Annotated in this window: 103 protein-coding genes, 1 pseudogene and 1 riboswitch (1 of these 105 only partly in view); of the genes and pseudogenes, 52 read left to right on the forward strand and 52 right to left on the reverse strand. The window is 60.7% G+C overall.

The genetic code is table 11. From position 1 onward, the window contains the following. Nucleotides 1-251: 251 nt before the first annotated feature. The 4 genes from betI (at nt 252) to mdtD (ending at nt 5,979) form a co-directional block, all read left to right on the forward strand. The gene (betI, locus tag ACVW0Y_RS15680) at nt 252-842 is read left to right on the forward strand and encodes a transcriptional regulator BetI (RefSeq protein WP_457439305.1); all 591 of its coding nucleotides are present in this window, start codon (nt 252-254) and stop codon (nt 840-842) included. Between the two features lie 39 nt (nt 843-881). After that, on the forward strand, nt 882-2,354 hold the full coding sequence (betB, locus tag ACVW0Y_RS15685) for a betaine-aldehyde dehydrogenase (RefSeq protein ID WP_457439307.1): 1,473 nt from the start codon (nt 882-884) through the stop codon (nt 2,352-2,354). Between the two features lie 170 nt (nt 2,355-2,524). Beyond that, entirely contained in the window at nt 2,525-4,207 is a 1,683-nt protein-coding gene (gene betA, locus ACVW0Y_RS15690) for a choline dehydrogenase (RefSeq protein ID WP_457439309.1), read from the forward strand. A 344-nt stretch (nt 4,208-4,551) separates the two neighbouring features. Beyond that, the gene (mdtD, locus tag ACVW0Y_RS15695) at nt 4,552-5,979 is read left to right on the forward strand and encodes a multidrug transporter subunit MdtD (RefSeq protein ID WP_457439311.1); all 1,428 of its coding nucleotides are present in this window, start codon (nt 4,552-4,554) and stop codon (nt 5,977-5,979) included. Nucleotides 5,980-6,105: 126 nt separating this feature from the next. On the opposite strand, the gene ACVW0Y_RS15700 is transcribed toward mdtD, so the two are convergent. Then, complete coding sequence (locus tag ACVW0Y_RS15700; RefSeq protein WP_457439313.1) at nt 6,106-7,362, reverse strand: HD-GYP domain-containing protein; 1,257 nt, start codon at nt 7,360-7,362, stop codon at nt 6,106-6,108. Nucleotides 7,363-7,585: 223 nt separating this feature from the next. Here ACVW0Y_RS15700 and dbpA point away from each other — a divergent pair, with 223 nt between their 5' ends. Further along, nucleotides 7,586-8,965: an ATP-dependent RNA helicase DbpA gene (gene dbpA / locus ACVW0Y_RS15705; protein WP_457439314.1), complete on the forward strand. Its 1,380-nt coding sequence runs from the start codon at nt 7,586-7,588 to the stop codon at nt 8,963-8,965. A 175-nt stretch (nt 8,966-9,140) separates the two neighbouring features. Next, nucleotides 9,141-10,376 (forward strand): diguanylate cyclase, encoded by a 1,236-nt coding sequence (locus ACVW0Y_RS15710; RefSeq protein ID WP_457439316.1) that lies wholly within the window; start codon nt 9,141-9,143, stop codon nt 10,374-10,376. A 10-nt stretch (nt 10,377-10,386) separates the two neighbouring features. On the opposite strand, the gene ACVW0Y_RS15715 is transcribed toward ACVW0Y_RS15710, so the two are convergent. Then, nucleotides 10,387-11,178: a substrate-binding periplasmic protein gene (locus ACVW0Y_RS15715; protein ID WP_457439317.1), complete on the reverse strand. Its 792-nt coding sequence runs from the start codon at nt 11,176-11,178 to the stop codon at nt 10,387-10,389. A 154-nt stretch (nt 11,179-11,332) separates the two neighbouring features. Between ACVW0Y_RS15715 and ACVW0Y_RS15720 the strand changes: the two genes are divergently transcribed. The 3 genes from ACVW0Y_RS15720 (at nt 11,333) to ACVW0Y_RS15730 (ending at nt 15,338) form a co-directional block, all read left to right on the forward strand. Then, the gene (locus ACVW0Y_RS15720; RefSeq protein WP_457439319.1) at nt 11,333-12,511 is read left to right on the forward strand and encodes an NAD(P)/FAD-dependent oxidoreductase; all 1,179 of its coding nucleotides are present in this window, start codon (nt 11,333-11,335) and stop codon (nt 12,509-12,511) included. Nucleotides 12,512-12,689: 178 nt separating this feature from the next. Beyond that, complete coding sequence (gene yccS, locus ACVW0Y_RS15725; RefSeq protein ID WP_457439321.1) at nt 12,690-14,885, forward strand: YccS family putative transporter; 2,196 nt, start codon at nt 12,690-12,692, stop codon at nt 14,883-14,885. Between the two features lie 210 nt (nt 14,886-15,095). Then, nucleotides 15,096-15,338 (forward strand): DUF2789 domain-containing protein, encoded by a 243-nt coding sequence (locus ACVW0Y_RS15730; protein ID WP_457439323.1) that lies wholly within the window; start codon nt 15,096-15,098, stop codon nt 15,336-15,338. Here ACVW0Y_RS15730 and ACVW0Y_RS15735 read toward each other — a convergent pair. Then, nucleotides 15,335-15,862: a M48 metallopeptidase family protein gene (locus ACVW0Y_RS15735; protein ID WP_457439325.1), complete on the reverse strand. Its 528-nt coding sequence runs from the start codon at nt 15,860-15,862 to the stop codon at nt 15,335-15,337. The two genes, ACVW0Y_RS15730 and ACVW0Y_RS15735, sit on opposite strands and share 4 nt — an antisense overlap. 266 nt (nt 15,863-16,128) lie before the next feature. Here ACVW0Y_RS15735 and ACVW0Y_RS15740 point away from each other — a divergent pair, with 266 nt between their 5' ends. Continuing rightward, a complete protein-coding gene (locus tag ACVW0Y_RS15740; RefSeq protein ID WP_457439327.1) occupies nt 16,129-16,830 on the forward strand; it encodes a polysaccharide lyase family 7 protein in 702 nt (233 codons plus the stop codon). A 196-nt stretch (nt 16,831-17,026) separates the two neighbouring features. On the opposite strand, the gene fba is transcribed toward ACVW0Y_RS15740, so the two are convergent. The 7 genes from fba to tkt all read right to left on the reverse strand — a co-directional run bounded on the left by fba (nt 17,027) and on the right by tkt (nt 23,547). Beyond that, a complete protein-coding gene (fba, locus tag ACVW0Y_RS15745; RefSeq protein WP_416427291.1) occupies nt 17,027-18,091 on the reverse strand; it encodes a class II fructose-bisphosphate aldolase in 1,065 nt (354 codons plus the stop codon). Nucleotides 18,092-18,196: 105 nt separating this feature from the next. Then, nucleotides 18,197-18,529 (reverse strand): MliC family protein, encoded by a 333-nt coding sequence (locus ACVW0Y_RS15750; protein WP_457439329.1) that lies wholly within the window; start codon nt 18,527-18,529, stop codon nt 18,197-18,199. 61 nt (nt 18,530-18,590) lie between these two features. Next, entirely contained in the window at nt 18,591-18,794 is a 204-nt protein-coding gene (locus ACVW0Y_RS15755; protein WP_457439331.1) for a hypothetical protein, read from the reverse strand. A 93-nt stretch (nt 18,795-18,887) separates the two neighbouring features. Continuing rightward, nucleotides 18,888-19,154 (reverse strand): hypothetical protein, encoded by a 267-nt coding sequence (locus ACVW0Y_RS15760; protein WP_457439333.1) that lies wholly within the window; start codon nt 19,152-19,154, stop codon nt 18,888-18,890. Continuing rightward, nucleotides 19,151-20,323: a phosphoglycerate kinase gene (locus ACVW0Y_RS15765; RefSeq protein ID WP_457439335.1), complete on the reverse strand. Its 1,173-nt coding sequence runs from the start codon at nt 20,321-20,323 to the stop codon at nt 19,151-19,153. The genes ACVW0Y_RS15760 and ACVW0Y_RS15765 overlap by 4 nt, the downstream gene beginning before the upstream one ends. Nucleotides 20,324-20,349: 26 nt before the next feature. After that, on the reverse strand, nt 20,350-21,408 hold the full coding sequence (gene epd / locus ACVW0Y_RS15770) for an erythrose-4-phosphate dehydrogenase (protein WP_457439337.1): 1,059 nt from the start codon (nt 21,406-21,408) through the stop codon (nt 20,350-20,352). 141 nt (nt 21,409-21,549) lie between these two features. After that, the gene (gene tkt / locus ACVW0Y_RS15775; RefSeq protein ID WP_457439339.1) at nt 21,550-23,547 is read right to left on the reverse strand and encodes a transketolase; all 1,998 of its coding nucleotides are present in this window, start codon (nt 23,545-23,547) and stop codon (nt 21,550-21,552) included. 188 nt (nt 23,548-23,735) lie between these two features. On the opposite strand from tkt, the gene ACVW0Y_RS15780 reads away from it, so the two are divergent. The 3 genes from ACVW0Y_RS15780 to ACVW0Y_RS15790 all read left to right on the forward strand — a co-directional run bounded on the left by ACVW0Y_RS15780 (nt 23,736) and on the right by ACVW0Y_RS15790 (nt 26,532). Continuing rightward, complete coding sequence (locus tag ACVW0Y_RS15780) at nt 23,736-24,761, forward strand: ArsR/SmtB family transcription factor (protein ID WP_457439341.1); 1,026 nt, start codon at nt 23,736-23,738, stop codon at nt 24,759-24,761. A gap of 19 nt (nt 24,762-24,780) precedes the next feature. Next, complete coding sequence (gene metK, locus ACVW0Y_RS15785; protein WP_457439343.1) at nt 24,781-25,971, forward strand: methionine adenosyltransferase; 1,191 nt, start codon at nt 24,781-24,783, stop codon at nt 25,969-25,971. Nucleotides 25,972-26,127: 156 nt separating this feature from the next. Next, nucleotides 26,128-26,532, forward strand: a complete 405-nt coding sequence (locus ACVW0Y_RS15790; protein ID WP_457439344.1) for a DUF1090 domain-containing protein — start codon at nt 26,128-26,130, stop codon at nt 26,530-26,532. On the opposite strand, the gene ACVW0Y_RS15795 is transcribed toward ACVW0Y_RS15790, so the two are convergent. The 3 genes from ACVW0Y_RS15795 to ACVW0Y_RS15805 form a co-directional block, all read right to left on the reverse strand. Further along, nucleotides 26,533-26,982 carry a c-type cytochrome gene (locus ACVW0Y_RS15795; RefSeq protein ID WP_457439346.1) on the reverse strand — a complete coding sequence of 150 codons (450 nt, stop codon included), beginning with the start codon at nt 26,980-26,982 and terminating at the stop codon, nt 26,533-26,535. Between the two features lie 130 nt (nt 26,983-27,112). Then, nucleotides 27,113-27,499, reverse strand: coding sequence for an MAPEG family protein (locus ACVW0Y_RS15800; RefSeq protein ID WP_457439348.1), 387 nt, complete (start codon nt 27,497-27,499; stop codon nt 27,113-27,115). Nucleotides 27,500-27,624: 125 nt separating this feature from the next. Beyond that, the gene (locus ACVW0Y_RS15805) at nt 27,625-28,029 is read right to left on the reverse strand and encodes an acyl-CoA thioesterase (RefSeq protein WP_457439349.1); all 405 of its coding nucleotides are present in this window, start codon (nt 28,027-28,029) and stop codon (nt 27,625-27,627) included. Nucleotides 28,030-28,215: 186 nt separating this feature from the next. Next, nucleotides 28,216-28,348, forward strand: a riboswitch (S-adenosyl-L-homocysteine riboswitch). 21 nt (nt 28,349-28,369) lie between these two features. Between ACVW0Y_RS15805 and ahcY the strand changes: the two genes are divergently transcribed. From ahcY to ACVW0Y_RS15820, 3 genes are all read left to right on the forward strand, one after another. After that, nucleotides 28,370-29,764 carry an adenosylhomocysteinase gene (ahcY, locus tag ACVW0Y_RS15810; protein WP_457439351.1) on the forward strand — a complete coding sequence of 465 codons (1,395 nt, stop codon included), beginning with the start codon at nt 28,370-28,372 and terminating at the stop codon, nt 29,762-29,764. Between the two features lie 113 nt (nt 29,765-29,877). Next, nucleotides 29,878-30,723, forward strand: coding sequence for a methylenetetrahydrofolate reductase [NAD(P)H] (gene metF / locus ACVW0Y_RS15815; RefSeq protein WP_457439353.1), 846 nt, complete (start codon nt 29,878-29,880; stop codon nt 30,721-30,723). A 339-nt stretch (nt 30,724-31,062) separates the two neighbouring features. Further along, nucleotides 31,063-33,006, forward strand: coding sequence for a DEAD/DEAH box helicase (locus ACVW0Y_RS15820; protein WP_457439355.1), 1,944 nt, complete (start codon nt 31,063-31,065; stop codon nt 33,004-33,006). A 377-nt stretch (nt 33,007-33,383) separates the two neighbouring features. Here the strand turns inward: ACVW0Y_RS15820 and ACVW0Y_RS15825 are convergent, their stop codons facing one another. The 3 genes and pseudogenes from ACVW0Y_RS15825 to ACVW0Y_RS15835 form a co-directional block, all read right to left on the reverse strand. Then, nucleotides 33,384-33,968 carry a YceI family protein gene (locus ACVW0Y_RS15825; protein WP_457439357.1) on the reverse strand — a complete coding sequence of 195 codons (585 nt, stop codon included), beginning with the start codon at nt 33,966-33,968 and terminating at the stop codon, nt 33,384-33,386. A 30-nt stretch (nt 33,969-33,998) separates the two neighbouring features. Continuing rightward, nucleotides 33,999-34,553: a cytochrome b gene (locus ACVW0Y_RS15830; protein ID WP_457439359.1), complete on the reverse strand. Its 555-nt coding sequence runs from the start codon at nt 34,551-34,553 to the stop codon at nt 33,999-34,001. Between the two features lie 273 nt (nt 34,554-34,826). Beyond that, nucleotides 34,827-36,314: pseudogene (locus tag ACVW0Y_RS15835) on the reverse strand (flavin monoamine oxidase family protein); the annotation flags it as partial. Nucleotides 36,315-36,530: 216 nt separating this feature from the next. Between ACVW0Y_RS15835 and ACVW0Y_RS15840 the strand changes: the two are divergent. Further along, nucleotides 36,531-37,934 (forward strand): adenosylmethionine--8-amino-7-oxononanoate transaminase, encoded by a 1,404-nt coding sequence (locus ACVW0Y_RS15840; RefSeq protein WP_457439361.1) that lies wholly within the window; start codon nt 36,531-36,533, stop codon nt 37,932-37,934. A gap of 105 nt (nt 37,935-38,039) precedes the next feature. After that, nucleotides 38,040-38,759, forward strand: a complete 720-nt coding sequence (locus tag ACVW0Y_RS15845; protein WP_457439363.1) for a 16S rRNA (uracil(1498)-N(3))-methyltransferase — start codon at nt 38,040-38,042, stop codon at nt 38,757-38,759. A gap of 106 nt (nt 38,760-38,865) precedes the next feature. Here ACVW0Y_RS15845 and ACVW0Y_RS15850 read toward each other — a convergent pair whose 3' ends face one another. The 9 genes from ACVW0Y_RS15850 to pilG form a co-directional block, all read right to left on the reverse strand. Beyond that, complete coding sequence (locus tag ACVW0Y_RS15850; protein WP_457439365.1) at nt 38,866-39,396, reverse strand: ferritin-like domain-containing protein; 531 nt, start codon at nt 39,394-39,396, stop codon at nt 38,866-38,868. 275 nt (nt 39,397-39,671) lie between these two features. After that, nucleotides 39,672-40,148 carry a chemotaxis protein CheW gene (locus tag ACVW0Y_RS15855; protein ID WP_457439367.1) on the reverse strand — a complete coding sequence of 159 codons (477 nt, stop codon included), beginning with the start codon at nt 40,146-40,148 and terminating at the stop codon, nt 39,672-39,674. 22 nt (nt 40,149-40,170) lie between these two features. Beyond that, nucleotides 40,171-41,190, reverse strand: coding sequence for a chemotaxis protein CheB (locus ACVW0Y_RS15860; RefSeq protein WP_457439369.1), 1,020 nt, complete (start codon nt 41,188-41,190; stop codon nt 40,171-40,173). Then, entirely contained in the window at nt 41,187-49,079 is a 7,893-nt protein-coding gene (locus ACVW0Y_RS15865) for an Hpt domain-containing protein (RefSeq protein WP_457439535.1), read from the reverse strand. The genes ACVW0Y_RS15860 and ACVW0Y_RS15865 overlap by 4 nt, the downstream gene beginning before the upstream one ends. A 25-nt stretch (nt 49,080-49,104) precedes the next feature. Next, entirely contained in the window at nt 49,105-50,001 is an 897-nt protein-coding gene (locus ACVW0Y_RS15870; protein WP_457439371.1) for a CheR family methyltransferase, read from the reverse strand. Between the two features lie 44 nt (nt 50,002-50,045). Continuing rightward, the gene (locus ACVW0Y_RS15875; RefSeq protein ID WP_457439373.1) at nt 50,046-52,094 is read right to left on the reverse strand and encodes a methyl-accepting chemotaxis protein; all 2,049 of its coding nucleotides are present in this window, start codon (nt 52,092-52,094) and stop codon (nt 50,046-50,048) included. An 85-nt stretch (nt 52,095-52,179) separates the two neighbouring features. Next, nucleotides 52,180-52,716, reverse strand: a complete 537-nt coding sequence (locus ACVW0Y_RS15880; protein ID WP_457439375.1) for a chemotaxis protein CheW — start codon at nt 52,714-52,716, stop codon at nt 52,180-52,182. A 41-nt stretch (nt 52,717-52,757) separates the two neighbouring features. After that, nucleotides 52,758-53,123 (reverse strand): twitching motility response regulator PilH, encoded by a 366-nt coding sequence (gene pilH / locus ACVW0Y_RS15885; protein ID WP_108094980.1) that lies wholly within the window; start codon nt 53,121-53,123, stop codon nt 52,758-52,760. 46 nt (nt 53,124-53,169) lie between these two features. After that, nucleotides 53,170-53,577: a twitching motility response regulator PilG gene (gene pilG / locus ACVW0Y_RS15890; protein ID WP_108094981.1), complete on the reverse strand. Its 408-nt coding sequence runs from the start codon at nt 53,575-53,577 to the stop codon at nt 53,170-53,172. A gap of 245 nt (nt 53,578-53,822) precedes the next feature. Between pilG and gshB the strand changes: the two genes are divergently transcribed. The 7 genes from gshB to ACVW0Y_RS15925 all read left to right on the forward strand — a co-directional run bounded on the left by gshB (nt 53,823) and on the right by ACVW0Y_RS15925 (nt 59,781). Continuing rightward, entirely contained in the window at nt 53,823-54,776 is a 954-nt protein-coding gene (gshB, locus tag ACVW0Y_RS15895) for a glutathione synthase (protein ID WP_457439377.1), read from the forward strand. A gap of 169 nt (nt 54,777-54,945) precedes the next feature. Further along, nucleotides 54,946-55,839 carry an energy transducer TonB gene (locus ACVW0Y_RS15900; protein WP_457439379.1) on the forward strand — a complete coding sequence of 298 codons (894 nt, stop codon included), beginning with the start codon at nt 54,946-54,948 and terminating at the stop codon, nt 55,837-55,839. A gap of 80 nt (nt 55,840-55,919) precedes the next feature. Further along, on the forward strand, nt 55,920-56,489 hold the full coding sequence (locus tag ACVW0Y_RS15905) for a YqgE/AlgH family protein (protein WP_457439381.1): 570 nt from the start codon (nt 55,920-55,922) through the stop codon (nt 56,487-56,489). Beyond that, nucleotides 56,486-56,923, forward strand: a complete 438-nt coding sequence (gene ruvX / locus ACVW0Y_RS15910) for a Holliday junction resolvase RuvX (protein WP_457439537.1) — start codon at nt 56,486-56,488, stop codon at nt 56,921-56,923. The genes ACVW0Y_RS15905 and ruvX overlap by 4 nt, the downstream gene beginning before the upstream one ends. A 32-nt stretch (nt 56,924-56,955) precedes the next feature. Beyond that, on the forward strand, nt 56,956-57,471 hold the full coding sequence (gene pyrR / locus ACVW0Y_RS15915; protein WP_457439382.1) for a bifunctional pyr operon transcriptional regulator/uracil phosphoribosyltransferase PyrR: 516 nt from the start codon (nt 56,956-56,958) through the stop codon (nt 57,469-57,471). 10 nt (nt 57,472-57,481) lie between these two features. Then, entirely contained in the window at nt 57,482-58,510 is a 1,029-nt protein-coding gene (locus ACVW0Y_RS15920) for an aspartate carbamoyltransferase catalytic subunit (RefSeq protein WP_457439384.1), read from the forward strand. Next, entirely contained in the window at nt 58,510-59,781 is a 1,272-nt protein-coding gene (locus ACVW0Y_RS15925; RefSeq protein ID WP_457439386.1) for a dihydroorotase, read from the forward strand. Before ACVW0Y_RS15920 ends, ACVW0Y_RS15925 begins: the two co-directional genes overlap by 1 nt. A 131-nt stretch (nt 59,782-59,912) precedes the next feature. On the opposite strand, the gene ACVW0Y_RS15930 is transcribed toward ACVW0Y_RS15925, so the two are convergent. After that, nucleotides 59,913-60,314: an NINE protein gene (locus tag ACVW0Y_RS15930; RefSeq protein WP_457439388.1), complete on the reverse strand. Its 402-nt coding sequence runs from the start codon at nt 60,312-60,314 to the stop codon at nt 59,913-59,915. Between the two features lie 456 nt (nt 60,315-60,770). Here ACVW0Y_RS15930 and ACVW0Y_RS15935 point away from each other — a divergent pair, with 456 nt between their 5' ends. Continuing rightward, complete coding sequence (locus ACVW0Y_RS15935) at nt 60,771-61,373, forward strand: C40 family peptidase (RefSeq protein ID WP_457439390.1); 603 nt, start codon at nt 60,771-60,773, stop codon at nt 61,371-61,373. A gap of 44 nt (nt 61,374-61,417) precedes the next feature. Here ACVW0Y_RS15935 and ACVW0Y_RS15940 read toward each other — a convergent pair whose 3' ends face one another. Both ACVW0Y_RS15940 and ACVW0Y_RS15945 read right to left on the reverse strand, forming a co-directional pair. Further along, complete coding sequence (locus tag ACVW0Y_RS15940; RefSeq protein WP_108094991.1) at nt 61,418-62,563, reverse strand: PilT/PilU family type 4a pilus ATPase; 1,146 nt, start codon at nt 62,561-62,563, stop codon at nt 61,418-61,420. A gap of 184 nt (nt 62,564-62,747) precedes the next feature. Continuing rightward, nucleotides 62,748-63,782: a type IV pilus twitching motility protein PilT gene (locus ACVW0Y_RS15945; protein ID WP_108094992.1), complete on the reverse strand. Its 1,035-nt coding sequence runs from the start codon at nt 63,780-63,782 to the stop codon at nt 62,748-62,750. A 77-nt stretch (nt 63,783-63,859) separates the two neighbouring features. Between ACVW0Y_RS15945 and ACVW0Y_RS15950 the strand changes: the two genes are divergently transcribed. From ACVW0Y_RS15950 to ACVW0Y_RS16000, 11 genes are all read left to right on the forward strand, one after another. Further along, the gene (locus ACVW0Y_RS15950; protein ID WP_457439392.1) at nt 63,860-64,570 is read left to right on the forward strand and encodes a YggS family pyridoxal phosphate-dependent enzyme; all 711 of its coding nucleotides are present in this window, start codon (nt 63,860-63,862) and stop codon (nt 64,568-64,570) included. Between the two features lie 37 nt (nt 64,571-64,607). Next, nucleotides 64,608-65,441, forward strand: coding sequence for a pyrroline-5-carboxylate reductase (proC, locus tag ACVW0Y_RS15955; protein WP_457439394.1), 834 nt, complete (start codon nt 64,608-64,610; stop codon nt 65,439-65,441). A gap of 10 nt (nt 65,442-65,451) precedes the next feature. Then, nucleotides 65,452-66,042, forward strand: coding sequence for a YggT family protein (locus ACVW0Y_RS15960; RefSeq protein WP_457439396.1), 591 nt, complete (start codon nt 65,452-65,454; stop codon nt 66,040-66,042). Nucleotides 66,043-66,380: 338 nt separating this feature from the next. After that, complete coding sequence (locus ACVW0Y_RS15965; protein WP_457439398.1) at nt 66,381-68,363, forward strand: dynamin family protein; 1,983 nt, start codon at nt 66,381-66,383, stop codon at nt 68,361-68,363. Between the two features lie 202 nt (nt 68,364-68,565). Beyond that, nucleotides 68,566-69,705, forward strand: a complete 1,140-nt coding sequence (gene metX, locus ACVW0Y_RS15970; protein WP_457439400.1) for a homoserine O-succinyltransferase MetX — start codon at nt 68,566-68,568, stop codon at nt 69,703-69,705. 8 nt (nt 69,706-69,713) lie between these two features. Further along, nucleotides 69,714-70,334, forward strand: a complete 621-nt coding sequence (gene metW, locus ACVW0Y_RS15975) for a methionine biosynthesis protein MetW (RefSeq protein WP_457439402.1) — start codon at nt 69,714-69,716, stop codon at nt 70,332-70,334. A gap of 26 nt (nt 70,335-70,360) precedes the next feature. Then, the gene (locus tag ACVW0Y_RS15980; RefSeq protein ID WP_457439404.1) at nt 70,361-70,783 is read left to right on the forward strand and encodes a DUF4426 domain-containing protein; all 423 of its coding nucleotides are present in this window, start codon (nt 70,361-70,363) and stop codon (nt 70,781-70,783) included. Further along, entirely contained in the window at nt 70,780-71,388 is a 609-nt protein-coding gene (gene rdgB, locus ACVW0Y_RS15985; RefSeq protein WP_457439406.1) for an RdgB/HAM1 family non-canonical purine NTP pyrophosphatase, read from the forward strand. The genes ACVW0Y_RS15980 and rdgB overlap by 4 nt, the downstream gene beginning before the upstream one ends. Further along, entirely contained in the window at nt 71,385-72,575 is a 1,191-nt protein-coding gene (gene hemW, locus ACVW0Y_RS15990; protein ID WP_457439408.1) for a radical SAM family heme chaperone HemW, read from the forward strand. The genes rdgB and hemW overlap by 4 nt, the downstream gene beginning before the upstream one ends. Before the next feature lie 31 nt (nt 72,576-72,606). Then, entirely contained in the window at nt 72,607-72,930 is a 324-nt protein-coding gene (locus ACVW0Y_RS15995; protein WP_457439410.1) for a DUF3392 domain-containing protein, read from the forward strand. Nucleotides 72,931-72,983: 53 nt separating this feature from the next. After that, nucleotides 72,984-73,238, forward strand: a complete 255-nt coding sequence (locus ACVW0Y_RS16000; protein ID WP_457439412.1) for a hypothetical protein — start codon at nt 72,984-72,986, stop codon at nt 73,236-73,238. 234 nt (nt 73,239-73,472) lie between these two features. Here the strand turns inward: ACVW0Y_RS16000 and ACVW0Y_RS16005 are convergent, their stop codons facing one another. The 11 genes from ACVW0Y_RS16005 to ACVW0Y_RS16055 form a co-directional block, all read right to left on the reverse strand. Next, entirely contained in the window at nt 73,473-74,816 is a 1,344-nt protein-coding gene (locus ACVW0Y_RS16005) for a DUF1329 domain-containing protein (RefSeq protein ID WP_457439414.1), read from the reverse strand. 179 nt (nt 74,817-74,995) lie between these two features. Then, nucleotides 74,996-75,643 carry a tRNA (guanosine(46)-N7)-methyltransferase TrmB gene (trmB, locus tag ACVW0Y_RS16010; protein ID WP_457439539.1) on the reverse strand — a complete coding sequence of 216 codons (648 nt, stop codon included), beginning with the start codon at nt 75,641-75,643 and terminating at the stop codon, nt 74,996-74,998. Between the two features lie 92 nt (nt 75,644-75,735). After that, the gene (locus ACVW0Y_RS16015) at nt 75,736-76,530 is read right to left on the reverse strand and encodes a thiazole synthase (RefSeq protein ID WP_457439416.1); all 795 of its coding nucleotides are present in this window, start codon (nt 76,528-76,530) and stop codon (nt 75,736-75,738) included. A gap of 55 nt (nt 76,531-76,585) precedes the next feature. Beyond that, on the reverse strand, nt 76,586-76,786 hold the full coding sequence (gene thiS, locus ACVW0Y_RS16020; RefSeq protein WP_457439418.1) for a sulfur carrier protein ThiS: 201 nt from the start codon (nt 76,784-76,786) through the stop codon (nt 76,586-76,588). 118 nt (nt 76,787-76,904) lie between these two features. Further along, a complete protein-coding gene (locus tag ACVW0Y_RS16025; RefSeq protein ID WP_457439420.1) occupies nt 76,905-77,273 on the reverse strand; it encodes a DUF423 domain-containing protein in 369 nt (122 codons plus the stop codon). Between the two features lie 98 nt (nt 77,274-77,371). Next, entirely contained in the window at nt 77,372-78,655 is a 1,284-nt protein-coding gene (locus ACVW0Y_RS16030; protein WP_457439422.1) for a fimbrial protein, read from the reverse strand. A 102-nt stretch (nt 78,656-78,757) separates the two neighbouring features. Further along, a complete protein-coding gene (locus tag ACVW0Y_RS16035; protein WP_457439424.1) occupies nt 78,758-80,011 on the reverse strand; it encodes a fimbrial protein in 1,254 nt (417 codons plus the stop codon). 5 nt (nt 80,012-80,016) lie between these two features. Continuing rightward, nucleotides 80,017-82,593, reverse strand: a complete 2,577-nt coding sequence (locus tag ACVW0Y_RS16040; RefSeq protein ID WP_457439425.1) for a fimbria/pilus outer membrane usher protein — start codon at nt 82,591-82,593, stop codon at nt 80,017-80,019. Nucleotides 82,594-82,619: 26 nt separating this feature from the next. Next, nucleotides 82,620-83,216 (reverse strand): fimbrial biogenesis chaperone, encoded by a 597-nt coding sequence (locus ACVW0Y_RS16045; RefSeq protein WP_457439427.1) that lies wholly within the window; start codon nt 83,214-83,216, stop codon nt 82,620-82,622. Then, nucleotides 83,213-83,836 (reverse strand): two-partner secretion domain-containing protein, encoded by a 624-nt coding sequence (locus ACVW0Y_RS16050; RefSeq protein WP_457439429.1) that lies wholly within the window; start codon nt 83,834-83,836, stop codon nt 83,213-83,215. The genes ACVW0Y_RS16045 and ACVW0Y_RS16050 overlap by 4 nt, the downstream gene beginning before the upstream one ends. Before the next feature lie 49 nt (nt 83,837-83,885). After that, nucleotides 83,886-85,754, reverse strand: coding sequence for a ShlB/FhaC/HecB family hemolysin secretion/activation protein (locus tag ACVW0Y_RS16055; RefSeq protein ID WP_457439431.1), 1,869 nt, complete (start codon nt 85,752-85,754; stop codon nt 83,886-83,888). A 324-nt stretch (nt 85,755-86,078) separates the two neighbouring features. On the opposite strand from ACVW0Y_RS16055, the gene mtgA reads away from it, so the two are divergent. Beyond that, complete coding sequence (gene mtgA / locus ACVW0Y_RS16060) at nt 86,079-86,792, forward strand: monofunctional biosynthetic peptidoglycan transglycosylase (protein ID WP_457439541.1); 714 nt, start codon at nt 86,079-86,081, stop codon at nt 86,790-86,792. A gap of 9 nt (nt 86,793-86,801) precedes the next feature. Here mtgA and ACVW0Y_RS16065 read toward each other — a convergent pair whose 3' ends face one another. The 5 genes from ACVW0Y_RS16065 to ftsY form a co-directional block, all read right to left on the reverse strand. Further along, the gene (locus ACVW0Y_RS16065) at nt 86,802-87,410 is read right to left on the reverse strand and encodes a hypothetical protein (RefSeq protein WP_457439433.1); all 609 of its coding nucleotides are present in this window, start codon (nt 87,408-87,410) and stop codon (nt 86,802-86,804) included. Nucleotides 87,411-87,489: 79 nt separating this feature from the next. Beyond that, entirely contained in the window at nt 87,490-88,344 is an 855-nt protein-coding gene (rpoH, locus tag ACVW0Y_RS16070) for an RNA polymerase sigma factor RpoH (RefSeq protein ID WP_110615341.1), read from the reverse strand. 109 nt (nt 88,345-88,453) lie between these two features. After that, entirely contained in the window at nt 88,454-89,476 is a 1,023-nt protein-coding gene (ftsX, locus tag ACVW0Y_RS16075; RefSeq protein ID WP_457439434.1) for a permease-like cell division protein FtsX, read from the reverse strand. Further along, a complete protein-coding gene (gene ftsE / locus ACVW0Y_RS16080) occupies nt 89,476-90,144 on the reverse strand; it encodes a cell division ATP-binding protein FtsE (protein ID WP_108095018.1) in 669 nt (222 codons plus the stop codon). Before ftsE ends, ftsX begins: the two co-directional genes overlap by 1 nt. Further along, the gene (gene ftsY / locus ACVW0Y_RS16085; protein ID WP_457439436.1) at nt 90,141-91,463 is read right to left on the reverse strand and encodes a signal recognition particle-docking protein FtsY; all 1,323 of its coding nucleotides are present in this window, start codon (nt 91,461-91,463) and stop codon (nt 90,141-90,143) included. Before ftsY ends, ftsE begins: the two co-directional genes overlap by 4 nt. 146 nt (nt 91,464-91,609) lie before the next feature. On the opposite strand from ftsY, the gene ACVW0Y_RS16090 reads away from it, so the two are divergent. The 3 genes from ACVW0Y_RS16090 to rsmD are packed head-to-tail and all read left to right on the forward strand — an operon-like array spanning nt 91,610 to nt 95,059. Beyond that, nucleotides 91,610-92,965: a M16 family metallopeptidase gene (locus ACVW0Y_RS16090; RefSeq protein ID WP_457439438.1), complete on the forward strand. Its 1,356-nt coding sequence runs from the start codon at nt 91,610-91,612 to the stop codon at nt 92,963-92,965. Then, entirely contained in the window at nt 92,958-94,460 is a 1,503-nt protein-coding gene (locus tag ACVW0Y_RS16095) for a M16 family metallopeptidase (RefSeq protein WP_457439440.1), read from the forward strand. The genes ACVW0Y_RS16090 and ACVW0Y_RS16095 overlap by 8 nt, the downstream gene beginning before the upstream one ends. Beyond that, a complete protein-coding gene (gene rsmD / locus ACVW0Y_RS16100) occupies nt 94,460-95,059 on the forward strand; it encodes a 16S rRNA (guanine(966)-N(2))-methyltransferase RsmD (RefSeq protein ID WP_457439442.1) in 600 nt (199 codons plus the stop codon). Before ACVW0Y_RS16095 ends, rsmD begins: the two co-directional genes overlap by 1 nt. A 16-nt stretch (nt 95,060-95,075) precedes the next feature. Here the strand turns inward: rsmD and ACVW0Y_RS16105 are convergent, their stop codons facing one another. After that, nucleotides 95,076-95,363 carry a hypothetical protein gene (locus ACVW0Y_RS16105; protein ID WP_457439444.1) on the reverse strand — a complete coding sequence of 96 codons (288 nt, stop codon included), beginning with the start codon at nt 95,361-95,363 and terminating at the stop codon, nt 95,076-95,078. Nucleotides 95,364-95,365: 2 nt separating this feature from the next. Between ACVW0Y_RS16105 and ACVW0Y_RS16110 the strand changes: the two genes are divergently transcribed. Continuing rightward, nucleotides 95,366-96,346 (forward strand): hydrolase, encoded by a 981-nt coding sequence (locus ACVW0Y_RS16110; protein WP_457439446.1) that lies wholly within the window; start codon nt 95,366-95,368, stop codon nt 96,344-96,346. Between the two features lie 3 nt (nt 96,347-96,349). On the opposite strand, the gene ACVW0Y_RS16115 is transcribed toward ACVW0Y_RS16110, so the two are convergent. After that, nucleotides 96,350-97,009, reverse strand: coding sequence for a TetR/AcrR family transcriptional regulator (locus ACVW0Y_RS16115; RefSeq protein WP_457439449.1), 660 nt, complete (start codon nt 97,007-97,009; stop codon nt 96,350-96,352). Between the two features lie 302 nt (nt 97,010-97,311). Between ACVW0Y_RS16115 and ACVW0Y_RS16120 the strand changes: the two genes are divergently transcribed. The 6 genes from ACVW0Y_RS16120 (at nt 97,312) to ggt (ending at nt 103,761) form a co-directional block, all read left to right on the forward strand. Further along, nucleotides 97,312-98,742 carry a coniferyl aldehyde dehydrogenase gene (locus ACVW0Y_RS16120; RefSeq protein WP_457439451.1) on the forward strand — a complete coding sequence of 477 codons (1,431 nt, stop codon included), beginning with the start codon at nt 97,312-97,314 and terminating at the stop codon, nt 98,740-98,742. A gap of 86 nt (nt 98,743-98,828) precedes the next feature. After that, nucleotides 98,829-99,374 carry a twin-arginine translocation pathway signal protein gene (locus ACVW0Y_RS16125; protein WP_457439453.1) on the forward strand — a complete coding sequence of 182 codons (546 nt, stop codon included), beginning with the start codon at nt 98,829-98,831 and terminating at the stop codon, nt 99,372-99,374. 55 nt (nt 99,375-99,429) lie between these two features. Continuing rightward, on the forward strand, nt 99,430-101,025 hold the full coding sequence (locus ACVW0Y_RS16130) for a GMC family oxidoreductase N-terminal domain-containing protein (protein WP_457439455.1): 1,596 nt from the start codon (nt 99,430-99,432) through the stop codon (nt 101,023-101,025). A 109-nt stretch (nt 101,026-101,134) separates the two neighbouring features. After that, nucleotides 101,135-101,614 carry a pantetheine-phosphate adenylyltransferase gene (coaD, locus tag ACVW0Y_RS16135; protein WP_457439457.1) on the forward strand — a complete coding sequence of 160 codons (480 nt, stop codon included), beginning with the start codon at nt 101,135-101,137 and terminating at the stop codon, nt 101,612-101,614. Nucleotides 101,615-101,798: 184 nt separating this feature from the next. After that, nucleotides 101,799-102,050, forward strand: coding sequence for a YfhL family 4Fe-4S dicluster ferredoxin (locus tag ACVW0Y_RS16140; protein WP_457439459.1), 252 nt, complete (start codon nt 101,799-101,801; stop codon nt 102,048-102,050). A gap of 16 nt (nt 102,051-102,066) precedes the next feature. Further along, a complete protein-coding gene (gene ggt, locus ACVW0Y_RS16145) occupies nt 102,067-103,761 on the forward strand; it encodes a gamma-glutamyltransferase (protein ID WP_457439461.1) in 1,695 nt (564 codons plus the stop codon). A gap of 160 nt (nt 103,762-103,921) precedes the next feature. Here the strand turns inward: ggt and ACVW0Y_RS16150 are convergent, their stop codons facing one another. From ACVW0Y_RS16150 to ACVW0Y_RS16160, 3 genes are all read right to left on the reverse strand, one after another. Further along, on the reverse strand, nt 103,922-104,278 hold the full coding sequence (locus tag ACVW0Y_RS16150) for a multidrug transporter (protein WP_457439463.1): 357 nt from the start codon (nt 104,276-104,278) through the stop codon (nt 103,922-103,924). A 205-nt stretch (nt 104,279-104,483) separates the two neighbouring features. Further along, nucleotides 104,484-105,296: a bifunctional DNA-formamidopyrimidine glycosylase/DNA-(apurinic or apyrimidinic site) lyase gene (gene mutM, locus ACVW0Y_RS16155; RefSeq protein ID WP_457439465.1), complete on the reverse strand. Its 813-nt coding sequence runs from the start codon at nt 105,294-105,296 to the stop codon at nt 104,484-104,486. Nucleotides 105,297-105,380: 84 nt separating this feature from the next. Continuing rightward, entirely contained in the window at nt 105,381-106,193 is an 813-nt protein-coding gene (locus ACVW0Y_RS16160) for an HDOD domain-containing protein (protein ID WP_457439543.1), read from the reverse strand. 313 nt (nt 106,194-106,506) lie between these two features. Here ACVW0Y_RS16160 and ACVW0Y_RS16165 point away from each other — a divergent pair, with 313 nt between their 5' ends. The 3 genes from ACVW0Y_RS16165 to ilvD all read left to right on the forward strand — a co-directional run bounded on the left by ACVW0Y_RS16165 (nt 106,507) and on the right by ilvD (nt 110,538). Then, a complete protein-coding gene (locus ACVW0Y_RS16165; protein WP_457439466.1) occupies nt 106,507-107,046 on the forward strand; it encodes a type 1 glutamine amidotransferase domain-containing protein in 540 nt (179 codons plus the stop codon). A gap of 146 nt (nt 107,047-107,192) precedes the next feature. Next, on the forward strand, nt 107,193-108,389 hold the full coding sequence (locus tag ACVW0Y_RS16170; protein ID WP_457439468.1) for a class I SAM-dependent rRNA methyltransferase: 1,197 nt from the start codon (nt 107,193-107,195) through the stop codon (nt 108,387-108,389). A 307-nt stretch (nt 108,390-108,696) separates the two neighbouring features. Beyond that, complete coding sequence (gene ilvD / locus ACVW0Y_RS16175) at nt 108,697-110,538, forward strand: dihydroxy-acid dehydratase (protein WP_457439470.1); 1,842 nt, start codon at nt 108,697-108,699, stop codon at nt 110,536-110,538. Nucleotides 110,539-110,683: 145 nt separating this feature from the next. Here the strand turns inward: ilvD and ACVW0Y_RS16180 are convergent, their stop codons facing one another. Beyond that, nucleotides 110,684-111,742 (reverse strand): haloacid dehalogenase-like hydrolase, encoded by a 1,059-nt coding sequence (locus tag ACVW0Y_RS16180; RefSeq protein WP_457439472.1) that lies wholly within the window; start codon nt 111,740-111,742, stop codon nt 110,684-110,686. A 187-nt stretch (nt 111,743-111,929) separates the two neighbouring features. Between ACVW0Y_RS16180 and ACVW0Y_RS16185 the strand changes: the two genes are divergently transcribed. Beyond that, complete coding sequence (locus ACVW0Y_RS16185) at nt 111,930-112,388, forward strand: metallophosphoesterase family protein (protein ID WP_457439474.1); 459 nt, start codon at nt 111,930-111,932, stop codon at nt 112,386-112,388. Between the two features lie 80 nt (nt 112,389-112,468). On the opposite strand, the gene ACVW0Y_RS16190 is transcribed toward ACVW0Y_RS16185, so the two are convergent. Together ACVW0Y_RS16190 and ACVW0Y_RS16195 are read right to left on the reverse strand one after the other, a co-directional pair. Continuing rightward, nucleotides 112,469-113,116, reverse strand: coding sequence for a YitT family protein (locus ACVW0Y_RS16190; protein ID WP_457439476.1), 648 nt, complete (start codon nt 113,114-113,116; stop codon nt 112,469-112,471). Between the two features lie 85 nt (nt 113,117-113,201). Then, a protein-coding gene (locus ACVW0Y_RS16195; RefSeq protein ID WP_457439478.1) for a dihydrofolate reductase crosses the window boundary here: on the reverse strand, nt 113,202-113,607 show its 3' portion. It continues 107 nt past the right edge of the window; 406 of the gene's 513 nt are visible here — the last part of the coding sequence; its start codon lies beyond the right edge, outside the window — the gene reads right to left on this strand; the stop codon is at nt 113,202-113,204.

Here is a 113,607-nt window from a genome sequence, read left to right on the forward strand (position 1 = left end):
GGGGGGATTTCTAAGCAAACCCCGGCACCGTAGGAGCGGCTTCAGCCGCGATGCTCTTGAAGATTAAAAGCATCGCGGCTGAAGCCGCTCCTACAAGGGTGTGGTACGCCCAGCAAATGTCGTTAACGGACCACAGCGACCCGGCTGCGTCGCTCAGAGCTACACCCAGTCGTTTTTATTGATTCCTCGTTCAATAAAAACTTACTAGACTGGCCCAACGCCCGTAGCGCCTGGATTTGAGGAACACGACGATGCCCAAAGTAGGGATGCAACCCATCCGCCGCTCGCAACTGATTCACGCCACCCTGGAAGCCGTAGACCAGGTCGGCATGGACGCCAGCATCGCCCTGATCGCCCGTTTGGCCGGGGTATCGAACGGCATCATCAGCCACTACTTCCAGGACAAGAACGGCCTGCTCGAGGCCACCATGCGCCACCTGATGACGGCCCTCAGCCTGTCGGTGCGTGACCGTCGTCTGCTGTTGGAAGACACCAGTCCCCGCGCACAGATTCGCACCATCATCGAGGGCAACTTCGATGACAGCCAGGTCAACGGTCCGGCGATGAAAACCTGGCTGGCGTTCTGGGCCAGTAGCATGCACCAGCCGTCCTTGCGCCGCTTGCAGCGGATCAACGACCACCGCCTGTATTCCAATATCTGCTGTGAATTTCGCCGCGTAATGCCGATTGCCGAGGCGCGCACCGCCGCCCGTGGCCTGGCCGCGCTGATCGACGGTTTGTGGTTGCGTGGTGCCCTGAGTGGCGAAGCCTTCGATACCCAGCAAGCGCTGCAGATCGCCTTCGACTACCTGGACCAACAATTGGCCAGGCAGGCGGGTTGACGCTCGCCCGCCCCTATTTCCGACTTCCGTGAGGACACCATGGCCCGTTTTCCCCTGCAAAAACTCTATATCGATGGCGGTTATGTCGATGCCACCAGCGGTGCCACCTTCGAGGCCATCAACCCGGCCAACGGCGAAGTGCTGGCCGAGGTGCAGCGTGCCTCGCAAGCCGACGTGGAGCGCGCCGTAGAGAGCGCGGAAAAGGGTCAGAAAATCTGGGCGGCGATGACCGCCATGCAGCGCTCGCGCATCCTGCGCAAGGCGGTGGATATTCTGCGTGAGCGCAATGACGAACTGGCTGAACTGGAGACCCTCGACACCGGCAAGGCGCTGTCGGAAACCCGCTATGTGGATATCGTTACCGGGGCCGACGTGCTCGAGTACTACGCCGGCCTGGTGCCGGCCATTGAAGGCGAGCAGATTCCCCTGCGCGAAACCTCGTTCGTTTACACCCGCCGCGAACCGCTGGGCGTGGTGGCTGGTATCGGTGCCTGGAACTACCCGATCCAGATCGCCCTGTGGAAATCCGCCCCGGCCCTGGCCGCCGGCAACGCGATGATTTTCAAACCCAGCGAAGTGACCTCGCTGACCACCCTCAAGCTGGCGGAAATCTACAGCGCTGCCGGCTTGCCCGCTGGCGTGTTCAACGTGCTGACCGGCAGCGGCCGCGAAGTGGGTACCTGGCTGACCGAACATCCACGGATCGAGAAAATTTCCTTCACCGGCGGCACCGACACCGGCAAGAAAGTCATGGCCAGCGCCTCCAGTTCGTCACTCAAGGAAGTGACCATGGAACTGGGCGGCAAGAGCCCGCTGATCATCTTCGAAGACGCCAACCTCAACCGCGCCGCCGACATCGCGGTAATGGCCAACTTCTACAGCTCCGGCCAGGTGTGCACCAACGGCACCCGCGTATTTGTACCGCGCAGTTTGCAGGCCCGCTTCGAAGCCAAGGTGCTGGAGCGCGTGCGGCGTATCCGCCTCGGCGACCCCACCGACGACACCACCAACTTCGGCCCGCTGGTGAGCTTTGCCCATATGGAAAACGTGCTCGGTTATATCGCCAAGGGCAAGGCCGAAGGCGCGCGTTTGCTGATCGGCGGCGAGCGGGTCACCGAGGGCGAGTTCGGCAAAGGCGCGTTTGTAGCGCCGACTGTATTCAGCGATTGCACCGACGAGATGACCATCGTCCGCGAGGAGATCTTCGGCCCGGTGATGAGCATTCTGGTGTACGACGACGAAGAGGAAGTGATCCGCCGCGCCAACGACACCGAGTTCGGTCTGGCGGCCGGCATCATCACCCAGGACCTGAACCGCGCGCACCGGGTTATCCACCAGCTGGAAGCCGGCATCTGCTGGATCAACACCTGGGGCGAGTCGCCGGCGGAAATGCCGGTGGGCGGTTACAAACAGTCGGGCGTCGGCCGCGAAAACGGCCTGGTGACCTTGGCCCAATACACCCGAATCAAGTCGGTGCAGGTGGAATTGGGTGGGTATACCTCGGTGTTTTGAAGGGGCACCGTCTCCCTGCCAACACCCGTCATCCCGCATCGGCGGACCGCCGCGAAGGCGGGGATCCAGAATTTCTCGGCGTACGCGTTCCCCTGACACAGCCTGGATTCCCGCCTTCGCGGGAATGACGGTGGTTAGGGCGGATAGCCAGGTTTATGTCAGGACCAGAAATGAACACAGAATTCGATTACATCATCGTCGGTGCCGGTTCGGCTGGTAACACCTTGGCCACGCGCCTGACCGAAGATGCCGAGGTCACCGTGTTGCTGCTGGAAGCCGGCGGCCCGGACTATCGCCTGGATTTTCGTACCCAGATGCCCGCCGCCCTGGCCTTTCCGCTGCAAGGCCGGCGCTATAACTGGGCCTACGAAACCGACCCCGAGCCCCACATGAACAACCGCCGCATGGAGTGCGGACGCGGCAAGGGCCTTGGTGGATCGTCGCTGATCAATGGCATGTGCTACATCCGTGGCAACGCCCTGGACTACGACAACTGGGCCAAGACCCCGGGTCTGGAAGACTGGAGCTACCTCGACTGCCTGCCGTATTTCCGCAAGGCGGAAACCCGCGACATCGGTGCCAATGACTACCACGGCGGCGATGGCCCGGTCAGCGTGACCACCCCCAAGGTCGGCAACAACCCACTGTTCAAAGCCATGGTCGAAGCCGGCGTACAGGCCGGCTACCCGCGCACCGACGACCTCAATGGCTACCAGCAGGAAGGCTTCGGCCCCATGGACCGCACCGTCACCCCGGCGGGCCGGCGCTCCAGTACGGCGCGCGGTTACCTGGACCAGGCGCGCAAACGGCCAAACCTGACCATCGTCACCCACGCCCTTACCGACCGCATTCTGTTCGAAGGCAAACAGGCCGTCGGCGTCGCCTATATGAAAGGCACCAGCTCGATTCCCGTGGAGGCCATGGCCCGGCGCGAAGTGCTGGTGTGCTCCGGTGCCATCGCCTCACCGCAGATTCTGCAACGTTCCGGCGTTGGCCCGGCGGCGCTGCTGAAAAAACTGCGCATTGCACTGGTGCATGACCTGCCCGGCGTTGGCGAGAACTTGCAAGACCACCTGGAGATGTACCTGCAGTACGCCTGCACCCAACCGGTGTCGCTGTACCCCTCGCTGCTCTGGTGGAACCAGCCGCCGATTGGTGCCAAATGGCTGTTCCTCGGCAAAGGCATCGGTGCCAGCAACCAGTTCGAAGCCGGCGGCTTTATTCGCACCCGCGCGGAATTCGAATGGCCGAATATCCAATACCACTTCCTGCCGGTGGCGATTAACTACAACGGCAGCAATGGCGTGAAAGAACATGGCTTCCAGGCCCATGTCGGCTCCATGCGCTCGCCGAGCCGTGGGCGCATCCAGGTCAAATCCAAAGACCCGCGCGAACACCCGAGCATCCTCTTCAACTACATGGCCACCGAACAGGACTGGCAGGAGTTTCGCGACGGCATCCGCCTGACCCGCGAGATCATGAAGCAACCCGCCCTCGACCCCTTCCGCGGCCGCGAAATCAGCCCCGGCCCCGAGGTGCAGAGCGATGAACAGCTCGACCAATTTATCCGCGAACACGCCGAAACCGCCTTCCACCCCTCCTGCTCCTGCAAGATGGGCAGCGACGACATGGCCGTGGTCGATGGCGAAGGTCGCGTGCATGGCGTGCAGGGTTTGCGGGTTGTAGATGCCTCGATCATGCCCCTGATCACCACCGGCAACCTCAACGCCCCGACCATCATGATCGCCGAAAAAATTGCCGATAAGATTCGTGGGCGGGCACCGCTGCCAAGAAGCACAGCGCCGTATTACGTCGCCAATGGGGCGCCGGTCAGAGGCACTCCGCTGCGTTAACACTGGCGCACAAGCATCGCACTCTTGCCATCCATCTCCGCACCTGGATCCCAGCCTGCGCTGGGATGACGGTGGAGGGTGCTAAACCTCCGCGGCCGCAAGGCAAACGCCGCCGCCCCGGCATGCCCAGCACGTGTTCCAGCGGTGCCTGCCCGGGAATGTCGGCCGCGCCATAGCCACCGTGGATCGGGGTTACCGAGCTACCTTCCAGCCCCTGGCGCAGGCCAGTGCCAAGCGTGCCAGCCAGCTAAGAGTATTTCCAACACGAATGCCCGGCACGGTTGGCAACGCGGCGGTCAGAAGCCTAAAGTCCGTGGGGCCCTTGCCTGTTCTAGAGAGTTTTCATGCCGATACAACCCGCGCTGGACGCCCGCACCGCCCGCCTGCTGCCCTGGATCGTGGCCATCGCCTTTTTTATGCAGACCCTGGACGGCACCATTCTCAACACTGCCCTGCCGGCCATGGCCCGCGAACTGCTGGAAGACCCGCTACGCATGCAGTCGGTGGTGATCGCCTACATGCTCACCGTGGCCTTGCTGATTCCGGCCTCGGGATGGATTGCCGATCGCTTTGGCACTCGGCGGATTTTCTTCGGCGCGATTCTGTTGTTCAGCTGCGGCTCGCTGCTCTGCGCCCTCAGCGAAAGCCTCGGCCAACTGGTGGCCGCCCGTGTGGTGCAAGGCCTCGGCGGCGCGCTGATGATGCCGGTGGGACGCCTGGTGGTGCTGCGCGCTTATCCGCGCACGGAGCTGGTGCGGATCATGAGTTTTATCACCCTGCCCGGTCTGCTCGGCCCCTTGATTGGCCCGACCCTGGGCGGCTGGCTGGTGGAGTACGCCAGCTGGCACTGGATCTTTCTGATCAATATTCCGGTTGGTCTGATCGGTTGCATCGCCGTATACCGGGTGATGCCGGATCTGCGCGGGCCACAGCGCAGCCGCTTCGATACCCTGGGTTTTCTGCTGTTTGGCGGTGCCATGGTGCTGATCACCATTGCCCTTGAAGGTCTTGGTGAACTGCATCTGGCGCATATGCGCGTGATGTTGCTACTGCTCGGCGGCCTGGCCTGTCTGGCGGCTTACTGGCTGCGTGCCGGGCAAGTGGCCGAGCCGCTGTTCGCCCCCAGCCTGTTTCGCACCCGCACCTTTGCCGTGGGCATTCTCGGCAACCTGTTCGCGCGCCTGGGTAGCGGCTCGTTGCCGTTTCTGGTGCCGCTGTTACTGCAGGTGGCGCTGGGCTATTCGCCAGCCCAGGCCGGGATGAGCATGATTCCCCTGGCGCTGGCAGCGATGGCGGTAAAACCCCTGGCCAAATCGGTAATCGACCGCTTTGGTTACCGCAGCGTACTGACCGGCAACACCCTGCTGCTCGGGGCGCTTCTCGCCAGCCTGGGCCTGGTCAGCGCCACCACCCCCTATGCCCTGCTGCTGGTGCAATTGGGACTGCTGGGGGCGGTGAACTCCATGCAGTTCACCGCGATGAATACCGTCACCCTGATCGACCTCGATGATGCCAGCGCCAGCAGCGGCAACAGCCTGTTGTCCGTGGTGGTGCAGCTGGCGATCAGCCTGGGCATTGCTTCGGGGGCGGCGCTGTTGGGGGGCTTTAGCAGCGAGATTGGCAAGGGTGACATCGACAGCGTGCTGGGCGCATTTCAGCTGACCTTCCTCTGCGTGGGCGTGTTGACGCTGATGGCGGCGGCAATCTTTTTGCAGCTGGCGCGCGAGGATGGGCGTAAGGCCAGACCAATGCCTAACGAGATTCAAGAGTAAGGCGCGGCATTCTGGATCCCGGCCTGCGCCGGGATGACGGAGCTTTTGCCAAGACCACCGTCGTCCCAGCGCAGGCTGGGACCCAGAATATCGCCGGGAACGAAGGTGCCGAATTCAATGGGGCTATCAGCCGAAATAGCTGCCGTTTTTCGACGGCAACCCACTCCACAACTCTTCCAGCCGCGGAAAATTCCAGTCTTCAGGTGCCTCACGGCCAACGATCTTCTCCCGCCCTACCAGCTTGGCCAGGTCGATGATCTGCTGCGGGATCGGCGTTTTCGATTTGGCCATAAAGAACACCTTCACCCGCGGCGTCAGCAGCGAGGTGGCGTGCTGGTCCATGACGATGCCCAGCCGGCCGCTTTCCAGGCGTACCAGTGAGCCGGTGGGGTAGATACCGACGGATTTGACGAAGGCTTGGAACACCACCTGATCGAAATGACCTTTGCTCCATTCGGCCATCTTGCGGATCGACTCGGCCGGGTCCCAGCCGCTCTTGTAGGGACGGTTGGAGGTAATGGCGTCGTATACGTCGCATACCGCGCCCATCTTGGCAAACAGGCTGATCTGGTCGCCCACCAGGCGGTGCGGATAGCCACTGCCATCGACCTTTTCGTGGTGATGCAGGCACACGTCAAGAACGATGGCATTGATGTCGCGGTTGCCTTTAAGCAGCTGCAACCCGGCCATGGGATGGTCGCGCATGGTGGTGAACTCTGCGTCGGTAAGCTTGCCGGGTTTGTTCAGGATCGCGTCAGGGATCATCATCTTGCCGATGTCGTGCAGCAGCCCGGCCACACCGGCGTCGCGCACCAGCTCCTCGCTCAGCCCCAGCTGACGGGCCAGGGAAATCATCAACGCGCACACGGCCACCGAGTGCATATAGGTGTATTCGTCAGAGGTTTTCAGCCGCGCCAGACTGATCATGGCGTTGGGGTTGCGGATCACCGAAGCGGTGATCTCGTCCACCAGTTCGGTGACCCGCGCGGCATCGATGGCCTGGCCCATGCGCACTTCGCCAAACATAGCGACCACCGCGTCCTTGGAGCGCGCACAGAGTTGCTGTGCCCGTTTAACTTCGTCCTCCAGGGCGGCACTGATCGGTTTGAGCGGTGCCTCCACAGCCGCTTCGGCGACCAACAGCTGCTCGACCTCGGCGGCCACTTCCGCCGGGCTGAGGGCGACGCTGCCATCGGGCACGTCGAGGCCTTTGTCGGGGTCGATCCAGACCTCTTCGATGCCACTGTCGAGAATGCGCTGCAGGTCTTTGGCAGCGCTGAGGAGAAACTTGGTTTTCCAGAATGGGTGCTCCATCCACGAGCCACAGAACTCATGGATAAACATGCCCAGACAGAGGTCAGTAACAGCGATTCGTTTCAGCACGGCAGAACCCGGCACATTTAGCGGATACGGTCGGGCGAAGGCGCCGACCGGTGAAGAAAGTAATACCAGCAAATAGCCACTTTTGCCCTGCGGTTTACGCGCAATCCGTCGGTAGCCGCACAGATTCCCACCCCGCAGCCCGTCGCTCCCTTGCACTGTCCATGCTGTCCGCCCCGGTGCCCCTGTTACACTGCAGGCCATTTCCGTTTAGCAGGCCTGTCCCGTGACTTCCACCGCGTTCAATTCGTTGCCCTTATCCGCCGCCATGCTGGCCAACCTGGAATCCCTGGGTTACGCCGAGATGACGCCGATTCAGGCACAAAGCCTGCCGGTGATTCTCAAGGGCATGGACCTGATTGCCCAGGCCAAGACCGGCAGTGGCAAGACCGCCGCCTTTGGCATCGGCCTGCTCAACCCGCTGAATCCGCGCTACTTCGGCTGCCAGGCGCTGGTGTTGTGCCCCACCCGGGAGCTGGCCGATCAGGTGGCCAAGGAAATCCGCCGCCTGGCCCGCAGCGCCGACAACATCAAAGTACTGACCCTGTGTGGCGGCGTGCCGTTCGGTCCGCAGATCGGCTCGCTGGAGCACGGCGCGCACATTATCGTCGGCACCCCGGGACGGATTCAGGAACACCTGCGCAAAGGCACCTTGAAGCTCGACGGCCTCAATACCCTGGTGCTCGATGAAGCCGACCGCATGCTCGATATGGGCTTTAACGACGCCATCACCGACATCATCAGCCACACCCCGGCCAGGCGGCAGACCCTGTTGTTCTCCGCCACCTACCCGAGCGGTATCAAGCAACTGTCCGCCGCGATCATGCGCGACCCGCAGCAGGTGCGCGCCGAGCACCTTCACGCGGACAACCAGATTGAACAGCGCTTCTACGAAATCGACCCGGACCAGCGCCTGCAGGCCGTCACCAAGGTGTTGGCGCATTTCCGCCCGCAATCGTGCGTGGCCTTCTGCTTTACCAAGCAGCAATGCCAGGAAGTGGTCGACCACCTGATTGGCAAAGGCTTCTCGGCCCAGGCCCTGAATGGTGATCTGGAACAACGCGACCGCGACCAGGTGCTGGCGATGTTCGCCAACCGCAGCTGCAGCGTTCTGGTGGCCACCGATGTGGCCGCGCGCGGGCTGGATATCGACGCCCTGGACATGGTGATCAACGTCGAACTGGCACGCGATTCGGAGATCCACATTCACCGCGTCGGCCGCACCGGTCGGGCCGGCGAAAAAGGCCTGGCCGTGAGCCTGGTAGCGCCTGCCGAAGGCCAACGCGCCCAGGCCATCGAAACCCGCCAGCAGGCACCGCTACACTGGGACCAGATCGACAACCTCAAAGCCCAGCCCGGCGGCCCGCTGCAGCCACCGATGGTGACCCTGTGCATCGGGGCCGGGCGCAAAGACAAAGTGCGCCCGGGCGATATCCTCGGTGCCCTGACCGGCGATGCCGGCATCGCTGGCGACAAGGTCGGCAAGATCGCGATCTTCGATTACCAGGCGTATGTGGCGGTGGATCGCAACGTGGTGAATCAGGCGTTGAATCGGTTGAACAGCGGCAAGATCAAGGGCAAGTCGATTCGGGTGCGGATGCTTTAAACCGTATTCCCTCTTGATATTCTGGATCCCAGCCTTCGCTGGGATGACGGAGATTTTGATAAGTCCCCCGTCGCCCCAGCGAAGGCTGGGGTCCAGAATCGGAAGGCCGGGTGACGATCCATCCGACGCGCACAGCCCAAAAGAGACGCAGCACCGCCGTTACAAGGAGGAGTAGGTGAGAAACATCCTGGTAGTCGAAGACAGCCCCTTGGTGCTCAAAATCCTCGAGCACCTGTTCCGCCAGGAAGCCAATCTGCAGCCGGTGTTCTGCGCCTCGCTGGGTGAAGCCCAGGTGATGCTGGAAACCTCGGCCGGGTTGTTCTTCGCCGCCATCGTCGATCTCAACCTGCCCGATGCCATGGACGGTGAAATCGTCAACCTGGTGCTCGGCTACAGCCTGCCGTGCATTGTCCTCAGCGGCTCGTACAACGAGCAGCGCCGTGACGAGTTGCTGCTCAAGGGCGTGGTCGATTACGTGCTCAAGGAAAGCCAGCACTCCTACGAATACGCGTTCCGCCTGCTGCACCGTCTGGAAAGCAACAGCAAGGTGAAGATTCTGGTGGCCGAGGACTCCGACTCTACCCGCCACTTCATCCGCCGCATCCTCACCTCGCACCTGTACCAGATCATCGACGCGGTGGACGGCGACCAGGCCCTGCAGATTCTCAAAGACCAGCCCGATATCGACCTGCTGCTGGTGGACCACAGCATGCCCGGCATCAGCGGCTTCGATCTGGTCAAACTGCTACGGCAGAAGATGAAGCGCAGCGACCTGATCATTCTCGGTCTGTCGGCCGACACCAAGGGCTCGCTCAGCGCGCAGTTCATCAAGCACGGTGCCGACGATTTCCTGCGTAAACCGTTCTGCCCGGAAGAGCTCAACTGCCGGGTGATGTCGACCCTGGAACGCCGTGACCTGCTGCAGGCGTTGAAGCAGGCGGCGCTGTTCGATTCGCTGACCAATCTCTACAACCGCCGCGCGTTCTACGAGCAAGGCACGCAGATGTGCAAGCTGGCACAGCGCGGTGGTCACGACCTCAGCGTGGCGATGCTCGACCTGGACTTTTTCAAGACCATCAATGATGAGTTCGGCCACGCCAGCGGCGACACCGCCCTGGTACTGTTCGCTCGCGCCTTGTTGCAGGTGTTCCCGGATGCGCTGCTCGGTCGTCTGGGGGGCGAGGAGTTTGCCCTGCTCAGCCGGCAGGATGCGCCGTCGCTGCAAGGTGCGTTGGAACAACTGCGCCAGGTGTCCGCCGGCCTGCGGTATGCCGTCGATGCACCGCCGCTGAACTTCAGCGCCGGGGTATTCCAAGGCACGCCGGAAGACCTGGAAAGCCTGCTGCACCACGCCGACACCCGCCTGTACCAGGCCAAGCATCAGGGCCGCGGACGCACCGTCAGCCACTGATCGTTAACCGCTAATCGTTGACTTCACCGGGGTCCTGCCCGGTCGGGCCGCCCACGTCGCTGGCGGCCGCGAAGCCGTGGGCGGCGAAAATCTTCGCGTAGCTGCCGTCATCGCGCATGGCCTGCATGGCCCGGTCGAAGCGCTCGACAATTTCCCGGGCATGGGGGTGGCTGCTGCGCACGAGAATATGCAGACCGTTTTCGCTCAACGGCTTGGGCAGAAACTCCAACTGCGGCTCGATGCTCTGCAGCTCGTGCTGGAAGTAATGGCGGGCTACCAGCTCATCCTCCAGGGTCAGTTGCACCCGTCCGGCGGCGAGCATGCGCGCGCCCATGGCGAAATCCACCACCGGCACCTTGACCAACTGAGTGTCGGCGTCGAACGCCTGCTGATACGAGTAACCACGCACCACGGCGATACTCGCCGTGCCCAGATCGCTCAGGCTGCGGAACCGGGTGTCAGTGCCTTTGCGGCGTAGAAAGCGGATGCGGTTGATCAGGTACGGCTGGGAAAACACGCCATAGGTGGCGCGCTCGGCGTCGTACCAGGCGCTGACCACGATGTCGTAGTCAGCCGCCTGCACGCCGTACAGCACCCGCGCCCAGGGCACCTGAAAGTAAGCACTGGAATAGCCGGCACGCTTCAGCGCGGTGATCACCAGGTCGCTGGAAAGGCCGTTGTTGAGCAAATTGACATCGTTGAACGGCGGCCAGGTGTTGGCCACCAGGCGCAGGGATTCGGCATTCACCGATGCGCTACAGGCTAGGACCAGCCACAACATAAGGCGCGGAAAATACTTCATGCCTGACGTATTCCTCATCCGGCTCCGGAATGAATCAGCTTAGTCAGGCCTGTGCGCACAACACCAGAGCGGATGATGGGAAACGCCAAGTTTTCCACAACGCTTGCGCTAAACTGCCGCCCCGGAAGCTCGGGTCAATTGTCAGAGGTGTGCAGTGCAAGGTTCGGATGTGGTGATTATCGGCGCGGGTGCCGCCGGTTTGATGTGTGCCCTGCAGGCCGCCGGGCGCGGCCGCCAGGTACTGCTGCTGGATCACGCCAACAAGGCCGGGAAGAAGATCCTGATGTCCGGCGGTGGTCGCTGCAATTTCACCAATATGTACACCGAGCCGGCCAACTTCCTGTCGCACAACCCGCATTTCTGCAAATCCGCCCTGGCGCGTTACACCCAGTGGGACTTTATCGAGCTGGTGGGCAAACACGGCGTGCCCTACCACGAGAAAAAACTCGGCCAGCTGTTCTGCGATAACAAGGCCAGCGACATCCTCGAACTGCTGCTGACCGAGTGCGATCAGGCCGGCGTGCAGTTGCACCTGAACACCGCGGTGACCCAGATCGACAAAACCGACAGCGGCTACGCCCTGCAAACCGGCATTGGCGCGGTCAGTTGCAGCTCGCTGGTGATCGCCACCGGCGGCATGTCGATTCCAACCCTGGGCGCCACCGGCTTCGGTTATCAGGTGGCCAAGCAGTTTGGCCATAACGTGCTGCCGACCCGCGCCGGCCTGGTACCGTTCACCATCACCGACCAACTCAAGGAGCTGTGCAGCGAACTGTCGGGCACCTCGGTGGATTGCCTGGTGAGCTGCAACGACGAAAGCTTTCGCGAGAACATTCTGTTCACCCACCGCGGCCTCAGCGGCCCGGCGATCCTGCAGATTTCCTCGTACTGGCTGCCCGGCCAGGCGGTGTCGATCAACCTGTTGCCCGAGCACGACGTGCCCAACTGGTTGGTCGAGCAACAGGCCGAGCGCCCCAACAGCGAACTGAAAACCCTGCTGGGTGAGCTGTTCACCAAGAAGATGGCCAACCTGCTGGCCGAGCAATGGTTTGTTTCCAAGCCGATGAAGCAGTACACCCCCGCGGAGCTCGCGCAGATCGCCGAGCAACTGGCCAACTGGCAACTGGTGCCGGCCGGCACCGAGGGCTATCGCACCGCCGAGGTGACCCTGGGTGGCGTCGACACCAAAGAGGTGTCGTCGAAAACCATGGAGTCGTTGAAATCGCCGGGGCTGTATTTTGTCGGTGAGGTGCTGGATGTCACCGGCCATCTGGGCGGCTTCAACTTCCAGTGGGCCTGGGCCTCGGGCTATGCGGCGGCGCAATTCGTATAAGGCTGACGTGACTTCAGGGCGCGGCGGCAGTCCAACCAGACTTGCAACGCCCGGCGCGGAGCGCTGAACGCGCATACTTTTGCCAAAGCTGTTTTGCGAAAAAGTCTGCCGTGGCGGTTCGCACTGTGCGGCATATCCGCTCTAATCAACGTATCGCCAGTCAGGTTGTCTGCCACCGATGCCAGCTCCTACCATTCGCCAGTCCCTGCGCCGCCTCTGGGCGCTGGATAAGTTCAGCTACAGCCTGCGGGCGTTTATCGCCCTCACCGGGATCATGGCCCTGTGCTGGACCCAGGACGCCATGCACCAGCTGATCCCGCTGTTCCTTGGGGTTATCGCCAGCGCCCTGGCAGAAACCGACGACAGTTGGCAGGGCCGCCTCAACGCCCTGTTGGTGACCCTGGCCTGTTTCAGCGTGGCCTCGGTGGCGGTGGAGTTGCTGTTTCCCATGCCCTGGGTGTTCGCCGCCTCGATGGCGTTGGCGAGTTTCTGCCTGACCATGCTCGGTGCGTTGGGCGAACGCTATGCGCGGATTGCCCAGGCGACGTTGATTCTCTCGGTGTACACCATGATCGGCGTCGACCAGCGCGACGGCGCGCAGGTCAGTTTCTGGCATGAGCCGATGCTGCTGGTGGCCGGTGCCGCCTGGTACGGCCTGCTGTCGGTGATCTGGCAGGCGCTGTTCGCCCACCAGCCGGTGCAGCAAAGCCTGGCGGTGCTGTTCCGTGAGCTGGGGCGTTTTCTCAAGTTGAAATCGGCGCTGTTCGAGCCGATCCGCGGCATCGATCTGGAAGACAAACGCCTGGCCCTGGCCAAGCAGAACGGCAAGGTGGTGGCCGCCCTGAATGCCAGCAAAGAGATCATTCTCAACCGCATGGACAGCGGCCGCCCGGGGCAGAAAATCAGCCGCTACCTGAAGCTGTATTTTATGGCCCAGGACATCCACGAGCGCGCCAGCTCTTCGCACTACCCCTACAACGAGCTGGCCGAGGCGTTTTTCCACAGCGATGTACTGTTCCGCTGCCAGCGCCTGCTGCGCCAGCAAGGCTGGGCCTGCCAACAGCTGGGCGAAGCCATTCAGTTGCGTCAGAGCTTCGACTACGGCGGCCACTCCGGCCAGGCCCTGGCCGACCTGCAAGCCTCCATGGAACACCTGCGCATCCAGAGCAACCCGGCCTGGCGCAGCCTGCTGCGCTCCCTGCGTGCGCTGGCCAGCAACCTTGGCACGCTGAACAACCTGCTGAGCAATGCCAACAACCCCGATGCCCTGGCCGACGAGCAGGACAACAGCCTGCTGGACCGCTCGCCGCGCTCGTGGAAAGACATCATCGGCCGTATTCGCCTGCAACTGACGCCCACTTCCCTGCTGTTCCGCCACGCCTTGCGCCTGGCCATCGCCCTGAGCGTCGGCTACGGCATGCTGCACCTGATTCACCCCGAGGAAGGCTACTGGATCATCCTCACCACACTGTTTATCTGTCAGCCGAATTACGGTGCCACGCGCAAAAAGCTCCTGCAACGGATTGGCGGCACGGTGATCGGCCTGGTTCTCGGCTGGGCGCTGTTCGACCTGTTCCCCGGCGCGCTGATCCAGGCCATGTTCGCGGTAGTGGCCGGGGTGGTGTTCTTCGCCAATCGGGCCACGCGCTATATGTTGTCGACAGCGGCCATCACCCTGATGGTGATGTTCTGCTTCAACCAGGTGGGCGATGGCTACGGCCTGATCGTGCCGCGTCTGGTGGACACCCTGCTCGGCGCCTTGATCGCCGGCCTGGCGGTATTCCTGATCCTGCCGGACTGGCAGGGCCGACGCCTGAATCAGGTGGTGGCCAATACCCTGAGCTGCAACAGCCGTTACCTGCAGCAGATCATGCTGCAGTACGCCGGCGGCAAACGCGACGATCTGGCCTATCGTCTGGCCCGGCGCAATGCCCACAACGCCGATGCGGCGCTGTCCAGCACCCTGGCCAATATGCTGATGGAGCCGGGGCATTTCCGCAAAGAAGCGGATGTCGGTTTCCGTTTTCTGGTGTTGTCGCACACCCTGCTCAGCTACCTCTCGGCCCTTGGCGCGCACCGTGGCGAACCGCTGCCCGGTGCCGCCGAGCCTGGGCTGATCAGCCAGGCCGCGAGCATCCTGGCCAGCAGCCTGGATGAAGTGGCGCAGAACCTGATGGAGAAAACCCCGGTGGTGATCCACAGCGACGCCGAAGAGAACCTGGCCAAGCAGCTGGAGCAACTACCGGAAGAAATGGACGACCGCGAGCGTCTGGTGCAAAGCGAACTGGCCCTGATCTGCCGCCAGTTGAGCCCGCTGCGAACCCTGGCGGCGCATGTGTTGCGTGATCCGGTGAGCATTAACGCGCCGGGGTGATTGCACGACCGTAGGATGGGTTAAGCGAAGCGAAACCCATCGTTACGCAAATCGATGGGTTTCGGCTATGCCTCGCCTTTAGCTGCGATGCTCTTAAATCAAGAAGCATCGCGGCTAAAGCCGCTGCTACGGGGAAGGCGCATCCAGGTTGAACCCTGCGCAAATCCCGACAGTCCCACCTTATGCCCGCTCGCCCATTGAGGACTCACCATGGAACGCAACAAGCACGATCTGCCCGCCCTGTTTCAACAACTCGGCCTGCCTTCGGAACCGGACGAAATCGCCCAATTTATCGCCAGCCACTCGCCGCTACCGGATGCAATCAAGGTTTCCAAGGCCAGCTTCTGGTCGCCGTCTCAGCAGGCCTTTCTGCAGGACGAGATCCTTGATGACTCGGACTGGGCACCGGTGGTGGATCAGTTGAATGTGCTGCTGCGCAAGAGCGTGCCTTAGCCTTCGGCCTCAGGTGTTCGGCCGACCAGATCACGCCAGGTCAGGTACACCCGCAGGTCGAACTCCAACTGGTGGTAACCCGGCTGCATGTACTCGCAGAGTTTGTAGAAGGCCTTGTTGTGGTCGGACTCTTTCAGGTGCGCCAGTTCGTGCACCACGATCATGCGCAGAAACTCCGGCGCCGCCTCTTTGAAAAGCGCCGCTACGCGAATCTCTTTCTTGGCTTTGAGCTTGCCGCCCTGCACTCGCGAGATTGCGGTATGCAGGCCCAGGGCGCGGTGGGTGAGGTCGAGGCGGTTGTCGAACAGCACCTTGTCGATATTCGGCGCATTGCGCAGGTGTTCCTGCTTCAGCTCCAGGGTGTAGCTGTACAGCGCCTTGTCGCTTTGCACCGCGTGCTTGCCCGGATAACGCTGCTGCACATAATCCCCCAGACGATTGCTGGCGATCAGCTGCCGCACCTGCTCTTGCAGGGCGGGCGGATAGGCTTGCAGATACTTCAGGGCGGGCGGGAGCGAGGACATGGGCAGCCAGTGGTCGGCATCGGGGCCGTCAGTTTAACCAAGGCTGCTCAGCCGGCAAAACGCCAGGTTTTACCCCAGCGCAAAGTACATCAAGTACTTGCATGATCCGCAGGCAAAACAAGCGAAACGGCCGTCGTTTTCATGGCAGCGCGAGTGCGACGAAAGGCATTCAAGGGCGCTAAACCACGCACGATACACAGGCCGCGGGATACTTGGGCAACACCGTTGGGTTGCACCGTAACTACCTCTCCCGCGGAGAGACTTTGATGATCGACCTGGCTACCTGGAACCTGTCCATCCCCGTCGGCGTACCGGCCACCACCATTCAGACCCCTGTACTGGTGGGCGGCTATCAGGACTACTACTTCAAAGCGGATAACGCTTCGATCTTCTTCTGGGCCCCGGTCAACGGCACCGTCACCGAAAGCGCCAGCTACCCGCGCAGCGAACTGCGTGAAACCTATGCCGACGGCAAACTGCGCAACTGGACCTACCCCAGCGCCGACAACTTCCTGCGCGCCGCCGTGGCGGTCACCCAAGTGCCTTCCACCGGCAAAGTGGTGATTGGCCAGATCCACGCCTATGGCAGCAACAAGCCGATGGTGAAGCTGGAGTTCCAATACAAAACCAAAACGGCCACCGCCACTGTCGTCGCCAAGGTGCGTAGCACACCGCTGGACGAGGAGGGCCAGGTGATCACCGTGCTCAGCGGCATACCGCTGAATCAGCGCTTCACCTACACCCTGCACCTGACGCCCAAGGGTTCGCTGGTGATCAACGTCAACAACGCCCAGTGGTCGACCGTGGTGGATCCGAGCTGGGCACCCAAGCCTTTGTACTTCAAGGCCGGGGTGTACACCCAGGACAACCAAGGCTACGAAACCGAAGCCGGTGCGGCGACCTTTTATGTGTTGAAGATTGACCATACGGCGGTGGCGACGGTCGCGGCCGCGAAAACCACAAAATAACGGACCACCACCGTCGTCCCAGCGCAGGCTGGGACCCAGAATTTCGGATCGGGCGAGGTCAGGTGCCCGGCTCAACAATCTCGATCCCAGCCTGCGCTGCAGTCCGACGATTAGGGATGACGGGTGTTTGGTTTTGAAAAAGAAAAAAGCCCGCCATAAAGGCGGGCTTTTTTTTGAGCGGCTAACGCCAGCGAACTTAGTTCACCTTGGCGTTCAGCTCACCCTTGGCATAACGCTGGAACATCGCTTCGAGCGAGATCGGTTTGATCTTCGAGGCGTTGCCGGCGGTGCCAAAGGCTTCGTAACGGGCGATGCAGACGTCGCGCATGGCTTTGACGGTTTCGCCAAAGAATTTGCGTGGGTCGAATTCGCTCGGGTTGGTGGCCATCAGGCGGCGCATGGCACCGGTGGAGGCCAGACGCAGGTCGGTGTCGATGTTGACCTTGCGCACGCCGTGCTTGATGCCTTCGACGATTTCTTCAACTGGTACGCCGTAGGTTTCTTTGATATCGCCGCCGTACTGGTTGATGATCGCCAGCCACTCTTGCGGTACCGAGGAAGAACCGTGCATCACCAGGTGGGTGTTGGGGATGCGTTTGTGGATTTCCTTGATGCGGTCGATGGCCAGCACGTCGCCGGTAGGCGGCTTGGTGAACTTGTAAGCGCCGTGACTGGTGCCGATGGCGATGGCCAGGGCATCCACCTGGGTCTTCTTGACGAAGTCGGCGGCTTCTTCCGGGTCGGTGAGCATCTGGCTGTGGTCCAGAACACCTTCGGCGCCGATGCCGTCTTCTTCACCGGCCATGCCGGTTTCCAGCGAACCCAGGCAGCCCAGCTCGCCTTCTACCGATACGCCGCAGGCATGGGCCATGGCCACGGTCTGTTGGGTAACGCGAACGTTGTACTCGTAGTCGGTAGGGGTTTTGCCGTCTTCGCCCAGCGAGCCGTCCATCATCACCGAGCTGAAGCCCAGTTGGATCGAGCGCTGGCAGACGTCAGGGCTGGTGCCGTGGTCCTGGTGCATGCACACCGGGATATGCGGGAATTCTTCGATTGCCGCCAGGATCAGGTGACGCAGGAACGGTGCGCCCGCGTATTTCCGTGCACCGGCCGAAGCCTGCACGATCACCGGGGAGTCGGTCTTGTCAGCCGCTTCCATGATGGCGCGCATCTGTTCCAGGTTGTTGACGTTGAAAGCTGGAACGCCGTAGCCGAATTCGGCGGCGTGGTCCAGCATCTGGCGCATGCTGATAAGTGCCATGGTTTAACTATCTCCCGGTTTCGCTAGTTAATCGTGCAAGCCTGCAACTGCGGGCATTGTATAGGCGAAGAGGGCACTGCGTTAGGCCCTCTGCCGTGTGAATACTCAGTGGGCTTTGCAGCCCCGGCCAATCAGGTCGTTATTGGCAACCCAGTAAAGCAGGCCTTCCTGTCCTTTTATGTGAAAGGCCAGGACATCGCTGCTATAGAAAGCCCCGGTCTCTACAGGTTCCTGTTTGAGCCGATAAACGATGTCGCCACCGCCCAGGCGTACGTCAACTTCGCGCTGGTCACTCTCGGCATACCGCCACAGGACCTTGGCCTGGCTGTCGCAGGTCCAGGTGGTCCACTGCTCAGTGGGTTGCGAGCTGGCACAGCCAGTCAGCACGCCACCAGCTGCAAGCAATACAAGGGCCATCCGGCCCATCACGCCTTTCATCCACACTCCTTATGGGCCAGCGTTGGCTTGCCCAGCTTTGCCTCAACTAAGGGCACCTCAGTCAGGGGCAGTTTTGCTCGTGACTGTCACTCATGGGTGGCTCGCCGGTGCTCTGCGCTTCCACCCGCTGATCATTCTGGTTGGTCGGCAGACTGATCTGCGCGGGGCTCATCACCTCGCAGGTACTCGGTGAGCCACCGCCGGCACAGCCGGTCAGTAGCAGTAACAACGAAACGGACAACAGGGTGGCGCGGGCACGGGTCATGGCGTTGTTCCTTTACGCGGGAGGGTTATTAGCAGTGACCCTTGGGGCGCTGAAATAGTTGCTCCTGCGTAATGGCGGCACTGCCGTGGTGCGCTACGGGCACTCCTCGGTGGCGGTGGCCGGCTGGTTATCGCCTTGGGCCGGCTGCGGCCGATGTTCTTCGTCGAAACGACGGTAGATCACCGCCGAGGTTTCTGCCCACCAGCTGGTTTGATAACAGCTTGGCTCACCAGCCTGTTGCGCCCGGCTGGGCGCATCCGGGGTGACCTTTTGCGGCTCCGCGCTGCTGCAGCCCAGCATCAGCAGGGTGGCAGCAGCGGGGACGGACAAACGGCCGTAGCGGTTCACCTCGTGGTTCACGCCTTGGCGCGCTGCTCGAGCACTTCCACGGCCGGCAGCACCTTGCCCTCGACGAACTCGAGGAAGGCACCACCACCGGTGGAAATGTAAGAGATCTGCTCGCCCACGCCATATTTGTCGATGGCCGCCAGGGTGTCGCCACCGCCGGCAATGGAGAACGCCGAGCTTTCCGCGATGGCCAGGGCCAGGGCCTTGGTGCCGTGACCGAACTGGTCGAATTCGAACACGCCTACCGGGCCGTTCCACAGGATGGTTTTCGAGGATTTCAGCAGGTCGGCGAACAGCGCCGCAGTTTGCGGGCCGATGTCGAGGATCATGTCGTCGTCGGCTACATCGCTGATGGCTTTGACGGTGGCTTCGGCGCTCTGGGCGAATTCCTTGGCCACCACTACGTCCACCGGCAACGGCACGCTGACCTTGGCGGCGATGGCTTTGGCGGTGTCCAGCAGATCCGGTTCGTACAGCGACTTGCCCACCGGGTAGCCGGCAGCGGCGAGGAAGGTGTTGGCGATGCCGCCACCGACGATCAGTTGATCGCAGATCTGGCTCAGGCTATTGAGCACGTCCAGCTTGGTGGAAACTTTCGAGCCGGCGACGATAGCGGCCATTGGCTTGGCCGGCGCGCCCAGGGCTTTGCCCAGCGCGTCCAGCTCAGCGGCCAGCAGCGGGCCGGCAGCAGCAACTTTGGCGAACTTGGCCACGCCATGGGTCGAGCCCTCGGCGCGGTGCGCGGTGCCGAAGGCGTCCATCACAAACACGTCGCACAGGGCGGCGTATTGCTGAGCCAGTTCATCGGCGTTCTTTTTCTCGCCTTTGTTAAAGCGCACATTTTCGAACAGGACGATATCGCCGGGGGCCACATCGACGCCGCTCAGGTAGTCGGCCACCAGCGGCACTTCACGGCCCAGGGCCTTGCTCAGGTAGTCGGCAACCGGCTTCAGGCTGTTCTCGGCGCTGAACTCGCCTTCGGTCGGACGCCCCAGGTGCGAGCACACCATCACTGCAGCGCCTTTTTCCAGGGCCAGTTTGATGGTGGGCAGGGAGGCGAGAATGCGCGCATCGCTGGTGACCACGCCGTCCTTGACGGGCACGTTGAGGTCTTCGCGAATCAGTACGCGCTTACCTTTGAGGTCGAGATCGCTCATTTTTTGAACAAGAAGTGTGGTCATGGCGCAGTCCTTCCCGGGCTGTTTGATCAAAGTTGGTTAGAAGCAGGTACGGCTGAAATGTCGAGATAGTGCTGAGCCACATCGAGCATGCGATTGGCGAAACCCCATTCATTGTCGAACCAGGCCAGCAGGTTCACCAGCCGGGGGCCGGAGACGCGGGTCTGACTGCCATCGACAATCGCCGAATGTGGGTCGTGGTTGAAATCGCAGCTGGCGTGCGGCAATTCGGTATAGGCCAGCAGACCCTTCAATGGCCCGCTTTCCGCCGCCTGACGCAGCACGCGGTTGATCTCGCTGGCATCGGTGTCGCGGGCGGTCTGCAGGGTAATGTCCAGGCACGAGACGTTCACCGTCGGCACCCGCACGGCTTTGGCCTGAATTCGCCCGGCAAGTTCCGGCAACAAACGCTCGATCCCGCGGGCCAGACCGGTGGACACCGGAATCACCGACTGGAATGCCGAGCGCGTGCGGCGCAGGTCTTCGTGGTGGTAAGCATCTATCACCGGCTGGTCGTTCATCGCCGAGTGAATGGTGGTGATCGATGCATATTCCAGACCCACCGCCTCGTTCAGCAATTTCAACAGCGGCACGCCGCAGTTGGTGGTGCACGAGGCGTTGGAGACCAGGGTTTCGCGGCCGGTCAGCGTCTGCTGGTTAACGCCGTAGACGATGGTGGCGTCGATATCCGCCTCGCTGGCCATTGGCTGCGAGAACAGCACGCGCGGCGCACCGGCATCGAGAAAGCGTTGGCCGTCGGCGCGGCTGTTATAGGCACCGGAGCATTCCAGCACCAGGTCGACACCCAGGGCCGCCCAGTCGATGCCTTCGGGCGTGGCGCTACGCAGCACTTGCAGGTTGTCGCCGTTGATATGCAGAAACTCGCCTTCGATGCGCACCTCGCCAGGGAACCGGCCGTGGGTGGAGTCGAAGCGGGTGAGGTATTCGAGGCTGGCGAGATCGGCCAGGTCGTTGACCGCCACCACCTGGAAACCGGCCTTGGCACCCCGCTCATACAGCGCGCGCAGCACGCAACGGCCGATGCGGCCATAACCGTTTAGGGCAACTTTGTAAGGGCGTTGGGACATGGACAGGCTCACGTCGGGTGGTGCGGAGGGGGTGCCACCTGCACCGCAGAATGGGTAGAGGCACAGCCGCAACCCATCGTTACCTGAATCGATGGGTTTCGCTGCGCTCTACCCATCCTACGGACGGGTCAGGCCAGGCTTTCAGCCTTCCAGCAACTCGCCGGCTTGCTCGAGGATATTCTCCACGGTGAAGCCGAAGTGTTCGAACAACGCTGGTGCCGGGGCCGACTCGCCGAAGCTGGTCATGCCGATCACGCGGCCTTCCAGGCCCACGTACTTGTACCAGTAATCGGCGTGAGCGGCTTCGATGGCAATACGCGCGCCCACTTGCAGCGGCAGAACCGACTGCTTGTAACCGGCGTCCTGGGCTTCGAACACGCTGGTGCACGGGATGGATACCACGCGCACCTTGCGGCCTTGTTCGGTGAGCTTGTCGTAAGCAGCAACGGCCAGACCGATTTCCGAACCGGTGGCGATCAGGATCAGCTCAGGCTCGCCGGCGCAGTCTTTGAGCACATAGCCACCGCGCTGCACGTTGGCCAGTTGCTCGGCATCACGCGCTTGGTGCGGCAGGTTCTGACGGGAGAAGATCAAGGCGCTCGGGCCGTCTTTACGTTCTACCGCGTGCTTCCAGGCGATGGCCGATTCAACGGCGTCAGCTGGACGCCAGGTGTCGAGGTTCGGCGTGGTGCGCAGGCTGGTCAGTTGCTCGATCGGCTGGTGCGTCGGGCCGTCTTCGCCCAGACCGATGGAGTCGTGGGTGAACACATACAGCACGCGCTTCTTCATCAGGGCCGACATGCGCACAGCGTTACGGGCGTATTCCATAAAGATCAGGAAGGTGGCGCCGTAAGGCACGAAGCCGCCGTGCAGGGCGACGCCGTTCATGATGGCGCTCATGCCGAATTCGCGCACGCCGTAGAACATGTAGTTGCCGGCCGCGTCTTCGGCGCTCACGCCTTTGCAGCCTTTCCACAGGGTCAGGTTGGAGCCGGCGAGGTCGGCCGAGCCGCCGAGGAACTCCGGCAGCAGCGGGCCAAAGGCATTGAGGGCGTTCTGGCTGGCTTTACGGCTGGCGATGGTTTCGCCTTTGCTCGCCACTTCATTGATATAGGCAGTGGCCTTGTCAGCGAAGTCGGCAGGCAGATCGCCGGCCAGGCGGCGTTTCAGTTCGCTGGCCAGTTCCGGGTGAGCGGCAGCGTAAGCGTCGAAGCGCTTGTTCCACTCAGCTTCGGCGGCAGCACCAGCAGCTTTGGCGTCCCACTCGGCGTAGATGTCGGCCGGCACTTCGAACGGACCGTGGTTCCAGCCCAGGGAGGCACGGGTCAGGGCGATTTCATCGGCACCCAGCGGTGCACCGTGGCAGTCTTCTTTGCCTTGTTTGTTTGGCGAGCCGAAGCCGATCACGGTTTTGCAGCAGATCAGGGTCGGCTGTGCGCTCTTGCGCGCGGTGTCGATGGCGATCTTGATTTCTTCGGCGTCGTGGCCGTCGACGTTGCGGATCACTTGCCAGCCGTAGGCTTCGAAGCGTTTCGGGGTGTCGTCGGTGAACCAGCCTTCGACTTCGCCATCGATGGAGATGCCGTTGTCATCGTAGAACGCGATCAGCTTGCCCAGGCCCAGGGTGCCGGCCAGCGAGCTCACTTCGTGGGAGATGCCTTCCATCATGCAACCGTCACCCAGGAACACATAGGTGTGGTGGTCGACGATGTTGTGGCCAGGACGGTTGAACTGCGCGCCCAGCACTTTCTCGGCCAGGGCAAAACCCACGGCATTGGCCAGGCCCTGACCCAATGGGCCAGTGGTGGTTTCTACACCCGGGGTGTAGCCGTATTCCGGGTGACCCGGGGTGCGGCTGTGCAGTTGGCGGAAGTTCTTCAGGTCGTCGATGGACAGGTCGTAACCGGTCAGGTGCAGCAACGAGTAGATCAACATCGAGCCGTGGCCGTTGGACAGAATGAAGCGGTCACGGTCGGCAAATTCGGGGTTGCTCGGGTTGTGCTTGAGGTAGTCGCGCCACAGCACCTCGGCGATATCCGCCATACCCATCGGAGCACCGGGGTGGCCGCTGTTGGCTTTTTGCACGGCATCCATGCTGAGGGCACGAATGGCGTTGGCACGCTCACGACGGCTGGGCATCGCTAATCTCCTGGAGGGGGCTGATCACAAAAAGGCGGCCATTTTCGCCCAGGCAGGTAGTGCGGGGCAATCACAGATGGTCGTACCGGGGTGCATTTGTCCCCTGCACGAACCTTCCCCACGCAATATCAAAACTTTTTGATATTGGCCTTGCTGGATAAAAAATGACCGACTAGACTGCGCAGCCTATGAATATGCGCGTCCCTCAGCTCCGCTTCGAGCCCGCCGATGAATTGGCTGCCCTGTGCAAAGCCGGCGGCGATCCGTTGCGTTTGAATGTACTGCGGGCGCTGTGCAACGACTCCTTTGGGGTGCTGGAGCTGGCGCAGATCTTCGCCACCGGACAGTCGGGCATGAGCCACCATTTGAAGGTACTGGCCCAGGCCGGCCTGGTGGCCACCCGCCGCGAAGGCAATGCGATTTTCTACCGGCGCGCCCTGGCGCCGGCCGAACGCCTTGGTGGCCTGCTGCACAACGCGCTACTTGATGAAGTCGACAGCCTGGAATTGCCGGCCGAGGTACAAACCCGTATCGCCGCCGTACATGGGCAACGGGCTGCAGCCAGCCAGGATTTTTTCAGCCGTATGGCGGAAAACTTCCAGGCCCAGCAGGATTTGATCGCCGGCCTGCCACAGTATCGCGACAGCGTGCTGGCCCTGCTCGACGCCCTGGGCTTCGCCAAGGACGCCACCGCACTGGAAGTCGGCCCCGGCGACGGCGGCTTTCTGCCGGAACTGGCGCGCCGTTTTGCTCGGGTCACCGCGCTGGACAACAGTCCGGCCATGCTTGAACTGGCGCGCATGCGCTGCGAACAGGAAGGCCTGGGCAACGTTGAGTTGCAACTGGCCGATGCATTAAATGAAGACAGCGAGCGACTGGTCGCCGACTGCGTGGTGCTGAACATGGTGTTGCACCACCTGGCCGCCCCCGCCGATGCGTTGAAACAGCTGGCGCAACGGGTCAAACCCGGCGGCAGCCTGTTGATTACCGAGCTATGCCGCCACAACCAGAGTTGGGCCCGCGAGGCCTGTGGTGATCTCTGGTTAGGCTTTGAACAGGACGACCTGGCCCACTGGGCAACCGCCGCAGGCCTCGTGCCCGGTGAAAGCCTCTACATTGGTTTACGCAATGGTTTCCAGATTCAGGTGCGCCATTTCCAGCGCGCCCCTGGCAGCCCGGACCCATCGGTAGCCGTAACGCTGCCGAACACTTGATAAACAGGAACCCGTCGAGATGAGCGAATACTCTCTTTTCACCTCTGAGTCCGTGTCTGAAGGACATCCAGACAAAATCGCCGACCAGATTTCCGATGCCGTGCTGGACGCCATCATTGCCCAGGACAAATTTGCTCGCGTGGCGTGCGAAACCCTGGTGAAAACCGGTGTAGCCATCATCGCGGGCGAAGTGACCACCAACGCCTGGGTCGACCTGGAAGAAATCGTCCGTAATGTCATCAGCGACATCGGCTACACCAGCTCCAATGTCGGCTTCGACGGTGCCACCTGCGGGGTGATGAACATCATCGGCAAGCAGTCCCCTGACATCAACCAGGGCGTTGACCGCAGCAAGCCGGAAGATCAGGGCGCTGGCGACCAGGGCCTGATGTTCGGCTACGCCAGCAACGACACCGACGTGCTGATGCCGGCGCCAATCTGCTACGCCCACCGCCTGGTCGAGCGCCAGGCCGAAGCACGCAAATCCGGCCTGCTGCCGTGGCTGCGCCCGGATGCCAAATCGCAAGTCACCTTCCGCTACGAAAATGGCAAGCCGGTGGCTGTGGATGCCGTGGTTCTGTCCACCCAGCACAACCCGGATGTCAGCTACAAAGACCTGCGCGAAGGCGTGATGGAACTGATCGTCAAGCACGTGCTGCCGGCTGAGTGGCTGCACAAAGACACCCAGTTCCACATCAACCCGACTGGTAACTTCGTAATCGGTGGCCCGGTTGGCGACTGTGGCCTGACCGGCCGCAAGATCATCGTCGACTCCTACGGCGGCATGGCCCGTCACGGTGGTGGCGCGTTCTCCGGTAAAGACCCATCCAAGGTTGACCGTTCCGCCGCCTACGCTGGTCGTTACGTGGCGAAGAACATCGTCGCTGCCGGCCTGGCCGATCGTTGCGAAATCCAGGTGTCCTACGCCATCGGCGTGGCCCAGCCGACTTCCGTATCGATCAACACCTTCGGTACCAACAAAGTCAGCGAAGAGACCATCATCAAACTGGTCCGCGACACCTTCGACCTGCGTCCGTACGCCATCACCAAAATGCTCGACCTGCTGCACCCGATGTACCAGGCCACCGCGGCCTACGGCCACTTCGGCCGTACCCCGGAGCAAGTGACTGTTGGCGACGACACCTTCACCACCTTCACCTGGGAAAAAACCGACAAAGCCGAACAGCTGCGCGCTGCTGCTGGCCTGTAAGGGCTACGTCGGAACACAAAAAGCCCCGCCTCGTGCGGGGCTTTTTGTATGGCGTGCTGGACATACCAAGCTGGTTTCAATGGGATAGACTTCAGGCCATTGTGACCGCGCGACGGCCTGCCCCTCGCGGTCTTTTCACTGCCATGGAGCGCCGCAATGCCTTGCCAACACCCTGTGCGTCACCTTGTTTGCGCTGCCCTGCTGAGCCTGCTGGCCAGCGCTGCGGTGGCGGCAGAAACCACTCAGACCCTCACCGGCTGCGCCGCCAAGCGTGATGAAATTCAGCAGCAGATCGAGCAAGCCAAGGCCGCAGGCAACAGCGCCGAGCAAGCCGGTCTGGAAACAGCCTTGAGCCAGGTGAAGAGCAATTGCACCGACGAGCAGCTGGAAAAATCCCGCGAGCAGAAGGTGCTCGACGCTCAGCACGAAGTGAAAAAACGTGAGAACGAGCTGCAAAAAGCCATGAGCAAGGGCGACCCGGAAAAGATCGACTCGCGCAAAAACAAACTCGCCGAGGCCCGCAAAGAACTCGACGAAGCAAAGAAGCAGCTTGAACGCTGATCAGTGGTTGCGGAACGCCTTGTGGCAGGTTTCGCAGGCGTCTTCTACAGCCTGTACCGGAGCGTCGAGTTTCTTCGCGTCCAGAGGCTGATCTTTACTCGCCACCACGAGGGCGGCAGTAGCGGTTTCCAGGTTCTTCGCCAGTTCCTGGAAGCGCGCCTGGTTTTCCCATACTTCGGGCTTGGCGCTGCTCTTGTCGGCTTCCTGCACCTGTGGGAAATACTGCCAAGGCTGCTTGGACAGCTCGTCGAGTTTCACCGCATCGGTGGCAAAACGGGCGCTATCGAACTGCACCCGACCGCGCAGCATGCCACCCAGGTCTTCGCCGGTTTTCAGCATCTGTTTGAACACCGTCTGACGCTTACCTTGCGGCGAATTGGGATCGACACCGCCACAGGCGGTGAGGGCCACGCAGGCCAGGGCAACGAGAAGGGATTTTTTCAGAATCATGGGCGAGGCTACTTTTGGCTGTTCAACGGCGGCCGCCAGTATCCTCGCCTGGACGCGGTTTACCAACCGCTGCGACGGCTGGTTGATGCGCCATGGTGCCGCATCTCCTTTAGCCTCGATTTTCTTGATCTTAGACACTGACGAAGAAGAAGCTGGCGATCAACGCCATGCCAATGCCCCAGACCAGCGAACGGATTGGCGCCCAGTCGGCCAGGTAGCAGATCAGGTACAGCACGCGGCTGACTACAAACCAGATCGCCAACAGATCGATGGTGGTCTGCGCGGCATGACCGACCTGATGGGCGATGATCACTGCAGCCGCGAAGGCCGGGGTCACTTCAAAGGCATTCAGTTGCGCATTGTTGGCGCGCCTGGCCGGGCCGGTCAGCGTGGCCTGTAGCGCACGCGGGTCGTGGTTGTGCTTGGGGGTAAAGCCGCCACCCAGGGCTTTGGCCACTACGGTGGACACATAGGGAAGAAACAGCGCGATCAGCACGCACCAATAAGCAATGGTCATGGCAACTCCTCGGTTTTATTGTCCGAGCAGCTTGCCTTTATCCCGGTGCGGAATCCATGGCCAGCGTCGCGCGGGTCCATGGCATATCGGTCAATCAGCCGACCCCTGGCGCAGCCGCAGGGTAATCAGTCCGAACCGCCCTCTTCCTTGAACTGATCACGGATATAGGTGATTTCGGTTTTGCCGTGGGGTGCCGGGTTGCCTTCGATGTCGACATTGACGAAGACCATCTTGTCGATGGTCAGGATGCTCTTGCGGGTGATCTTATTACGCACTTCGGCGCGCATGGTCAGCGAGGTGCGGCCAAATTCGGTGGCGGTGATGCCCAGTTCGATGATGTCGCTCTGGCGCGCCGAGGCGACGAAGTTGATTTCGGAAATCAGTTTGGTCACCACGCGCTGACTACCCAGCTGGATGATCGCGTAGATCGCCGCCTCTTCATCAATCCATTTCAACAGGCTGCCGCCGAACAGCGTGCCATTGGGGTTGAGGTCTTCGGGCTTCACCCATTTGCGTGTGTGGAAGTTCATACCTGCTCCTCATGTTGGGACGGGGGGAGCATGGCAGACACCACCTGAGCCTGTCGCAGCATGCCTATCAATAATGCTCATAGCCGGTGCGCATAAGTAGACGGAAAGCCTTGGGCAAGGCGCGCTGCTTGGCTATAATCCCCCAGCTTCAAAGCGGCCCAGCAGATTCTCGGCCGCTCCCGCCACCTGTTCGAGGGGCGCTGCAGCAGGGTCTTCGCCATGAAGTTTCCTGTCAGGCTCGAACAGGGCGTATCGAACAACGGGTTGAACACCTCGGTGATTCCCGGTTGTTAAAACGCATCAACGGCGCCCATTCGCACACCACGAATGGAGTTACAGCATGAGCGCTGCTTTTACCGACTATAAAGTCGCCGATATTTCCCTGGCCGCTTGGGGCCGTCGCGAAACCATCATCGCCGAATCCGAAATGCCAGCCCTGATGGGTCTGCGCCACAAGTACGCCGGCGAGCAGCCTTTGAAAGGCGCAAAAATCATCGGCTGCATCCACATGACCATTCAGACTGCCGTACTGATCGAAACCCTGGTTGCCCTGGGTGCCGAAGTGCGTTGGTCGTCCTGCAATATTTTCTCCACTCAAGACCAGGCTGCTGCTGCCATCGCCGCCGCCGGCATTCCGGTATTCGCCTGGAAAGGCGAGACCGAGCAAGAGTACGAGTGGTGCATCGAGCAGACCATCCTCAAGGATGGCCAGCCATGGGATGCCAACATGATCCTCGACGACGGCGGCGACCTGACCGAGATCATCCACAAGAAATACCCGGCCATGCTTGACCGTATCCACGGCGTGACCGAAGAAACCACCACTGGCGTACACCGTCTGCTGGACATGCTGGCCAAGGGCGAGCTGAAGATCCCGGCCATCAACGTCAACGACTCGGTGACCAAGAGCAAGAACGACAACAAGTACGGCTGCCGTCACAGCCTGAACGACGCCATCAAGCGCGGCACCGACCACCTGCTGTCCGGCAAACAAGCGCTGGTAATCGGCTACGGTGACGTGGGCAAGGGCTCGGCTCAATCGCTGCGTCAGGAAGGCATGATCGTCAAGGTCACCGAAGTTGACCCGATCTGCGCCATGCAAGCCTGCATGGACGGTTTCGAAGTGGTTTCGCCATTCATTGATGGCAACAACGACGGTACCGCCGCCAGCATCGACAAACTGCTGCTGGGCAAGATCGACCTGATCGTCACCACCACCGGTAACGTCAACGTCTGCGACAGCAACATGCTTACCGCCCTGAAAAAACGCGCCGTGGTGTGCAACATCGGTCACTTCGACAACGAGATCGACACCGCTTTCATGCGCAAGAACTGGGCATGGGAAGAAGTGAAGCCGCAGGTGCACAAGGTTCACCGCACTGGCGCCGGCAGCTTCGACCCGCACAACGATGACTACCTGATTCTGCTCGCCGAAGGCCGCCTGGTTAACCTGGGCAACGCCACCGGTCACCCGAGCCGCATCATGGATGGCTCGTTCGCCAACCAGGTACTGGCGCAGATCTTCCTGTTCGGCCAGAAGTACGCCGACCTGGCACCGGCGCAAAAAGCCGAGCGCCTGACCGTGGAAGTGCTGCCGAAGAAACTCGACGAAGAAGTGGCCCTGGAAATGGTCAAGGGTTTCGGCGGCGTTGTGACCAAACTGACCAAAACCCAAGCCGACTATATCGGCGTGGCGCAGGAAGGTCCGTTCAAGCCACACGCCTACCGCTACTGATGTGCCCGGCGCGCGCCTCGTGCGCGCGCTTGCCGCGAAGTACAGGCTCGCGCTTTTCTTCAGGAAAGCCGGGCCTGTCGACCATTCGCCAGCGTGACCAAGAGCACCTTTAAATGAGCAAAGAACGTCGCTACAGCTTCGAGTTTTTCCCGACCAAGACCGATGCTGGGCATGAAAAACTGATGGCCACCGCCCGTGTGCTGGCCGGCTACAACCCCGATTTTTTCTCCTGCACCTACGGTGCCGGGGGCTCCACCCGTGACCGCACGATCAACACCGTGCTGCAACTGGACAGCGAAGTGCAGGTTTCCACCGCACCGCACCTGTCTTGCGTGGGCGACAGCAAGGCCGAACTGCGTGCCCTGCTCAAGCAATACCAGGAAGCGGGCATCAAGCGCATCGTCGCCCTGCGCGGCGACCTGCCATCCGGCATGGGCATGGCCAGCGGCGAGCTGCGTCACGCCAACGACCTGGTGAGCTTTATCCGTGAAGAAACCGGCAGCCACTTCCATATCGAAGTTGCCGCCTACCCGGAGATGCACCCGCAAGCGCGCAACTTCGAAGACGACATCGCCAACTTCGTGCGCAAGGCCAAGGCCGGTGCCGACAGCGCGATCACCCAGTACTTCTTCAACGCCGACAGCTACTTCTACTTCGTCGAGCGCGTACGCAAGATGGGCGTCACCATTCCCATCGTGCCGGGCATCATGCCGATCACCAACTACAGCAAACTGGCGCGCTTCTCCGACGCCTGTGGTGCCGAGATCCCTCGCTGGATTCGCAAACAGTTGGAGGCTTATGCCGACGACATCGACAGCATTCAGGCTTACGGCGAGCAGGTCATCACAGAAATGTGCGACCGCCTGCTGCAAGGTGGCGCACCGGGTCTGCACTTCTATACCCTGAACCAGGCAGAACCCAGCCTGGCGATCTGGAACAACCTCAAGCTGCCGCGCTAAGCGGCACCTGAGTGAACGACCGTTGTGCACAGCGGTCCATTTCGCACGACGCACGCAGTAGAAGCGCTCTCAGGCTAGAGCCAGTAAGGCGGAGTGAAACCGAAAAGCGCAGCGTACTTAAGTACGTGAGCATTTTCGGTTTTGCTCCAACGCCGCATGGCCGACGCCTGGGAGTGCGCTGCCGTACACCGTTGTATATACTCCGGGCTCCCGCTTGGCTTACGCCCGGACGTTGACCCTCCTAGAGGTCAGCAGGACCGGACGGGAACGCGCCCTCAACGCGTTTCATGCACGGCAGACTTTCCCTATGGGCCACGCCCTAACTAAACAGGATTACTCATGTCCTTTGCTTCCCTCGGTCTCTCCGAGGCTTTAGTCAGTGCCGTCGAGGCTGCTGGCTACACCGAGCCCACTCCAGTGCAACAGCGGGCTATCCCCGCCGTGTTGCAAGGTCGCGATCTGATGGTTGCCGCCCAGACGGGCACCGGTAAAACCGGTGGCTTCGCCTTGCCGATCCTCGAGCGCCTGTTCCCCAACGGTCACCCGGACCGCGAACACCGCCATGGCCCGAAACAGCCCCGCGTACTGGTGCTGACACCGACCCGCGAGCTCGCCGCCCAGGTGCACGACAGCTTCAAGCTGTATGCCCGCGATCTGAAATTCGTCAGCACCTGCATTTTTGGCGGTGTTGGCATGAACCCCCAGGTACAGGCCATGGCCCGCGGTGTCGACGTACTCGTCGCCTGCCCCGGCCGCCTGCTCGACCTTGCCGGCCAAGGCAGCGTGGATCTGTCCCACGTGGAAATCCTGGTGCTGGACGAAGCCGACCGGATGCTCGACATGGGCTTTATCCATGACGTGAAGAAGGTCCTCGCGCGCTTGCCGAGCAAACGCCAGAACCTGCTGTTCTCGGCGACCTTTTCCAAAGACATCACCGATCTCGCCGGCAAACTGCTGCACAACCCCGAGCGTATCGAAGTGACGCCGCCGAACACCACGGTCGAGCGTATCGAGCAACGGGTGTTCCGCCTGCAGGCCAATCACAAGCGCGCCCTGCTCGCGCACCTGATCACCGCTGGTGCCTGGGAACAAGTGCTGGTGTTCACCCGTACCAAGCACGGTGCCAACCGCCTCGCCGAGTACCTCGACAAGCATGGCCTGCCGGCAGTGGCGATTCATGGCAATAAGAGCCAGAACGCCCGCACCAAGGCCCTGGCCGACTTCAAGGCCAATGCCGTGCGCATTCTGGTGGCCACCGATATCGCCGCTCGCGGCCTGGATATCGACCAGCTGCCCCACGTGGTCAACTTCGAGCTGCCAAACGTTGAAGAAGATTACGTACACCGTATCGGCCGTACTGGCCGTGCCGGTCGTAGCGGCGAAGCGATCTCGCTGGTAGCACCCGACGAAGAGAAGCTGCTCAAAGGCATCGAGCGCATGACCAAACAGAAGATCGCCGACGGCGACCTGATGGGCTTTGATGCCAGCACCGTGGAAGCGGAAAAACCGGAAGTGCGCGAGCGCCCTGAAGGTCAGAACCGTGGCCGTGGTGCCCCGCGTGATCCGAACAAACCGGGCGGTGGCGGTGGCGGTGATCGCCGTGGCAGCGGACGCAAGGACAAAGGTAAGGACGGCAAGGACAAACCTGCCGCCCAGGGCCGTGACAAGCCAGCCGGCCAAGGTCGCCAGCAACAGCCCCGTCAGGGCCAACCGCGCAGCAATGAGCCGCGTCAGCCACGCACCAGCAGCGCTGCCCCGGCAGTTCAACCGTTGCCAGCCGATCGCGCGCCGGACGAGTTCCTCGACGACGAAATCGACAACTTTGGAAACCGTGCCGATTACGTCAGCCCGAACCAGAACCGCGGCCAGCAAAACCGTGGCCGTCGCCCGGCCGCCAGTGGCCCGAGCGCCAGCAACGGTGTTGGCCAGGGCGCACCGCGTCCGGCCGGGCAACCGCCGCGTGGTCAGTCGCCGCGTCCGCAAGGCCAGGGCAAGCCCCAGGGGCAGCGCAATGGTGGTGCCGCCGCCAACGGTCAGGGCAAGCGCCCGCAACGCAACGGCGGTCAGCCGCGCCGTGACGACTCGCGCGCCCGCCCCGACGCCCTGCGTCAGGAACCGGCCGTTCGCGGTCCGCGTGAGCCACAGCACCAACCGGTGATCGTGCACAAGGAGTCGAAAATCGACCGTACCCTGACGCCCGAGCAGCTGGAGCAACTGGACAAACTGCCGAGCCGCAATCGTGGCGAAAAACCGGCACTGCTGACCCGTAACCGCGAAGGCTAAGCCTCGCGCGTTATACAAAAACACCGGCCTTGTGCCGGTGTTTTTGTATGTGGAGAACCGTAGGGCGAATACCCGCTTGCGCATATCGGCGGATATCACTTGGCGATATTCGCCTACGTCGGCACGCAGCGCCCACAACACTCCCCGTAGAAGCGGCTTTAGCCGCGATGCTTTTGATCGTTAAGAGCATCGCGGCTGAAGCCGCTCCTACGAGTGGGTATGTAGGTTGGGTTGAGCCGAAGGCGACGCCCAACCAGCCGTACACCGAGCCCACCCGCGTTGGGCTTCGCTCGCCGAACCCGGACCGACCCGACCTACGTCTGTCACACACCAAAACGCCGGCACTGGGCCGGCGTTTTGGTTGGCGGGATTAACCCTTACTTCTTCACACCTTCAAACGAAATAATCAGCTCCAGCTCCTGGGATTTCGGGCCCAGGTCTTTCTGAATCTCGAAGTCTTTCAGCTTGATGGTGGTAGTGCCGTCAAACGCTGCACGGTAACCGCCCCATGGATCTTTGCCTTCACCCAGGAAAGTCGCCTTGATCACTACAGGCTTGGTCACGCCGTGCAGGGTCAGGTTACCGGTAACGTCCGCGGTGCCTTCGCCAGTGGATTTAACCGAAGTCGAAACGAACTTGGCTTCCGGGAATTTCGACACGTCGAGGAAGTCGGCGGTGCGGATGTGCTTGTCGCGCTCGGCGTGGTTGGTGTCGACGCTGGTGGTTTTCAGGGTGACGTCGATCTTGCTCGCTTCGGGGTTCTTGGCGTCGAAGCTGAAGGTACCTTCCCAGTCCTTGAAGGTGCCGTAGATGTAGCTGAAGCCCAGATGGCTGATCTTGAAGTTGATAAAGGCGTGCTGGCCTTGCTTGTCGATGGTGTAGTCGTCAGCCATAACCTGGCCGGCGCTCAGCAGAGCGGTACCGAGGGCCAGAGCAGCCAGGGATTTTTTCAGGTTGAGCATTGCGTAAGTCCTTCTGATGCAGTGAGGGGGTTAGTCGGCGCGACGGCCAAACATACGGGTCAGGGTTACATCGTGGTCGATGAAATGGTGCTTTAAAGCGGCTAACGCATGGAGACCGGCAAAAATCACCAAACCCCAGGCCAGGTACAAATGCACTGCACCGGCAACGTCTTCCTGATCGGGAATGCTGGTGAGTGAGGCAGGTACCGCGAACAAGCCGAATACCTCAATCGGCCGGCCATCGGCGGTGGAAATCAGGTAGCCGGCAATCAGTACGGCGAACAAAACCAGATACAGCACACTATGGCCCAGCTTGGCGCCCAGGCGGGTGGCCGGACTGTAGCTGCTGAGCGTCGGTGGTGGCGGGCTGATAAAACGCCACAGCAGACGTACCACCATCAGCGCCAGCAAGGTCAGACCGATGCTTTTATGCAGCGCCGGGGCGGAGTGGTTATAGGGGCTGTAGTAGTCGAGGGTAACCATCCACAGCCCCAGGCCGAACAATCCAAATACCGCCAAAGCGATGCCCCAGTGCAAAACGATGCTGACCAGACCATAACGAGAAGAGGAGTTGCGCAGCTGCATGTAGGGGATTCCGTGAAAAAGCAGTGGGGTAAGACTAGCGATAAATCTATCGAGTTAAAGCGAAAAATCCTGCTTTGAAATATCGGGAAATACGATGATTTAGGGCGGGATAGATGGGAGGAAAGAACAGGTGACCGAGTGGTCGGGGAAGGCGGGAACTTTTGGGTCACAGAAGAACAAGGATCAAGAGCATCGAGGCTGAAGCCTCCCACATAGAACGCGATCCACTGTGGGAGAGACTTCAGCCTCGAGTTTTTCGGCGCGGCGAGGTTAGAACAGCTTGGAGAAGAACCCCGGCTCGTCTTTGCCGTCGTTGTCTTTCTTCGCCGGAGCCGCTTCGGCCACCACCGGTTTGGTCGGGTCGACGAAGGTACCGGCGAGCAGATCCTGCGCCTGACTGGCCGCGCGCTGGCCACTGCGCAGTGCACCTTCCAGCGTACCGGGATACAGGGCATCGGTATGTTCGCCAGCAAATATCACGCGCTGCAGCGGTTTTTCCCATAGACGCCAGTTACGCGTCAGCTGGCCCGGGCCGTAGGCCAGGTAGGAACCGCCGGTGGACGGGTCGGTGCTGTAGCGTTTGATTTCATAGCCGGTAAAGGCCCCACGGGCTTTCGGGTAGAAGGCGTGCAGGCGGATCAGCACCTGGTCGACCATCTGCTTGTCACCGAAGGCCTGCAGTACACGGGCGTTGTCGCCGGACAGGTTGATCACCACGTTGGCACCGCCTTTGGCCGCTGGCTCGATCCACAGCATGCCCAGGCCCTGGTCGGTGAAGATCTCACCGGACAGCCGCGCCTTGCTCTCCCACACCGGGGTTTTGAACTTGAGCATGACCTGATCGCGCCAACCGTAGTTGGTGCCTTTGATCGCGGCTGTGTGGGCGGCATCCAGGGCCGGAGTCAGCTGGATCTGCGCCAGGGCTTTCAACGGCACAGCCAGCACCACGTAGTCGGCGCTGTAACCCACGGCACCGGCTTTGACCGTCACGCCATCCTTGTCCTGGCTGACGGCCGAGACCTTGGCGTTGGTCTTGATGGTTTTCAACTGTTTGAGGAACGCCCCGGCCAGCACCTGACTGCCGCCGGGCAGACGCGCCGCACGCAGATCGCGATCGTCGATGCCGCGATAAACCCGGGTCTGCTGGGCCAGATAGAGCAGCGACAGGCGCGACGGTTCGTCATAGCGCGAACGGATGCGCTGGTTCACCAGCAGGCGTGCGGTAGGCGGCAGCGCCAACTTGTCCAGCCACTTGGCCACGGTCATCTGGTCGAGGGCGAACAGCGTGTTGTTGGCCGCCGGGTTCATCGGGTCGCTGATGGAAGCGGCCAGATCGTCCAGGCTCTTGTCGAAACGCTTGAGCGCTTCAGCGGTTTCCGGCTGCTTGGTGGTCAGATCGGCGGCGGTGAAGTACTCGCCATTGATCAGGTAGCTGGGGTTACGCACAAACTCGGGGGCGGCCAGGGTTTGTAACTTGAAAGCATCGATATAGCCGTTCAGGGTGGGTTGCACCTTTTTGCCACCGATCCACTCGCTGGTGGCCAGACCGGAACGACCGCCAATGCTCGGTTTGGCTTCCAGCAGAGTGACCTGCCAGCCCTTCTGCTGCAGCTCGTAGGCGGCGGTCAGACCGGACAACCCACCACCGACCACGATCGCCGTCGGAACCTTGCTGGCAGCCGGCTTATCGGCAGCCTGCGCGGCCCCACTGCATACACCCAATGCCAGCAACGCCAAGGCGCGCAAACCGGTCCGCAACATACACAACTCCTTCTACCCGTTCCGCAGGCAGCGGAATACTTTGAGATGGCGCGCAGAATACGCCGCCGCCCGCAGCGCAGCCAGCCAGGTCCGTCGGGTAAATGGTGTTTGGGTTGTTACAAGGCCAGCCATTGCATAGGCTGCACCCCTGCTTTGCGTGCCCGGCGTCAGCCTGGCCGCGTCTGTACAGCTGTCTTGATTGCCTGGGAGTTCCGAATGAGCCTGAATAATCAGTGGATGCAACGCGACCTGGCGGTGCTCTGGCACCCCTGCACGCAGATGAAGGACCACGAGCAACTGCCCCTGGTGCCGATCAAGCGTGGCGAAGGCGTGTGGCTGGAAGACTTCGATGGCAAGCGCTACCTCGACGCCGTCAGCTCCTGGTGGGTGAACGTGTTTGGTCACGCCAACCCGCGCATCAACCAGCGCATCAAGGATCAGGTCGATCAGCTGGAACATGTGATCCTCGCCGGCTTCAGCCATCAGCCGGTGATCGAGTTGTCCGAGCGACTGGTGAAGCTCACCCCCGCCGGCCTGGACCGGGTGTTCTACGCCGACAACGGCTCCTCGGGCATCGAAGTGGCGCTGAAGATGAGCTTTCACTTCTGGCGCAACAGCGGCCAGGAGCGCAAGAAGCGCTTTATCACCCTGACCAACAGCTACCACGGCGAAACCATCGCGGCGATGTCGGTCGGCGATGTGGCGCTCTTTACCGAAACCTACAAATCGCTGCTGATGGACACCATCAAGGTGGCCAGCCCGGACTGCTACCTGCGCCCCGAAGGCGTGAGCTGGGAAGAACACTCGCGGGTGATGTTCGGCCAAATGGAGCAGGCCCTGGCGGAAAACCACCAGGACGTTGCCGCGGTCATCATCGAGCCGCTGATTCAGGGCGCCGGCGGTATGCGCATGTACCACCCGGTGTACCTCAAGCTGTTGCGCGAGGCCTGTGATCGGTATGGCGTGCACCTGATCCACGACGAAATCGCCGTCGGTTTCGGCCGCACCGGCACCATGTTCGCCTGCGAGCAGGCCGGTATCGCCCCGGACTTCCTCTGCCTGTCCAAAGCCCTCACCGGCGGCTATCTGCCAATGGCCGCAGTGCTGACTAGCGAGACGATTTACCAGGGCTTCTACGACGACTACCAAACCCTGCGCGCCTTCCTCCATTCGCACACCTACACCGGCAACCCGCTGGCCTGTGCGGCAGCCTTGGCGACTCTGGATATCTTCGCGCAGGACAACGTTATCGAAGCCAACAAAGCCTTGAGCGCACGCATGGCCAGCGCCACGGCGCACCTGGTGGATCACCCGCACGTCGCCGAAGTGCGGCAGACCGGCATGGTGCTGGCGATTGAAATGGTTCAGGACAAAGCCAGCAAAACCCCTTACCCGTGGCAGGAACGGCGCGGCTTGAAGGTGTTCCAGCATGCGCTGGAGCGCGGGGCGTTGCTGCGCCCGCTGGGCAGCGTGGTGTATTTCCTGCCGCCGTACGTGATTACCCCGGAGCAGATCGACTTTCTCGCCGAAGTGGCCAGCGAGGGCATCGATATTGCGACTGCCACCAAGACCAGCGTTGCCGTGAGTGGTCGTCACCCGAACTTCCGCGATCCGGGTTAAAGAGCATCGCGGCCGAAGCCGCTCCTACGGGCCGTACGCGCCGTAGGAGCGGCTTCAGCCGCGATGTTATGCTTGCCACCCCTGCCGCCAGCTCCCGTATTTGCCATGCGCCTCTCCCGCTTTTTTATCGACGCCCCCCTCTCCCTCGGCCAGCACGAGCTGCCGGAAACCCAGGCCCATTACATTGGTCGCGTACTGCGCCATGCCGTCGGCGATGCCGTACAGCTGTTCGATAGCAGCGGCCAGGAGTTTCTCGGCGAACTGATCGAAGTGGGCAAAAAGAATGTGCGCGTCGAGCTGCGCGAAGCCTTGCCGGGGCAAGCCGCGTCGCCGCTGCATATCCACTTGGGCCAGGGCCTGTCGCGGGGCGAACGGATGGACTGGGCGATTCAGAAAGCCACCGAACTGGGGGCCAACGAAATCACCCCGATTGTCAGCGAGCGCTGCGAAGTGCGCCTGAAAGGCGAGCGCGAAGACAAACGTCTGGAGCACTGGCGGCAGGTGGCGATCAGCGCCTGTGAGCAATGTGGGCGTTCGGTGTTGCCGGTCATACATCCACCGGTATCGTTGGCGCAGTGGCTGGAACACTGCCAGGCCGAGCTGAAGCTGGTGTTGCACCCGGTGGCCGAACCGTTGACCAGCCATGCCAAGCCGCAGTCATTGGCGTTTCTGATCGGGCCCGAGGGCGGGCTTTCGGATGCCGAGGTCAGCCAGGCGCAGGGCAAAGGTTTTCACGCCGCGCGCTTGGGGCCGCGGGTGTTGCGCACCGAGACGGCACCGGTGGTGGCGTTGAGTGTGGCGCAGCAGCTTTGGGGGGATTTCTAAGCAAACCCCGGCACCGTAGGAGCGGCTTCAGCCGCGATGCTCTTCAAGATCAAAGGCATCGCGGCTGAAGCCGCTCCTACGCGATCAAATGCGCGAGGCGTTTGGATCAGGAATCTTTAAGCAGGTCAGCTAAGTCGTCGGCGTGCTCTTCTTCCTGGGCGAGGATCTCTTCGAACAGGCGGCGGGTGGTGGGGTCGTCGTTGCCGAGGAAGGTGATGATCTCGCGGTAACTGTCGATGGCAATACGCTCGGCCACCAGGTCTTCGGTGATCATCTCTTTGAGCGTTTCACCTTCCACGTATTCGGCGTGGGAGCGCGCGGTCAAACCTGCGGGATTGAAGTCCGGCTCGCCGCCCAACTGCATGATGCGCTCGGCCAACAAGTCGGAATGCGCCAGTTCCTGCTGGGCATGCTCGAGAAACTCCGCCGCCGCCACACTGGCCTTGAGCCCGGTGGCCATAAAGTAATGGCGTTTGTAGCGCAGGTAGCAGACCAGTTCGGTGGCCAATGACGCATTCAGCAGCTTGAGGACTTCCTCGCGGTCTGCCGAGTAACCCTCGGTGATCGCGCCTTCCTCGATGTGCTGGCGAGCGCGTTGGCGCAGCGTGGCAACGTCGGTCAATTGTGCAGCGGTCATATCAGTTCTCCATCAGCTAATCAGTCAGTCGCGCGGGCTCTGGCGGCCAGCGTCTCGGTGTACTGAGTTGGGAGTAGCGAGGAGGGGAAAAGTTTGATCTTTCGCAGGCGCGGCAAGCGACGGACAAACGCATCAGGACGCGACGCGGTCGAGCGTTTCTGGACTAGTCAGACAAGGCGAAAGGCGGATTTAAAGCGGAGCGTACTAGAGTACGTGAGCATTTAAATTCGCCTTTCAACGCGGTATGGCCGACGGCCAGGAGCGCGCAGTGGAACTCAGATCAAACCAGCGTCGGCGAGCATCTGCTCCAGTGCGAGCAGGTCAGGAATCTTGGCCACAGCTTCACCAAAGCTCACCGCATCCAATTCCAGCGGGGCCAAGGGCACATCGGCGCGGGCAAGGTCGGTGCCGACTTTCAGCGAGCGCGGAATACCCTGCACCAGCAGGGCCAGGAATTTCACGTTGGGACGCCCACCCAGGGCGTTGATCACCGCCACCCGGGCACCGGGACGAATCTGCGGCTGGCCATCGGAAGCGGCTTCAAACGACAGCAGCGGCAAGCTCAGTTCGCGCCAGGCCATCTGCCCAAGAAACCAGGCCGGCATACCGGGCGTCACTTGTGGCGCGCGATACGGAATCAGCTCGGCCACCGCCACGTTGGGCAGCAACAGGGTACGGTCGGCCAACGGCACCAGCAGACCGGTGATGCTGGTCGCGGTGGAGGTGTTAGTGGTGGTGACGGCTTGGCTCATGGGGAAAATCCTGTCGGCGCTATCAGGCGCACTGCGCAGCTAAATGATTGACCAGCGTTTCCGCCAGTTCACGCGGGTCGCCGCTGTAGGTGCTGTAACCACCTTCGCGCAGGCTGTCGGGCATGCTTGCGCAGGCGCAGCTTTCGGCGCGCTGAGTCCAGATCGCGCCGCCCTGGCGACGCACATAAGCCGCTGCGGCACTGCCGTCGCTGCCCATGCCGCTAAAGGCGATCACGCCACTCATGGCACCAAAATGCTGGGCCAGGTTGAGCATCATCTGGTCGATAGAAGGGCTATAGGGTTCCGGCCAACCACGGTCGGCGATCAACATCGCGCCGTCTTCGGCGAAACCCAGTTCGTACTGAATAGGTGCCACCACCACTTCACCACAGCGCACCGGGTCGCCTTGGCGCGCCGGGTTCACATGCCACTGGCTGTGGCGGCCAACGGCCTGCGGCAAGGTGGCTTCGAAGCTGGCATCGATATGTTGGGCGTAGATAAAACCGATCGGCAGGCCACCGGGCAAGGCATCGAGAAACGCCTTCACCGCTGCCGGACCACCGAGGGACGCGGCCAGCAGCCACACCTGACGCGCCGGCGCACCAGCTGCCAAGGGGGTGTTGGCCAAGGCCGTCGGCAAGTCCAGGCGAGCCGGACGCTGAGCCTCATCAAACAAGGCTTGCAGGCTCGGCCCCACCGCCTGGGCAGGATCGCCCACCAGACGCTTGAGCTTGCCCACCAGACGCCGTTCCCAGCGCGGGTAGTTTTCCGAGTGACGCTCCGGCGCATGGCCTTCGCCAAACAGCACCGGCACGTCGGCCCGTTCCAGCAGGCTGTCGACCAGCGGCGAATCGTCCGACTGCGCCAGGTCCACCAGCCACAGATCGGCTTCGCAGGTGGCCAGCGTCTCGCTATCCAGACGCGCCGGATCGGTGTTAAGCACCACGTTGTAACCGCTACCGGTCAACGCCTGCTGCAGCACATGGCGCTGCAGCGAGGTGTCGGCCAGAACGGCTATGCGCGCGGCGTTTTTTTCCGTCATGTGCGCTTGACCGGATGTTCAGCCACCAACCTGGCGATGGTCTCCAGCAGCAACGACTCCTGGTACGGCTTGCCGAGGTAGTCGTTGACGCCGATGTTCATCGCCCGCTCGCGGTGTTTTTCACCGGTACGTGAGGTGATCATGATGATCGGCAGATCTTTCAGGCTCTCGTCGTGGCGCACCAGGTTGGCCACTTCGAAACCGTCCATGCGCGGCATCTCGATGTCCAGCAGCATGATGTCGGGCTTGTGCTCTTGCAGCAGCGAGATGGCGTCCACGCCGTCCTTGGCCGTCAGCACGTTCATGCCGTTACGTTCCAGCAGACGGCTGGTGACCTTGCGTACTGTTACCGAATCGTCGACCACCATGACCAGGGTCGGACGTTCCACTTCCAGCTCCGCTGGCAAGGCGACACGGCTTACGGTGCGGGTCTGCATCAGGTTGAGCAGGTGCGCATGGCGAACCCGGATGGTCGCCAGCAGGTCGAGAATTACCACCACGCGACCGTCACCGAGGATGGTTGCACCGGAAATCCCGTGCACGCCGGCGAACTGCGGGCCGAGGCTCTTCACCACGATCTCGCGAGAACCGGCCAGGGAGTCCACTTGCACGGCCACCGCGTGGTCGCTGGAACGCACCAGGATCACTGGCAGCGGCAGGCTCTGGCCCACCAGCTTGGGTTGCTGGCCGTTGTTCAGCAGGTCGCCCAGGTAACGCAGCTCGTAGGCTTGGCCGGCGTATTCAAAACGCGGCGCATCGGGTGCGTAGTAGGCTTCCAGCTCGTACGGGGACACCCGCACGATACCTTCGATGGTATTCAACGGAATGGCGTACAGGTCTTCACCGGAAAGCACCATCAACGCACGGTTCACCGATACGGTGAAGGGCAGACGGATGCGGAAGGTGGTGCCTTCGCCCGGGGTCGACTCGATGCTCATGGAGCCGCCGAGCTGCTTCACCTCGGAGTGCACCACGTCCATGCCCACGCCACGACCGGAGATCTGCGTAACCTTCTCGGCGGTGGAGAAACCGGCTTCCAGAATGAACTGCAGCACTTCGTAATCAGTAAGGTCCGAGGCGCTGTCCATCATGCCGCGCTCGATGGCCTTGCGGCGCACCGCTTCGAGCTTGATGCCGCCACCGTCGTCGGCCAGGGTCAGAACGATGTCGCCACCCTCGCGGCCCAGGCTCAGGCGAATATTGCCCTGCTCGCTCTTGCCCGCTGCGCGACGCACGTCGCTCGGCTCGATACCGTGGTCGACGGCGTTACGCAGCATATGTTCCAGCGGCGCGACGATACGTTCGAGAACGGTACGGTCCATCTCGCCATCGGCGTTGCCGACCACGAACTCGACCTGCTTGCCCAACTCACTGGCTACCTGACGGACGATCCGGCGCAGACGCGGCACCAGACGATCGAACGGCACCATGCGCGTACGCATCAGGCCTTCTTGTAGTTCGGTGTTGACCCGCGCCTGTTGCAGCAACAGGGTTTCCGCATCGCGGTTACGCGCGGCCAGGGTTTCTTTCAGTTCCAGCAAGTCGGAGGCCGACTCGAACAGCGCACGGGAAAGCTGCTGCAGCTGCGAGTGACGGTCCATTTCCAGCGGGTCGAAATCTTCGTAGCCCACGCGCTCGGCTTCGAGTTGGATGCGGCTGATGATCTGCGACTGGGTTTCGATGTCCAGACGACGCAATTGGTCGCGTACCCGGTCAATCGTGGCTTCCATCTCACCGAGGGTGAAACCGAAGTCACTCACCTGCTGTTCAACCCGACCACGGAAGATCGAGGTTTCACCGGCCAGGTTCACCAGGCCTTCGAGCAGATCGGCCGGTACTTTCACCAATTCTTGCGGCGCGCGACGGGCCGCAGCATCCAGCGCCGCTTCCTGAGCGCGGCGCACAAATGGCAGGACCTTGGCGGCAGCCGGCGCGTTGGAGAACTCGCTGGCGGCGACAATCGGGTTGGCCAGGGTGCGTACCGCAGGCAGCGTCGGCGCTGCCGGCGCTGGCGATTCCGCCGGCTCGTGGCTGGCATGTTCCAGTTCGGCGGCGAGGTTGTCGTTGACCCGCTGACGCAGTTGGTCGAGCTCACCCTGCAAGCCTTCGAAACCGGACTGCACATCGAGGAACAGGCTTTCCGGCCATGGCGCGCCTTGTTGCTGCGCTTCGGTCAGGTGCTGTTCCAGGTTGTGGGTCAGATCGCCCAGGGTCTTCTGCCCAGCCAGGCGGGCACCGCCTTTGAGGGTGTGCAGGATGCGCAGCATGTCATCGACGGCGTCGCTGTCATCGCGCTTCTCTTCCCAACGGCCGATGGCGCTTTCCATGCTTTCCAGCAGGTCGTCGGCCTCTTCCAGGAAGATATCCAGAATGTCGTCATCTTCAGCGTCTTCAACCACCGGCTCCGCGGCAGCAGCCACCAGATGCACGGCAGACGGCATGCTCAGTTGCTCATCCGGATTGGCGCGGAAGCGTTTGATCGTTTCGATCAGGTCTTCGCCGCTCGGCACGTGACGCTTGTCGCGCACCGCTTCGAGCATGACCGCCAGGCGGTCGTGGCAGCTTTGCAGCAAACCGAACAGACCCGTGCTGGCGCGCAGACGGCCATCGCCCAGACCTTCGTAAAGGAATTCCAGCTCGTGGGCCAGATCACCGATTTCGCGGATCTCGGCCATCCGTGCACCACCTTTGAGGGTGTGCAGGTCACGTTGCAGGGACTCCAGCTCAAGGCTGTTGTCCAGATCGTCTTTCCAGCGCTGCAGGGCGGCACTGGAGCTGTCGATAATGTCGAAACCTTCTTCGAGGAAGATTTCCACCAACTCCGGATCGCGCTCGTCATCGAAGGCGGTGGGTGCTGGAGTTTCGTAGACCACGGGCTGCGGCTTGGGCTCGACCCATTCAGGCGCGGCAGGCTGCAGCTCAACCAGCTCGGCTTCTACGACTTCGGGCTCAACCAGTTCAGGCTGAACAAGCTCGGGCTCGACAAGCTCTGGCTCAACCGGCTCAGGCTCGGCAGTCAGCTCAAGATCAACGCCTGGTGCTGGCTCGAGATCGCTCAGTTCAAAGCTTTCGCCTGGCTCGTCAACCGGTTCGCTGATCTCCAGCTCCGGCAATGCGGTGTCGGCTTCCAGCAGCTCGCCCTCGGGCAGCGCGTGGTGCAGATCGTCGGCGCTGAATTCCGGGGTGCTGGCCACTTCTTCAAAGCTGATGACTTCGGGGTCGAGCTGGTCTTCTACCGGCTCGATCAGCGGCAGCGCTTCCAGTTCGTCTTCGGCGGCAATCAGCTCGGCTTCGGCGCTCGGCGCTTCGCTAGGCAGCGAAAGCTCGACCAGTTCCAGCGGCTCTTCGAAGTCGTCGAGAATAACCGCCGCAGCGGAAAGGCTCTGCGCACCGCCCTTACGGAAACTACGGATGTCTTGAATCAATGCATCCGGGTCGTGCAGCGGCTGGTTGGCCTGCAGTTGATCCAGCAGCACCGCCAGTTTGTCGTGGCTGCGTTGCAGCAGGCCGGCCAACACCGGCGAGTAGCTGTAACGACGGTCCACCAGGCCTTCGTAAAGGGTTTCCAGCTCGTGGGCCAGGTCGCCGATGGGGCGAATGGCGGCCATGCGCGCGCCACCTTTGAGGGTGTGCAGATCGCGCAGCAAGGAGGACAGGGCCAGGTTGTTATCCGGCTCACCGAGCCAGCGGTCCAGGGCCTGACCGGAGCTTTCCAGAATATCCACCGCCTCTTCGAGGAAGATTTCCACCATCTCGGCATCGAGCGGGTCGGCTTCTTCCTCCGGAGCGGGGGCGGCAACAGGAGCAGGCGCAATCGGCTCGGGAGCCGGCTCGATAGCGGCCAGCTCTTCAACCGCCGGCAACACGTCTGCAACGGGCAGCTGTTCAAAGGTTGGCAGATCGTCCAGCGCCGGCAGCTCTTCCACATTCGGCAGGGCATCGAAGGCCGACAGGTCGTATTCCTGTGCAGGCTCATCGTTGGCCGGCTGGCTGTCCCACTCGGCCAGCTGCAGCTCGGAGGTGGCGGCGTCCAGTTCGACGATATTCAGCCCCGACTCACCACCCGGGCTGAGCAGCGCCAGGGTTTGCGGGTCGAGGGCTTCGCCCAGCAGTTGGCGCAGGGCTTCGACGCGTTGCGGCTCGGCAGTTACCTGCAGGCCGGCAGCTACCTGATCCATCATGCTGATCAGCGCTTCGTGGGCGCTTTCGGCTTCGCTGAAGAAGCGTTCGCTAACGGCCAGGCTGCCTTCTTCGACGGCACCGTAGAGGTCCAGCAGGGCCTCGCACAGCTCATCGATCTGCGGCAGTTCGGCCATTTCCGCGCCACGGCCGAGGGTGGTCAGTTCGTCCAGCAGGGCACTCAGCTCCTGACGCTCGGAGGGGTGCGCGCGCCATTTGCGCAGCAGGTCCTCGGCGTCCAGCAGGATGTCCATGCCTTCGGAAAGGAAGATACCGATCAGTTGCGGATCACGCTGATCGCTGCCTTGCAGGTCCTGGCGGGCCGATTGGGCCGACTCCAGGCGTTCCTGATGCAGGATGTTGACGCGTTCAAGGAACTCGGCGGCGCCTTCGATAGGTGCCAGCGGGTTGCTTTCGAGCTGCTCCAGACCACGCCGGAACAGTTGCTCGGCGGTGTGCAGCAACTCGGCTTCGGCCAGGTCCATCGGGATCAGGTTGGTCTTGAACTCTTTCGCCAGTTTTTCCAGCGGGGTAGCGATTTCGGCAATCGGCAGAATGCCGGCCATATGGGCGCTGCCCTTGAGGGTGTGCAAGGCGCGCTGCAGGTTATCGGTGATTTCCTGCGGCAACTCCTGGGCGCAGTCGGCCAGGAAGCCGACCAAGGTGTCCAGATGGGTTTCCGCTTCATTGCGGAAAATCTCGATCAGCTGTGGATCCAGCGCCTCGACGTCGGTTGCCGCAGCGGCAGCGGGTGCGCTAGCAACGGTTGCGCCCACGGCGTCAGCTGCCTGCACGGGCACCGGGGCTTCACGTTTTGGGACGACTTGGCCTTTGGCCAAAGCGTGGGCGGTGGCGGCCAGGGCATCCACATCATCACGCTGACGCTGGGCCTTGGCGGCGAACTCGTCGACCAGCGACGGCATCAGCGCCACTACGTCAGCAATCACTTGCTGCACTTCTTCGCCCGGCTGAATGCTGCGATCGAGCACGCGGTTCAGCAGGTTTTCGATGGCCCAACCCAGCTCGCCGATAATCAGCGCGCGCACCATGCGACCACTGCCCTTAAGGGTGTGGAAGGCGCGACGCACTTCGCTGAGGGCGGTTTTGTTGTCGGTATCTGCACGCCATTGCGGCAGGTACTCGGCGATGGTTTCCAGCACCTCGCCAACTTCTTCGATAAAGACTTCCAGCAGGTCTTCGTCGATGGGCTCTTCACCTTCCGGCGGCGGCAGCAGGCTCGGCGGCACGTCCTGGGCTGGCGGATTGATCGCCTGCACCGGCGTGGCCATGACGTCAGCCATCGACAGCGGTTTTTCCGTCGGGGCGGCGACCGGGGCTGGCTCTGCAACGCCCGGCAGATCGACTTCCGGCAATTCCAGCTCAGCCAGCTGGGCTTCGTTCCAGTCGGCCGGGTTGTTGAGATCGTCGAGGGTCAGTTCTTCCAGCGTCGCTTCGTCAGCGGGGACTTCCAGCGTCAGCTCTTCCAGCTCGAGGCTGGTGTCGGCGTTCCATTCCGGCACCTCTTCGGCCAGGTCCAGGCTTGGCAGCTCGGCGCGGTCCTGGACCTCATCGAAGGCGCTCAGGTCGACCATATCGCCAGGCGCTGCCGGCAGTTCTTCGAGACTCCAGCTGTCTTCCAGGCTCAGCGGCTCGTCACCGTCGGCGGCGAGCGGTTCGGCGCTTTGCAGCTCGCCGAACTCCAGGCTCAGTTCGCTTTCATCAGCGGGCAGGGCGACTGGCAGATCGTCGAGGGAGAATTCGATGCCGCCCACGTCACCGCTGTCAGCCGCAGGCTGGGTGTCGGCGACCGGCAGGTCCTCGAGGCTGAAGCTTTCTTCGATGACGCCGAAGTCGGATTCGAACGACGATGACTCGGCTTCAAAGGCAGTTTCCGCGACCGGCGCAACATCCGCCTCAGCGGCCACTTCGGGCTCGTCGACCAGCACGTCGATGTCGTGCATCGGGTCGGCCAGCGGTGCGAAGGTTTCCGCCTCGGGCTCGACGCGATCAAGGATCGACGGCTTTTCTTTCAGCGGGTAACCCAGGTTTTCCAGGCTTTCCTCGGCGACGTCGAGAATCAGGTCGCCCTGGGCAGCATGGTCTTCGCTCAGGCGTTCCAGGTAATACTCGACGCTGGTGATCGCATCAGCCAGGGTGTCCAGGCTCTGCCAGTTGGGCACGGCTTTGCGCGCCAGCAGTTGTTCCTGGATGTAGCGGTTGCAGGCGTTCAGCAGTGCGGCGGCGCGTTCCAACGGAATCATCGCCAGACCACCACGGGCCTGGGTCAGCAGTTCCGGCACGCGGGCCAGGTGTTCGTGGTTCCACTGCGAGGCAATGAATTCAATGATGGCGTCTTTGGCCTGTTCCAGGCCGTTGCGCGCTTCCTTGATCACCAGTTGGTGGATCTGCCCCACGTCGGTGGTCGGCAGGTGGCTTTCTTCACGGCGGCCGTCTTCGGCGGGGCCGACCATGCCGGCCAGGGTCGCTTCTACATAGAGCAGCGCACCGGCCACATCCATCAGCACCGCGTCGCTTGGTTCACGCTGACCGAGGGACAGACCATGAACCACGTCGATCTGGTCGAGAATGACTTTGCGCGGCTGGCCAAAACCCAACACCGCCAGGGTGTCGGCGATTTGTTTCAGCGGGGCCAGTTGGCTGTCCAGCTCGGCAACCTTGCTGCGGTCGCTGCGTACAAAGAGATCAAGGCTGTCTTTGACGCGCACCAGCTCTTCACACAGGGCGGCGACCACCGAACGCATGGCGTCACGGTCCGGGCCGGCCAGGCGAGCGCGCTCTTCGTCGACGATATCGTCGTCGGGCAGCGCTTCATCCAGGCGGTACTGTTCTTTCAGGTGACGGATGCGGGGCGATTGGGTGGTGGACTTGGCGACGTAGAACAACAGGTTCTTGGTCAGCTCGTCCGGCGCGGCCTGGTTGATGCCATCGGCACCTTGTTCCAGCAAGCGCTTGAGTTCTTTATCGACCTGGCGCAGCAGGGTGCGCACGGAGCTGCCGTTGAGCACGCTGCCGTTGGACAATCCTTCGACGATACCGGAAGCGATCTGCCACAGCGGGCCCAGGGGCGCGTCTTTGCACAGTACTTCGAGGCGCGCGAATACACGGGCCATATAGCCGAGGTTGGTGCCCAGGTCCTGGTTGCGGATCACCCCGATCAGGGCCATCTGCAGCATCTGCCGCAGTTTGCGCAGCAGTACCGGCAGTTCGGCGGTACGCAGTTGGGCCAGGGAATCAGCCGACAGCGCCGGCTGACGCACGGTCATGTCCGGGGAGAACAGGCTGGTTTCCGACAGGAGTTTTTCGCCACGGGCCGAACGCAGGTCGTTCAACAGCGGCAAGACCACCATCGGCAGGTCGCGCCGCGCGGTCTGAATGCGGTCCAGGTAAACCGGCAGTTGCAGAATGGCCTGCATCAGCACTTCGAGGGCTTCACCCTGGTTGCTCACGCGGTTTTCCATCAACGCCTGGGCGAGGTGTTCCATTTCTTCGGCGAGCAAGGCTGCGCCGTAGAACTCCACCATTTGCAGAGTGCCATGCACCTGATGCGCATAGGTCAGGCAAAAACGCATGCGCGTCGAGTCCTCGGGGTTCTCAACGAACGCCTCAAGGGCCTGCCGTGCCTGTTTCAGGGTTTCTGCGATCTCGCCTTTAACCCACTCCAGGGCGACATAATCGTGCCGATCACCCATAGCAACTCCACTCATAAACCGCACGTTACCCCTTTCGGGTAAAAGCCAGCACTCGCTCGTCGGCCACCGGCTCCAGGTCCGGGTGCTGCCAACCGACCACTTCACCGACGCCGACTACCAACAGACCACCTGGCGCAAGGCGTTCAGCCAGGCGGTTGAGGATCTCGCGGCGACGCCAGCGACGAAAATAGATCAGCAAGTTCTGACAGAAAATGACATCCATGCCGGTCATCGGCGCTTTCGCCAACTCCAGCACGTTGAGCCGGGCTACGCAGACACGCGCCGCCAGGCTCGGTATTACTTTCAAACGACCATCGTCCTGCGCGTCGAAGTAGCGCTCGCACAGGTCTATATCCATCTGCTCGAACTTACGCGCGGAGTACTCGGCCTCCCGCGCTTTGCTCAACGCATTCATGCTGATATCCGTGCCGGTTACACCGAAGTGGCCAGGCAACTCGCTATCACGCAACACCTCCGCGGCACTGATCGCCAGGGAGTAAGGTTCTTCACCGCTGGAGCAACCGACGCTCCACAAAGCCCACGGCTGCTCGCCGGGTTGGGCGCGCGCCAGGCGCAACGCCAGGTATTGCTCAAGCACTTCGAACGAAGGGCGATGGCGAAAAAAACGGGTTTCTTGAACGGTCAGGCGATCCAGCAGGGTCGACCACTCCACAGCGCCACGCGGACCATCGGTAACCTGCCGGTAGTAGCTGGCATAGTCCGGTACATCCAGCTCACGCATGCGCGCGCTGAGATTGGTCTGCAAAAAGGCCTGGCGCTGTTCGTTGATCACCACGCCGGTGCGCTCTTCGAGCAACGCCTGCCAGTCGTGGAATTCTGCCGGCGTCATATCGACCAGGGGCTTCAGAGACCAAGCCCCACCCGGCGCCCCGCTCGGTTGCATGCCGTCTCCCTCGCTCATGGCCCAGTGGCGATGACCCTATCAGGTCATCGCGCTCCCCTCGATCAGGCCTGGTCCGCTGCTTCTGGCAGGGTAAAACCAGAAACCGAACGACGCATCTCACTGGCCATCTTGGCCAGGTTACCAATGCTCTTGGCGGTAGCGGTGGTACCCGAGGACGTCTGCGAGGTGATCTCCTGGATCACGTTCATGGTGTTGGAGATATGGCCAGCGGAGGACGCTTGCTGACGGGCGGCGTTGGAGATGTTCTGGATCAAGGCCGCGAGGGTCTTGGATACCTTTTCGATCTCCTCCAGTGCCACACCGGCGTCTTGCGCCAGACGTGCACCGCGCACTACTTCGGAAGTGGTCTGCTCCATGGAGATAACCGCTTCGTTGGTGTCGGTCTGAATCGTTTTAACCAGCGCCTCGATCTGCTTGGTTGCAGCAGAGGAACGTTCTGCGAGGCGTTGTACCTCGTCCGCTACCACGGCGAAGCCTCGACCGGCGTCACCGGCCATGGATGCCTGGATCGCGGCGTTCAGTGCGAGGATGTTGGTCTGGTCGGCAATGTCGTTAATCAGGCTAACGATGTCACCGATCTCCTGGGACGATTCACCGAGACGTTTAATACGCTTCGAAGTGTCCTGGATCTGCTCACGGATGTTATCCATGCCGGTGATGGTGTTGTGCACCACCTCGTTACCCTTGTTGGCGATGGCTACGGAACGTTCCGCTACCGCGGAGGATTCCGAGGCGTTCGCCGATACCTGGTCAATGGACACGGCCATTTCGTTGATCGCCGCCGATGCACCGGCAATTTCTTGCGCCTGGTGTTCGGATGCTTCAGCCAGATGCATCGCCGTAGCCTGAGTTTCCTGGGCGGCGGCGGCCACCTGTACAGCGGTCAAGTTGATCGTGGCTACCAGGTCGCGCAGCTGGTCGATCGAGTAGTTGATCGAGTCAGCGATGGCACCGGTGAAGTCTTCGGTTACGGTCGCGGCTACGGTCAAGTCACCGTCCGCGAGGTCGGCGATTTCGTCGAGCAGTCGCAGAATCGCCGCCTGGTTACGTTCGTTTTTCTCAGCGGTTTCAGCCAGTCGGCTGCGGGTGCTCTGAACCATTACCAGACCAATCAGCATGATCGAGCCGATGGCCAGCAAGCCCAGCAAATAGCCGGCCAGGGTGTTCAGCGAACGGGAACCGACCAGGCCTTCGAAACCGGTGGCCAGCTTGGAGGCTTTGTCCAACAGGGTTTGCGAAACGGTAAAGATGCTGCTGGCCGACTCACGAACCTGGAACAGTTCAGGCGAGGTTTCGAGAATCTCGTCTACCGAACCGGATACGAATTCGAACAGCTCGGAAATCTCGGAGAGACGCTCCAGGGCTTCCTGGTCGCTGACCTTGGTGATCTTCATGGCCGCGTTGCCTTCGATCATCGCCTTGAGTACGCGACCGAACAGACTGGCGTCACGACCGAACATGTCGGCGGCTTGTACCGAGTCTTCGTCACCGGCCAGTACCTTGTTCACCGAACCGAGGATACGCTCAGCAAGCAGCGACTGGCGCTGGGCAACCGACACCTGGGCAGCGGTCGCACCGCTTTCCAGCAGGATGTCGACCACTTCTTCGTACTCGACCTGCAGCTGCGGAATGGTTTCGGCCAGTGTGGCGGCTACCTGGTGCAGGGACAGTACGGTTTGTTCGCTGGCCAGAATGGCGTCAGCGTTTTTACGCAGGCCGTCCCAGTCTTGCTGCACCGCGTCCATTTCTGGCTTGACGATGGCAGGTGCAGGCGGCAGGCCGGTGCTGTTGTCACCACTGACCAGGAAGCTCCAACGCTTTTCGAAGTCGTTGCGCGCGTCTTTCAACAGGGCGAAAGCCTCTGTCTTGCCCGCTGCCGCTTCCGTGGCGTTCTTCGCAATACGCTGGGAAAGTACACGCAGCTCACCGGAGTGGCTGATGTATTCCTTGTCGTAGTTCGACTGGGTGTTGATGTAGGCGAAGTTGGCGAAGAGCAACACGATCGAAACGATCAGGACGATAAACAGCCCCGCGATCAACGAGCTACTACGCACTCCAGCCAATAGATTGCCTGCGTTTAATTTTTTCATTTATTTGGCCCCCGCCTGGACCCACCGCACTACGTTTTCCCGTGTAACGCCAAAGGGCCGGCAAATGCCGACCCAACCTAATCAATCAGAACGCAACGTCGAGGAAGCCCGGATGCTGTGCCAGCGCGTGAGGGCTGAACACTAACCATGGCTGCTCGCGTTGAAAAACCCCATGTATGAAGGGCTCAATAGCCGCTTCGAGCGCTGGCAACTGCTCGGTAAAGCTGTCCACCGGGAAGTGCTGCATACCAAACACTTCATCGACGGTCAGGCCAGCGAAAACATCATGGTGGTCTACCACCAGCACCCGCCGCTGCTTGCGCAAAGGCGAAAGCTCGGTACCGAAGTAGCCACACATATCCATTACCGGCAACAAGCGCCCACGTACGTTGGCCACGCCTTTCACCCAACTTTTCACGCCGGGCAGCAAGGTAAACCGTGGTTCGTGCAGCACTTCGCCAATTTCACCCATCGGTGCTACGAACAGGCGCTCGCCCATGCGAAAACCGATTCCACTCCAGGTCTGCACCACGGCACGCTGCGACGGCAAGCCGGCAGCCAGCAGTCGACAACGCTGGTCGATCTCGAGGAGAAGCTGAAAGGGAGTCTGTACATCCGACATGTCGGCCTGAACCTTCTAGTTTTTATGTGCGTGGTGGCGGCTTAGCCCGCCAGCACCGCATTCAAGGTTTTCAGCAGCGTGTCTTCGTCCACCGGTTTGGTCAGGTAGTCGCGCGCGCCCTGGCGCTTGCCCCAGACCTTATCGGTTTCCTGGTCCTTGGTGGTGACGATAATCACCGGAATGTGATTGGTATCAGCATCTTTGGTGAGTTGACGGGTGGCCTGGAAGCCATTGAGGCCCGGCATGACGATATCCATCAACACTGCGTCGGGCTTTTCCTGGCGGGCCAGAGCCACGCCATCAGCGCCGTTTTCCGCCTTGAGTACCTGATGACCATGCTTTTCGAGCATGGCAGTCAGCTTGTACATCTCGGTGGGGGAGTCATCAACAATCAGAATGCGAGCCATGGTGTATCCCTATGGAAGTTTGCGTCACCGCCCTAGCGGTCGAACGTCAAGATGCTTGTTCCACCGGGGTGAAATCTGGGACATGAGCCTTGATGGCACCGAGCAGCTCTTCCTTACTGAAAGGTTTGGTGAGGTACTGATCGGAACCCACGATACGGCCTTTGGCCTTATCGAACAGACCGTCCTTGGAGGACAACATGATTACCGGGGTGGATTTGAAAGCACTGTTATTTTTGATCAGGGCGCAGGTTTGATAGCCATCTAACCGCGGCATCATGATGTCGACAAAAATGATATTGGGGTGTGTATCAGCGATCTTGGCCAGCGCATCGAAACCATCGACGGCAGTGATCACCTCACAACCCACCTTTTTCAGCAGGGTCTCAGCAGTGCGACGAATCGTTTTCGAATCGTCGATGACCATGACCCTTAATCCTTCGGAATGCTGTTCCATGTTCGCCCTACCATCGCCTCGATGAGTCGTTATTTTTCTACGTTTTCAGTGCGCCTGAGGCCTACCAGCTCCGGGCTGCGACCCAATCGTAGGCCTTTTTAGCACACTCTCTAGAAGCAATCTATAAGCCCCAGAAGCGTAAGGTTTTTCCTTGACCGAAGTGGTCGCCAGCGCCACTCTGCCGCCACACAGTCTAGTCGCGACACATTTCAGCTGTCGCATTCGTTTTGCGGAGGATTCACCCCATGAGCGTTCGCCTCGGCATAGTCATGGACCCAATCTCGGGCATTTCCTATAAAAAGGACAGCTCGTTGGCCATGCTACTGGCCGCTCAGGCCCGTGGTTGGTCATTGTTCTACATGGAACAGCACGATCTGTACCAGGTCGCCGGAGTTGCCAAGGCGCGCATGCGCCCCCTGCAAGTTTTCGCTGATCCGCAACGCTGGTTCGAGCTGGGCGATGAAGCCGACGCGCCTCTGAGCGATCTGGATGTGATCCTGATGCGTAAGGATCCGCCCTTCGACATGGAGTTCGTTTACAGCACCTACCTGCTGGAGCAAGCCGAGCGAGCCGGGGTGTTGATCGTCAACCGCCCCCAGAGCCTGCGCGACTGCAACGAAAAGTTGTTTGCCACGCAATTCCCGCACTGCACGCCACCGACGCTGGTCAGCCGCCGCGCCGACATTCTGCGCGAGTTTGCCAAACAGCACCGTGACATCATTCTCAAACCCTTGGATGGCATGGGCGGAACCTCGATCTTTCGCCACCGCGAGGGCGATCCGAACCTGTCGGTGATTCTCGAGACCCTGACCAACCTCGGCCAGCAGCAGATCATGGCGCAGGCCTACCTGCCGGCGATCAAGGATGGCGACAAACGCATTCTGATGATTAATGGCGAGCCGGTACCTTATTGCCTGGCGCGTATTCCGGCGACCGGGGAAACCCGCGGCAACCTGGCGGCCGGCGGTCGTGGCGAAGCCCGTCCCCTGACCGAACGCGACCGCTGGATCGCCGCCCAGGTCGGCCCGACCCTGCGCGAGAAGGGCCTGCTGTTTGTTGGCCTGGACGTGATTGGCGAGCACCTGACGGAAATCAACGTCACCAGCCCGACTTGCATCCGCGAAATCGACAACGCCTTCGATACCAAGATCGGCGAGCAACTGATGGACGCCATCGCGGCGCAACTCAACGCCCGCTAAGCCCTGCGCCGCGCTGTTGCGCCCAACTGTGAAAAGCGGCGCAGCAGAGCGGTACGAGACGCAAAGCGCAGAAATGCCCAATGCGTCACCAAGGCGCGCAGTGCTTCATGGACTTTTCCCTGAGCCCTCGGCAGACTGCGCGGCAACCTGAACCGACCCCCGTTGCGCGATGAACTCACCCGCCCTTCCGCCCGAACTCGCTGACTACGGCGTCCGCCCTGCGGACCGGCTGGGCTTTACCTTGTTCCTCGCTGCCGTGCTGCACGCGGCGCTGATTCTCGGCGTCAGCTTCACCCTGGTGCCGCCGAGCCAGATCAGCAAAACCCTGGAAATCACCCTGTCCACCTTCAAGAGCAAGGAAACGCCCAAAGAGGCTGACTACTTGGCCCAGGACAACCAACAGGGCAGCGGCACCCTGGACAAAAAAGCAGCACCAAAGACCACCGAACAGGCGCTGTTCCAGGACAAAGAAGTCAAACGCATCACCCTGCCCACCGCACCAGCGCCTGCCACCAAGCAGGAAGCGCCGAAAGCGGCGGTGGCAACTATTGCGCCCAAGCCGCAGAAAACGCCGGTCAAACGCGAAGAAACCAAACCCCAGCCCGATGCCCGCAAGGCACCGGCCTTCGATAGCGAACAGCTATCGTCGGAGATCTCCGGCCTGGAAGCGGAGCTCGCCCAGGAACAACAGCTATACGCCAAGCGTCCGAAAATCCACCGCCTGAACGCTGCCTCGACCATGCGCGACAAAGGTGCCTGGTACAAAGACGAGTGGCGCAAAAAGGTCGAGCGCGTCGGCAACCTCAACTACCCGGACGAAGCCCGCCGTCAGCGTATCTACGGCAGCTTGCGGCTGCTGGTGTCGATCAACCGCGACGGCAGCCTGTATGAAGTTCAGGTTCTGGAATCTTCCGGCCAGCCGCTGCTGGATCAGGCCGCGCTGAAAATCGTGCGCCTGTCGGCACCGTTCTCGCCCTTCAGCGGCGACCTGGCGGATATCGACCGGCTGGAAATCATCCGCACCTGGCGCTTCGAGCGCGGTGACCGGCTGTCGAGCAAATAAGCGCCTGCAGCACCGCTAGCCTTCAGCAATTGGCCGGCTCGGCTTGTCAGGGCCACCAACCAGCGGCGACACTACGCGCCATGAAAGACGCCAATCCCAGCTACCTGAAGAACCACTTTCTGATTGCCATGCCACACATGGCCGATCCGAATTTCGCGCAGACCGTTACTTTCCTTATCGAGCACAACGCCGAAGGTGCTATGGGCCTGGTGATCAACCGCCCGAACGGCCTGAACCTCGCCGACGTGCTTGAGCAACTGCGCCCCGACACCCTGCCGCCGGCCATCTGCCAGAGCCTGCCGATCTTTTTCGGCGGCCCGGTACAGACGGACCGCGGCTTTGTTCTGCACCCGGCCGGTCTGCAGTTCCAGGCCACCCTGGAACTGGGCGAGCTGGCGCTGTCCACCTCGCAGGATGTGCTGTTCGCCATCGCCGACGGCGAGGGCCCACAGAAACATGTAATTGCCCTGGGTTACGCCGGCTGGGAAGCCGGACAGCTGGAAGACGAGCTGATCAACAACACCTGGCTGACCTGCCCGGCCGATCCGCACATTCTCTTCGACCTCCCCTACGACCAGCGCCTGGCCGCTGCCGCCGCACGCCTGGGTGTCAACCTCAGCCTGCTAACCTCACAAGCCGGACACGCCTGATGGCCGATAAACCCCTGCGTCTGCTGCTGGGTTTCGACTACGGCACCAAGCAGATCGGCGTTGCGGTCGGCCAGGTGATCACCGGTCAGGCCCGCGAGCTCTGCGTCCTGAAAGCCCAGAACGGCGTGCCGGACTGGCAGAAAGTCGAAGCCCTGGTGCGCGAATGGCAACCCGACGCCATCGTCGTCGGCCTGCCACTGAACATGGACGGCAGCCCCAGTGAAATGAGCGAACGCGCGGAAAAATTCGCCCGACGTCTCAATGGCCGCTTCAATCTGCCGGTACACACCCACGACGAACGTCTGACCACTTATGCCGCCAAGGGCGAGCGCCTGCAACAGGGCCAACGCGGCGGCTATAAAGACAACCCGGTGGACGCCCTCGCCGCCGCGCTGCTGCTGGAAGGCTGGCTGGCCGAACACAGCGACGCCTGAAGCTCTGCGTTTTTGCGATTCAAGGAGAGACCATGAAGCTACCCAACCCCGCCGAGCTGCTGCCGCAAATGGCCGCCGCGCTGACTGCACACCTGGCCAACCGGCAGATTACCGAGCCACGTTTTATCGGCATCCATACCGGTGGCGTGTGGGTAGCCCAGGCGCTGCTCAAGGAACTGGGCCGCGACACCGAGCTGGGCGTTCTCGACGTCTCGTTCTACCGCGATGACTTCACCCAGAACGGCCTGCACCCGCAAGTGCGCCCTTCGGCGCTGCCGTTTGAGATCGAAGGCCAGCATCTGGTGCTGGTGGATGACGTGCTGATGAGCGGCCGCACCATCCGCGCCGCTCTCAACGAGCTATTCGACTACGGTCGCCCGGCCAGCGTAACCCTGGTCAACCTGCTCGACCTCAACTCGCGCGAGCTGCCGATTCGTCCGGATGTGGTCGGTGCCACCCTGTCGCTGGCACCCTTTGAGCGGGTAAAATTGCTCGGCCCGGCACCGCTCACCCTCGAGCACCAAGCCCCCGCCTCCGCCGCCCACTGAGACTTCCCCGATGACGCCGACCGACGCCAAGCGCCCGCTGCAGCTCAACGACCAGGGCCAGCTGCGCCATTTTCTCTCGCTCGATGGCTTGCCTCGCGAGTTGCTGACCGAAATCCTCGACACCGCCGACTCCTTCCTGGAAGTCGGTGCCCGCGCGGTCAAGAAAGTGCCGCTGCTACGCGGCAAGACGGTCTGCAATGTGTTCTTCGAGAACTCCACGCGTACCCGTACCACCTTTGAACTGGCGGCCCAGCGGCTGTCGGCGGACGTCATCACCCTGAACGTATCGACCTCCTCCACCAGCAAGGGCGAAACCCTGCTGGACACCCTGCGCAACCTCGAAGCCATGGCCGCGGATATTTTCGTCGTACGCCACGCCGACTCCGGTGCCGCGCACTTTATTGCCGAGCATGTGTGCCCGGACATGGCGATCATCAACGGGGGCGACGGCCGCCACTCGCACCCGACCCAGGGCATGCTCGACATGCTCACCATCCGCCGGCACAAGGGCAGTTTCGAAAATCTCTCGGTGGCCATCGTTGGCGACATCCTGCACTCGCGGGTGGCGCGCTCGAACATGCTCGCCCTGAAAACCCTGGGCTGCCTGGACATCCGCGTGATCGGCCCGAAAACCCTGCTGCCGGTGGGTATCGAGCAGTACGGGGTGAATATCTACACTGACCTTGCCGAAGGCCTGAAAGACGTCGACGTGATCATCATGCTGCGCCTGCAGCGCGAGCGTATGACTGGCGGCCTGCTGCCCAGCGAAGGCGAGTTCTACCGCCTGTACGGCCTGACCAGCGAACGCCTGAAACTGGCCAAGCCCGATGCCTTGGTCATGCACCCGGGGCCGATCAACCGTGGCGTGGAAATCGAGTCGGCGGTGGCCGACGGCCCGCAATCGGTGATTCTCAACCAGGTCACCTACGGCATCGCCATTCGCATGGCCGTGCTGTCCATGGCCATGAGCGGACAAACCACCCAACGCCTGCTCAACCAGGAAGCCCAAGCGAACCAAGCTGCTGAGGAGCAAAACTGATGCGCATCGAAATCCTCGGCGCCCGCGTTATCGATCCGAACAGTGGGCTGGACCAGGTCTGCGACCTGTTTATCGCTGACGGCAAGATTGCCGCCATCGGCAACCAACCTGCCGGCTTCAGCGCCGATAAAAGCATCGACGGCAAAGGCCTGATCGCCAGCCCGGGCCTGGTCGACCTCAACGTCGCCCTGCGCGAGCCGGGCTACAGCCGCAAAGGCAGCATCGCCAGCGAAACCCTGGCGGCCGCCGCCGGCGGTATCACCAGCCTGTGCTGCCCGCCGTTCACCAAACCGATTCTCGACACTCCGGCCGTGGCCGAGCTGGTGCTTGATCGCGCCCGCAGCGCCGGGCACACCAAGGTGTTCCCGATTGGTGCGCTGAGCAAAGGCCTGGCCGGCGAGCAGCTGGCCGAACTGGTAGCCCTGCGCGATGCCGGCTGCGTCGCCTTTGGCGATGGCCTGGAGAGTTTTCGCAACAACCGCACCCGCCGCCGTGCCTTCGAATACGCCGCCACCTTCGACCTTACCGTGGTGCTGCAATCGCAAGACCACGACCTGGCCGAGGGCGGTCTGGCCCATGAAGGTGCCACGGCCAGCTTTCTCGGCTTGCCGGGCATTCCGGAAACCGCGGAAACCGTGGCCCTGGCCCGCGACCTGTTGCTGGTGGAGCAGACCGGCGTGCGCGCGCACTTCAGCCAGCTCACCAGTGCCCGTGGTGCCCAGCTGATCGCCGGTGCCCAGGCCCGTGGCCTGCCGGTGACCGCCGATGTGGCGTTGTATCAGCTGATCCTCACTGATGAAGCGTTGATCGATTTCTCCAGCCTGTATCACGTGCAGCCACCGCTGCGCACCGTCGCCGACCGCGACGGCCTGCGCGCCGCGGTGAAGTCTGGGGTGATCCAGGCGATTGCCAGCCACCATCAACCCCACGAGGCCGACGCCAAGCTGGCACCGTTCGGCGCCACCGAGCCGGGCATTAGTAGTGTCGAGCTGCTGCTGCCGCTGGCCATGATCCTGGTGCAAGACGGCCTGCTCGACCTGCCGACCCTGCTCGCCCGCCTCAGCGCCGGTCCGGCCGCCGCCCTGCGTTTGCCAGCCGGACAACTGGCGGTAGGCAGCCCGGCCGATGTGCTGCTGTTCGACCCGCACGCCTCGACCCTGGCCGGCGAAACCTGGTTCTCCAAAGGCCAGAACAGCCCGTTTATTGGCCACTGCCTGCCCGGAGCCGTGCGTTACACCCTGGTGGATGGGCATATCAGCTATCAGGCCTGACGTACCCCTCGCACAAAACAAAAAGCCCGCCTATTAGCGGGCTTTTTGTTGGCTTAACGCACAGGCTTCAGCCGCGATAAATTCATCAAGGTGCTTGCTGCTATCGCGGGTGAAGCCGCTTCTACAGGAACCTAAAGCGGCCGAACATTGCGTTCCGAGATCTGATCGTTAAGCGTCCAGAAGTCGTACAGCACGCCAATGAAGAACAAACCGCCGGTACACAGATAGATCAGACCACTGATCCATTTGCCCTGGTACATGCGGTGCACACCGAAAATGCCAAGGAAGGTCAGCAGAATCCAGGCGACGCTGTAATCCAGGGGGCCGGCAGTGAAACGCAGGTCAGCTTCGTCGTCCATGGCCGGTATCAGAAACAAGTCGACGATCCAGCCGACAAAAAGCAGACCCAGGGTGAAGAACCAGATGGTCCCGGTCACCGGCTTGCCGTAGTAAAAACGGTGCGAGCCGAGAAAGCCGAAAATCCACAGCAGATAGCCCATCAGCTTGCTGTGGGTGTCCTGACGTACGTTCATAAGTGCCTCCGGGTGAAGAACACAGCTTCGACCCAGGCTACGGCAAAGGGTTGCGCCTCGACCATCTCGCACATGATTCAACGTAATTCCCTCGCAGGCGGCGGCCCTGCGACTCCAGCCCCTGCATTGGTACTCCTGACAGAGTCTGGATCCCAGCCTTCGCGGGGATGACGGCGGCATACCCCCAAACCTGCGTCGCCCCAGAGAAGGCTGGGACCCAGCATCTCGACTAAAACTGCAAAGCGTCGACCGCCAACCGGGCCAGATGAGGGTGTGCGCAGGAGAGAATATACGCGCAGCTAAACGCTCAGGTTTAGTCACTACAAAGCTGGCAAAAAGCAGGTGTTTATCACTGTCTTTCGTTCGTCGGACCAGAGTTCCAATCGACCAATGGTCAAAAAATGAACAAAAAAGCTGTTATAAAGTTGCGCATTAGTGAAAACAAGAGCTTTGCGTATGCGTTTCCTCCCACAAACCTGGCTATCCATTTGCCTGTGTTTACCCCTGACCGTCGCCGCCACCCATAGCGTGGCAAGCAATCGCTACCAGCCGTTGCCAGCCCACGCCACTGGGCACACGGCGACATCTGACGCCAGTTCCAGCACCAGCGCCCATGCCGCTACTGCGGCGAACAGCGAAGCGGCCAAAAATAGCAGCGTCGTACTCGGTCGCGCCGTGAACACCTTGGGTGTGCGCTACCGCTGGGGTGGCAGTTCGCCGGAAAAAGGCTTCGATTGCAGCGGCCTGGTGCGCTATGCGTTTGACGATATCGACTCGGTCGACCTGTCCCGCACCTCCAATGCCATGGCCCGCACCGACGGCAAGAAAGTGGCCCGCGATGCGCTAAAGCCAGGGGATCTGCTGTTTTTCAATATTCGCGGTGGGCGGGTCAACCACGTCGCCATCTACCTGGGTAACGACCGCTTTATCCATGCGCCACGGCGCGGCAAGGCGGTCACCATCGACACCTTGAACAAGCCTTATTGGAAAACCCGCTACGCCCTGGCCAAACGCGTGCTGCCGAGCACCGAACCCCAGCTTCGGGTAACGACGCGCTAACGAAAAAGGGCTGCCAGTGGCAGCCCTTTTCATTTAACCAGGTGTTAGCGGAAACGCCGACCGCTGTCCTCTTCACTGGTTTCCAGCGAGAGGCCCTGGGACATGGTGGTCAGGTGATCGCCATCGGTTTCCGAGCCAAGCTTGATCATCAGCCGCAGGTCGTTCGCCGAGTCGGCGTAGGCCAGGGAATCTTCGTAGGTGATCTCGCCCTGACTATAGAGCTGGTACAGCGCCTGGTCGAAGGTCTGCATGCCCTGCTCGGTGGAGCGCTTCATCAGTGCTTTCAACTCGTGCACCTCACCCTTGCGGATCAGGTCGGCGGCCAGCGGGGTGTTGATCAACACCTCGATCACCGCGCGGCGGCCTTTGCCGTCCGGGGTCGGAATCAGTTGCTGGGCGACGATGGCCTTGAGGTTCAGCGACAAGTCCATCCACACCTGCTGCTGACGGTCGGCAGGGAAGAAGTTGATGATCCGATCCAGCGCCTGGTTGGCGTTGTTGGCGTGCAGCGTGGCCAGACACAGGTGCCCGGTTTCGGCGAAGGCCACGGCGTGGTCCATGGTTTCGCGGGTCCGCACCTCACCGATGAGGATCACATCGGGGGCCTGGCGCAGGGTGTTCTTCAGCGCCACTTCGAAGGATTCGGTGTCGATCCCCACTTCACGCTGGGTGACGATGCAGCTCTGGTGCTGGTGGATATATTCGATGGGGTCTTCGATGGAGATGATGTGGCCGCTGCTGTTCTTGTTGCGGTAGCCGATCATCGCCGCCAGCGAGGTGGATTTACCGGTACCGGTCGCGCCCACGAACAGCACCAGACCGCGTTTGGTCAGCGCCAGCTTCTTGAGAATCTCCGGCAGCTTGAGGTCTTCGAGCGTTGGAATATTGGTTTCGATACGCCGCAGCACCATGCCCGCCAGGTTGCGCTGGTAGAAGGCGCTGACGCGGAAACGGCCGATGCCACGGGCGCTGATGGCGAAGTTGCATTCGTGGTTTTCCGCGAAGTCGCGGCGCTGCTGCTCGTTCATCACCGCATGCACCGTCTCGCGGGCCTGCTCCGGCGACATCGGCGTCTTGGTGATCGGCATGATCTTGCCGTTGACCTTCATCGACGGCGGCACACCGGCGGTGATAAACAGGTCCGAACCGCCCTTCTCGACCATCAAACGCAGCAGCTTTTCAAATTCCATCGAAGTTCTCGCCTATCACGCAACCTTGCCACGGCAGCCGGAGGCTACCGCTACCCCATAGGGGCAACTGGCTGCGCGCGTGTAGCGCAACCTGTCGTTATAAAAATAGCCGAATAGAAGCTGTGCATATTCTGCTGTCTGCCGCGCACTTCCAAGCGGGCAGACCTGCAGGATGGGATATGCGTCAGAAATTTTCCGGGGTTTTCGCCTTTTCCTTCGCCGCATCGCGGGAAACCAGACCTTTGGCGACCAGGCCCTTGAGGCACGAGTCGAGGGTCTGCATGCCCAGCGAGCCGCCGGTCTGGATCGCCGAATACATCTGCGCCACTTTGTCTTCACGGATCAGGTTCCGGATGGCCGGGGTGCCGATCATGATTTCGTGGGCCGCCACCCGCCCGCCGCCGATCTTCTTCAGCAGGGTCTGGGAGATAACCGACTGCAAGGATTCGGAAAGCATGGAACGCACCATGGACTTCTCTTCGGCGGGGAACACGTCGACCACCCGGTCGATGGTTTTCGCTGCGGAGGTGGTGTGCAGGGTGCCGAATACCAGGTGACCGGTTTCCGCGGCAGTAAGTGCCAGGCGGATGGTTTCCAGGTCGCGCATCTCACCCACCAGGATGATGTCCGGGTCTTCCCGCAGGGCCGAGCGCAATGCTTCGCTGAAGCCGAGGGTGTCGCGGTGCACCTCACGCTGGTTGATCAGGCACTTTTTCGATTCGTGAACGAACTCGATCGGGTCTTCAACGGTGAGGATGTGGTGGTATTTGTTGCTATTGATGTAGTCGAGCATGGCCGCCAGGGTGGTCGACTTGCCCGAACCGGTGGGCCCGGTGACCAGTACCAGACCACGCGGCACATCGGAAATCTTCTTGAAGATCTCGCCCATGCCCAGGTCTTCCATGGACAGAACCTTGGATGGAATGGTCCGGAATACCGCACCGGCACCACGGTTCTGGTTGAAGGCGTTGACCCGGAAACGTGCGACGCCAGGGACTTCGAAGGAGAAGTCGGTCTCCAGGAACTCTTCGTAATCCTTGCGCTGCTTGTCGTTCATGATGTCGTAGATCAGCGCATGCACTTGCTTGTGGTCCAGTGCCGGCAGGTTGATCCGGCGGACATCGCCGTCGACCCGGATCATCGGCGGCAAACCCGCCGAGAGGTGCAGGTCCGAAGCGCCCTGTTTCGCGCTGAAGGCGAGCAGCTCAGTGATATCCATGGAACTCCTTAAAGACGAGCATCTAATGGCAAGCAAGCAGGTAGAATGCCGCTGAACCAAGGCGGCTGGTGTAGGTAATGTCCACGATAGCAGAGAATATTGCAAAGCTCGGTGAGCGTATCCGTGAGGCGGCGCAAGCCTCGCAGCGAGATTTCACTCAAGTCGGCCTGCTGGCCGTAAGCAAAACCAAACCCGCCGACGCCATTCGCCAAGCCCATGCTGCCGGTCTGCGCGATTTCGGCGAAAACTACCTGCAAGAAGCCCTGGGCAAACAGGCCGAACTCACCGACCTGCCCTTGATTTGGCATTTCATCGGCCCCATCCAATCGAACAAGACCAAAGCCATAGCCGAGCATTTCGACTGGGTACATTCGGTGGACCGCCTGAAAATCGCCCAACGCCTGTCTGAACAACGCCCCGCGCACTTGCCGCCGCTGAATATCTGCCTGCAGGTGAATGTCAGTGGCGAGGCGAGCAAATCCGGCTGTACGCCTGCCGACCTGCCCGCCCTGGCGGCAGCCGTTGCCCAGTTGCCGCGCCTGCGATTGCGCGGCTTGATGGCGATCCCGGAGCCGACCGAGGATGTCGGTGCCCAACACCAGGCGTTCGCCACGGTACGTGAATTGCAAAGCAGCCTCGCCCTGCCCGGCCTCGACACCTTGTCGATGGGCATGAGCCATGACCTGGAAGCGGCGATTGCCGAAGGTGCCACCTGGGTGCGCATCGGCACGGCCCTGTTTGGTGCCCGCGACTACGGTCACAGTGCAAGCGGCCAACCCGGCCAATGAACAATCGCCACCCCTGCCTTATTAAAGGAAGCGTTTTATGAGCAACCCCCGTATTGCATTTATTGGCGCCGGCAACATGGCCGCCAGTCTGATCGGCGGCCTGCGTGCCCAGGGCATGGATAGCGCTTTGATCAGCGCCAGCGATCCCGGTGCCGAGCAGCGCGGCAAGATTGCGGCCGAGCATGGCATCAGCGTGTTCGCCAACAATAGCGACGCGGTGAAAGGTGCCGATGTGGTGGTGCTGGCGGTCAAGCCACAGGCAATGAAAACCGTATGCCTGGCGCTGGCACCAGCACTGCACAGCAACCAGTTGATTGTGTCGATTGCCGCCGGCATCACCTGCGCCAGCCTGCAGACCTGGCTGAGCACCGCCGAGGCCCCGACCCGCCCTATCGTGCGCTGCATGCCCAATACCCCGGCGTTGCTGCGCCAGGGTGTCAGCGGCCTGTTCGCCAATGCCAGCGTATCGGCCGCGCAGCGCCAGCAAGCTGAGCAATTGCTGTCGGCGGTAGGCTTGGCCCTGTGGCTGGATGAAGAACAGCTGATCGACGCCGTCACCGCGGTTTCCGGCAGTGGCCCGGCGTATTTTTTCCTGCTGATCGAGGCGATGACCGCCGCCGGCGAAAAACTCGGCCTGCCGGCTGCCACCGCCGCGCAACTGACGCTGCACACCGCCCTGGGTGCCGCACGCATGGCGGTGGCCAGCGATGTGGATGCCGCCGAGCTGCGCCGCCGTGTGACGTCGCCGGCCGGCACCACCGAAGCGGCGATCAAGACGTTCCAGGCCGGCGGCTTCGAGGCCCTGGTCGAGCAAGCACTCAACGCCGCAGCGCATCGCTCGGCGGAACTGGCCGAGCAATTGGGCCAATAAGGAGCTGATGATGATTGGATTGAACACCGCTGCCGTCTACATCCTGCAAACCCTTGGCAGCCTGTATCTGTTGATCGTGCTGTTGCGTTTTATCCTGCAACTGGTGCGGGCCAACTTCTATAACCCGCTGTGCCAGTTCATCGTGCGCGCCACCCAGCCGCTGCTGAAGCCGCTGCGCAAGATCATCCCGGGCTTCGGCGGGCTGGATATCGCCTCCCTGGTGCTGGCCATCCTGCTGCAGTTCATTCTGATCGCCCTGACCATCCTGCTCACCTACGGCATGTTCGCCAACCCGGTGCAGATGCTGATCTGGTCGATGATTGGCATCACCGCGCTGTTCCTCAAGGTGTTCTTTTTCGCCCTGATCATCAGCGTGATCCTCTCCTGGGTCGCCCAGGGCAGCCACAATCCGGGCGTGGAGCTGGTGAACCAGATCTGCGAGCCGGTGCTGGCACCGATCCGGCGCATTCTGCCGAGCATGGGCGGCCTGGATCTATCGCCAATCTTCGCCTTTCTGGCATTGAAGCTGTTGGACATGCTGGTAATCCAGAACCTGATGGTGATGACCGGCATGCCGGACATCCTCCGTATGCTCCTGTAACTACCCGGGCTGAGTTGAGCCGAAGGCGCAGCCCAACGGACCCTGCCAAGTCCGTTGGGCTGCGCTGCACTCACCGAACGCGAACCATCCCAACCTACAGCGCCCCGCCTCCACGCTTTCAAAGACCGCTCGGTCACGCTCCCCGACCTTAAGGCGGGCGCTTTAGATAGGCTGATTGACGCGTAGGACGCTTCCCGCATAATGCCCTCCAATGGCAAGCCGCCAGCTCTAGCGTGCACCCGTCACAGAGTGCCGCTGCGCCGCTTGCAGCGGCTGATGGCCAAGCCGATGATCTTTCAAAATCAGTCGCAGGATGCGTTGCCGACAGGAGTGCAGGAATGAGCATGGAACGTCTCAGCCAACAGGTAAGTGCATACGTAGCCTGGAAACGCGAGTTGATGCGCGAGATCACGCGCTATCGCAGCTGGCTGGCCAACAACCGTCTGACCACTGAAGCCGTCGAAGCCAAGCTCGACCGCGCGCTGCGCACCCTGCGCACCGATCACATCACCCTGGCCTTTGTCGGCGAGTTCTCCCGCGGCAAGACCGAGCTGATCAACAGCCTGTTCTTCTCTGAGTACGGCCAGCGCATGCTGCCGTCCCACGCCGGGCGCACCACCATGTGCCCCACCGAACTGTTCTTCGACCCCCGCTCCGAGCGCTCGTATATCCGCTTGCTGCCCATCGAAACGCGCATGGCCGATGCCAGCGTGGCGCAGTTCAAACGTATTCCGCGGCACTGGGTGAATATCCCCCTGGATGTCAGCGATCCCGACAATATGGTGCAGGCCTTCACTCAGGTGGCGAAGACCAAACCAATGGCGGTGGAACAGGCCATTCAACTGGGCTTTCACCCGGACATGCTGGAAAGCGCCGGCAAGCCCGGCCAGGTGCTGGTGCCGGCCTGGCGTCACGCCATTGTCAATTTCGACCACCCGCTGCTGCGCCAGGGCCTGCGGATTCTCGACACTCCGGGCTTGAATGCCCTGGGTAGCGAGCCGGAGCTGACCCTGTCGATGCTGCCCAGCGCCCAGGCGATCATCTTCCTGCTGTCCGCCGACACCGGCGTCACGGCCAGCGATATGGCGGTGTGGCAAACCCATATCCGTCAGCTCGACGAAGAAACCCAGACCAGCCTGTTCGCCGTGCTGAACAAGATCGACGTGCTGTGGGACGACCTCGCCGGCGATGCCTTTGTGCAGAACGCCATCAGCCAGATCCAGACCGCCACCGCCAAGCAACTGGGCATCGGCGTCGAAGATGTGCTGCCGCTGTCGGCCAAACAGGCGCTGCTGGCCAAGGTGCGCAAGGACCTGCCGCTGCTCGAGCGCAGCCAGTTGGGTCATCTGGAAACCCTGCTCTGCGAACGCATCGTGGCGCAGAAAGAACGCCTGCTCGAAGACCGCGTGGTCAACCAGGTACTGGCCCTTCTGCAAAACAGCCAGCACGTACTCAACCTGCGCCTGGAGAAGGTGCGCGAACAGCAGACCCTGCTGACCCACCATCAACAGGACAACGGCCAGTTGCTGTTCGAGCTGACCGCCAAAACCAAAGACGATCACAGCCAGCACCACCGCCGCCTGCTGGGGCTGAAAACCAATCAGCGCCTGCTCAAGCGTCAGGGCGATCTGCTGCGTGTCGCGGCACGCCCGGAGCGTCTGGAAGAACACCTGAACAAGGTGCGCGCCAACCTCACCGGCAGCTGGACCACCTTGGGCATCAACCAGGCGATCCTGCATTTCTTCCGCTCGGTGGAGCACGACCTGACCAACCTCGGCCAGGAAGTGGAAATGGCCAACAAAATGGTTTCGGCCATCTATCGCCGCCACAACGAAGAGAACCCACTGCACGGCGTCGACGCTCCGCAGTTCAATATCAAGCGCTACCAGCGTGAGCTGAAGGCCCAGCAAGGCAAGGCTGACCAGTTCCGCCTGCACCTGAAAACCCTGCTCACCGAGCAGCGCACCCTGACCAAACGCTTCTTCGCCACCCTGGTGCAGGAAGTGATCGGCCTGCACCAGCGCCTGCGCCGCGAAGTCGAGCAATGGGCCGCCGACGCCCTGATGCCGCTGATGCAGCACACCCTGGAACACAAGCAGCTGCTGGAAACCCATATGCTGCGGCTCAAGTCGCTGGCGCAGAACACCCAGCAGGCGCGCCTGCGCAGCCAGCAGATGCTGCGTTATATGACGGATCTGGAACTGCAACTGAGCCAGGCCAACGAAATGCTGCGCACCCTGCGACGGCCGGCACCGATCTCGCGGCAAGGCAAAGTGGTGACCTTGCCGTCGTCTGCTCGGCAGGTGCAGGCCAGCGAGTAACAACGCCCCTGGAATCGCCCTGAAAAGCATCGCGGCTAAAGCCGCTCCTACATGAAAATGCGCGGCACTGTAGGAGCGGCTTCAGCCGCGATGCCTGGAAAAGGCAAGGCTACGAACCCGCATTCAACCCTGTCTCCCCCACGCTTGCCGCAGGGGGCGGTGCTCTTTAGACTGGCGCCTCCTTTTTGCAAGAGCAGGGTCGATGCCCACCGCCTTTCCCGAAGACTCCGTTGGTCTGGTCACGCCGCAGGTCGAGCACTTTGCCGAGCCGTTGGCGCTGGCCTGTGGCCGCAGCCTGGGCGACTACCAATTGGTGTACGAGACCTACGGCGAACTGAACGCAGCGCGCAGCAATGCGGTGCTGATCTGCCACGCGCTGTCGGGGCATCACCATGCCGCCGGCTTCCACAGCCCTGACGAGCGCAAGCCGGGCTGGTGGGACAGCTGCATCGGCCCGGGCAAGGCCATCGATACCACGCGTTTCTTTGTCGTCAGCCTCAATAACCTCGGCGGCTGCAACGGCTCCACCGGCCCCTCCAGCATCAACGCGGCCACTGGCAAACCCTATGGTGCCGACTTCCCGGTACTAACCGTGGAAGACTGGGTCAACAGCCAGGCGCTGTTGGCTGATCGCCTCGGCATCGCACAATGGGCAGCGGTGGTCGGCGGCAGCCTGGGTGGCATGCAGGCCATGCAATGGGCCATCAGCTACCCCGAGCGCATTCGTCACTGCCTGGCCATTGCCTCGGCCCCCAAGCTGTCGGCGCAGAACATCGCCTTCAACGAAGTGGCGCGCCAGGCCATTTTGTCCGACCCCGAATTCCACGGCGGGCACTTCCAGGAACACAGCGTGATCCCCAAGCGCGGCCTGATGCTGGCACGCATGGTCGGCCATATCACCTACCTGTCCGACGACGCCATGGGCGAGAAATTCGGCCGTGGGTTGAAGAGCGAAAAACTCAACTACGACTTCCACAGCGTCGAGTTCCAGGTAGAAAGCTACCTGCGCTACCAGGGTGAAGAATTCTCCGGGCGCTTTGACGCCAACACCTACCTGCTGATGACCAAGGCCCTCGACTACTTCGACCCGGCGGCCGTCCACGATGGCGACCTGGCGAAAACCCTGGCCGGGGTCAAAGCGGATTTCTGCGTGATTTCCTTCACCACCGACTGGCGCTTCTCGCCGGCCCGTTCGCGGGAAATCGTCGACGCCCTGATGGCCGCGCGGAAAAACGTCTGCTACCTGGAAGTGGATGCGCCCCAGGGCCATGACGCCTTCCTGATGCCGATCCCGCGCTATCTGCAAGCATTCAGCGGTTATATGAACCGCATCAGCCTCTGAGGATTGCCGTGAGAGCCGATCTGGAAATCATCCAAGACTGGATACCCGCTGGCAGCCGCGTGCTGGACCTGGGTTGCGGCAATGGCGAACTCCTCGCCTGGCTGCGCGATAACAAACAGGTGACCGGCTACGGCCTGGAAATCGACCCGGACAATATCGCCGCGTGCGTGACCAAGGGCGTCAACGTCATCGAACAGAACCTCGACCTGGGCCTGGGCAATTTCGCCAGCAACAGCTTCGACGTGGTGGTGATGACCCAGGCGCTGCAAGCGGTGCAGTACCCGGACAAGATTCTGGAAGAAATGCTCCGCGTCGGCCGCCAATGCATCATCACCTTCCCCAACTTCGGCCACTGGCGCTGCCGCTACTACCTGGCGCGCAACGGACGCATGCCGGTATCGGACTTCATGCCGTACACCTGGTACAACACGCCGAACATCCACTTCTGCACCTTCAAAGACTTCGAAGCCCTGTGCCTGGAGCGCAGCGTGCAAGTACTCGACCGCCTGGCGGTCGACCATTTGCACCGCCACAGTTGGGCCAGCCGGATGTGGCCTAATCTGTTAGGTGAGATCGGCATTTATCGCGTCAGCGGCCCCGGTGTGCTGGAACATCGCTTCGCCGTTTGACCCGCCACCGTTTCAGGAGAGCAAACATGCGTCGCCTCGCCCTAATGATCCTCACCCTGTGCCTGGCTCTGCCCGTTATGGCCGAGCGCAAGGCCAGCTTTGGTGAGCTGGATGTGCACTACAACGCCTTCAACTCCGGCTTTCTGCAACCCGATGTGGCTGCCGCCGCCGGCCTGACCCGCAGCAAAACCCTGGGCGTGCTCAACGTCGCCGTGCTCAAGGCCGGCAAAGCCAGCCCCGCCAGCGTTACCGGTACCGTCACCGACCTGCTCGGCAAGGCTCGCCAGCTGGAGTTCAAGCAAGTCACCGAAAGCGGTGCCATCTACTACCTGGCGCAGTTCCCCTTCGAGCAACGCGAAGTGCTGCGTTTCGCCCTCAAAGTGCAGGTCGGCGAAGGCGCGGCCAACAGCATCGACTTCAATCAAGAATTCTTCCCGGACGATAAATGACCAGCGCCGTAATCGACCTTAGCCAACTGGTACTGGCCAGCCATAATGCCGGCAAGTTGAAAGAGCTGCAGGCCATGCTCGGCGATGCCGTGCAGGTGCGTTCGGTGGGTGAGTTCAGCCAGGTCGAACCGGAAGAAACCGGTTTGTCCTTTATCGAAAACGCCATTCTCAAGGCCCGCAACGCCGCGCGGGTGTCCGGCTTGCCGGCGCTGGCCGATGACTCGGGCCTGGCGGTGGACGCTCTGGGCGGTGCCCCCGGCATCTACTCCGCGCGTTATGCCGATGGCCAGGGCGATGCCGCCAACAACGCCAAGCTGCTGATCGCTCTGCAGGGCTTGCCGGCTGAACAGCGCGGCGCGCAGTTCGTTTGCTGCCTGGCGCTGGTGCGGCATGCCGACGACCCGCTGCCAATCATCTGCGAGGGCCTGTGGCATGGGCGCATCCTTGAGCAGGCCGAGGGCGAGCATGGCTTTGGTTATGACCCGCTGTTCTGGGTGCCGGAGCGCAATTGCTCCAGCGCCGTACTCAGCCCTGCCGAGAAAAACCAGCTTAGCCACCGCGCCCGCGCCATGGCTCTGTTGCGCGAGCGCCTGGGCCTGCAATGAAAACCTCCGACAGCGGGCTGATTTTTCCGCCCGCCGCAGCCCACAGCCTGCTGCAACTGCCCCCGCTGGCGCTGTATATCCATATTCCCTGGTGCGTGCGCAAATGCCCGTACTGCGACTTCAACTCCCATACCGCCAGCCCGGTATTGCCGGAAGCCGAGTACGTCGACGCGCTGCTGGCCGACCTGGAGCGCGACCTGCCCCTGGCCCACGGCCGTGAGTTGACCTCGATTTTCTTCGGCGGTGGCACCCCCAGCCTGTTCAGCGCCGAGGCGCTGGGCCGCTTGCTGGAAGGTGTGCAACAGCGCATCAGTTTTGCCCGCGATATCGAAATCACCCTGGAAGCCAACCCCGGTACATTCGAGCAAAACAAGTTTCGCGCCTATCGGCAGCTGGGCATCAATCGCCTGTCCATCGGCGTGCAAAGCTTTCAGCAGGCCAAGCTTGAAGCGCTGGGGCGTATCCACAACGGCGACGAGGCCATGCGCGCTGCCGATATGGCGCGCAATGCCGGCTTCGATAACTTCAATCTGGACCTGATGCATGGCCTGCCGGATCAGTCGCTGGACGATGCCCTGGCTGATTTGCGTCAGGCCATCGCCCTGGCACCGACCCATCTGTCCTGGTACCAGCTGACCCTGGAACCCAACACGGTGTTCTGGAACCAACCGCCAGTGCTGCCCGAAGACGACACCCTGTGGGATATCCAGGAAGCCGGGCAGGCGCTGCTTGCCGAGCATGGGTATGCGCAGTACGAAGTCTCGGCCTATGCCAGAGAGGGCAGGCGCGCGCGGCATAACCTCAATTACTGGAGCTTTGGCGACTTCCTTGGCATCGGTGCCGGCGCCCACGCCAAGCTCAGCAGCCCGGACGGGCAGATTCTGCGCAGCTGGAAAACCCGTCTGCCCAAGGATTACCTGGACTCGAAAAAGAGCTTCCAGGCCGGGGCCAAGGCCTTGACCGTCGACGAGCTGCCCTTCGAGTTTCTGATGAACGCCCTGCGCCTTACCGATGGCGTACCGGCCGAGCTATTCAGTCAACGCACCGGCCTGTCGCTGGCAGACTTCGCCAAAGCCCGTGAGCAGGCGCAACAACGCGGCTTGCTGGTGGCCGATCCACAACGCCTGGTGGCAACGCCTGAAGGCCAGTTGTTTCTCAATGATCTGTTGCAGTACTTTTTGCCCTGACTTTGACGCCCACGGGGGCTAAGGACACCAGATGGACCTGCTTCTCGACCTGATCGCTAGCGTATCGCGCTGGACTCGCGGCCACCTCTACGATATTTCCCTGGCGATCATGGCCACCGTACTGGTGCTGTTCGGACCAGGCATCAATACCTGGATTCAGCAGCGCATCGGCGGCCTCAACTTTATATTCCGCACCCTGCTGTTCGTGCTGATCTGTGCCGTGGGCTACGGTCTGGCGATGATCTTCCTCACCCCCTGGCTGGCCAAGGGCCTGGGTTATTTCAATAACTACACCCTGGCTCCCGTACTGCTACTAGTCTTCTTCCTCATCGGCGTGATCGCCGACCGCAACTAGGCTACCGGCCCCCCTTCTGGTAGCCAGGCGGCTGCCAGACCAGGAGTCCGACCATGAAACCCATCAAGCACCTGTACCTGCACTTTCAGGATGGTCAGCGGCTAATCATGCGCTTCCCCCAGCAAAGCCAAGACCCGGTGGAAATTGCCCGCGGGTTGCGCATGCAGTTGGAATCACCGTTCCTCAGCATCGAAGTCGATGGCGACCTGCTACTGATCCCCCGCGAGAGCATCAAATACCTGCAAATCAGCCCGGCACCCTCGGCGCTACCGGAGCCGACATTGATTGGCGCGGAGCTGGTGGACTAGGTGCTGATGGATTAAACGTCACCCATAAAAAATCGCGGCTCAAGCCGCTCCTGCGAGATAGCACCATCTCGTAGAAGCGGCTTGAGCCGCGATGCTTGTTTGGTTTAAGCCGCTCGAGATCGAGCGAGCTAGGGCGAGGCAAGGCAAAAACCGGTTTTCAAGCACTGGGGGCTAGTGCCCATGAGCATTGAAAAGCGGTTTTTAACGCAGCATCGCCGACGCGCAGCCGATCGCTTAGTTACCTTCGCGACGCAGAGCCTGGGGGGTGAAATCACCTGGGCCGAGCTTGGCGTTAAAGTCGTACATGATCTCGTTGTTATCCATCCCGTCGGCGAAGTAACGCTTGCCGGCGAAGTCGTAGATGGTTTCCAGGGTGCTGCCGAACATCGGTACGTCGTAGTAGCTGATGGAGTGGCTTTCCTGCAGACCGACCAGATTGTCGTCCTTGTCATACAGGTCTACCGCCAGAATCTGCCAGCTGTCTTCGTCGAGGTAGAAACGGCGCTTGGCGTACGGGTGGCTGAAGCCTTTACGCAGCGAGGCCTCGACTATCCACACACGGTGCAGCTCGTAACGCAGCAACTCGGGGTTGACGCTTTTGGGCTGCAGAATGGTCTCGTAGGGGATGCCTTTCTGGTGCACGGCATAGCTGTTGTAGGGCACCAGCATTTCTTTCTTGCCCTGCAGCGTCCACTCGTAGCGATCTGGCGCACCGTTGTAGGAGTCGACCATATCGGCGGTGGCCATGCCGTTGGTATCTGGCTGTAGGGTGTCGAAGGCCAGCATCGGCAGGCGACGCACACGGCGCTCGCCACGGTTGAAGCGCCAGGCCTTACGGATCGCCTCGACCTGGTCGAGGGTCTCCTGAACCACCAGGGCAGAACCGGCCAGCTTGGCCGGAGCCACCACGCTGTACTTGTAGAAGAACAGGGTGTTCTCCAGCGCCGCCGGGGTCATGCCTTCACGGCCGTACTTGAAGTAGACGTCACGGTCCAGCTTGAGCAAGTTGTAGGCACCGTTGGAAAGCACCGCCGCCTGATTGGTGACGAAGTGAATCTGCTCCCCGCGATAACGCATCACGTGGTTCCAGATCGCTTCCTGGCCATTCTGCGGTTCAGGGAACGGAGTACCCGCCGCCGCGCCTTGCACGCCGTTACCACCGGAAATCAGCTCGGCGTTGGTGGCGTTGTAGCGGGTGGCATCGTAAATGCGCTGCGGGGCTGCGGCGCTACGGTGCGTAGGGAAAACGCGCAGGTGGTAGTCGGGGTTGGTTTCCAGCAGGGTTTTCAGGCCGACCGGCAGTTGCGCCTGGTACTGCGCCACGTTCTTGCTGTTGACCACGTACTGCACCGACTCGTTGGCATAGGGGTCGGGGTGGTGCATGCCGGGCTTGTAGCTGGCGATGGGCTGCGCCAGACCGCCGGTCCAATCCGGAATGGTGCCGGCGGCATTGCCTTTGCGCTCGCCGCCCAATGGCGTGAGGTCACCTTCCAGGCGGTTGGCCTGCACCGGATCGACCTTGGCTTGCGCGTTCAACGCGCAGACCGTGAGCAGCAGTACTCCAATACTTCTCAACACAGACTTTCTCCTTGGGGCGCCTTGATGACGCGCCACCTTTTTTATTAATCCAGCCAGTCTTGGGTGTTGCTGTGGTGAGGTTAGCCAGCTTTGGCTGGTCTGTTTTAACAGCAGTGCAACAACGTTATGGCAGCAAAGCAGCGGTGGCCTATAAACGCCACTGCCCGGGTACAACAGAATCAGTCCAACCGTTCGAATTTCAGGTCCCACACACCATGGCCGAGGCGTTCGCCACGCCGTTCGAACTTGGTGATCGGACGCTCTTCAGGACGCGGCACATAGGTGCCGTCGGCGGCCTGGTTGCGGTAGCCAGGGGCCGCTTGCAGCACTTCCAGCATGACTTCCGCATAGGGCTGCCAGTCGGTGGCCATATGCAGCACACCGCCGACTTTCAGTTTCTGCCGCACCAGTTCAGCGAACTCCGGTTGCACAATGCGGCGCTTGTGATGACGCGACTTGTGCCACGGGTCCGGGAAAAACAGCAGCAGGCGATCCAGGCTGGCATCCGCCACGCAGCGCTTCAGTACTTCAATGGCATCACAGTCGTAAACCCGCAGGTTTTTCAGCTCCTGGGTCAGCACGCCATTAAGCAACGCGCCGACGCCCGGGCGATGCACTTCAACGCCGATGAAGTCCTGCTCCGGGGCGGCAGCCGCCATCTCCAGCAGGGAGTGGCCCATGCCAAAACCGATTTCCAGGGTGCGCGGCGCGGAGCGTTCGAAGACTTTATCGAAGTCGACGAAATCATCCGTAAGCGGCAGCACAAATAGCGGCTTGCCAATGTCCAGGCCGCGCTGCTGGCCTTCGGTCATCCGCCCGGCGCGCATTACGAAACTCTTGATTGCGCGGTGCTTGCGCTCGCCTTGCTCGGCGGGCTGGTCCGGTACGGGAATATCTTGCGGTTCAGTCATGGCAGCTCTTACTTGATCAGACCATCCAGCGGCGAGGACGCGCTGGCGTAGAGTTTCTTAGGCATACGGCCCGCGAGGTAGGCCATACGGCCGGCGACGATAGCGTGCTTCATGGCTTCGGCCATCAGTACCGGATTCTGCGCATGGGCAATGGCGCTGTTCATCAGCACCGCTTCGCAGCCCAGCTCCATGGCGATGGTCGCGTCGGACGCGGTACCCACACCGGCGTCGACCAGCACCGGCACCTTGGCCTCTTCGAGGATGATGCGCAGGTTGTAGGGGTTGCAGATACCCAGCCCGGTGCCGATCAGACCGGCCAGCGGCATGACCGCGATGCAGCCCATCTCCGCCAGCTGACGGGCAATGATCGGGTCATCGCTGGTATACACCATCACGTCGAAACCATCCTTGACCAGCACTTCGGCGGCCTTGAGGGTTTCAATCACATTGGGGAACAGGGTTTTCTGGTCGGCCAGCACTTCCAGCTTCACCAGCTTGTGGCCATCCAGCAGCTCGCGGGCCAGACGGCAGGTGCGCACGGCCTCGGCGGCGTCGTAGCAGCCGGCGGTGTTGGGCAGAATGGTGTAACGGTCAGGCGGGATCACATCCAACAGGTTCGGCTCGTCCGGATTCTGGCCAATGTTGGTGCGGCGCACGGCCACGGTAACGATCTCGGCACCAGAGGCCTCAATGGCGCGGCGGGTTTCGTCCAGGTCCTGATACTTGCCGGTACCCACCAGCAGGCGCGACTGGTAAGTACGGCCAGCCAGGGTAAAGGGCTTGTCGGTACGCAATAGGCTCATCGGAAATCCTCTTCGGCTGTGGCGCTAATTCGGGAGCAGGAGTCGCGGACGGGGTCTAGCCGCCGCCGATGGCATGCACGACTTCCAACGCATCGCCTTCGTGCAGAACGGTTTCCCCGTGCTGGCTGCGCGGCACGATGTCCAGATTGAGCTCGACAGCGACACGCCGGCCGGTGAGGTCCAGACGGACCAACAGGTCGGCGACGGTCTGGCCGTCGGGGAGCTCGAAAGATTCACCGTTCAACTGAATGCGCATGACAGGCAATCACAATGTGAGGGGGCCGGCATTCTAGCCCCATCGCAAGCGTTGACCAAGGCAAAGGCGCGCCATTCGTCTCACAATTGACGCCGTGGTCAGGTTATCGACAACCGCATCAGCCGCGCCAGGCGGCCAGCCCCAGGCACAACCAGCCGGCGAGAAAAGCCAAGCCACCGAAGGGCGTGATGATCCCCAGCGTGCTGATGCCGGTGAGCGTGAGCAAATACAGGCTGCCGGAGAACAACAGAATGCCGAGGACAAACATCCAGCCTGCGGCGTTCAGCAGGCGTCCCGGCAGGTGCAATGACAACAGCGCCACAGCAAACAGGGCCAAGGCGTGAATCAACTGATAGTGAGTGCCTGTCTGGAACACCGCCAGGTACTCAGCGGACAGCCTGCTTTTCAGACCATGGGCGGCAAAAGCGCCCAGCGCCACACCACTAAAACCAAAGAACGCCGCCAACATTACGAATACGCGCAGCATTTACACCGCTCCGAAGCAGGTTGAGTAACCGAGACTGCCCGCAGGGTACAACAGGGTCGCGCCGAAATAGAGCGTCGGATCAGCGCAGCACGCTGTTTCTATTGCACATCGATGGTGACAGTAAACGGCACCGAGAACGCTCCGGCAGCCGGCCGATTGGCACCGGTCTGGTAGTACTTGAAGGTAATCGGGGTCGGTACGTCGCGGTTGTTACCTATGGCGGCCCCTCCATCCACCCAACTGGCATTGCTCATGTCATTGCCACAATTGCTCAAGCAATAGGGGCCCTGAGCAGAGAGAACCAGGGTAGCGCCGTCGAAGTACATGGTCACCGGATAACCCTTTTCATCCATGCGTACCGGTGTCCACTGCAGCGCCTGGGAGCTCGATCCCAAACGGACCGGCACGTCGTTGAGCAATATCTGCACCCCGATGTCGGTGCGACCCTGGGGCATCCCTACACCACTGACTCCTCCGTTAAAGGGAAAGGTAGCGGCAAAGGTAACTTTCGGTTGGCTGTTTACCGTGCCGGTACAGGCGAAAGTAAATGCTCGGTTTGTCGCACCACTGCTGACCGCCCCAGGCCCTCTGAAGCTGGCCGCGCTAACCGCCGGCAATGGAATGCTCTTCGGCCCCAGGGCCAGGTTGGCTTCGCCCAAGGCTTGCACATCGCAGGATGGTGCCGCACTGGAGCCGATCTGCGCGTATGGATCCGAGGGACTTAGGGTTGATAACATCACAAGGCGGTTATCCGCCAGGGAAAACAGACTGGCATCGCCCGCCGCGAAATATCGAAAGGTTCCCAATCCATTTGGAAACCAGATGGCAGAACTGTTGCCGAACGGGCCGGTTTTGATAAGGGTCAGGCGCATGGGAACCGGCAGCGACCCCGCGGTCCGCTCCGTAAGCTGGCCTCCAAATACCGCCCCAGGGGTGGTGCCCAAGAGTAAGCCCTGTGAATGGCTGCTTCTCTGTAAAAATTCCACCCGCATCGCCACTCCATCGGCCGAACTGGGCACCAGATAACCAGACTCCGAAGGCGTTGCGCCTGCCGGTGGCTGGTATACGACATCCACTTGCCGGCCTGCGAGCTCCATCAAGCTATTACACAGCTTCATATTCAGCGTGAAGCTGAATACTCCCATCGCACTGCCTGCTGGAAAACGAATGTCGTTAAACCATCTTCTGTTAGAGATCATCTTGAAACTGGCGAGATTCAGGCCGACATCCGTAGTATTCCGATCACTGGCTACCGACAACCCGCTACCAGCCCAATGACAGGCCGCTGATGCTGTTTGCGCCAGCAATACTCCACTTATTATCGAAAGAGACATTAAAACCCAACGAACAACAAAGACTGGAAAGATTTTGTCCTTAATCATTAGATCCCCTCATCCAGATTAATAGTCCACCCAGGCATCACTGCATATACCTACGCTCCTACCCAACGCGCAGCTTTGACCTTTGCTTCTAGACTTACATACCTATTGAATATCAAGCGTGATGGTGAACGGCACCGAAAATGACTTGGGATCCGGTGCCTTGTTTTTTGTCTGGTAGTACTTGAATGTGACGGCAGCGTTGATGCCGTCGTTGTTACCCATGGCAGCGCCACCATCTACCCAGTTGGAATTACTCATATCAGTGCCACAATTGGCCCTGCAGTAAAAACCCTGGGGCGAGATAAAACCGTAAAACACGTCGGTGATCCCTGTATTTAATGGCGTCAGATTCCAGCCCAGCACTGGAGAATTTTGACCAAATCTTACCGGCACATCATTTAATAGAATTTGTACGCCGATATCGCTATCAGCACCGGGCATCCCAACCCCATCGAGTCCATTATTGAAGGGAAAGGTGGCGTCAAAATAAACCGTTGGTTTGGTATCGGCGGTGCCCAAACAAGTAAAAGTGAATTGTTGGGACTTTGCACCCTTGGCAATAGCGCCTATACCTGAAAAGTCACCCGTGGAAACCGGCGACAACGTAATAACTTTAGGCCCGGTTGCCAACGACACACTGCCCAGACTGTTCAGGTGACATATGGGCGAGGACGTATAGCCGAGATAGTCACCTTCCCTGGCAGAGCTATATTTGGTTGGAAACTGCAATTGGTCTTCGGAGACCGAAACCAAACCAGAGGTTGTTGCACTGGAGTAACGAAACCATCCCAGCCCACCATCAACCCTGATCGCGCCATCATTACTGTTGGAAAAGGGTCCCGTTTTAACAATCGAAAGATTAACTTTGACTGGCGGAATTCGACTGCCCGTGGGAGTTAACAAACCTCCGCTGGTAACAATCCCCAAACTGGTGCCGACCAATATCCCGCCAGCAGTTGCAGTCCCGCCAGGGAACTCGATATTGATCGCGACCCCAGGGGCGCTGGTTGGAATTCGATAACCAGAACCATATGAAACCGCGTTAGCCGGCGGGCTGTATATGACGTTGATACGGTTACCACTGAGTTCGGTAAGACTACCGCAGTTCTTGGCTACCAGTGTTACCGTATCCTGCCCCATCAAAGAGCCAACCGGATACCGAGAGTCGTTATACCAGTTTTTGTTGGCCAGCATCTTGTAGCCGGAGGTTTCAAATACAATCGGATTTTTGACTGCATAACTAGCGGCCGCTCCGGACCACGCGCACGACGCCGAGGCCAGATTCGAATACAAAAAACCCGCCAATAAGGCAACCAGATAACTACAGCTACAAAAACATCTCCGCAATTTAAACATAGCACTCACTCATACCTGCATACACCGGTGGTGGTGACCAACGACCGAGAAACACCTGACACATCATCCTGGCCGCGTTGATCAGCCCGGTAATCAATAAAGCAACTACGCTCTTTCAACTTAACCAACAATCGACCTTGAAGCTTGATTCCACGAGCGAAAATGCTACCCGCCTGCCCGACATAACCAACTAGATTCTGCGAAGCGCTATCTAAAACTTCCGCACCAAAAGGCAGCGGGGAGCCATCTACAAAAGCGGCGTTTATCAATACGCTCTGTTCTTTCGAGGTTTCAAACTTCACTTTGACGATGGAGCCTGCTACCGGAATCGACTCCGAACTGGTTGACTTCAACTGCAAATCGGGAGATAGCCCTTCGGGATCCAACTCAACGCTATTTCGAGAAAAGGGCGACAGATAAGGCACAACGCCAAAACCACTGCCATCCAGAACAGCACCACTGGAATTGGTAATTCGAGCGCCTTGCGCATCTTTTGCTTCCACTAGCGCCACCGTTTCGCCCAACGTCTGGCCGAACGTCACACCTTCCGAGTGGGCCAACACGGAGCCGGCAATACCCAACGAGGACTGTCGATAATCTTTACCCTGGCTAACGCCTGCAGTAACCAAGGCCTTAGGCCCCTGATAAGAACCGCTCAACCCATAACTGCTTTGAGTGTTCTGACTGTCTAACCCCTGACTAGTACTAATGCCATAGGTATACTGCTGATCGTCTCCGGCAACCCCGCCCAGTTGCACCTGGGATTGGCTACCCGACTCACTATTGCTCCATGTATTTGCCGACAAATAGTTCCGACCATAATCCGATGCAAATATCGGGATACTGAAATTTATCCGAAATTCGTTGTATTGGTTGTTGTTCTGATTTCTCACCCGAGTCGCTGAAAGGTCATAGGTCAGATCACTGAAACGATTGCTATAAGAAACCTGATACTGGGTATCCGATCCCTCGCGATTCCAAAAGTCCCGCGTAGAACCGCTGAGAAACAAGCTACCAAACCCTGGAGCGAAACGCTGACGCAAGCTTATGTCGAAGCGTCCTTTCTGTTTGGCTCCAGAATAACTATAGGGATCGAACAGCGATGAACTCACGTTAGCCAGGCTATTTTCATAAGCTACAAATTCGTTGAACGACCAAAAACCGCGACTTGAATACCTATAGCTGGAAAGCGTGATATTGGTATTGGTTGGCTCAATAAGCGTCGAATACACAAAGCGCAAACTATCGCCATTGGAGGAACCAGTAGTATCGAGTCGATTATTGGAATAGGTGTAGTCTGCCGAAATACCACCTATATAGGTACTTACAGCACTGCCCAGCGCGATTGCCGTGTAGTCATCACTCGCGATTGCACCACCGAGCGCCGTGACATAGTTGTTCATCCCGTACTGAAAATTCAGCTGACCTACGGATGGTGCATATTTATCATCAGCAGGTGCCCAGGCCTGCCCAAGGCTGGCGGAATACTTCATTTGGCCAGGGCGTAACAGCTGTACCAAAGGCGAATACGGCACGCTGAACTTCCTAGCAGTGCCATCTGCCTCGGTTACCGTCACTTCAAGATCATTGCCATAACCCACCGCCTGTAGGTTATTGATCTCAAACGGTCCTGGCGGGACAGCTCGCTCATAGATAACCACGTTGTTTTGACGGATAGTCACTTTCGCATTGGTGTTCGCGTTACCGGTGACCACCGGAGCATAGTTACGCAAAGAAGGCGGCAACATACGAACATCAGTAGATAAAAATGCGCCTTGCAGACCGTAGGAGTTGAATAACTGCCCATCGGTATAATTCTGCCCGACCGTAAGCGTACTTTTTAGCGGTTCAATATCGGTTTGCGCATAAGTTCGCTGCGCCTGAAATGAGCTTCCGTCCCGATTGGACGCCACCGATGAAATATTTCGAATACGCCAACCTTGAACGTTGAAGCCGCTCTCCAGGTAGGCATACCCCTCTGTGTCGGTTCGACCACCGCTGGTGGCATTGAACATATCAAGAGAATAATTTAGACGCCCTGCTGTTATTCCACGATCCCACTGCTTTGGGTCGATATAGTCTTTCGGGCGCTCATCCAGATAGGCTTGCGGAATGGATAAATCCAGGCGCTGCTCAGAAAAATCAAAATTTGCTTCCGCACCTGGAACAACACTGCCGATGATCCGGCAGTCAGACTTATTATGCTCATCGCGCATCCAGGTCGCAGCTTCTTCAGGCAGCTTATCCAGTGCCAAGCCGACGAACTGCAGCTCCTTCTGGGTAAAGCATGCCACGGCAGACTTTTTACCTGGCACAGGCAAAAAATAGACAGACGTCGTTTTTTGTATTCCGCCATTAAGATAAAGATCAACATTCATATTACCGGGAGGCACGGGATTGCCTTCGGAAAAACGCGACAAGTCAGCGCTGGCCTTTTCGTCTGGCGTTCCCCATAGCATGCTGCTGTCAAAGTCGAGAGCAGCAACCTGCTCGCCGCCCAGAACGGTAGGTATATATCCCAATATAAAAATCTGGGTAACAGAGACCCACCCAGCTATTAATAGTTGAGCTCTATACTTCATGACAATAGAACCAGAATTTATTAGTACTAAAAGGCAACAGCGCTCTTTTCGCGAACCGGAGCACCGCCGAAGTCATTAATTGCACTAAACTTTATAACGGGCTCCAGAACCGCTTTAGTCTGACCTTTCAACTCGAACATTTTTTTGGAGAAAGGCTCAAGCATTTGCGACTCTAACTTCCCACCCTGGGCATCTTTGCCTACATCCAGACTGCTTATACTGAGATAGAACGCAGTGGGGTTTTCTACTTGGATATAACCCGGCTTATATTTAAAAACCAGCTTATCAGGCGCTTCGACCGCAGTTCCCACAATGCCCTTAGGTCGAAAGAAGAGTTTAATACGGGTGCGATACCGGAACTGTAAATAATTCTCCTCTTTTTCTTTGAGGGATGGCTTGGCGGGGATCTCGAGCACATTTAACCAGAACACCGACTCCCTATCAGTAGGAAGATCTTTGTTGTGGGTGTATTGAATGCGTGTTACTTGTCCCTTTTTTGCGTCCATGCGGAAAATGGGTGTCAAGACAACAAATGGAACCTTTATTTTATCCGGACTGGCCTGCCTATCTCCATCGTCAATCCATATCTGTACCAGCTTCGGATCTTCGCCCTCGTTAGTCATACGCACGGAAACTTCAGATTTCTCTTGGCAATAAGAAGATCTGCCTTACCGCCAAAGACTTCCAAGGTACCGGATAAATCACTTGGATTATTACCGGTTACCTCAGTAAGGATGGCTTTGGCTTGCTGAGTGAGCTGTGAATTTTTCAGAACATATCCACCAATCTGGCTAACACCGTCCTGTTTGTTGTTGTTAAAAATTGCGCCTGGATTCTGCACATTGAACGTATCAAAACGGTTGTGCGACAAGCCTTTGGCATCTGGATTAGCAATCTCAATAACTGGTACGCCGTTGCCGGCCTGAACGACGTTGGGGCGCTCATCTGTCGGTGCAGCGGAGTCCACGATCATCTGCGCAGCAGCCATACCAGGAACAGAGGTTAACGCGACCAGCGAACCAACCATCCCGCGTACTACAACGCGCACTGCTGTTTGATGCGTACAACGAATAACCGCAGCCAGTGGGACCAGGCCAAAATTTGGATTCTGGGTGCATTCCGATCCCTGAATAGAAGAACCTTTGGTCTGCCCAGGCTTGCGCTGAGCATTGTTAATTTCCGCAACAGGGATTAAAAATCCAAGCGCTTTACTAAAAATCAGGCGAAAACGATGCTTGTTCATAAGTCGAACCTATATAAACTCTAGACAGAAAACGAATAAAAAGGCGGTATCAATAAGTCAGATAAACGCTCATATATAAAACGGCAGGATCAACGTCATTCTTCTCAACAACACGCCCGGAAAGAGGCGCGCCTAGCGTCAAAGAAGCGCCCCCATACCGCCAACTACTATTGGCACCTAGAGAAACTCCGCTAATACTCCCGCTATTCTCTTTATAAGCAACATTCTGCGTTCGGCCGATATCCCAGCCTATGAATGGACTGAGTGAGCCGCCCAACACCGTCAACGGCATCGACAAGGTGTTATTCAGAAAGACACCACGATCTCCCCATAACAAGGGAGTTTTGTAACCGCGAACGGTAAACTCATCGCCCAGCCCCAACTGCTCAGACGTCAACATATTGTCCTTCGAGTACTGCCCACCCACTCGAGAAGAAAAACTTAGGTTTTGCCCTAACAATGCAAACGGGCGACTCCAGGCAGTATTGAATTCGATTTTGTTGAAGTTTTTTTCTGAGCGGGACTTGTCAAATGCTGCCATTTCTCCGCTAAACCAGGACATGCCCCGGACCCAGGCCGCATCCGAATACAGCGAACCACCAAGAAGTTCGGTTACATGATCCAAGCCAACAGCCAAGCTGGTATAAGGCTTACTGTTTACCGCTATTAGCGAGTCTTGTATAAAGTTCTCATTTCGCTTGTGTTCAAGTTCTACGGTGGCCGACAGGCGTTGGGTTTTTTCGCGTGTTATAACTTGGCTAAATTTCGCGGAATACAATTGCGAATTACCGCTGGAGTCATAGGAGCCAAATCGCCCTTTCAGCTGTTTATCGTACTGGGACTGATTGAAACGAAGATCAATTTTGGAATAACCGAAAGGAATGGAATAGTTTCCCCCAGCGGAATACTCAGCGTTGTGTTCATCGTCCTGGTAGCGGCGAGAAGAAATGTTCAAACCCAATGAATCATTTCCTAACAGCAAGTCACTCATACTGGTAGATGCGGTGTATCTGTAGCGCCCCTGACTGGGACTGCCGGTTCCCGAGTTATCAGCTCGCAAGGTTACGTTGGGAGCACTCTTTTCTTCGGTGATAATATTCAACAGGGAGTAGCCAACGTGCGATGCAGGACGAACATCGATACGTGCTGATTTAGCGACTGTATTTAGATTTTCGACAATCTGATCAATATCGTGGATATTGAATGGCCTTTGCGTGACGCCCGGCATTGCCATTGCGGCAATAAGTTTTTCGTGACGACTCTGCGGCTCTTTACCGTTAACCAACCAGCCTTCGACCTTGCCCCAATTTATCTTCAACTCAACGATGCCCGCCTTCATATTCAGGGGGATCAAGCTGACAGTAGTAGTTGAAAAGCCGCGCTCTGAATAGCGGTTGGTAATATCACGAATAAGCGAAAACAATTCTGGACTGCCAAGATCGCGATTTATATAGCCGCTTAGGATGTCGGAAACGTCGACCGCCCATTCTTTCTCGTCCCCGGCATCAATTTTTATTTTACTGATCGGGAATTTTATTCCGTTATCAGACGGAGACAACTGTGCTTGCTCCTGTTTAGGACTCCCGACCTCCGCCTCGCGCCCCTGTTTATCCAGCAGACGGTTAATATTTTCCTGATTACGCAGTTTGTTCTGAAAGTCTTGTTCTCGATCCAGAGGACTGATATAGGGCACCAAATCATCTGCCCGAACAAAAGCACTGCCAACACCCAGAAAGACATTGGGTAAAGCAGCGGAAATAACATAAAAGAAATGAATTACGACGGTGCGTACATTACGAATATTCCAACGGACTGCCGTATCTCGCCCTAGCTTGTAGACATCCATAGCATTTGCTTCTGAAAGTGAACTGGAGCGGCGATTCTCCGTTTCACCCCCTTCGGCACCTGCAATCGACATCTCCTGGAAAAGTAGGAAAAGTCCGTCATGTACGCGAAAAGCCAAAGCCCTATACGAGTATCTGGGGCTCTAAAGCCAAATAATCGACTGAAAGGAAGCTAAAGTCGGCCAAACCAACAAATATCTGGAGAACCACTCACACTAGGAAGCCAACCGGTTGGTGACCTTCAAAACTTGAGTACCGGCAAATCCTTCATCCAATTCGCATTTTCCAACCGCCAATTCCCACATCGCTGTCGAACCCTGGCCGCGCTGCGCGACCATTCCCGTCAGAATGCCTCGCCTGGCTATAATGGCGACCTCCTCTGTCAGGCCCAGCCGCGCATGCTCCGCAAACTGATCGCCCGCCTGTTCAAATTTCTGCTCTGGTTCGCCATCGCTTCGGTGGGGCTGGTTCTGGTTTTTCGCTGGGTGCCGCCGCCTGGAACGGCGTTGATGGCCGAACGCAAAATCGAGTCATGGTTTGATGGCAAACCGATTGATCTCCAACGTAGCTGGCGGCCCTGGAACGAACTCTCAGATGATCTGAAAATTGCAGTGATCGCCGGCGAAGATCAGAAGTTCGCCGAACACTGGGGCTTTGATGTGGATGCCATTCAGGCTGCACTCGAGCACAACGAGCGCGGCGGCAACTTGCGCGGTGCCAGCACGATCAGCCAGCAGGTAGCGAAGAATCTGTTTCTCTGGTCGGGCCGTAGTTGGCTGCGTAAGGGCCTGGAAGCCTGGTTCACCACCTTGCTTGAGGTGCTGTGGCCGAAACAGCGAATACTCGAGGTGTATCTCAATAGCGTGGAATGGGGTGAAGGCGTGTTTGGTGCCGAAGCCGCGGCCCGCAAGCATTTCGGCGTTGGCGCGCCCTATTTGTCCGGAAGGCAAGCCAGCCTGCTGGCGGCAGTGTTACCTAACCCACTGAAGTGGAGCGCCAGCCGGCCAACGGCGTATATAAACCGCAGGGCCGCGTGGATCCACCAGCAGATGCGGCAGTTGGGCGGCAGCGATTACATCGTGCAGATGCAAAAAAACCGCCGCTTCTGGTAGGAATGTCGGTTACTTTTCCAGCGAGGTGCGCGGCACGACGTGGAGTAACAGCAGGTGCTCATTCTCTACGTGGGCGGTCAGCCCTTGCATGGGATAAACCCAACCTTCACCGCTATTCAGCTCAAGGCGCAAGCGCGGGGCACCGAAGCTGGCGATCACTTGTTCAGAGGTGACCGGCTGTTCTGGGCGCAAAGCCAGGGTAGCCAGGGCATGCTGGCCCATCTCGCTGAGCATTGTCGGGCTAAGTGGCTGCTCGGGGTCTGTTGGTTTCAAACCGGTCGCCACCATCAAGCTGCTGTGTTCGCGCTCGTTGAGGACCAGCACCGCTTCAAGCTTCCACCGCTGACCGCTAGCCGCCAACTCACTGCGAAATACCAGTTGCGGGCCATCGAGCCTTGGCTTCAGCCATAGTTCGCCAGGCTCCAGCGCGTTCAATTGACCGAGCGACAGTTTGCCATCGGCCATCGGCGCCAGGATTTGTGCCTGCCACTGGGCTATACCCGGCAGCGGCTCGGTTTTGCCTGGGCCACGCATCAACCAGCCGCCCCAGGCAAAGAAGGCGATGGCGATCACCACAAACAGCAGCCAGTGCTGCATACGTAGCGGTGGCAGGGACATAAACACTCTCCGGCTTATCAGAATCTTGCGAGCAGAAAAAAGCCGCACCTAGGTGCGGCTCTGTTGCGATGCGCGGGGATCAAGCGGCTATGGAGCCTTTGAGCTTGCTCATCGCGTTCTTTTCCAACTGGCGAATACGCTCTGCCGAGACGTTGTACTTGGCGGCCAGCTCATGCAGGGTCGCTTTTTCCTCGGCCAGCCAGCGCTGGTAAAGGATATCGCGGCTGCGCTCGTCCAGACCTTCCAACGCTTCGTGCAGATTCGCTGTGGCGCTGTCGCTCCAGTCGGAATCTTCCAGCTGACGAGCCGGATCGTAGCGGTGGTCTTCCAAGTAATTGGCAGGCGACTGGAAGGCGCTTTCGTCGTCCGCTTCAGCAGCAGGATCGAAGGCCATGTCATGGCCGGTCAGGCGACTTTCCATTTCCCGCACTTCACGAGGCTCAACGCCCAGGCTTTCGGCCACGGCATGAACTTCGTCGTTGTTCAGCCACGCCAAACGTTTTTTCTGACTGCGCAGGTTGAAGAACAGTTTGCGCTGCGCCTTAGTGGTGGCCACTTTGACGATGCGCCAGTTGCGCAGGATGAACTCGTGAATCTCAGCTTTGATCCAGTGCACAGCGAACGACACCAGGCGCACACCCATTTCCGGGTTGAAGCGTTTGACGGCCTTCATCAGGCCCACGTTGCCTTCCTGGATCAGATCGGCCTGGGCCAGCCCATAACCGGAATAACTTCTAGCGATATGTACGACAAAACGCAGGTGCGCGAGCACCATTTGCCGGGCGGCTTCAAGATCTTGATGGTAGAAAAGACTTTCGCCCAGTTCGCGCTCCTGCTCAACGCTCAGCAGCGGAATGCTGTTGACCGCATGCACATAGGCCTCCAGGTTCGCACCTGGGACTAGGGCATGGACAGGTTGCAAAGAATTGCTCATGCGAATCCTCCGACTCACGAAACTCGTGCTTCTTGAGCACTGCGGATAAGACTAACAGTTGACTCTTAAGTTCAGAAAGCACGAAAACACACAACGAAACAATAACTTACTACTTCGGGGCCAACTCGTTCAAGTGACGGGCCACCGCAAGCCAGGCGCCAATATACCCCAACAATACGGCTCCGAGCAGTAGGGATAGACCATCGGCTAACGGCACCCCGCCCAAGGCGAAATCACTGCCATAAAGCCCTGCCAGACGCACTACGGCACCATTCAGCCAATCCAGGCCGAACGCCAGCACCGCCCAGGACAGCACCCCCGCCCCCAGACCATAAAGCGCGCCCATATAAAGGAAGGGGCGGCGCACATAGCTGTCGGTGCCGCCGACCAGTTTGATCACTTCGATCTCGGTACGACGGTTCTCGATGTGCAGGCGGATGGTGTTACCGATCACTAGCAGCAGCGCCATTACCAACAGCAAGGTAAGGCCGAAGACGAAACGCTCACCCAGCTTGAGAATCGCGCTGAGGCGCTCCACCCAGAGCAAGTCCAACTGCGCTTGCTGCACCTTGGGCAACTCTGCCAAGCGCAAGCGCAAGGCCTCCAGCCCAGGCTTGTCGACTTCCTTGGGCGTCACCAGGATCACCCCCGGCAGCGGGTTCTGCGGCAGCTCTTTGAGCGCTTCGCCCAGCCCGGACTGCTGCTGGAACTCGGCCAGGGCCTGCTCGCGGCTGATCCACTCGGATTCGGCGACATCGTCCATTTCGGCGATCTGCGCGCGCAACTTCTGCCCTTCGGTATCCGTGGCGTCGATGTTCATAAACAGCGAAATCTGCGCCGCACGCTGCCAGGAGCCGCCCAGCCGCTCGACATTGTTCAACAGCAGCGACAGCCCCATCGGCAGGCTCAAGGCCACGGCCATCACCAGGCAGGTAAAGAAGCTGCCGATCGGCTGTTTGGCCAGTCGACGCAAGCTGTCGAGCAAGCTGGAGCGATGGGCTTCGATCCAGGCGTGCAACAGGGTAGTGAAATCCGGACTGCCATCGTCCTTCTTCTGATCATTTTTCTTCGGTGCCGCGCCAACGCGTTCGGCGGCCGACGAGGATTCCTGCGGGTTGCGTGTGGCGCTCATTAACCGGCCTCTCCGTCGCCGATCAAACGGCCGCGTTGCAGCGTGAGCATGCGGTGACGCATGCGGGCGATCAGGGCCAGGTCGTGACTGGCGATCAAAACACTGGTGCCCATGCGATTGATGTCTTCGAACACGCCCATGATCTCGGCGGCCAGACGCGGGTCGAGGTTACCGGTGGGCTCATCCGCCAGCAGCAGGGCCGGGCGATGCACCACGGCGCGGGCGATGCCGACGCGCTGTTGCTGGCCGGTGGAAAGGTCGCCAGGAAACAGATCGCGCTTGTCGCTCAGTGCTACGCGCTCCAGCGCGGCATCGACGCGCTTGGCGATATCCGGCTTGGACAGCCCGAGAATCTGCAACGGCAGGGCAATGTTGTTGAATACAGTGCGGTCGAACAGCAGTTGGTGGTTCTGAAACACCACACCGATCTGGCGGCGCAGAAAGGGAATCTGTGCGGTGGTGATCTGCGCCAGATCCTGCCCGGCCAGCAGCAATTTCCCCGACGTGGGTCGTTCCATCGCCAGGATCAGCCGCAGCAAGGTGCTCTTGCCGGCACCCGAGTGGCCGGTGACGAACAGAAACTCGCCGCGACGTACGCGAAAACTCAGCTCATGCAGGCCGACGTGGCCATTGGCGTAACGTTTACCCACCTGCTCAAAGCGAATCATGCGTGCTCCCGCTCGGCGAACAAGGCCTGGACAAAGGCTTCGGCTTCAAAGGTACGGAGGTCGTCGATGCCTTCGCCGACACCGATATAGCGAATCGGCAACCCAAACTGCTTGGCCAGGGCGAAAATCACTCCGCCCTTGGCGGTGCCATCCAGCTTGGTCAGCGCCAGCCCGGTGAGGTTCACGGTCTGGTTGAACTGCTTGGCCTGGCTGATGGCGTTCTGCCCGGTACCGGCATCCAGCACCAGCAGCACTTCGTGCGGCGCGGTGTCGTCCAGCTTGCCGATCACCCGGCGCACTTTCTTCAGTTCTTCCATCAGATTGTCTTTGGTATGCAGGCGGCCGGCGGTGTCGGCGATCAGCACATCGATGCCGCGGGCGGTGGCTGCCTGTACGGCATCAAAGATCACCGAGGCGGAGTCGGCACCAGTGTGCTGGGCAATCACCGCGATCTGATTGCGCTCACCCCACACCTGCAACTGCTCGACGGCCGCGGCGCGGAACGTATCGCCGGCGGCCAGCATGACCTTCTTGCCTTCCAGCTGCAGCTTCTTCGCCAGCTTGCCGATGGTGGTGGTCTTGCCGGCACCGTTGACGCCCACCACCAGAATCACAAAGGGTTTCTTCGCTGCCGGGATCACCAGCGGTTGCTCTACCGGTTTAAGCAGCGAGGCCAATTCCTCCTGCAGCGCCTTATAAAGAGCGCCGCTGTCGACCAACTGTTTGCGCGCCACTTTCTGGGTCAGGCTCTGGATGATCGCGGTGGTGGCTTCGACGCCCACGTCGGCGGTCAGCAGACGGGTTTCGATTTCATCCAGCAGGTCATCGTCGATAGCCTTCTTGCCGAGGAACAGGCTGGCCATGCCCTCGCCCAAGCTGGCGCTGGTTTTCGACAGGCCCTGTTTCAGGCGGGCGAAGAAGCCGGCTTTGCTTTCCGCCGGGGTAGCAGTCGACGCGGTAACCACGGCCGACGTCTCGACTACAACGGGGGCCGCCGTAACGGGCTCAGGGGCAGCCACGGCCGCAACCGGGACAGGTGCAGGGTCGACGGCCATGGCCTCGGGCTCAGCGACCGGTTGCTGCTCCGGGGCAGGCAACTCAGCCACAGGGGCTTCGATCACCGGCGGCGTGTCGACCACCTCAGGTTCAGCGGGTGCCACGGTTTCAGCCGCTGGCTCAGGTGCCGCTACAGGCTCCTGAGGCTTCTTGCGCAGCCAACCGAACAGGCTTTTTTTCTCGCCGGACTTCTCGTCAGAAGGGGCCGGTGTAGTCGCCTCAGCCGGGGCTGGGGTCTTCTTGTCGTCGTTGGAACCAAACATGGAGAGCGGCTATCTCAAGGGTGCGACGCGCCAACAGGGTAAAAACCCAACAGCCGTGGCCGCCAATAAAATGGATGAGTATCCTAGCACCTCCGCGCCCGCCGACGCTAAGACCAAGCGGGCCTCCTCGACAGGTCATTCACTTCATGAAAATGCTTGCCCGCAGCGCCACCGGGCTGCTGCTCGCGGCCCTTTGTCTGCCGCTGTCTGCCTTTGCTGCCGATACCCAAGCTACCCAGGAGTTCACCCTCGCCAACGGCCTCAAGGTGGTTGTGCGTGAAGACCACCGCGCGCCGGTGGTGGTTTCCCAGGTTTGGTACAAGGTCGGTTCCAGCTATGAAACCCCCGGCCAGACCGGTCTGTCCCACGCCCTCGAACACATGATGTTCAAGGGCAGCGCCAAGATGAAACCCGGCGAGGCCTCGCTGGTACTGCGAGAACTGGGTGCCGAAGAGAACGCCTTTACCAGCGATGACTACACCGCCTACTACCAAGTGCTGGCCCGTGATCGCCTGCCGGTGGCCTTCGAGTTGGAAGCCGACCGTATGGCCAGCCTGCGCCTGCCGCCGGAAGAGTTTCGCAGCGAGATCGAAGTCATCAAGGAAGAGCGCCGTATGCGCACCGATGACAAACCCAGCTCCCTGGCCTTCGAGCGTTTCAAGGCTATGGCCTACCCCGGCAGCGGCTACGGCACGCCGACCATCGGTTGGATGGCCGACCTGCAGCGTATGAGCGTGGAAGAACTGCGCCACTGGTACGAAACCTGGTACACGCCCAATAACGCCACACTGGTGGTTGTAGGTGATGTCACCGTGGCCGAAGTGAAAACCCTGGCCGAGCGCTATTTCGGCCCGCTACCGAGCCGTGCCATTCCCACCGCCAAAGCCCCACTGGAGCTGGCCGAGCCCGGTGAACGGCGCATTCGCCTGTATCTGCAAACCCAGCTGCCCAGCCTGATGATGGGCTTCAACGTGCCCAGCCTGGCCACTGCCGCCAATCCCCGCGATGTGCATGCTCTGCGCCTGATCGCGGCCTTGCTGGATGGCGGCTACAGTGCGCGCCTGCCCACCCAGCTGGAGCGTGGCGAAGAACTGGTGTCCGGCGCTTCTGCCAGCTACGACGCCTATAACCGCGGCGACAGCCTGTTTATGCTTTCCGCCACTCCCAATGTGCAAACCGGCAAAACCCTGGCCCAGGCCGAAGCCGGTCTGTGGCGACAGCTGGAGCTGCTGAAAACCACCGCGCCATCCGCCGCCGAGCTGCGGCGCGTACGTGCCCAGGTGATTGCCGGCCTGGTGTACGAGCGCGACTCCATCAGTAGCCAGGCCAGCACCATCGGCCAGCTGGAAAGCGCTGGCCTGTCGTGGAAGCTGATTGATGACGACCTTGGCGCCATAGAAGCGGTGACGCCTGAGGATATCCAGCAAGCCGCCCGTACCTATTTCACTCGCGAGCGCCTGAGCGTGGCCGAAGTTCTGCCGAAGGAAAAAACCCATGAGTGAGCGCAACGGTCTGCGCTACGGCCTGCTGGGCCTTAGCCTGTTAATTCTGCTGGCGCTGCTGGTGTTTTTTGTCAGCCGTCCGGCCCAGGTGCCCACCGCGCCTGTGGCGGCCGCGCCCGCAGCAGCCAGCAAAGCCCCTGACCATCTGGAGTCGCTGTCCGCCTTGGAGGGCCAGGCACCCAGCCATCGCAGCATCAATATCCAAACCTGGAAGACCGCCGAAGGCGCCAAAGTGCTGTTTGTCGAAGCCCATCAGTTACCGATGTTCGACCTGCGCCTGACCTTTGCTGCCGGCAGCAGCCAGGACGGCGACACGCCCGGCTTGGCGATGATGACCAACGCCATGCTCAACGAAGGCGTAACCGGCAAAGATGTGAGCGCCATTGCCGCCGGCTTTGAAGACCTGGGCGCGGATTTCGGCAACGGTGCCTACCGTGACATGGGCGTCGTCAGCCTGCGCAGCCTGACTGCGGCCGATAAGCGCGAGCCGGCCCTCAAGCTGTTCGCCGAAGTGCTTGGCCAACCAACCTTCCCCGCTGACTCGCTGGTGCGGATCAAAAACCAGGTACTGGCCGGCTTTGAATACCAGAAGCAGAACCCCGGCCGTCTGGCTGGCCTGGAGTTGTTCAAGCGCTTGTACGGTGACCACCCCTATGCGCACTCCAGTGATGGCACGGCTAAATCCGTTCCCGGTATCACCATCGCGCAGATGCAGGCGTTTCACCGCAAGGCCTATGCGGCAGGCAATAGCGTGATTGCCTTGGTTGGCGACCTTTCCCGCACCGAGGCCGAGGCTATGGCGGCGCAGGTGTCCGCCGCGCTGCCAAAAGGCCCGGCACTGCCCAAGACCGTGCAGCCAGCAGAGCCGCAAGCGGGCCTGACCCATATCGAATTCCCGTCCAAGCAAACCACGCTGATGCTCGCCGAGCTGGGCATTGACCGCGCCGAGCCTGACTACGCGGCGCTGTTTCTGGGCAACCAGATTCTTGGCGGCGGCGGATTCGGCACCCGGCTGATGGACCAAGTGCGGGAAAAACGCGGCCTGACCTACGGCATCTCTTCCGGCTTCACCGCCATGCAGGCCCGTGGCCCATTTATGATCAGCCTGCAAACCCGCGCCGAGCAGAGCCAGGGTGCGCTGCAGTTGGTGCAGGACATCCTGCGCGACTACCTGGCCAACGGTCCGACGCAAAAAGAAGTGGATGACGCCAAACGGGAACTGGCCGGGAGCTTTCCGCTGTCCACCGCCAGCAATGGCGATATAGTTGCGCAGCTCGGTGCCATTGGTTTCTACGACCTGTCGCTGAGCTACCTTGAAGACTTTATGCAGCAGGTTCAGGCGCTCGACGTGGCCCGCGTAAAAACCGCCATGGCCAAGCACCTGAATGCCGATAACCTGGTTATCGTCACGGTCGGCCCGACCGTGCCGCAGAAGCCCCTGCCGCCCCCTACCGATCACCCCGCCGAGCCCGCGCTTGGCGTTCCGGAGCACTAATGGCCCGTCCCGTAAAACCCGGCAATGCCCCCGCCCATGGCGGCCAAGGCCAGTTGCGCATCATTGCCGGCGAATGGCGTAGCCGCCAGTTCAGCTTCCCCATGGCCCACGGCCTGCGGCCCACGCCCAACCGTGTGCGGGAAACCCTGTTCAACTGGCTGGCACCCTATGTACAAGGCGCCCGGGTGTTGGACCTATTCACCGGCAGTGGTGCGCTGTACCTCGAAGCCCTGTCGCGCGGTGCCAGCCTGGCGCTGGCCCTGGACCTCAATGGCGCTGCCATTGCCAGCCTGCGCCAGACCCTCGACACACTGAAATGCGCCACCGGCCAACTGTTGCAAACCGACACCCTGCGCTACCTGGAAACCCAGAGCCCGGCACCTTTTGACCTGATCTTCCTCGACCCGCCGTTCAACCAGAACCTGCTGCAGCCTGCCTGCACCCTACTGGAAGAAAAAGGCTGGCTGGCGGACGAAGCCTGGATCTACACCGAAAGCGAAAACCCACCGTCGAGCCTGAGCATGCCTGGCAACTGGCGACTGCATCGGGAGCAGAAGGCGGGGCAGGTGTATTACGCGTTGTGGCAACGCAGCGTCTGAGCCGGACGTCGGGCGTTCACGGCAGCAGCTGCACCATAAAGCACTGTTCGCGCCCGACGAATATCCGCAGGTTCAGCCCGGAGCAACACAACAAGATCGAGTAAATCACCGCAAGAAAGTTAACGACCCCACTCAGAAAAAATATCATCGCCAGCTCCTTTAGCTTCAGGGCGGTAAACCTAGAGACGAACCCTAACAACCCGCTGCGGCCTTCTCGCATAGGAAGCGGCTTAAACTCCCCAACTCCCTTCCTACGGCAGACCCTGGCACTATCGGCCTTCGTTGCCTTTTCGCGTGACTGCATAGATGAGCACCTTTTCTCCCGCCTGGTGGCTACCCAACCCGCACCTGCAAACCCTGTGGAATTCCCTGTGCCGTAAGGCACCCAGGCTTGAGCGCGAGCGCGAACGCTTGTGGCTGGAAGATGGCGACTTTCTCGATCTGGACTGGCATGGCCCCCATGAGGCCGAAGCACCGCTGGTGGTGGTGCTGCATGGGCTGACCGGTTCTTCCAGTTCCCTGTACGTGCTGGGCGTGCAACAGAACCTCGCGGCGCAAGGCTGGGCCAGCGTGGCCTTGAACTGGCGTGGCTGTTCGGGGGAGCCCAACCTGCTGCCCCGCGGTTATCACTCCGGTGCCAGCGAAGACCTCGCCGAAACCATCCGCCACCTGCGCGCCAAGCGGCCGATGGCACCGCTGTATGCGGTGGGTTATTCGCTGGGGGGCAACGTGCTGCTCAAGTACCTCGGCGAAAGCGGTGCCGACAGCCAGCTACAAGGCGCGGTGGCGGTGTCGGTGCCGTTCCGCCTGGACCAATGTGCCGACCGCATCGGCATGGGCTTTTCCAAGGTCTACCAGGCGCACTTCATGCGCGAAATGCTCGCCTATGTGAAGGACAAACAGCGCCTGTTCGCCCACCAGGGTCAGGCGGATCGGCTGTCGACTCTGGAAAAGCTCGGGCCGCTGACCAATATGCGCACCTTCTGGGATTTCGACGGCCGGGTCACCGCACCACTGCATGGTTTTGCCGATGCCGACGATTACTACAGACGCTCCTCCAGCCGCTATTTTCTCGGCCGCATTCAGACGCCGACCCTGCTGATACAGGCCGCCGACGACCCCTTCGTATTTCCCCACAGCCTGCCCGAGGCGCACGAACTGGCCAGCTGCGTGCAGTTCGAACTGCACGCCCATGGTGGTCATGTCGGGTTTGTTCAGGGTTCCTGGCGGCGTCCGGAGTACTACCTGGAACGGCGCATTCCGCAGTGGCTGGCTAACCGCGCCTGATCGTTAGATCACCGCTTCCAGCGGCACGAACAGACGCTGCTGCAGAGCGTCCACGGCCTCGCGCGCCTGCGGAGCGATATAGCCACCCTCCAGCGCCAGCACCTGGTAGATGCCACGGCGCAGCATTTCCTGACTGAGATCGCCGGGATCGCCACGGGAGGTGCAGAGAAAGCGCACCCAGGAAGTCATCACGATCCAGCTGTTGAGGGTCAGCGCTTCGAGCTGGCGTTCGCCCATCAGCAGAATGCCGGCGTCGATAAAGCCCTGATAAATCGCCTGGGCGCGGCCCATCGAGCGTTGCGCGAACTGCTGGTACTGCGCCGCCAGACCGGCGTCGGTTTCCAGCAGGTGCTCCAGATCGCGGTGCAGAAAGCGGTAGTGCCACATGGCGGCGAGCAGGGCTTCGAGGTAGTAGGTCTTGTCGTCCACGGTCATCGCCCGGCCTTCCGGCGGACGCAGAAAGGTGTCGACCTGCTGTTCGTACTGATTGAACAACTCGGCGATGATCGCCTGCTTGTTACGGAAGTAGTAATACAAATTGCCCGGTGAAATCGCCAGGTGCGCGGCAATGTGGTTGGTGGTCACATTGCGTTCGCCCTGCAGATTGAACAGTTCCAGGCTGGCCTGGATGATCCGCTCACGGGTTTTCATTGGCGCGGCCATGGCGCTCATCCCTCACACACTGTTTCTTTAGCAACCAGCCCCAGCAACTGCGCCCCGCCTTGGCGGGCCAGCTCCCCTTCGTGCGCCAAAGGTACACGCACAAACGCGCTAATTGTTACCCATCCCCACAGAAACCTAGCTACCTAACTTTTCGTTGGGCTGCATCAACGACAGTGGCCAGGCATCCTATTTGACACATTAGAGTAATTGCTCTAAAAATCCAGCACGCTGTTTTGCGCAACCCGGAACCGACTGTCTGGTGGCTCCGAGTTTCCCTAACTGGACTGCCCAGGAGCTTTCAAATGGTCGCCGACGTTGCTTACCTACAACAAAACCAACAGCAAATTTCCCAGCTCGACGAACTGCTACAGCGCCAGCGCGAAGCCTTCCGCGCCAACCCCATGCCGGAAGCGGCGCAGCGCATTCAATGGCTCAACAGCCTGTGCGACCTGCTGCTGAAAGAGAAAGACACTCTGGTGCAGGCCATTTCCCAGGACTTCAGCAACCGCGCCGCCGAAGAAACCCTGCTGGCCGAAGTGATGCCCAGCGTGCATGGCATTCACTACGCCACCAAACGCATCAAGAAGTGGATGAAACCTTCGCGCCGCGCCGTGGGCCCGGCCTTCCAGCCCGCCAGCGCCAAGGTGATCTACCAGCCGCTGGGCGTGGTTGGTGTGATCGTGCCGTGGAACTACCCGTTGTTTCTCGCCGTGGGCCCGCTGGTGGGCGCACTGGCGGCGGGTAACCGGGTAATGATCAAGATGAGCGAATCGACCCCGGTGACTTCGCAACTGATCAAGGACCTGCTGGCGCGGATCTTCCCGGAAGACCTGGTCGCCGTAGTACTGGGCGAAGCCGAAGTGGGCATGGCCTTCTCCAAACTGCCGTTCGACCACCTGCTGTTCACCGGTGCGACCAGCATTGGTCGCCACGTGATGCGGGCCGCTGCCGAAAACCTGGTGCCGGTAACCCTGGAGCTGGGCGGTAAATCGCCGGCCATTGTGTCCGCCGACGTGCCGCTGAGTGACGCCGCCGAGCGCATCGCCTTCGGTAAAACCATGAACGCCGGGCAGACCTGCGTGGCTCCCGACTATGTGCTGGTACCCAAGGACCGCGTCGAAGGCTTTGTCGAGGCCTACCGCAAGACCGTGCAGAGCTTCTACCCGAGCCTGAAAGACAACCCGGACTACACCGCCGTCATCAACGACCGTCAGCTGACCCGCCTCAAAGGCCTGCTCAGCGATGCTGAAAGCAAAGGTGCCACGCTGGTGCCGCTGTTCCCCGAAGGTCAGGGCCGGCGCATGGCGCAGACCGTGGTGCTGAACGTGAACGACGACATGAAGCTGATGCAGGACGAAATCTTCGGCCCGCTGCTGCCCATCGTGCCGTACGAGCGCCTGGAAGATGCCTTCAACTACATCAACGACCGCCCGCGTCCGCTGGCGCTCTACTACTTCGGCTACAACAAGGCCGAGCAGAAACGCGTACTGCATGAAACCCATGCCGGCGGCGTGTGCCTCAACGACACCCTGCTGCATGTGGCACAGGACGATATGCCGTTCGGCGGCGTCGGTGCCTCAGGCATGGGCCATTACCACGGCCACGAAGGCTTCCTGACCTTTTCCAAGGCCAAGGGGGTGTTTATCAAACAGCGCTTCAACGCTTCGAAAGTGATTTACCCGCCCTACGGCAAAGCGTTGCAGAAACTGGTGCTGAAAATTTTCCTGCGTTAACCCCTGCAAAAACTTTGCGGTGCATCGGTCCTAGCCTGCTGATGCGCCGCCTTTAATCGCCACAAGAGCGAGGTCAAAAAATAAAAATGAATGACTCCGTAGTTGCTCTACCCGGCCTGTCCCGCCGCGGCTTGCTCAAAGTCGGCCTGATGGGCTCGGCCTTTCTTGCCACAGCCGGCCTCACGGCCAGTTTGACGGGCTGCTCGGCCAGCAACCCAGCCACCGGCTTTGCCATCCTGCGGGACTCCGACCTGCCGTTTCTCAAGGCGCTGATCCCGGTAATGCTGGCCGGCGCGGTCAAGCCCGAACAGATGCCGCAAGCCATCGATGGCACCCTGCAAAACCTCGACTACAGCCTCAATCGTCTGTCGCCGGAAATGCTCAAGCTCACCGTGCAGCTGTTCGACGTGCTGGCGATGGCGGTCACCCGTGGCCCGCTCACCGGCATCTGGGGCAGTTGGGAAAACGCCAGCAGCGAAGACATCACCCACTTCCTCGAGCGTTGGCAGAACAGCTCGCTCAGCCTGCTGCGCATGGGCCATGCCTCGCTGCTGCAACTGGTGATGATGGCCTGGTATGGCCGCCCGGAATCCTGGGCGCACTGCGGCTATCCCGGACCACCCAAGGTCTGAGAACACCCATTGCCACTGCGTCACTACTAATAAGAATTTACCGAGAGCTGCGCGAATGCCCGTACCCGATCTGTTTGCCGAAGGCCTTGGCCGCGGCTGGAAAACCTATAACGGTTCACGCCTGGAACAGGACCTGACCCTGGAAGCCGACGTCGCCATTGTCGGCACCGGCGCTGGCGGCGGCACCACCGCGGAAATCCTCAGCGCGGCCGGTTACAAGGTGCTGCTGATCGAGGAAGGGCCGCTGAAAACCAGCAGCGACTTCAAGATGCAGGAGGCCGAGGCCTACCCCAGCCTGTACCAGGAAGGCATCGGCCGGATGAGCAAGGACGGCGCTATCACCATCATGCAGGGCCGCGCCGTGGGCGGTACCACCCTGGTGAACTGGACCTCGAGCTTCCGCACCCCGGAACCGACCCTCGAACACTGGGCCAAGGAGCACAACGTCAAAGGCCATAGCGCTGCCGAGATGGCACCCTGGTTCGAGAAGATGGAGCAGCGTCTGGGCGTGGCACCGTGGATCATGCCGCCGAACTTCAACAACGATGTGATCCGCGTCGGCTGCGACAAGCTCGGCTATCACTGGAAGGTCATCCCGCGCAACGTCCGTGGCTGCTGGAACCTCGGTTACTGCGGCATGGGCTGCCCGACCAATGCCAAGCAGTCCATGCTGGTGACTACCATTCCGGCCACCTTGGAAAAAGGCGGCGAGCTCTTGTACCTGGCACGCGCCGACAAGCTGCTGATCGAGGGCGACAAGGTCACCGGCATTCAGTGCCAGGCCCTGGATGAGCGCTGCGTGGCACCTACCGGGCGGACCATTACGGTCAAAGCCAAGCACTACATCCTTTCGGGCGGCGGCATCAACACGCCGGCGATTCTGCTGCGTTCGAAAGCCCCGGACCCGCACCAGCGCGCCGGCAAGCGCACCTTTATTCATGTGGTGAACTTCTCCGCCGCGCAGTTCGAGCAGGTGGTGAACCCATTCTATGGCGCGCCGCAGTCGATCTACTCCGACCACTTCCAATGGGATGACGGCACCACCGGGCGTATGTCGTTCAAGCTCGAAGTACCACCCATGCAACCGGCGCTGACTGCCACTCTGCTCGGCCGTTTCGGCATCGACAACGCCATGCGCATGGAGCAGCTGCCGCACACCAACGCCATGCTTGCCCTGCTGCGCGACGGCTTCCACCCCGATAGCGCCGAAGGCACGGTGGAACTGCGCGGCGATGGCAGCCCGGTGCTCGATTACCAGATGACCGATTACACCTGGGATGGCATCCGCCGTTCGTTCCACACCATGGCCGAAATCCAGTTCGCCGCCGGGGCGAAAAGCGTGCTGCCGCTGCACGCTGATGCCGACTACGTGAAGACCCTGGGCGAAGCCAAAAGCCTGATCGACGGCCTGCGCCTGGAGATCTACCGCACCCGCCTGGGCAGCGCCCACGTCATGGGCGGTTGCGCCATGGGGGAGGACCCGACCCAGGCGGTGACCGACAGCCTCGGCCGTCATCACCAGCTGCACAATCTGTCCATCCATGACGGCTCGCTGTTCCCCACCAGCATCGGCGCCAACCCGCAGCTGTCGGTGTATGGCCTCACGGCGCAGCTTGCAAGCCAGCTGGCCGAGCGTCTGAAGAGCGCGTGACACTAGACGCCGACGGACCCATCCGCGGTTCGCCGGCGTCGATGACTTGGCCCGGGGGGGATGCTGCGCTACCATCCGACTCCCCGATGGCACACGCCAGGACGTCACGATGAATCGAGTGTTGTACCCAGGTACCTTTGACCCCATCACCAAGGGTCACGGCGACCTCGTTGAACGCGCCTCGCGCCTCTTCGATCAAGTGGTGATTGCCGTCGCGGCCAGCCCGAAGAAGAACCCCCTGTTTCCCTTGGAGCAACGCGTGGCCCTGGCCCGCGAAGTGACCAAGCACTTGCCCAACGTGGAAGTGGTGGGTTTCTCCACCCTGCTGGCGCACTTCGCCAAAGAGCAGGGGGCGAATATCTTCCTGCGCGGCCTGCGCGCGGTGTCCGACTTCGAATACGAGTTCCAGCTGGCCAATATGAACCGCGTGCTGGTACCGGACGTAGAAAGCCTGTTCCTCACCCCATCCGAGAAGTACTCGTTCATTTCCTCCACCCTGGTGCGCGAAATCGCCAACCTGGGCGGCGACATCAGCAAGTTCGTCCACCCGGCGGTGGCCGACGCGTTGCTGGAGCGCTTCAAGAAGTAAACCCGTGTAGGGCGGGTATCCGTGCAACGGATATCCGCCATTGCGATCAAGGCGGCGGATATCGCCGCACAAAGCCATTCGTGCCCCGCACTCCGATTGGCGCCTCCCCCGACAATCCGGCACAATTTGCGCTTCCGCTGTCCGAACATGCCGTGGCGATGCGTTGCGGCAGGAGTTGTGTTTCATGTCTTTAATCATCACCGATGACTGCATCAACTGCGACGTCTGCGAGCCTGAGTGCCCGAACGCCGCGATTTCGCAGGGTGAAGAAATCTACGTTATCGATCCCAACCTGTGCACCGAGTGCGTCGGCCACTACAACGAGCCGCAGTGCCAGCAGGTTTGCCCGGTCGATTGCATCCCCCTCGACGACAACAACGTCGAAAGCAAGGATGAGCTTATGCAGAAGTACCTGATCATCACTGGGAAAGCGTAAAGCGGTGGGCTGCCTGATGCGTGGCAGCCACCCTGGCAAGGCACTTCTGGCTGCCTTGCTGCTTCTTGTTGCATTCAGTGCTGGTGCCGCGCCACAGCCCAAACAGGCGGCCATCGCCAGCGCCCATCCCGCCGCCACCATCGCCGGTCTGGAAACCCTGGCCGCTGGCGGCAATGCCTTCGATGCCGCGATTGCCGTCAGCGCTGCCCTGGCAGTGGTCGAGCCCTATAGTTCGGGGCTCGGTGGCGGCGGTTTCTTTTTGCTGCGCCAGGCCGGTGAGCAAGCGCAATACCGCTTCCTCGATGCCCGTGAACGCGCACCGCTGGCCGCCCACGCCGATCTGTACAAACGCGATGGCAAGGTGCAGCCGCAGCTTTCCTTGGATGGCCCGCTGGCCGCTGCCATTCCCGGCCTGCCGGCAGCCCTGGTGGAACTGGCGCGCAAGTACGGGCGTCTGCCGCTGATTGATTCCCTCGGCCCGGCCATTCGCCTGGCCCGTGATGGCGTGTCCATCGACCGCGTGTACCGCGAGCGGGCGCAATGGCGCCTGGCCTCGCTGCGCGACAACCCGGAAAGCGCGCGGATCTTCCTCGGCGACAAAGGCGCGGTCCCCGACGAATTCAGCCTGCTGCGCCAACCGGAACTGGCCAATACCCTTGAACGCCTGGGACGCTATGGCAAGCCCGGCTTCTACAGCGGCGAGACTGCACAGCTGTTAGTTGATGGCGTCAGACGCGCCGGCGGCATCTGGACCCTGGCCGATCTTCAGCAATACCAGGTCGTCGAGCGGCAGCCCCTGCGTTATGGCCTTGCTGACGGCCGCGAACTGATCAGTGCGCCACCGCCTTCGGCCGGCGGCATCGCCTTGGCGCAAAGCCTGGCGATGTTGCAGCAGCTGCCGTGGCGCGAAGCGGACAAACTGCAGCGCGCTCACTATGTGATCGAAGTATTGCGCCGCGCCTACCGTGATCGCGGTCTGCTGGGCGACCCCGACTTTATCGCCAACCCGGTGGCCCAGCTGCTGGATGGCAACTACCTGAAGCAACTGGCCGCCGGTATCGACCCGCAGCGGGCCACCCCGAGCAGCGCCCTGCCGCCCTCGCCGGCCTGGAAGGAAGGCAACCACACCACCCATTTCGTGGTACTGGATAACGCCGGCAATGCGGTGTCGGCGACGCTGTCGGTGAATCTACCCTTCGGTGCAGCCTTCACCCCGACCGGCACCGGCGTGTTGCTCAATGATGAGATGGATGATTTCGCCGCCAACGTGCAAGGTGCCAACGCCTATGGGTTGAGCGGCAGCCAGGCCAATGCCGTGGCCGGCGGCAAACGTCCGCTGTCGAGCATGAGCCCGAGCTTTATCGAAAGCCCCACCGAATTCAGCGCCTTCGGTACCCCGGGCGGTAGCCGTATTCCCAGCATGGTGCTGCTGGCAATGCTGCAATACCTCGATGGCCAACCGGTGGCGAGCTGGCCGGCGGCACCGCGCTACCACCATCAGTACCTACCGGATGTGGTGGAGTACGAACCGACCACCTTCACCACCACCGAACTCGACGCCCTGCGCGCCCGTGGCTACTCGCTGAAATCAGTGGAGCGACCCTATGGCAACCAACAGGTGTTGCTCTGGAACAAGGCCAACAACAGCGTCGAAGCGGCCAGCGATCCGCGCGGCATCGGCCAGGCCAAGCTGTTGCCACCACCACCGTAAGACCGTAGGGCGAATATCCACCGGGTATCCGCCACCTCTCCCCACACATCCCAATGGCGGATATCCCCTGCGGGGATATTCGCCCTACCTCACCAAATCCCAGGCAGAAAAAAGCCGGTCACATGGACCGGCTTTTTTATCTTCGCCCTGAGGCGTCGAATCACTGCTGGTTTTGCGGACGCTGATAGCCGCTTTCGCTGCAGCCCAGGCAGCGCACAAAGGCTTCACGGCCCGGATCTACTACCAGCGCCTTGCCGGCTTCGCCGACGTTACCGCCAGCGGCGGTGAAGGGCAGGCTGATCACGAATGCACCAGCGCCAATCACGGTGGCGGCAATCAGCAATGGGCGAGCAATGATCAGGTCGCCCATCATGGCCCAGGCAGCGGGAGCCTGAACGTCATAGGCTGGGTCGCCGCTCTGGTTGGAGGTAGCGACCGAACCATCCGCCATAGCCGGCAGCGCCAGGAGGCCAGTGGTCAGCGCCAGGACAACAGCGGTTGAGCGAAACAGGTTCATGATTGCGGTCCTTCATCGATTCAAAGTGCGGTGGCTGTAACTATAACAGCGCTCCGGAAATTGTCAGCGTGACGGCCGTCAATCGCTGGAGAACGCATTCTGCGGGTTTTGCAGGGCGATTGGCGAGGAAAAAACCGCCTGTAACTGTGCGCTTACACACGCCCTGCCAATCCGATGATTTTGCGCGGCACTTTTTGCCTGTGTATCAGCGCTGACACCGCGGGCAGTAAACGCTCGCTCGTTGTCCCAATTTCACTTCACGCAGGGTGCTGCCGCAGGTTTTGCAGAACTCGCCGCCGCGTCCGTAAACGAACAGCTCCTGCTGGAAATACCCAGGCTGGCCATCGCCACCGACGAAGTCGCGCAACGTGGTGCCACCGCGTTCGATGGCATGGGCGAGGATGCGTTTGATCTGCAGCGACAGCTCCAGATAACGCGCTCGGGAGATCGACCCGGCTTCGCGACGTGGGTCGATACCAGCGGCGAACAACGCTTCGGTCGCGTAGATATTGCCCACCCCGACCACCACCGCGTTATCCATGATGAACGGCTTGACCGCGATGCTCTTGCCGCGCGAGAGCTTGAACAGGCGCTCGCCGTCGAACAGCTCGGTCAGCGGTTCCGGCCCGAGCTTTACCAGCAGCTCGTGCAGCAGCGGCTCGGTGCTCCAGAGCATGGCTCCGAAGCGCCGTGGATCGGTGTAGCGCAGGGCCAGACCAGACTCCAGTTCGATATCCACATGCTCATGCTTGGCTACCGGGGTATCGATGGGCACCAACCGCAGGTTGCCAGACATGCCCAGATGACTGATCAGCGTGCCCGCCTCGGCGGTCAGCAGCAGGTACTTGGCGCGCCGGGTCACGCTTTCGATGCGCTGGCCGGACAAGCGCACATCAAGGTCTTCGGGAATCGGCCAGCGCAAACGCCGGTCACGCACAATCACACGACTGACCCGCTGGCCTTCGAGATACGGCGCAATGCCGCGGCGCGTGGTTTCGACTTCAGGTAATTCAGGCATCAGAGGGCCCGCAACAGGAGAGGGTGAAGCACCTTAGCAGAACGCAGAACGCCGAGCGCAGGCCGAAGCCCGCGCTCGTGGCGATCAATGCATGCTCAGATCGCGGATGCTTTCTTTGAGGGTCTGGAAGTCGTACTCAGACAAGCCGACGTACTCCAGCACCAGTTGCTCGATGCTCTGCCACTCGAAGTCATCGACCTGGTTGCCCAGTACCCGGTGGCTTTCGCAGATGTGCTCGGACATCTTCAGAATCGCCAACAGGGTTTTCAGCTGCGCATCACGCATTGAGTCGTCGGTGAAGATCGACAGGGCGTTGTGATGGTTGGCAATCGCGTCGCACAGGTGCAACGGCAGGTTCCACGACTTGGCGGTGAAGTAGCCAACCACGGCATGGTTGGTATTGAGCACGCGGTTTTCCGTGTCGACGACACGCCGCTCGGAAGTGGCGCTGGCGTAAGCCTCCTCCAGCACGGTCATGTAGTCCGGGAAGCGCTTGATCATCAGCGGAATGCCGCAATTGTGGAACAGGCCCAGGGTGTAGGCCTCGTCAGCCGACTGATAGCCAATGCGTTTGGCCAGAGTCAGGCAGGTCATGGCCACGTCTTGCGCGGTGTCCCAGAAGCGGTTGAGGGTGACGATGGCCTCATCGGTCATCTCGCCCTTGATCGACTGCGCGTTGATCAGGTTGATCACCGTGTCGCAGCCCAGCAGATTCACCGCTTGCTGAATCGAGGCGATGCGGTTGGACAGACCGAAAAACGGCGAATTGACGATTTTCAGCAGTGCGCCGGACAGGCCGGGGTCCTGGCTGATCAGCTTGGCAATGGCCTTCAGATCGGGATGGGGCATCACCTGCTCCATCTGCAGGTCAACCATGATCTGAGGCTGCGGCGGCACGCTGATGCCTTGCAGGACTTTCTGAATTTGTTCGGCGGAGAGTTCGTGGGCCATGACTGCTGACGGTCGGTAACGTGACGAGTGCCACAGTCTAACCGCCAAGTTAGCCGACGTAACCCTCGGTAACGCAGGAATTCGCCGACAGACGGAAATATCTCAACAACCACGCGGGAAAGCAGGGCAGACCGCTCGTCCGGACGTCTGGCTCGGCGCATAAGCGCCTGGCCGCCTCTGCGACGTACATCGAACAAGCTGAACTTAACCCACAGTCGCAGCCTCGGAACTGATACCCCTCACGTAAACAGGACCGAATATGACCACCTCCCTGAAAGGCAAACGCATCGCCCTGCTGGTGACTGACGGTTTCGAGCAGATCGAAATGACCGGCCCGAAAGACGCCCTGGAAAAACTCGGCGCTGCGGTCGATATCCTCTCCGACAGCTCGGGCCAGGTGAAAGGCTGGCACCACGACAAACCCGGCGACAGCTTCACCGTGAGCAACACCTTCGCCGCGGCCAACATTGCCGACTACGACGCCCTGGTGTTGCCAGGCGGCGTGATGAACTCCGACACCATCCGCAGCATTCCCGAGGCGCAGAGCCTGGTCATCCAGGCCTCGCAAAACGAAACGCCGATTGCCGTGATCTGCCACGGTGCCTGGCTGCTGGTGTCTTCCGGCCTGGTAAAAGGCCGCACCATCACCAGCTGGAGTTCGTTGAAAGACGACATCACCAACGCTGGCGGCAAATGGGTGGACCAGGAAGTGGTTAAAGACGGCACCCTGATCAGCAGCCGCAACCCGGATGACATTCCGGCGTTCAACAAGAAGCTGATCGAAACCCTGGCTGCCTGACCGTAGGTTGGGTCGGGCTGCGTGCGGTGAGCGCAGCGAAGCCCAACAACAGCGCCCTGCCAGTTCCACCTGCAGGGTGTTGGGCTTCGCCTTCGGCTCAACCCAACCTACGCTATACTCCCGCTCTTTTTTCGGAGAGCGACCCCATGTCCCTGCCCAGCCTGCGCCTCAAAGCCAACGCCGATCGCCGTCTGCGCGCCGGACACCTGTGGGTCTACAGCAATGAAATCGATGTCGCCGCCACGCCGTTGCACGGCTTCCAGGCCGGTGACCAGGCCATTCTCGAAGCCGCTGGCGGCAAACCTCTGGGCGTGGTCGGCATCAGCCCGAACAACCTGATCTGCGCCCGTCTGCTGTCGCGCGACACCAAACACGAACTGGACAAATCCCTGCTGGTGCACCGCATCAATGTGGCCTTGTCGTTGCGCGAGCGCCTGTTCGACCAGCCGTGCTACCGCCTGGTGTATGGCGATTCCGATCTGCTGCCAGGCCTGGTGGTCGACCGTTTCTTCGACATCCTCGTGGTGCAGATCACTTCGCCGACCATGGAGCGTCACAAGGACGACGTGCTCGCTGCCCTGGTGCAGGTGCTGCAACCACGCGGCGTGCTGTTCAAGAATGACTCCGCCGCGCGTGACGCCGAAGGCCTGCCACGTTATGTGGAAACCCCGTTCGGCGTGGTGCCGGAGTGGGTGGCCCTGGAAGAGAACGGCGTGAAGTTTGAAGCCCCGGTGATCGAAGGGCAGAAAACCGGCTGGTTCTACGACCACCGCATGAACCGCGCGCGCCTGGCACCCTACGTCAACGGCAAGCGCGTGCTGGATCTGTTCAGCTATATCGGCGGCTGGGGTGTGCAGGCCGCGGCCTTTGGTGCCAGCGAAGTGTTCTGCGTCGATGCCTCGGCGTTCGCCCTTGATGGCGTAGAGCGCAATGCCACCCTCAACGGCGTCGCCGAGAAAGTGACTTGCATCGAAGGCGACGTGTTTGCCGCGCTGAAGGAACTGAAGTCCTCGGAAGAGCGTTTCGATGTGGTGGTGTGCGACCCGCCCGCCTTTATCAAACGCAAAAAAGACATCAAGAACGGTGAAGCCGGCTACCGCCGCCTGAACGAAATGGCCATGCGCCTGCTGAGCAAGGACGGCATCCTGGTCAGCGCCTCGTGCTCCATGCACCTGGAAGAGGACAACCTGCAGAACATCCTGCTGCAGAGCGCCCGTCACCTGGACCGCAATATCATCATGCTCGAACGCGGCGGCCAGGGCCCGGATCACCCGGTGCATATGGCGATTGCGGAAACCCGCTATATCAAGAGCCTGACCTGCCGCCTTCTGCCGAACGCTTGATGGGTTGAAAGGCATCACGGCTGAAGCCGCTCCTACAGACTGCAGGTTCTCGTAGGAGCGACTTCGGCCGCGATTCCTGAAAACGGTGATCCGGACCGTCAACCTTCCCTCCCCCGCGCCGAGCGGCGTAGAATCGGCCCATTCCTCGCCAACCATCCCCGGCGGGCTTGTGAGCCCCGGCCGTACGAGCGGTAACCCCGTTTCGAATACGACCCCACCGAAGACACGGCCAACTGCCGTCGCTCCCGGTAGATCAGCGCTCATGCACACCTATAAACCGACACCTGATTAGCCGCAGGAACCCGTCATGCCTGATTACCGTTCAAAAACGTCCACCCACGGCCGCAATATGGCCGGTGCCCGTGCCCTGTGGCGCGCCACCGGGATGAAGGACGAAGACTTCAAAAAGCCGATCATCGCCATCGCCAACTCCTTCACCCAGTTCGTGCCTGGCCACGTACACCTGAAGGACCTCGGCCAGCTGGTCGCCCGCGAGATCGAAAAAGCCGGCGGCGTGGCCAAAGAGTTCAACACCATCGCGGTCGATGACGGTATCGCCATGGGCCACGACGGCATGCTCTATTCGCTGCCGAGCCGCGAGATCATCGCCGACTCCGTGGAGTACATGGTCAACGCCCACTGCGCCGACGCCATCGTGTGTATCTCCAACTGCGACAAGATCACCCCCGGCATGCTGATGGCGGCTCTGCGCCTGAACATCCCGGTGATCTTCGTTTCCGGCGGGCCGATGGAAGCCGGCAAGACCAAACTGGCCAGCCATGGCCTGGACCTGGTTGACGCCATGGTGATCGCCGCCGACTCCAGCGCCTCCGACGAGAAGGTTGCCGAGTACGAGCGCAGCGCCTGCCCGACCTGCGGTTCGTGCTCCGGCATGTTCACCGCCAACTCGATGAACTGCCTGACCGAAGCCCTGGGCCTGGCCCTGCCGGGCAACGGTTCCACTCTGGCCACCCACAGCGACCGCGAGCAGCTGTTCCTGCAGGCCGGCCGCACCGTCGTCGAGCTGTGCAAGCGCTACTACGGCGAAGGCGACGAGTCGGTATTGCCGCGCAATATCGCCAACTTCAAGGCCTTCGAAAACGCCATGATGCTGGACATCGCCATGGGCGGTTCGACCAACACCATCCTTCACCTGCTGGCCGCCGCCCAGGAAGCCGAGATCGATTTCGACCTGCGCGATATCGACCGCCTTTCCCGCTTGGTGCCGCAACTGTGCAAAGTGGCACCGAACATTCAGAAGTACCACATGGAAGATGTGCACCGCGCTGGCGGCATCTTCAGCATCCTCGGTTCCCTGGCCCGTGGCGGCCTGCTGCATACCGACCTGCCGACCGTGCACAGCAAGTCCATGGCCGAGGCCATCGCCAAATGGGACATTACCCAGACCAACGATGAAGCCGTGCACCACTTCTTCAAAGCCGGCCCTGCCGGTATCCCGACCCAGACCGCTTTCAGCCAGTCGACCCGCTGGGAAACCCTGGACGACGACCGTGAAAACGGCTGCATTCGGAGCTTCGAGCACGCCTACTCGCAAGAAGGCGGCCTGGCCGTGCTGTACGGCAATATCGCCCTGGACGGCTGCGTGGTGAAAACCGCCGGCGTGGATGAGTCGATCCATGTCTTCGAAGGCAACGCGAAGATCTTCGAAAGCCAGGACAGCGCGGTACGCGGCATCCTCGCGGACGAAGTGAAGGAAGGCGACATCGTCATCATTCGCTACGAAGGTCCGAAAGGCGGTCCGGGCATGCAGGAAATGCTCTACCCGACCTCGTACCTGAAATCCAAAGGCCTGGGCAAAGCCTGCGCCCTGCTCACCGACGGCCGCTTCTCCGGCGGCACCTCGGGCCTGTCCATCGGCCACGCCTCGCCGGAAGCGGCAGCGGGCGGTGCCATCGGCCTGGTGCGCGACGGCGACAAAGTGCTGATCGACATCCCCAACCGCAGCATCAACCTGCTGGTGACCGATGAAGAAATCGCCCATCGCCGCCACGAGCAGGACAAGAAAGGCTGGAAACCGGTGGAAAAACGTCCACGCAAAGTGACCACCGCGTTGAAGGCTTATGCCTTACTGGCCACCAGTGCCGACAAAGGCGCAGTGCGTAACAAGGCCATGCTCGACGGCCTTTGATAGCTGCTTGCTGAAATGAAAAAGCCCCGCCAAGTGCGGGGCTTTTTCATGATGGAGATGGTTTTTGTAAGAGCGGCTTTCGCCGCGATGGATTTTAAAAGCATCGCGGCGAAAGCCGCTCCTACGGGACATCATCACATTCGGCTTACTGAATCTCTTCCGGCTTCACCACCACCCAGTTCTTGTCCGCCGTCACCGGCAACCCTTCCTTGGCCTGCGCCGCCGCATGCTTGGCCTGCATGGCAGTGATCTGGCCCATGTACTTGTCTTTGCGGTTCACCCACAGATGAATCCCGCCCTTGGCTACATCCACGCTGTGGAACAGCATGTAGCCATCGCTGCTCGGCGTATCGCCGCCCACCAGCACCGGCTTTTTCCATTCATCGATATAGGTAAGGATCGCCGCCTGCTTGCCGGCCATCCAGGTGGCGGGCGTCCACAGGTACGGGGTGACTTCCAGGTCCATATTGACCTTGGCGTCGTAGGTGCCAGCAGTAATCTGCTTACGCGCCGTGGTCAGGGCGCCGCTCTTTGGGTCTTTGAGCAGCAGGCTTACGCCGATCACGTTCTGCGGTTTGACGTTGTAGCCGTACTTGGGATCAGCGGCGACCATGCGCACCAACTCTTCCGATGCGGCAGTCATCACGTACACCTCGATGCCATTCTCCATCAGCTTGTTGTACAGCTCAGCCTGGCCGGTGAAGACCTTGGGCGGCTGTACCTCGATGGGCTTCACCACATCGCCTTCGTAATAGGTGCTCGGTACCGGTTTTCCGGAGGCCATCAGCTCATCGACGTAGCCCTTCAGCTCGCTGAGGGTGAAGCCGGAAAACACCTGCGCCACCCAGGGGTAGCAGACCATGTCGTCGATCTCGCACAGGCGGTAGTAGTAGCTGAACAGGCTTTCCTTGTGCTCGGCGCTGTCTTTGAAGGGGATCAGCTTGAGCGACGGGTCGAGTTTTTCCCGGGTCAGCACGCCCTTGTTTTCCATAAACGGCAGCAGGGACTCTTCCAGATCGTAGCGGTAGCTGGTGTTGTCCATATCGAAGACCGCGAAGTTGCCCTTGTTGGCATTCGCCGCAATCATGGCATCCAGTTGCTTGGCGGCGTCGGCCGGCCAGTGCTTGAGCTCGGTGGCGGCAGCGGCGTTGCCGGCCAATACGAGGGAAAAGGCGGCGGCGAAAAGGCTTCTGGCGAGTGGCATGGTCGGTCCCTGAAAAAGTGAAAGGCCGACGCTAACAAATGGACGTGACAGCTCTGCTCCGAGAGCGACCCATCGTTCGCTCCAGGCGTCACGCACCGTCGTGAAAACGTCATGGAAAACGCTAAAAAACGACCCATTGGTCGTTAAAACCATAGATTTCAGTAGGTTAAACCGGGAGGAAATGCCCATGAAGATCGGCCTGATCTCCGATACCCACGGCCTGCTGCGCCCGCAAGCGCTGGCCGCGCTCGAAGGCTGCGAGCGCATCGTGCATGCCGGCGACATCGGCAAACCGGAAATCCTCGAAGCCCTGCGCGATCTGGCCCCCCTGACTGCAGTGCGGGGCAACAATGATAAAGACGACAGCTGGGCCGCTAGCGTGCCGACCCATGCGGTGCTGCGTATCGACGGTATCGGCATCTACGTGGTGCATGAACTGGCCGATGTGCCGGAGCAGTTGCCAGCGGGCATCGATGTAGTGGTCACCGGACACTCGCACAAGCCGCTGCAAAAGTTGCTGCATGGCGTGCTGTATATCAACCCGGGCAGCGCTGGACCGAGGCGGTTCAAGCTGCCGATCAGTGTGGGCTTTTTGCGGGTTGAGAATGGCCAGGTAACCGGCGAGTTGCTCGAACTGATCCCATAACGCAGGGGCGCCGGCCGGCCGATCCTACAAGGCGGGCGGTCTCGCAGGAGCGGCTTCAGCCGCGAGCTGTTGATCTTTATTCAGCTCACGCCCATGTAGCGATCCGAGCGATGGTTGATCGCCAGCACCAGATTCAACGCCAACGCCCCCAGCACCGACAGCGCCACCTTCTCTGGGGCGATCACGAACAGCGAGGTCAGCACGATCACGCCGTCCACGCCCATCTGCACCAGCCCGGCGCGCACGCCGAAACGTTCCTGGAGAAACAGGGCGAGGATATTCACCCCGCCCAGGCTGGCACGGTGACGGAACAGCATCAGCAATCCCAAACCCATCGCCAGCCCGCCAAACACCGCAGCATAAAGGGGGCTGAGCTGATTGAACGACACCCAGGTCGGCGTCAGTTCCGCCAACACCGACACCAGCGCCACCGCGCAGCCGGTGCGCAGGGTGAAGCTCCAGCCCATGCGCCAGATACCCAGCGCGTAAAACGGCAGATTCAGCAGAAAAAACATCAGGCCAAAGGGCACGCCCAGCTGGTACTTGAGCAGAAACGCCAGACCCACCATGCCGCCCGTCAGCAGCCCGGCATGGGCGTAGAACGCGATGCCCAGGGCGACCATGGCGGTGCCGGAAATCATCGCCAGGCCGTCCTCCCACAGCGGGTGGCGGACAAAAAGCGGCGCGACGGTTTCCGCCTCGGCGGCGACCGGAGTGTTGTCTTGCATGGGAAACCTCGAAGAAAGCAAAAACAGCACGCCGCCTGAAGCAAGGCGGCGTGTTTAGCGTAGTCAGTGGTTGCGGCGTGGGGGCTTAACGCTTGTCCCAGACTTCGAAGCTGTAGGCCGGGGTTTGCCCCACCGCTTCGTGTTCGATACTGGAGGCCAGGTGCCAGGCGGCCTCATCGAAGGCCGGGAACCAGGCATCGCCCTCCGGGCTCAGCGCCACGCGGGTCAGGTACAGGCGCTGAGCCAGTGCCAGGCCTTGCTCGTAGAGCTGGGCACCGCCAATCAGCATCAGCTCATCAGCGTCTTCGGCTTTGGCCCACTCTTCGGCACGCAGCATGGCCGCTTCCAGCGAGGCGAATACCTCGGCACCTGGCAACTGCAGGCCCGCCTGGCGACTGACCACCAGGTTGAGACGGCCCGGCAGTGGCCGGCCCAGGGAGTCCCAGGTTTTGCGGCCCATGATGATCGGCTTGCCGAGGGTCATGGCCTTG

Source organism: Pseudomonas sp. TE3786, from assembly GCF_054057335.1.

Coding starts and splice junctions, on each gene's coding strand:
- ACVW0Y_RS15865 (WP_457439535.1), bottom strand. CDS start 49,079: ATGGGTGATCGGCACGATTATGTCGCCCTGGAGTGGGTTAAAGGCGAG.
- epd (WP_457439337.1), bottom strand. CDS start 21,408: ATGTCCCAACGCCCTTACAAAGTTGCCCTAAACGGTTATGGCCGCATC.
- coaD (WP_457439457.1), top strand. CDS start 101,135: ATGAATCGAGTGTTGTACCCAGGTACCTTTGACCCCATCACCAAGGGT.
- ftsE (WP_108095018.1), bottom strand. CDS start 90,144: ATGATTCGCTTTGAGCAGGTGGGTAAACGTTACGCCAATGGCCACGTC.
- ACVW0Y_RS15930 (WP_457439388.1), bottom strand. CDS start 60,314: ATGAACGTACGTCAGGACACCCACAGCAAGCTGATGGGCTATCTGCTG.
- ggt (WP_457439461.1), top strand. CDS start 102,067: ATGCGTGGCAGCCACCCTGGCAAGGCACTTCTGGCTGCCTTGCTGCTT.
- ACVW0Y_RS15845 (WP_457439363.1), top strand. CDS start 38,040: ATGCGCCTCTCCCGCTTTTTTATCGACGCCCCCCTCTCCCTCGGCCAG.
- ACVW0Y_RS16185 (WP_457439474.1), top strand. CDS start 111,930: ATGAAGATCGGCCTGATCTCCGATACCCACGGCCTGCTGCGCCCGCAA.
- ACVW0Y_RS15780 (WP_457439341.1), top strand. CDS start 23,736: ATGAATATGCGCGTCCCTCAGCTCCGCTTCGAGCCCGCCGATGAATTG.
- mutM (WP_457439465.1), bottom strand. CDS start 105,296: ATGCCTGAATTACCTGAAGTCGAAACCACGCGCCGCGGCATTGCGCCG.
- ACVW0Y_RS16125 (WP_457439453.1), top strand. CDS start 98,829: ATGAATGACTCCGTAGTTGCTCTACCCGGCCTGTCCCGCCGCGGCTTG.
- ACVW0Y_RS16180 (WP_457439472.1), bottom strand. CDS start 111,742: ATGCCACTCGCCAGAAGCCTTTTCGCCGCCGCCTTTTCCCTCGTATTG.
- ACVW0Y_RS16035 (WP_457439424.1), bottom strand. CDS start 80,011: ATGTTTAAATTGCGGAGATGTTTTTGTAGCTGTAGTTATCTGGTTGCC.
- ACVW0Y_RS15805 (WP_457439349.1), bottom strand. CDS start 28,029: ATGAACTTCCACACACGCAAATGGGTGAAGCCCGAAGACCTCAACCCC.
- ACVW0Y_RS15795 (WP_457439346.1), bottom strand. CDS start 26,982: ATGATTCTGAAAAAATCCCTTCTCGTTGCCCTGGCCTGCGTGGCCCTC.
- pyrR (WP_457439382.1), top strand. CDS start 56,956: ATGAAGCTACCCAACCCCGCCGAGCTGCTGCCGCAAATGGCCGCCGCG.
- metF (WP_457439353.1), top strand. CDS start 29,878: ATGAGCAAAGAACGTCGCTACAGCTTCGAGTTTTTCCCGACCAAGACC.
- ACVW0Y_RS15875 (WP_457439373.1), bottom strand. CDS start 52,094: ATGAAAAAATTAAACGCAGGCAATCTATTGGCTGGAGTGCGTAGTAGC.
- ACVW0Y_RS15920 (WP_457439384.1), top strand. CDS start 57,482: ATGACGCCGACCGACGCCAAGCGCCCGCTGCAGCTCAACGACCAGGGC.
- ACVW0Y_RS15715 (WP_457439317.1), bottom strand. CDS start 11,178: ATGAAGTATTTTCCGCGCCTTATGTTGTGGCTGGTCCTAGCCTGTAGC.
- ACVW0Y_RS16150 (WP_457439463.1), bottom strand. CDS start 104,278: ATGAACCTGTTTCGCTCAACCGCTGTTGTCCTGGCGCTGACCACTGGC.
- ACVW0Y_RS16095 (WP_457439440.1), top strand. CDS start 92,958: ATGAGTGAGCGCAACGGTCTGCGCTACGGCCTGCTGGGCCTTAGCCTG.
- ahcY (WP_457439351.1), top strand. CDS start 28,370: ATGAGCGCTGCTTTTACCGACTATAAAGTCGCCGATATTTCCCTGGCC.
- ACVW0Y_RS16120 (WP_457439451.1), top strand. CDS start 97,312: ATGGTCGCCGACGTTGCTTACCTACAACAAAACCAACAGCAAATTTCC.
- ACVW0Y_RS15900 (WP_457439379.1), top strand. CDS start 54,946: ATGAACTCACCCGCCCTTCCGCCCGAACTCGCTGACTACGGCGTCCGC.
- thiS (WP_457439418.1), bottom strand. CDS start 76,786: ATGCGCATTCAGTTGAACGGTGAATCTTTCGAGCTCCCCGACGGCCAG.
- betI (WP_457439305.1), top strand. CDS start 252: ATGCCCAAAGTAGGGATGCAACCCATCCGCCGCTCGCAACTGATTCAC.
- ACVW0Y_RS16165 (WP_457439466.1), top strand. CDS start 106,507: ATGACCACCTCCCTGAAAGGCAAACGCATCGCCCTGCTGGTGACTGAC.
- ACVW0Y_RS15960 (WP_457439396.1), top strand. CDS start 65,452: ATGATTGGATTGAACACCGCTGCCGTCTACATCCTGCAAACCCTTGGC.
- ACVW0Y_RS16040 (WP_457439425.1), bottom strand. CDS start 82,593: ATGAAGTATAGAGCTCAACTATTAATAGCTGGGTGGGTCTCTGTTACC.
- ACVW0Y_RS16030 (WP_457439422.1), bottom strand. CDS start 78,655: ATGATTAAGGACAAAATCTTTCCAGTCTTTGTTGTTCGTTGGGTTTTA.
- ACVW0Y_RS15830 (WP_457439359.1), bottom strand. CDS start 34,553: ATGCAGCTGCGCAACTCCTCTTCTCGTTATGGTCTGGTCAGCATCGTT.
- ftsY (WP_457439436.1), bottom strand. CDS start 91,463: ATGTTTGGTTCCAACGACGACAAGAAGACCCCAGCCCCGGCTGAGGCG.
- ilvD (WP_457439470.1), top strand. CDS start 108,697: ATGCCTGATTACCGTTCAAAAACGTCCACCCACGGCCGCAATATGGCC.
- metX (WP_457439400.1), top strand. CDS start 68,566: ATGCCCACCGCCTTTCCCGAAGACTCCGTTGGTCTGGTCACGCCGCAG.
- ACVW0Y_RS16190 (WP_457439476.1), bottom strand. CDS start 113,116: ATGCAAGACAACACTCCGGTCGCCGCCGAGGCGGAAACCGTCGCGCCG.
- ACVW0Y_RS15935 (WP_457439390.1), top strand. CDS start 60,771: ATGCGTTTCCTCCCACAAACCTGGCTATCCATTTGCCTGTGTTTACCC.
- ACVW0Y_RS15790 (WP_457439344.1), top strand. CDS start 26,128: ATGCCTTGCCAACACCCTGTGCGTCACCTTGTTTGCGCTGCCCTGCTG.
- ACVW0Y_RS16025 (WP_457439420.1), bottom strand. CDS start 77,273: ATGCTGCGCGTATTCGTAATGTTGGCGGCGTTCTTTGGTTTTAGTGGT.
- ACVW0Y_RS15950 (WP_457439392.1), top strand. CDS start 63,860: ATGTCCACGATAGCAGAGAATATTGCAAAGCTCGGTGAGCGTATCCGT.
- ftsX (WP_457439434.1), bottom strand. CDS start 89,476: ATGAGCGCCACACGCAACCCGCAGGAATCCTCGTCGGCCGCCGAACGC.
- mtgA (WP_457439541.1), top strand. CDS start 86,079: ATGCTCCGCAAACTGATCGCCCGCCTGTTCAAATTTCTGCTCTGGTTC.
- ACVW0Y_RS15925 (WP_457439386.1), top strand. CDS start 58,510: ATGCGCATCGAAATCCTCGGCGCCCGCGTTATCGATCCGAACAGTGGG.
- ACVW0Y_RS16055 (WP_457439431.1), bottom strand. CDS start 85,754: ATGTCGATTGCAGGTGCCGAAGGGGGTGAAACGGAGAATCGCCGCTCC.
- hemW (WP_457439408.1), top strand. CDS start 71,385: ATGAAAACCTCCGACAGCGGGCTGATTTTTCCGCCCGCCGCAGCCCAC.
- rsmD (WP_457439442.1), top strand. CDS start 94,460: ATGGCCCGTCCCGTAAAACCCGGCAATGCCCCCGCCCATGGCGGCCAA.
- ACVW0Y_RS16000 (WP_457439412.1), top strand. CDS start 72,984: ATGAAACCCATCAAGCACCTGTACCTGCACTTTCAGGATGGTCAGCGG.
- fba (WP_416427291.1), bottom strand. CDS start 18,091: ATGGCACTTATCAGCATGCGCCAGATGCTGGACCACGCCGCCGAATTC.
- metK (WP_457439343.1), top strand. CDS start 24,781: ATGAGCGAATACTCTCTTTTCACCTCTGAGTCCGTGTCTGAAGGACAT.
- betA (WP_457439309.1), top strand. CDS start 2,525: ATGAACACAGAATTCGATTACATCATCGTCGGTGCCGGTTCGGCTGGT.
- ACVW0Y_RS16065 (WP_457439433.1), bottom strand. CDS start 87,410: ATGTCCCTGCCACCGCTACGTATGCAGCACTGGCTGCTGTTTGTGGTG.
- ACVW0Y_RS15820 (WP_457439355.1), top strand. CDS start 31,063: ATGTCCTTTGCTTCCCTCGGTCTCTCCGAGGCTTTAGTCAGTGCCGTC.
- ACVW0Y_RS16050 (WP_457439429.1), bottom strand. CDS start 83,836: ATGAACAAGCATCGTTTTCGCCTGATTTTTAGTAAAGCGCTTGGATTT.
- ACVW0Y_RS16115 (WP_457439449.1), bottom strand. CDS start 97,009: ATGGCCGCGCCAATGAAAACCCGTGAGCGGATCATCCAGGCCAGCCTG.
- ACVW0Y_RS15945 (WP_108094992.1), bottom strand. CDS start 63,782: ATGGATATCACTGAGCTGCTCGCCTTCAGCGCGAAACAGGGCGCTTCG.
- ACVW0Y_RS15870 (WP_457439371.1), bottom strand. CDS start 50,001: ATGAGCGAGGGAGACGGCATGCAACCGAGCGGGGCGCCGGGTGGGGCT.
- ACVW0Y_RS15800 (WP_457439348.1), bottom strand. CDS start 27,499: ATGACCATTGCTTATTGGTGCGTGCTGATCGCGCTGTTTCTTCCCTAT.
- rdgB (WP_457439406.1), top strand. CDS start 70,780: ATGACCAGCGCCGTAATCGACCTTAGCCAACTGGTACTGGCCAGCCAT.
- ACVW0Y_RS15855 (WP_457439367.1), bottom strand. CDS start 40,148: ATGAGCCAAGCCGTCACCACCACTAACACCTCCACCGCGACCAGCATC.
- yccS (WP_457439321.1), top strand. CDS start 12,690: ATGCCAGCTCCTACCATTCGCCAGTCCCTGCGCCGCCTCTGGGCGCTG.
- tkt (WP_457439339.1), bottom strand. CDS start 23,547: ATGCCCAGCCGTCGTGAGCGTGCCAACGCCATTCGTGCCCTCAGCATG.
- pilH (WP_108094980.1), bottom strand. CDS start 53,123: ATGGCTCGCATTCTGATTGTTGATGACTCCCCCACCGAGATGTACAAG.
- ACVW0Y_RS15880 (WP_457439375.1), bottom strand. CDS start 52,716: ATGTCGGATGTACAGACTCCCTTTCAGCTTCTCCTCGAGATCGACCAG.
- ACVW0Y_RS16140 (WP_457439459.1), top strand. CDS start 101,799: ATGTCTTTAATCATCACCGATGACTGCATCAACTGCGACGTCTGCGAG.
- ACVW0Y_RS16015 (WP_457439416.1), bottom strand. CDS start 76,530: ATGAGCCTATTGCGTACCGACAAGCCCTTTACCCTGGCTGGCCGTACT.
- ACVW0Y_RS15740 (WP_457439327.1), top strand. CDS start 16,129: ATGATCGACCTGGCTACCTGGAACCTGTCCATCCCCGTCGGCGTACCG.
- ACVW0Y_RS15840 (WP_457439361.1), top strand. CDS start 36,531: ATGAGCCTGAATAATCAGTGGATGCAACGCGACCTGGCGGTGCTCTGG.
- ACVW0Y_RS16130 (WP_457439455.1), top strand. CDS start 99,430: ATGCCCGTACCCGATCTGTTTGCCGAAGGCCTTGGCCGCGGCTGGAAA.
- ACVW0Y_RS15730 (WP_457439323.1), top strand. CDS start 15,096: ATGGAACGCAACAAGCACGATCTGCCCGCCCTGTTTCAACAACTCGGC.
- ACVW0Y_RS15940 (WP_108094991.1), bottom strand. CDS start 62,563: ATGGAATTTGAAAAGCTGCTGCGTTTGATGGTCGAGAAGGGCGGTTCG.
- betB (WP_457439307.1), top strand. CDS start 882: ATGGCCCGTTTTCCCCTGCAAAAACTCTATATCGATGGCGGTTATGTC.
- mdtD (WP_457439311.1), top strand. CDS start 4,552: ATGCCGATACAACCCGCGCTGGACGCCCGCACCGCCCGCCTGCTGCCC.
- ACVW0Y_RS15980 (WP_457439404.1), top strand. CDS start 70,361: ATGCGTCGCCTCGCCCTAATGATCCTCACCCTGTGCCTGGCTCTGCCC.
- ACVW0Y_RS16045 (WP_457439427.1), bottom strand. CDS start 83,216: ATGACTAACGAGGGCGAAGATCCGAAGCTGGTACAGATATGGATTGAC.
- gshB (WP_457439377.1), top strand. CDS start 53,823: ATGAGCGTTCGCCTCGGCATAGTCATGGACCCAATCTCGGGCATTTCC.
- ACVW0Y_RS15860 (WP_457439369.1), bottom strand. CDS start 41,190: ATGACGGAAAAAAACGCCGCGCGCATAGCCGTTCTGGCCGACACCTCG.
- ACVW0Y_RS16090 (WP_457439438.1), top strand. CDS start 91,610: ATGAAAATGCTTGCCCGCAGCGCCACCGGGCTGCTGCTCGCGGCCCTT.
- ACVW0Y_RS16110 (WP_457439446.1), top strand. CDS start 95,366: ATGAGCACCTTTTCTCCCGCCTGGTGGCTACCCAACCCGCACCTGCAA.
- rpoH (WP_110615341.1), bottom strand. CDS start 88,344: ATGAGCAATTCTTTGCAACCTGTCCATGCCCTAGTCCCAGGTGCGAAC.
- ACVW0Y_RS15965 (WP_457439398.1), top strand. CDS start 66,381: ATGAGCATGGAACGTCTCAGCCAACAGGTAAGTGCATACGTAGCCTGG.
- ACVW0Y_RS15750 (WP_457439329.1), bottom strand. CDS start 18,529: ATGAAAGGCGTGATGGGCCGGATGGCCCTTGTATTGCTTGCAGCTGGT.
- ACVW0Y_RS15765 (WP_457439335.1), bottom strand. CDS start 20,323: ATGACCACACTTCTTGTTCAAAAAATGAGCGATCTCGACCTCAAAGGT.
- ACVW0Y_RS15905 (WP_457439381.1), top strand. CDS start 55,920: ATGAAAGACGCCAATCCCAGCTACCTGAAGAACCACTTTCTGATTGCC.
- ACVW0Y_RS15995 (WP_457439410.1), top strand. CDS start 72,607: ATGGACCTGCTTCTCGACCTGATCGCTAGCGTATCGCGCTGGACTCGC.
- ACVW0Y_RS16170 (WP_457439468.1), top strand. CDS start 107,193: ATGTCCCTGCCCAGCCTGCGCCTCAAAGCCAACGCCGATCGCCGTCTG.
- ACVW0Y_RS16105 (WP_457439444.1), bottom strand. CDS start 95,363: ATGCAGTCACGCGAAAAGGCAACGAAGGCCGATAGTGCCAGGGTCTGC.
- pilG (WP_108094981.1), bottom strand. CDS start 53,577: ATGGAACAGCATTCCGAAGGATTAAGGGTCATGGTCATCGACGATTCG.
- ACVW0Y_RS15735 (WP_457439325.1), bottom strand. CDS start 15,862: ATGTCCTCGCTCCCGCCCGCCCTGAAGTATCTGCAAGCCTATCCGCCC.
- proC (WP_457439394.1), top strand. CDS start 64,608: ATGAGCAACCCCCGTATTGCATTTATTGGCGCCGGCAACATGGCCGCC.
- ACVW0Y_RS15755 (WP_457439331.1), bottom strand. CDS start 18,794: ATGACCCGTGCCCGCGCCACCCTGTTGTCCGTTTCGTTGTTACTGCTA.
- trmB (WP_457439539.1), bottom strand. CDS start 75,643: ATGCGCGCCGGGCGGATGACCGAAGGCCAGCAGCGCGGCCTGGACATT.
- ACVW0Y_RS15850 (WP_457439365.1), bottom strand. CDS start 39,396: ATGACCGCTGCACAATTGACCGACGTTGCCACGCTGCGCCAACGCGCT.
- ACVW0Y_RS15825 (WP_457439357.1), bottom strand. CDS start 33,968: ATGCTCAACCTGAAAAAATCCCTGGCTGCTCTGGCCCTCGGTACCGCT.